Origin of the sequence: Streptococcus halitosis, from assembly GCF_003143695.2 — a bacterium.
GTDB lineage: Bacteria > Bacillota > Bacilli > Lactobacillales > Streptococcaceae > Streptococcus > Streptococcus halitosis.
On sequence record NZ_QEMY02000003.1, the window covers coordinates 1 to 115,343 of the forward strand.

Genomic DNA, 115,343 nt, shown 5'->3' on the forward strand with positions numbered 1-115,343 from the left:
TTCTTTCACATTACCGTCTTGGTCTGTCAAAGTGAACTCAAATTCATCAGCTTTCAACTCACGTCCTGTCAACTTCTTAGTCACTTCAAGAGCTGCTTTTGCTTTTGAAGTTCCATAGCTGTTATTGAATTCTTTGTCCGCTGGGTAAGTCACATTCGCATGAAGTTTTCCTTCGCCATCATCTGTAACTTCTACTGTGACTTTAACTTCAAGATTATCGTAAGTCACACCATCAACAGTCTTACCAGCGTTTGTTTCAACAATGGTATAGTTGTATGTACCAGCTTTAGTATATTCGATTGGAGCGAATGTTACTTTACCATCAGCAGTGTTCTTCACTTTTTGAAGTTCTGAACCATCTGCATCATTCTTCAAGACAAACTCAAATTCATCAGCTTTCAACTCACGGCCAGTCAACTTCTTAGTCACTTCAAGAGAAGCTGAAGTTTTTTCAGCAGCGTAAGTGTTTTCAAAAGTCTTATCATCACCTTCGTAAGACACAGCTGCAGTCAATTTCCCTTCAGAGTCTGCTGTTACAGTGACTGTAACGCCAACAGGGTTAGCATCATAAGTAACACCTTTTTCTGTTTTATTGGCTTTTTTCTCAACGATGTGATAGTTGTATGTACCAGCTTTATCAAATGTCAATTCAGAAAAATTGATATTCCCATCTGCATCATTTGTTACAGTTTCAACAACTTTATCTGTCTTGTCATCAAACAAGTCAAATTCAAACTCGCCAGCTTTCATCGCACGACCAGTCAATTTTTTAATTGCTTGGATCTGAGCTTTTGTGTTGTTGCGTTTGTTTGTGACTGTTTTGATAACACCTTCTTGACCAACAGTTACTTTGATTGGAGTAGAATCCAATTGGTAACCTTTAGGAGCTTCAACTTCAGTGATGGTGAATTCACCCTTTTTAACGTCTTCATCAGTGTAGATTTTAGACTGGGCAACACCACTAGCGTCTGTTGTTACTATTTCTTCTTTAGCTGTAGTTGCACCTTCTGGAGGAGTGATTTTAAATTTAGCTCCTGCAAGACGGTCAAGTGATTTTTCATCTACTTTATACAGCGTAATACGGTAACCAGTTTTCAGTTGGATAGTACCACCTGATGTAACTGTTGAGTTACCAATAACTTTTGTAATAGTTTCAGTACGATCATCGCTCACTGGAAGAACTTTATCATCAGCTGTGATTTCAGCATTGTTTTGAACTTTTGTTCCGTCAGCTGGCGCTGTTGTGTTATAGACGATACGGAATGCTGCTGCTTTACCGTTTGTAGCACGGATAGCTTTAGCATTATTAAAGGTAATAGTGAACTCAGTGTAAGAATCATTCCACTTGATTTCGTAGTCTTTACCTGCTTCAAGAGTTACATCGTCAACTAAAGCGTATACCTTGTTGTAGTAACCAGCAGTAACCACGATTGATTCAGGGATGATTTGCATTGGAGAGTAGTCTTTGTCAACCCAGTCGCGAACTACAATCTTGTTGTACTCAGCTTGTTTAGGGTTTACACGAAGATTCCACTTGTGAACATAATCTCCTGATTTTCCAAGGAGAGCTGATTCCCATTTTTCTTTATTGATAGTACCATTAACTTTGCTAATGTTTGTTTTACCAATACCCTTAGAATAGTCCTGTTCTCCACCTTTTTTGAACTTCATCTTAAAATTGACATCATCTTTTGTTTCTGTCTTATCAAGTTGAATTGATTCTTCTTCTGTTTCTTTCTTAGAGCTGAAAGCTACGTAGAAGGTACCTGAAACACCACGAACATCTGTACCACCTTTTTTCTTAAGGTACTCAGCAAGGTTTTTCAAAGTAATGGTAACTTTACCACCTTGGTTGTCACCATTATAAACAGCTGTTGCATCACCTACAGCAGTATCAGTCTCTTTATCTTTGAGTTCAAAGGTTTCAGCACGAACAGATAATGGAGCTGGAATAGTGAATGTAAAGGTATCACCATCCTGCAGTTTTCCATCATAAGCGCTCAAATCAAAATCAGCAGCAAACTTATAGTTTTCGTAAGATTGATTTTGTGGTGATAGGTTGTAAACTCCTTTAGCATCTGGTGTCACAAACTTACCATTATCAGTCTCCCAAATTCCTACTTTGGTAATGACATTTTTAAGTTCTTGTGCTTGAACTGTATTTGTCAAAGCAGCAGAACCCAATAAAACGAGTAGTGGCGTTAAAATATAGAGCCACAATTTCTTAAATTTCATGACTTTCCTTTCTAAATGATTGAAATTGATGAATAGTGCATCTTCTTCTCCCAGTAGGCAACACCCCTTTCAATCGCATGATTTGTTACACGATAACATACTTGTAACACTTGCTTTGAAAAACAATTACACTATTATAGTATTTAAAATATTTATTCAATTCAATCTTTAGCAGGAGTATCATTACTCTTGGTCAGATGGAAATATAGCAAAATATCGTCCATGACTATTGTACTACATATCGTTGAATATTTTTATTAAAATCTTTTTATCTATCAAGTTATTTATTTACACGATGTCAACTTTTTTGATATATTATTTCATGATACCATATAAAAAGTGACTATCCCAAGAATTGTCTGAAAATACTGATATAATAGGAGTTTTCAAATAGTACTAGCTCCCCGTAATAATCTGTTATTTATAATGAATCTATGATATAATAGTCTTATAAAGGCTTTCGAATAATCATCTATTCAGTTTATTTATGCTAAAAGGAAAACTTGGGGTAATACTAAATCTAGTATTTTTAATATTTATAGATAGGAGGGTAAAGCTATGGCAAATAAAACTAGAGAGTTAATCTTAGGTGCTTTTATCACTCTTGCAAGGAGAAACCCTCAGCGGACTTCTTTTACCATGACTGAGATTGCTGCAGAAGCTGGTATTTCCCGCCAAGCGATTTATCAAAAGCACTTTAATAACTTCGAAGATATTATCGATTATATCCACAAGGAGACTGATCAACAGATCTTTAATAATTTTAACAACTACTGTCCTGAACGAGATGGCAATCCCATCACTTTCTTAGCAGACCACATTCTCCCTCTCATCTATGAAAAGCGAGAAGTCGTCGGTACCTTGTACAATTCTCAAGCCACCACTTGTTGGAGGGAGTTTCTACGTGAGAAATATTCTCAGTGGGTACTAAAAAATGTTAACTACCAGCTGAAATATAATTTTAGTGAAGAGGACATGGCCTATATCATTACGGCCATGGCGATTTCATTCATTGAAGTGTGGATTCGTAAGGATAATCCAACACCACCCGAAGAATTTAGAGAGACTTTTATTCAATTGGCTAAGACTTCTCTCTGTGACTATATTGTGTCATAAAAAAAAGAATCTTGAGTTCCACTCAAGATTCTTTTTATTGTCCACCTTTAAAGGCATCAACCATTATCTGAAATTCTTCATTTGTAAGAGTAATTCCCTTGCCCATTTTAGTATGATCCGGACTCCAAGCGCGAATGTCAAACTTTGCAGGGGCTCCATTAAAGCTGACGCGGTTGATTTCCTTGGTCCATCCTTTTTCATTTTCGGACAAGGTCAGTAAGTGTTCTTCGATTTCAAATGTAAATTCTACCATTTTGTTCTCCTTTTTAGTTTTCATTAGATTATTCGAAAAATCTTGTAGTTTTTAAAAAAATTTTATATAATGTGGATATGTAAGAAGGGAGGATTCTATGAGACAGGCATTCCAACTAGTTCTAGATAAACTACATAGTTTTCTCAATGGGAATGATGATCATCCTCAAATCGAGGACAACTCCCTCACCGCTATGATTGAACAAGCCATCCAGAAAAAGACGACGGCTGTTCATATCATACTTGCTGAGACAAGTTTTACGGGTGATATTGTCAAACACGACGCCAATCGCCAACAAATTATCGTCAAGAATTTTTCAAAAAACGTGACCCGAATCATTCGTATCAGTGATATTAAACGACTTCGTTTTGTTCCCTCAACCGTACAAAAAGCTCAGAAAAGTCTATTTAAGAAAGAGTGAGATGTTCTTTGCATCCCACTCTTTTTCTTAACGGATTTGTTCAAAATGAAGGTGAACGGCGATATGGTCGCCATAACCACTTCTCTCCAAATCGCGTTGCAAGCGATAAGAGATATAGTGTTCTGCGATTGTGATGTAGCCAGCTCCAAGTAAGCGGTGCTCAACCATTGATTGGATCATGCTGATAGTCGCACGTTCCACTTTTGCTTCTTCCAAGTCCAAAACGACTTTTTTAGTAACTTGTGCAAGGTTTTGACGCAAATCATCTGTCAAAACATAAACGGTTTGAGCTGCTTTTAGGACAGCTTGGTAAATTTTATCTGGATCAAATTCAGCAATTTCTCCATTACGTTTGATTACTTGCATAAGGTTCTCCTTTATTCTTTGTTTTCTTTGATTTCAGCCAGCATTTTTTCTTCTTCGGCTGTTAGTTGATAGTTTTCTAGCAAGTCAGGTCTGCGCTCGTAGGTTTTCTTTAGGCTCTCATACAGTCGCCACTGACGAATCTTTTCATGGTGTCCACTCATGAGCACATCTGGAACCACCATGCCACGATAGTCATAAGGACGTGTGTACTGAGGATATTCGAGGAGTCCCGAAGAAAAACTGTCATCTTGGTGGCTAGACTCCTTGCCAATCACTTCAGGAATCAGGCGAACGGTCGCATCGATCATGGTCATGGCCGCCAATTCTCCTCCAGTCAAGACATAATCTCCTAGGGAAATTTCATCGGTTACTAAGGTCTTGATGCGTTCGTCATACCCTTCATAGTGACCACAAATAAAGATCAGTTCCTCTTCCTGAGCCAAATCCTCAGCGTAAGCTTGATCGAACTGTTTTCCAGCAGGATCAAGAAGAATGACGCGGGGATTTTTCTTTTCAATGGCATCAAAGGCATCGAAAATGGGTTGAGCACGGAGCAACATCCCCTGACCGCCTCCGTAAGGTTCATCGTCCACGTGACGGGCTTTTTCAGCGTATTCTCTGAAATTATGGTAGTGGATATCCAAGAGCCCTTTTTCTCGAGCCTTTCCAACAATCGAGTGCTCCAACGGAGAAAACATCTCAGGAAAGAGGGTTAAAATATCAATCTTCATCGTCTAACCCTTCTAAGATTTCCACTTCGACCCGCTTGTTTGGAATATCAACATTGAGAACTACTGGCGGAATGTAAGGTAAAAGCAAATCTCGCTTGCCTTTTCGCTTGACCACCCAGACATCGTTGGCTCCCGGTTGTAGGATTTCCTTGATAGTTCCTATCAAGTTATCACCCTCGTAAACATCCAAACCGATAATCTCGTGATAATAGAATTCTCCATCTTCTAAATCATTCAAATCTTCCTCAGCGACCTTGAGACTATAACCCTTGTACTTTTCAATCGCATTGATATGGTACATATCTTTGAATTTGATAATGTCAAAGTTCTTCTGCTTACGATGGCTAGCGATTATTACTGTTTGGACAAACTGATCTTTTTCATCAAATAAAGCCAGCTCTGCTCCTTTTTTAAACCGTTCTTCTGAAAAATCCGTCACAGACAAGACACGCATCTCACCCTGCAGACCCTGCGTATTAACGATTTTCCCAACATTAAAGTAGTTCATCTTGTCTCCTGTATCTATTTATACCCTTTATTTTATCACGTTCCAGGGATTTTCACAAGTTGAAGAAAGAGGACATCAACTCTCCTTCCCATTCAAAAATCCTTCCAAATCTCTTTCATGTTGATATTTAATGGCAGCCTTCTTATCTTTGTCAAAAATAGTTTTAGTTAGGTCAATGTCATTGATGGCCGCTATTGCGACGGTGTAATGAATGATATCAGCCAGTTCTTTGGCAAGTTCCTCGTTTGAGTCCTGAACGCCCTCTTTTCGACCAGAGCGCCCATTCAAGACCTCAGCTACTTCTCCGACTTCCTCCACTAACTTGATAAAGAGGCCTTCCTCAGTTCGAGATTGCTGGTAATGTTCGAGTAAGTAGTCTTGTATTTGTCTAAAGGTTAAATCCTTCATCTTCTCCTCCTCACAAAAAAGCGAGACATCCGTCCCGCTTTTTTTATTTTTCATCGATAACGATTCTTACTTTTTTGTCTTCAGTTGGGACAGAGTAGACAATCGTTCTTATCGCTGAGATAGTGCGACCCTTACGACCGATAACACGACCGACATCGCTTTGGTCAAGATCCAAGTGATACTCCAAAAACTCTGGTGTGTCTTCAATCTTGATAGTTAAGGCATCTGGTTGTGAAATCAAAGGTTTCACAATCGCAATAATGAGATTTTCAATCGTATCCATCTGTCAACCTACTTTAAACTTATTTTGAGAATTTAGAATCGTGGAATTTTTTCAATACGCCTTCTTTTGAAAGGATGTTGCGAACTGTATCTGAAGGTTGAGCTCCATCAGCCAACCATGCAAGAACGCGGTCTTCTTTCAAAGTCACTTGGTTTTCAGCAACAAGTGGGTTATAAGTTCCAACTGTTTCGATGAAACGTCCGTCACGTGGTGAACGTGAGTCTGCTACGTTGATACGGTAGAAAGGTTTTTTCTTAGAACCCATACGAGTCAAACGGATTTTAACTGCCATTTTTTAATGTCTCTTTTCTTATTTTTTATTTCGGTGAAATAGCTAAGCTATTTAGCACATGTTCTATTATAGCAGATTTTTGACAGGTGTCAAGAAAAAAACTTGACAGACTATAAAATTTTTAAACCATTTAGAAATTTGTTATATTTTTAAAGAAAAATCAGAAAGAGAATGTCATAAATACTATTTTAGAAACATTTTATAAAGACCATCAAGTCAAACCCTTCATCTCTCCTGAACGTGATTTGGATGCTTGGCTCCTAAATTCCAAGCCTGTTCCCAAGCGAAATATCAAGGATTTTAAGAACGATATCTACTAATTAATTTATAAAATATGAATTAATAGATTCTAAATAGGGAAATAATTTAGTTCTGTAAAAATTAACTTCTACACCTACAAAGCTTATTCTGACAGACTTTATAACAGTCTAAGAAAAAAAGTAGATATTCATACAATATCTAGATTTTTCAAAAATTCTTTATCATCAAATATTATTAACGAAACTATCCAAACCAAATCCGATGCATTGCTTCAAAGAATTCTTTAGTTGTTTGACTATCAAAGGCTTTTATTAAAAAATTTTTTCAAATAATTGCCACCTTGGCACATAAATTCTTGCTTTCCAAATTTAAATGTGATATATTTATAACATAAAGATTGTTAAATATTTCTAACATAAGGAAAGGAGTCTATCATGAAAAAAAGTCAAAAAACGGGTGGCCTCATTACAATGATTTCCGCAGCTCTCTTTATTGATTTTACTGTTTTATTTGGTTCTAATCTTAGTTGGGGACCCAAGTTAATTATTGCTGGTATTTCAGTGTTAGGTCAGATTGTAGCTATTTGGGGCTGGCTACATATGAAACCATGGCCTCATAAGAGTCAGAAAGGTAAAGGAAAGACTATTTTTGACTTGTCTGCTAAGCTTTACACGATACTTTTGTTTGCAGCAAGCATTTTTTATACAGTAGGGATTTGGGTTGCGACCCCAAGCGAAAGTTCTGGTATTAAAGAATGGATTTTGGGAATTGGCCTCGTTATTGAAGTGATTGTATTTGGTTTTTTCTGTTTGAAAAATGTCAAGGAAACTCCGGACGAACGCTTTTATGCTAATTTAGCCAAGGCAGCTAGCTTGATGTTTGTTTTTATACTAGGCGCACTGATGATCCTAGCAGTTATCATTGGGTATATGGGGTCTCTCACTCTTTACATGGGCCAGATCTTTATTAGCATAGCTGTCTTGATTTGCATCTTTGCGGTTGTCTATCTTATCTTAGAACGGATAGGATAAGCATGACCAAAGAAAGCAAGATTATTACTAATCTCAAATCTGTTCGTGAGTCCACAGGCATGACCCAGCAGGAGTTAGCCGACCTCATTGGCATGCGACGCGAGACAATTCTGCACTTGGAAAATAATCGTTACAATCCTTCGCTGGAAATGGCTCTTAAAATTGCTCAAGTTTTTAATCTGAAAGTAGAAGACCTCTTTGAACTCAGACAGAAAGAGGAAGCATAATTCTTTTCGAGACCTAGTATTAAGTTCATTGATTAATTAGGAATTGAAGCCGAAAGAAAAAATCCGTTTAAAATGTGCTCTTTTAAAGCATAGTAATTCTTTCGAATTAACGTTTACTAATTGTGATTCTTTACGAGCTTTCTTAAGAACTAGTTTTCTAAATACTTCAAGTAGACTTATAGCATTGATGCCCCAAAAAATTTAGAAATACCTGTTGAAAAAGGCTATGCTCTTGTCGAAACTGTCTTTGACTCGCTTGATCATCTAAATACCACTATGAAAGAGAATATCCTCAAAAGTAAGGAGAGTTACAGTACTTTCTAAGATGAAGGCTCCAGATTTGGACCAATCCCTTCGTGACAACTTTTCAGGAGAAGAATTAGCAAGTTACTTTTCAATTCGTGGTTACAAATTGACTCCAAAGGGAGAGCAGATACTGGAACAGTACCAGGACATTATCGACCGTCATCCAAAGAAAAATCTCTAAGCAAGCGACTTTCTGGTCGGCTTCCTCTTAAACTACCTTGTCACTAATATTTGAAATCCCCTTACTTTTAAGGTACAATGATAGAAATGAATTTTTGAGAGGAAAACAATGAAAAAACTAGCAACCCTTCTTTTACTATCAACTATAGCCCTTGCTGGATGTACTAGTATCCAACGTGGTCTCCGTGGCGATGACTATGTTGACTCTAGTATCTCAGCTGAAGAAAGTTCTAAAGCAGCTGCTCAGGCTGCCAAAGATTTGAATGACGCTTTAACCAATGAAAATGCCAACTTCCCTCAACTTTCTAAGGAAGTTGCTGAAGATGAAGCCGAGGTCATTTTACATACAAATCAAGGCGATATCCGCATCAAACTCTTTCCAAAACTAGCACCTCTTGCGGTTGAAAACTTCCTTACTCACGCCAAAGAAGGCTACTATAACGGCATCACCTTCCACCGTGTCATCGATGGCTTTATGGTCCAAACTGGAGATCCTAAGGGAGATGGTACAGGTGGTCAATCCATCTGGCATGATAAGGATAAAACGAAGGACAAGGGAACTGGTTTCAAAAATGAAATCTCTCCTTACCTATACAATATTCGAGGAGCTCTTGCTATGGCTAATACTGGTCAACCAAACACCAATGGTAGCCAGTTCTTCATCAACCAAAACTCTACAGATACCTCTGCTAAACTCCCTACAAGCAAGTATCCAAAGAAGATCATCGAAGCCTATAAAGAGGGTGGAAATCCTAGTCTAGATGGTAAACACCCAGTATTTGGTCAAGTGATTGACGGTATGGATGTTGTGGATAAGATTGCTAAGGCTGAAAAAGATGAAAAAGACAAACCAACTACTGCTATCACTATCGATAGTATCGAAGTGGTAAAAGATTACGATTTTAAATCCTAAATAACCTAAAAAATACAGTATTCGCATTCGATACTGTATTTCTTTTTTTCTCATTTTTAAGTTAGCTTGTTAAAGTCCCAGATTTGGTCCATCCAACCTTCATAAAAGTCTGGTTCGTGGCAAACCATAAGAATGCTTCCTTTGTATTCTTTAAGCGCCCGTTTGAGTTCTTCCTTAGCATCCACATCTAGGTGGTTGGTCGGCTCATCCAGCACTAAAACGTTGTTTTCACGGTTCATCAAGAGACAGAAGCGTACCTTGGCTTGTTCTCCACCTGATAAGACCTGAATCTGGCTTTCGATATGCTTAGTTGTCAAACCACAACGAGCAAGGGCCGCACGGACTTCTGCTTGGTTAAGTGCAGGAAAAGCATTCCAAACAGCTTCAAGAGGTGTTTGACGATTGCCACCTTCTACTTCTTGCTCAAAATAACCAAGTTCTAGGTAGTCGCCACGTTCGACTTCTCCAGCGATTGGTGGGATAATGCCCAAGAGAGACTTCAGGAGAGTTGTTTTCCCGATACCATTGGCTCCAATTATTGCAACCTTTTGATTGCGTTCAAAGGTAAGATTTAAGGGTTTGGTCAGAGGACGGTCATAACCAATCTGCAAGTCCTTGGCTTGGAAGATAAAACGCCCTGGCGTACGAGCTGGTTTGAAATCAAAGGATGGCTTTGGTTTCTCGCTTTGGAGTTGAATGATATCCATCTTGTCGAGTTTCTTTTGACGGGACATGGCCATGTTTCGTGTTGCAACACGCGCTTTGTTTCGAGCGACAAAGTCCTTGAGGTCCGCTATCTCTTTCTGCTGACGTTCGTAAGCCGCCTCTAGCTGAGATTTCTTCATGGCATAGACTTCTTGGAACTGGTAGTAGTCACCAGAGTAACGTGTCAACTGTTGATTTTCCACATGATAAACGATATTGATCACGTCGTTGAGGAAAGGAATATCATGCGAAATAAGGACAAAAGCATTCTCATAGTTTTGGAGATAACGCTTGAGCCAGTCAATGTGTTCGGCATCCAGATAGTTGGTTGGCTCGTCCAGCAACAAGATATCAGGCTTTTCAAGGAGAAGTTTAGCCAAGAGTACCTTGGTTCTTTGTCCACCTGACAAGGCTGTTACGTCTGTATCTATACCATAGTCCATGACACCGAGGGCACGCGCCACTTCATCAATCTTAGCATCCAAAGTATAGAAATCTCGACTCTCCAAACGGTCTTGGAGTTCGCCAACTTCTTCCATCAGTGCATCAATATCCGCTCCGTCCTCTGCCATTTCCATATAGAGCTCATTGATACGAGTTTCTGCTTTAAATAGCTCATCAAAGGCTGTACGCAAGACATCACGCACAGTTTGACCTTCCTTTAGCACAGCATGCTGATCCAGATAGCCAGCAGTCACATACTTAGACCACTCCACCTTTCCTTCGTCAGGTAACATCTTACCAGTCACGATACTCATAAAGGTTGATTTTCCTTCACCATTGGCACCGACTAAGCCGATATGTTCTCCCTTGAGGAGACGGAAGGAGACATCTTCAAAAATTGCACGATCACCAAAACCGTGACTCAAATTTTTAACTTCTAAAATACTCATTCTAATTCCTTATCTTGTTTTTATGCAGTCCTTTATAGAGGAGCCAAGCCAAATAGCCTCCCAAGGTATTGGTCCACAAATCATCAATCTCAAAGACGCGATTAAAGTCGAAGAAAAAATCTAAAACTAGTTGCGTACACTCAATTCCTAGACTTAGTAAAAAACTGAACAAAATCACTTTCTTAGTATTTCTTAGACCAGGCATAAGATAGAGAAGTTGGAAAATCAGCGGGAAAAGCAAGAAGACATTTAAAATATTCTGCAAAAAGATCCAAAGGACTTGTCCCAAACTAGTCACTTCACCCAGATTCCAAAGGGAGTTTAAGGGAGTTAAAAGAAAAACCAGGCGTCCAAAAGTTTGAATACCTGGAGTTTCCACTCCTGTAGGAAGTTGAGGCTGGGGAGTGAAGCAAAAACAGACAATGCATAGGCTGTAAACAGCCACTCCCAATCTTAAGATTAATTCTCTTTTTTTAGTCATTTTATGGATTTACCGCTGCGACTGCCTTCTGGCGGTCACGTTTCATTGTATTGGAGCGTAATTGTCCACAAGCTGCATCAATATCTGTACCATGCTCTTGACGAACAACACAGTTGACCCCTTTTTTCTTGAGGGTATCGTAGAAGGCCATCACGCGCTCTTTAGGACTACGGCTATATTGGTCATGTTCACTAACTGGGTTATAGGGAATCAAGTTGACATATGACAATTTCTTGATGTTTTTGAGCAATTCAGCCAATTCCAAGGCTTGTTCTACACCATCGTTGACTTCATTGAGCATGATGTATTCAAAAGTTACACGACGATTGGTTGTTTCGATATAGTACTCAATAGCTGCAAAGAGCTTTTCAATCGGAAAGGCACGGTTGATCTTCATGATGCTTGAACGCAATTCATTGTTTGGTGCGTGAAGAGAAACAGCCAGATTGACCTGTACGCCTTCATTAGCAAAGTCACGAATTCTATGGGCCAAACCTGAGGTTGAAACCGTGATGTGACGAGCACCGATTGCCATCCCCTTGTCATCATTGATGGTACGGACAAAATTCAAAACATTGTTGTAGTTATCAAATGGTTCACCAATTCCCATGACAACGATATGGCTGACACGTTCGTCCTGACCACGCTCATCAAAGTATTTCTGAACCAGCATAATCTGCGCTACGATTTCCCCGTTATTAAGATCACGTTGCTTTTTAATCAAGCCTGACGCACAGAAGGTACAACCGATATTACAACCGACCTGAGTGGTCACACAGACTGACAAACCGTAGTGTTGACGCATGAGTACTGTCTCAATCAACATGCCATCTGGCAACTCGAAAAGATACTTAACAGTACCGTCAGCTGACTCTTGTACAATCCGTTGTTTCAAAGGATTTACCACAAACTGGTCATTGAGCTTAGCAATCAAATCCTTGGAAAGGTTGGTCATTTCTTCAAATGACTGGACACGTTTACGGTAAAGCCATTCCCAGATTTGATCTGCTCGGAATTTCTTTTCTCCTTGTTCTAATACCCATTCTTGCATGGTTTGACGTGTTAAACTATAAATAGACGGTTTCATCTCTTCTCCTTATTCTCTATCTATTTCTGACGAATGACAAAATGGCGCTGTCCCTTGTCCTCTTTCTGAGACTTTTGGTCCTTATGACGACGTCTATTTCGCTTATCGGCATTTGGTTTTCTCTTATTTTGCGAAGGTTTCTTGCCTCTTCTAGGAAGGTTTTCCTCCTCTTTTTTACGCATTTTTTTGTCAAATGAAGCCCGTTTCGGTGCTTGATTTTCTAGAACAAAATAGGCACAACCATAACTACAGTACTCTAAAAGATAGTCCTGTAAGCGACTGATCTTTTCAATTTTTTCCTCTGTTCGATCGTCTTTGTAAAAACCACGTAGGCGGAGCTGTTCATTACTCCAGTCCCCCACGACATAATCAAATTTGGTCAACACTTCTGAGAAGCGTTGATTAAAGACTGTCACATCGAAAGCATCCTTGATATTTTCAACCAAGGTAAAAGCAATTCCTTCAGTCTCAACCTTATCCCCATTTACATGAAATTCTGGGCCAGGAAACTTGTTATAGTTGTATAATTCAGGTGCAATTTCTTTACGCATAGTCTTCCTTTTCCACGATTACTTAACACTCTATTTTACCATAATTTCTAGCAGTTAGCACGTTTCTCATAAAAATGAAAAAAGTCTGACGATTTTGTCAGACTTCTGCTTTATAACTTTAAAAAGAGAAGAACAATTCTTCCCTCCATATTTTATTATTTAGCTGCTGCGTAAAGCTCGTCTACCTTGTTCCAGTTAATTACTGAGAAGAAAGCTTTGATGTAGTCAGGACGCACGTTGCGGTATTTCACGTAGTAAGCATGTTCCCAAACGTCCAAGCCCAAGATTGGTTTTTTACCTTCTGAGATTGGTGTGTCTTGGTTTGCTGTTGAAGTCACTTCAAGCTTCCCTTCTTTGTTAACAACCAACCATGCCCATCCAGAACCGAAGCGAGTTGTAGCTGCTGCTGTAAAGGCTGCTTGGAACTCTTCAAATGAACCAAATGTTGCATCGATTGCTGCTGCAAGTTCTGCTGATGGAGCTGTTTTCTCAGGAGTCATCAATTCCCAGAAAAGAGCGTGGTTCAAGTGTCCACCACCATTGTTGATAAGTGCTTGACGGATATCAGCTGGGATAGAATCTACATCAGCAAGCAAAGCTTCAAGGTCTTCACCAATTTCAGGGTGTTTTTCAAGAGCTGCATTTGCATTGTTGACATAAGTTTGGTGGTGTTTGTCATGGTGCAAGTGCATTGTTTCTGCATCGATGTATGGTTCCAAAGCGTCATATGCGTATGGAAGGTCTGGTAAGATAATAGCCATCTGTAATACCTCTTTTTCTTTCTATATGAAAATGATAACGCAATCATCCTCTTTTTTCAAGTTTTTTGCTCAATTTGCCTCTGCCGCGATCTGCAAAAGTGCCTTTTCAAACAGGTACCCCTTTTCATAGACACCTGTCTTAATCTGGTAGTCTGTTTCAATCAAATAAGAAATCGCTCGCTTGAGAAAGGAAATGGAAATCCCTCTCGAATCTCTCAATGCAAACTTGATTTGATAAGGATTAGGATTGCGCCCCAAGTAAGTTCCCAGACTGCTTGCAATCTGCGATTCCGTCTGACCAGTCTCTGATAAAATCTTCACTTGGGTAAAGGTTCGAAACTGTCCTAACATGACAGCTATGAGCTTGATCTCATCCTCCCCTTGCAACGTCAAATCTCTAACCAAGTCACGGGCCTGGTCGATCTTTTTGCCCAAGATAAGCTGAGTCAAATCAAAAATATTGTCCTGCAAAGTCTTTGGAATAGCCTCGACAATATCCTTCTCCTCTATCATGCCATCTGACTTATAAGACTGTAAAAAGAGGAGATTTTTCTGGATTTCGCTAAACTGAAAACCAGACTTGATGAGTAGATTTTCAAAAGACTTTTCCGCAAACTGCAAACCTTGTTTTTGGCTCCATTTTTGGAAATATTGGCGGAGTTCTTGTTCCTTGGGTTCAATAGCATCAAAAACAGTCGCATCTCGTTTGAGCAATTTGACCAACCGTCTTTTACTATCCAACTTTCCTTCCGCAAAAATCAACAACTTGGTTGTTGGCGAAGGGTTATCAAGGTATGCCTCAAATGACTTGAGCTCATCATCTGTTAAAAAACGTTTCTTGGCTGTTGTGATATCGACAAAATGGTCTAATATCACGATTTTCTCATCCGCAAAGAAAGGGAGACTGACCAACTCCAACTCTAAGTCTTTATAAGCCACTTCTTTCATATCAAAGTAAGCAAAATTGAGATCAGCTGGATCATAACCAATCTGCTTCAACACTTGACTCTTCATAACTTCAAACTGACCCTGGTCTGTCCCTGTAAATAGATTCAAGCTAGATAGATTTGATAACGTCAACTTCTGACTGTCTTCAATGGCTAGCATCTTCTCTCCTTTCTTCTGATTTTTCGATTTAATTTAGTCAATATAGCGCAATTTCCCACGGAAATCTTCTAGTCTCTCGTACCCTTTTTCCTCCATAATAGCTTTCAGTTCATTGGTAATGCGTTCAAAAGCACCTACGCCTTCTTTGTGAAGAGTAGTTCCTACTTGCACCATACTCGCACCGCAGAGGATATGTTCAAAGGCATCACGACCCGTAAGAACGCCACCCGTTCCGATGATTTGGATTTGGGGATTTAAACGTTGGTAAAAGGCGTGCACATTCGCTAGAGCAGTCGGTTTGATATACTCTCCACCAATGCCTCCAAAACCGTTTTTAGGGCGAATAACGACAGACTCATCTTCGATATAGAGACCATTCCCGATAGAGTTAACACAGTTAACAAATTTGAGTGGATACATGTTAAAAATAGCTGCCGCTTGGTCAAAGTGGACAATATCAAAATATGGTGGCAACTTGATTCCAAGAGGTTTGGTAAAGTAGGCAAATACCTCTGACAAGATACGGTCTGTTGTTTCAAAATCATAGGCAATCTGAGGTTTTCCTGGAACGTTTGGACAAGAGAGATTAAGCTCTGTCAGTCCTTTGAATTCACTCTCTTGAACTTTTTTCAAGATGGCATGTGTTTCTTCTGGAGACATGCCAACTAAAGATAGGAAGAAAGTTCGGTTTGGCTCTTTTTCCTGCAAGTCCAAAAGATAGTCCAGATAGTAGTCTAAGCCATTATTTGGTAAGCCCATGGAGTTGATAGAACCAAGTGGAACATCCTGATAACGTGGTTCAGGATTCCCCTGACGAAAGTCCAAGGTCGCTGTCTTTGTGACAAAGGTTCCCGCCGCTGAGTTTTTGACTCCTTCAAGCTCTTCTATCGTCATACAAGCCACACCTGCTGCATTCATCAAGCAATTATCAAACTCAAAGCCAGCTATTTGTGTTTTCGTTGATACCATGATTCTGATCCTCCAGATTCCTTTTATTTCTAATATTATACCATACTTTAAGATTTTCTCTTTGAGAAACTAATTTCTATATAAAACGTTCGGTTTTGTAAATTGAAAGAATTTTTAGAAAATTTCTGTTTTTTTCTTTACACTCAAAAAAAATTCTGCTATAATGGCTCATGTAATAAAATATAACAACAAAAAGGAGAACGATATGACATCTGCTAAAGACTATATCCAAAGCGTGTTTGCAACTGTGAAAGCTCGTAACGGGCATGAGGCTGAATTTCTCCAGGCGGTTGAAGAATTCTTCAGCACTTTGGAACCTGTATTTGAAAAACATCCTGAGTATATCGAAGAAAACATCTTGGCACGTATCACTGAGCCTGAGCGCGTGATTTCTTTCCGTGTTCCTTGGGTGGACCGTGAGGGAAAAGTCCAAGTCAACCGTGGTTACCGTGTTCAATTCAACTCAGCTGTTGGACCATATAAAGGCGGACTTCGTTTCCACCCAACTGTAAACCAAGGGATCTTGAAATTCCTTGGCTTCGAACAAATCTTTAAAAACGTTTTGACTGGACTTCCAATCGGTGGAGGTAAAGGTGGATCAGACTTCGATCCTAAAGGGAAGACTGATGCTGAAGTGATGCGCTTCTGCCAAAGCTTCATGACTGAATTGCAAAAATACATCGGACCATCTCTTGATGTACCTGCTGGTGATATCGGTGTTGGAGGACGTGAAATTGGTTACCTTTACGGACAATACAAACGTCTTAACCAATTTGATGCGGGTGTCTTGACTGGTAAACCTCTTGGATTTGGTGGTAGCTTGATTCGTCCAGAAGCAACTGGTTATGGTTTGGTTTACTATACTGAAGAAATGCTCAAAGCTAATGGTAACAGTTTTGCTGGTAAGAAAGTGGTTATTTCAGGTTCTGGTAACGTAGCTCAATATGCTCTTCAAAAAGCAACTGAACTCGGCGCTACTGTTATCTCTGTATCTGACTCAAACGGTTATGTCATCGACGAAAACGGAATTGACTTTGATCTTTTGGTTGATGTTAAAGAAAAACGCCGTGCTCGTTTGACTGAGTATGCAGCTGAGAAAGCAACTGCTACTTACCATGAAGGTTCTGTATGGACTTACGCTGGAAACTACGACATCGCTCTTCCATGTGCGACTCAAAACGAAATCAACGACGACGCAGCTAAACGTTTGGTTGCTCAAGGCGTTATCTGTGTATCTGAAGGTGCTAACATGCCTAGTGACCTTGATGCGATTAAAGTCTACAAAGAAAACGGAATCCTTTACGGACCTGCCAAAGCTGCTAACGCTGGTGGTGTAGCTGTATCAGCGCTTGAAATGAGCCAAAACAGCCTTCGCCTTTCATGGACCCGTGAAGAAGTTGATGGACGCCTCAAAGACATCATGACAAACATCTTCAATACAGCTAAAACAACTGCTGAAACATACGGACTTGGTACCGACTACCTTGCAGGAGCAAATATCGCTGCCTTCGAAAACGTAGCAAACGCTATGATTGCACAAGGTATTGTTTAATTAGTCGATACATCCTATCGGAGGACAAATGATGAACTTACGGCCAATGGAAGTAAGAGATAATCTAGCTGTAGCACAACTCATTCGAGCTAGTCTTGAAGAATTCGGGCTTGACAAACCTGGAACAGTCTACTTTGATTCTCATCTAGATCATTTGGCCGACTACTATCAACAGCAAGAGAGAGCAGCTTACTTTATTCTGGAAGATGAAGGTCAGCTGGTTGGTTGCGGTGGCTTTGCACCTGTGTCTGATAAGATTGCTGAATTACAAAAACTGTATGTCACTAAAAATAGCCGTGGCAAAGGTTATTCCAGCAGGTTGATAAAGCGGATATTCCATGAAGCCCGCCTAGCAGGTTATGAACAACTTTATCTAGAAACCTCTACTGAACTGGCTACGGCTGTGGTAATCTATCAGCACTATGGTTTTACAGCATTGCAACAACCACTTTCTAACGCTGCCGGCCACCCAGCTATGAATATCTGGATGATAAAATCCCTCTTATCAGATGAATAGATGTTAGTATACTATGGTCGACTCGAGGACATCAGTATCAAGCTCCTCAAGACAGCTAAAACAACTTTTAAAAATGTAGCCAATGCTATGATAGTAAAGGTATTGTTTCAGCACTATCACACTAGAAGAAATCCGACTGCTTATAAAAGCAGTCGGATTTTTATATATCTAATTTTTCAAAAAATTTGCCTGCAGACTGCTCTTCTTTTAGCTTCTCCAGCAGCTCGTTCTCCAGAAAAGGACTTAGTTCGTCAAAATCTTGGCAAACCTTAAAAACCGTCTCTCTATCCATCTGACCATAAGCTAATTCATAATAGTCCTTATGATGATACCAGTTCTGGTCATAGTTGGTATCTGTCCGTTGATAGTAAACAATGTTTTGCTTCGGTGTCAGGTAAAGCTTCTGTGTTAGAATGCTTTTCTGATCTTTGGACAGCTTGCTACGACTGAAAATCTTAACACCTTGAAAAATCTTGCGCTCATGGATACCCTGATTTGCGACTTTTAATTCAACTCTTTTATAGTGCATATAGTCACCTCCAAAAATTACCTACATTATATCAAACTCTGGCAGATTTGCAAGCAAAAGTGTCATTTCCAAAAGTCTTTCGTCGCCTCTAGAATCTCTTCCGTTGATGTCACAGTAGCCTCAATAATGCTCTTGCCAGTCTTTTTCAGATAAGCTTGTATCAGATGATAACCATAAGCATAGCCCGCAGCATAAGGCATTCCAACTGGTATCTGACCCTGTATCTTAGCTATTTCATCACCGTAGAGATATGGTGCCATTTCCGCCATCCCTGTTAGCTGAAGCTGACTTGAGATGATGGGCTTAATCTCTTCTAACTGCTCTGGACTGGTTGAAGTAACCCAAGATCCGATTAGATCTTTGCCATAAAGCTCAGCTGCAAAAGACTCTGCCAATCCCTCACTGACTACCCAGTCTGCTAATGTCGTCTGCTGATTCCATTTGACAAATTGGAAACGGACATTGTGATTACACTCATGGGCCAACGCAGCCTGCACACGTGGTAAAGTATAGTCATTTGGTAGCAGACTAAGCATGAGGTAGCCTGGGATTCCGCCATCTCCGCTATAACCCTTATTGAGCTGTAGCATAGGCTTTTCTGGATTGCCCAATAAAATAGTAAAATGGTAATCCTCAACATCTAAGTCATAGCCAGCCTGTTCAAAAAGGCCAATACTTCTTTTAATGGTATCCTGGCAGTCTTGCCAGAGTTGATCAGAGCTCAGGGCATCAATAGCCGGTCTATCCTTTCCCGAGAGAGTTGCGGGCAACAGATTCATAAAGCCAAGTAGGAATAGAGCATCAAATCCTCCAGGGTACTTTGCTTTTAAAGGAATGTGTTGCGTTTGGTATTTGGTTGCAAAAGGTGCTAATATTTTAGCTCGAAAGCAACCTTCTCTTTTTTCTAAAGGAAGCTCGAGCATCTCTTGGTAAACTTTATCTGAACGAATCATATTGATTTGCATGGTAATCTCCTTTCTTATCTATTATTAGTATAATCCCTTACCTAAGATCAGAGTCAAGAAGAAAATTGAAATATCTATTAAAATTTCATTGAAATTACCTCAAACCGTTCGAAAATTACCTTCAATAAAGTTCTTTAATACTGAGATTATAATATCCGGAGTATCAATAAATTAAAAACTTACTTTTCTACTGTTCATAGGAATGATGATACTAGAAAAAAATAAATCCTGAAGGGTAAAAACTTGTATCATTTTTTATGGAAAGCCTATTATTCAAAACTTGTTTGTCTCCTAGATAAACTATATAATTAGTTCGCCCCTTTTTTGCCCCTTCTTGAACCAAAAGAAAAAACCGCTACTCCTAAGAATAGCGGTTTAATCATGTTTTTAAGCTACTAATGTAGTTGCTCTATTATTTAAGAGTAACAATTTGCAAATCCTATTTTCTCCCAGTATTAGTGGGTTAATTCCTCAATTTTCAACTCTGGCAGGAATTTGGTAGGTAAATTGATAATCCAAGATTATCTAAACTGTTTGTAATCTCTTCTGAAATTGTTGAATCACCTGAATAATACCAGTGACTATATGTATTCAACGTGGTTGACTTATCAGCATGTCCTAATCGATATGAAACATATAAGGTATCCTTATGTAATACATTTATAAGGTAGGAGGCATGACTATGTCTTAAACCTTTCCCCGTAATTTCTGGTACACCAGTAATCTTAGCATGCCTTTTTATTATCCTAGAAATTGTAGACTTACACAAGGGGGCACCAAAACGTGATATTACATAATCTTTATCATCATTCTTGATTTGAACTTCTCGCCATTTTTTAAGTATTGTAATCGTAAAATCATCTAAATCAATTTTACGATTCCCTGCTACTGTCTTTGTTTGTTGTTTAGCATACCATACACCGTTTTTATCTTTCTCAATTGTCGAATGAACATGAATCCATTTACGTTCAAAATCAATATCTTCCCATTTAAGAGCAATACCCTCACTAACTCTTAAACCAGTCATAAAATATAACCAGATCGTCATGTAATTATGGAGTCCCTCATACTCACTAATATCAAAAGAGTTTATTACCTTCTTAAATTCATCAAATGTCCAAAATTTTGTATCAGGGTGCTTTCCTCTAGGATTATCTAATCCTTTAAAAGGAACTCTATCAATATAACCCAATCTTTCTGCATATCCCAGACATGCTTTAAATCTAGACCACATATTTTTAGCATAATTACTAGAATACTTGTCTATAATAGCTAAGCGAAATCTTTCACAGTCAATAGTACTAATATCTGATAATTTTTTACTACCAAATTGCTTAATAAATAACTGATGATGTGGTAAAGCGGTCTGATAAGTTACAAATTGAACTTTTTGTTGATAATATTTTAAATAAATCTCTTCCATAAACTCTCTAAAAGTTAGAAAACTATTATTAATAGTAGAGTTCACAAATTCATGTTTTAAACGAAGTATCTCTTCATATGCTTCCTTAAAAGAATTAAACGGTAGTCCCTGTTGATTTTTCCTTCCTTTCTTTTGAATTCTTTTCCCAGTTATTGAATCAACTCCTAATTCAATTTGAAAATAAATTTTTCCTTTTGAATCTTTGTATACACCTTTATATTTCTTTGTCTTTGATATAACCATTTTTCTCACCTTCTATATCTGAAAAAGAAATACCAATTAAATTTTCTACAATATTTTTAGGAGCAATGCCTAACCTTTTATTATCGAAAGGTGAACATCCTAATTGTACCGCATTCTTATCATTTTTTCTAGCTTCTTCAAACTTTTTTACAGCAATTTTTTTTGCTTGTCTAATAATATTTCTCGATGTGTGCTCTGGAAAACCAATCGCAACTAAATCTTTATAGTTTACTGTTTCCATGATTTTACTACTTCCTTTCTTAGATTTTTTCACCTCCATGGCATGACTGATGAAGTCATCATAAGAATTTCACTTGCTGCTCTTTTACGGTGGCAGCCTGAACGGTCAGAAGTATCATTGTATATCATTTGTATCATGGCATATAAAGTATCGCTCTATTTTATTGATGGTTTTAAAATCGCTCTTGTCATGGCGAGCCATTCAAATCTGCTCCACAAATGAGGAAAGTACCATTTTGGACTATTCAATTGTCAAAGAACAAATAAAAAATCTCCTCATTTTCACACTCTATGAAATTGAGGAGATTATTTTCTAAAGCGAATTTTATCAGGAAAATCTGTCAATCCCAATAGATAGTCTGTACTGACATCGTAAAAGTTTGAGAGAGTTACCAATACATCTGCCGTCAAGGCATGCTCACCCCGTTCAATTTTAGCATAAGCTGAGTTTGTAAACGAAAGTATTTTAGCTATTTGTTTTTGGGTCAAATCGTGATCTTCCCTCAAATCTCTCAAACGTCTGTACATCTAGCTTTCTCCTGAGAAAAGTATAATATATAAAACTAAGAAATCTTTCAAAGTGTCCAAACTGGACATTTTGAACTAAAATTAATTTATTAAACACTTCTCATAAGCATATCTATTAACCGTCTGAGAGCAAAGATTTTATCAACTATTTAAAATTACTGACTTTCAAAAATTAGTCTTATTGTAAAATAAAGTGAAACACAAAAGACATGTTTGTCTAATATATTATAGTCTCAAAAATATTACAAAATTATAGGAAAATGTTCACAAATCAATCATACAAGCACTTCTCTGAAGCTGAACAATACTAAATTTTAGTTTTATTTAAACAAAGGAAAAAACTGCTTATACTGCTCGTCGTTAGGATAGAAAACGTTCTATTTTTACTTGTAAAACTAATCTAGATTCTGTAACACCGGTGAAACAAATCAATGATAGAAGATCTACTGATAACAGTATTATGCAAATCTAATCTAGAATTTTCATTATCATTCTATAGAAGCTAGCTATTACTTGTAACTAAATAAGATTTAGCCTGACTTTCTGACAGAGTTCACATAAGTGAAGAAAAAAACCAAGGGGATATAGTATGAAAACTTTTATTCACACTTATAAATTCCAACATTTTAATTCAGTTGTTTCTTAAATCAAGATGATTTATGACTATATGCATCAAGAAAAGTTTATTAAATTACCTAGTGTTGTACAACTTTTTAATAAATCTACCAAGACTATATCTCCTAAAAACAACTAGGTGATACAAATTTATGATGGAGTAGAATAAATTAATAATTGGATACGTTTCTGATATTGTGAACTAGAATCTGTTATTGCTTAAAATATGGGTCAGTAAACCTTCTATTCTGATCTCAGTAGAGTGACAAACTTGCTATGCTATCTCAAGGAAACTCTTAGATAAGAAGGTAGAATATGTCAATCAAGATGTATCATAACGCAAGATCAGAAACAGGGATCTTTATGTTATTAACATGTATAACATAAACCATACTTTTCCTCCTTCTTATTCTTGATTGAAGTATTAGAGGAGAATCGGAGGTGCACGCTTTTTCATAAAAACTCTCAATTTTTTGTCTTCATTATTAAGAGTGAAAAATCAGGTTATTTTACCGCCGGTTTTTAGAAAAGATGGTCTTAATATCACGTTAACTAAGGAACTCTATGACTAGACTAAAATATTATAATCTAACAGTACAATCGAGTAATGACTTGGACAATAGCTTGTTGTATCATTCTATCCATAACCGTTGGGATACCTAGCTGACGAACTCCGCCGTTAGCTTTGGGAATTTCAACTCGTAAAACTGGCTGAGGCTTGTACTTCCTCTGCTTTATGAGTTCTTTAGTTGAACGCCAGTGTTTGCGGAGATAGTCATCTATTTCGTCAATGGTTACGCCGTCAATTCCTGCTGAACCTTTGTTAGCTCTAACTTGATTGTAAGCATCCAACATATTTGAACGAGATAGGATATTATCTAGTAACTGTGACATGTGTGTATTCCTTTCTTGTTTAGGTGTCTGTAGGATATCTTATATTGGCGAACTTTCTTCTAGTCAATACGTGACCGCCTCCAGTTCTATCAGACCGTTCTTTTACAGACACAAGTGAAGTAGGTATACTTCGGTTCGACAGCCTGTATTTCCAGTGTCAAACTTTCAACAGTCACTCCCCTGACTGTTGAAATATTCAGTCCTTCGCTCCATTTCCATTACAGAAATTTCATCACTACTATGGCTTCGGCTGAGAGCCTGCCCCAGCCATTGTTGTTCAACGAAGAATAAGTTGATAACGACAATAGGCGAGGGTACTTCTTATGATTAGTTGTTACTACGTCTTATTTACTCCCATGAGACCTCACGGGATAAGTCGTACAAAGAAAAAAAGCAACGATTTTACGCTGCTTTTTACATCATGGATATTGATTAGCTATCAAAAAATAAAATGGTTCACCTATTTAGCTTACTCAATCAATCTTCAAAGTAATCCTCTAGAAGCAAGTTGTTATTTAGAATGCATAACTTTTTAAAATGTAATCTTTCTTGAAAATATGTGTCATGACAAACCAAAAGTATCGAACCTGGATAACTTAATAAGAATTTTTCTAGTGCATTAAGTGAGGTAATATCAAGAAAGTTTGTTGGTTCATCTAAAATAAGAAAATTTGAATCGCTCAGAAGGACTGATGCAAGTTGGCCTTTAACTTGCTCACCCCCAGAGAGCTTGCCAAACGGAACAAATATTTTATCAAATTTTAAATCTAGCATTGCAAGAAAGTTTATAATTAATTGTTTATTATGACTACTTGTTTCATATATATTATCAAAGAGTGTTTTATCTTGGTCTAGTGTATTTAATTCTTGACTAAAATACCCAATTTTTAAACCTTTTGAAAAATATCCATCTATTTCTTGATTTACTATACTTTTTAATAATGTAGTCTTTCCAGATTTATTTCTTCCAGTTAACAACCATTTTTCTCCAAACCTCATTTTTATTTGAGGTATATAAAGATCTATAAAATTTGTACTTAGCTTGCTTTCTTTTAATTCGATCATTGTATTAGAAGAATACTCTAATGTGGAGCTTATTGTTTTAAACTTAATTTGTGTTTTAGGTGAAGGTCGGGAAGGTGCAGTCAATCTACTTAATCTTTTTTCAATAGCTTTGGCTGATTTGGCCATGGCTTTTTCTTGACTATCGTAGCTCCCCATTTTTGAACGCGCTTTCCAGTCTGAGTTGCTGATTCTATTAGAACTTTTCTTACTAATTTTTTTTGATCTTATCTTTTTATTTTCTAATTCTTTAGTTAACCTAGCCACCTCATTGTTATATTGAGCAATATTTTTCCAACATTGCTCTTCTATTTGATTTCTTTCATTTTCAAATTCCGTAAAATTTCCTTTGAAAACTCCTATTTGACTCCTTTCAATGAAAACAATTTTTTCTATAATATTGTCTAGTAAAAAACGATCGTGACTAACCAAAATTATTGTACCATCAAATTTCGATATTCTATGAATTAACCATTGAACATTATGCTGATCCAAATGAGATGTCGGCTCATCTAAAATTAGTATAGAGGGTCTTGAAGAAAAGGCCTCCTTTAATAACTTTAAAGAAATCTCTCCTCCTGATCCATCTCTAATCTCCTTAACTTGAGGAACATAAGCAATATCTCCATTCACTGTTATCATACCTTTGTAATCAATATCTTCCTGGATAATCATTCTTAGCAAAGTTGTTTTTCCTACACCATTACTCCCCACAATGCCTATCCGTTCACCATGATGAAGAATTAACTCAGGTATTTGAAGGATATGTCGTGAATTAATTTGTTTTTCGATATTTTTCATGCGGAGAACTTCCATATCAGCTCCTATATTTCAAACTATTCTTCAGCGTACATTGACGATTGCATTTTATACAATTTTCTATAATACTCATCCTTATTCATTAACTCATTATGAGTTCCGAATGAATGAATTACACCGGATTTTAACACCAAAATTTTATCAGCAAATTTTACACTCGCAAGTCTGTGGGTAATATAGAAAACAGTTTTTCCTTGTGTCAATTGCAGAAAATCTTGAAATAATTCATATTCTGCTTTGGCATCAATTGATGCCGTCGGCTCATCTAATATTAAGATTGGTGCATTTGAAAAAAACGCTCTGGACAGTGCAACTTTCTGCCACTCCCCGCCAGATAATTCTTTCCCACCATCAAATTTTCTTCCCAAAACTTGGTCTAATGACATATCTTTCATATTAAACCGACCTTTATCAAGCGCTTTAGTTATATCTTCATTTTTAAATATCCTAGATAAATCGGACAGTGCAACATTCTCTCTTAATGAAATATCAAATTTAGAAAAATCTTGGAAAATTGAAGTAATCTGCTTTCTATAATCTGTCAATTCATATTCTCTAAGTGACTTATTGTTTACTATTATATCACCCGAATAGTTAGGATAGAAAGCACATAGCAATTTGACTAGAGTCGTTTTTCCAGCTCCATTTTCCCCAACTATTGCAATTTTCTCTCCCTCAGCTATTTTAAAGCTAACGTTACTTAATACCAAATCAGAATTGTTTGAATAAGAAAAGTTAACATTTCTAAATTCTATGATATCATCACCAAAATTATTTTCAGTTTTAGTAATTGGTACTTCTGTACTTAGCTCATCTTCAATTTCAATAAACTTAAAAAAGTTTTCCATGTAGAGGAGAGTGTCATAGAGGAGTGAACTATCTTCTACAAGTCTAGCCATACTATTTATTGAGTAGATAATACTAGTAGAAAACACAAAAATAACACCTAAATCTAAAATACCTTTTTTGATTTGAATAATAACATATCCAAACATTAAAATTATGACGATACTATTAAGAGTTATAAATAAAGCTGAATTGGTAAATTTTTTTCTCCGATCAACTTGGAGCTTGTCAGTTATTGATGTAAATACATCTGTATATTTTGTAATAAAAAAGAAATATAAATTATAAAGCCGAATATCTTTAATGTGATTGTTACTCAAAAGAACCTGACTATAATAATCTAACTTACGAGATTCTTCACTATTAGACACAAGTGTTTCAAATGCCTGTTGCTGGATTCTATAAGCTATGATACCTTGTGGAATCAATACAACAAACAGTAGTAAACTTACTAGTATATTCACAGAGCTAACCATTAACAGCATAGAAGCAAATACAATTGCATTGGAGATAAGGCTAGTTCCAAATACTAATAAATTTACTGGACGCCAACTTGCTTCTGAACTAAGCAACTGTATATCGTTATAGAATTCGCTATCTTCAAAATAACTAATATTCTGTAATCTCTCTGATTTACGCATCAACTCCGTATTTAATTGATACGTCAATAAATCAGTCATGCGACCTTGTATCATCACGAGCAGTGGGGATATTAGATTGTTAAGAAAGAAAGATACCCCCCAAACCGCAATAAGCATAGTAAGATTTATGGAATTCAAAGAGGATATTTTATTGACAACTATGTTAGTAATAAAAATACTGATAGAAGGAAGAATAGATTGTATAGGAACCATTAAAATCATCCACAACATTATAGACTTTGATGTTTTCCACACAAAATTCAAACTTTTTAGATATAAATTTAAATAGTTAAATATTTTTTCCATGTTCAAACTACCTTTTAATAAAATTTTAGGCTAGAATAAACTCTAGCCCAAATTATATAAGTGCATACTTTAATTTCTAAGCGTTTAGCCAGAATACAACAACACAATACTAATTAGCTTGTGCACTTAGTTGCACCTCTTCAGCTTGTAATCTCCAATTAAATGGCATACAATAAGTTTCATACAATCTTATGACTTCACTATTTTCCAAGTTAGATTGTTCTAAAACATGGTATCTATCTCGCATACTACCACCTTGGTCTTGAAGAATACATTTCTGATACGGTGCCAAAGTAAACAAAGTAAATTTATTTCCTAACTCATCAAACTCAAATACTTCAACGGGTTTATCATATGAATAATATACATCTATATTATTCGCAACCATTTCAATAGTAACTTGATTATGACCTGTATAACAACTTGTTCTATATTTAGCTCCTGCTTCAATTGTCTGATAAGAAGGAATAACATGAACATGTCCAAAATGAACTGGAATTACTCCCTTAACTGTCATTTCTAAACAGAATTGACTTTCAGGTGCAAGTCTATAAATATTTTCATATGAGTCAGTAATCTCAACAAATGAATTATTTGTATCAACTAGGGCATCCGCACCAAGAATCATCCCTGCTTCAAGCGAATAAACCTCATCTTGATATCTCACAGTTGCATCACTGCCTGAGACATACCTTACAATACAAGGATTGTTTCCTTTTTGGAAATCACCAATTTTTGTGTAGTGACGCTCATGATTTCCGATATCATCAATAGTAGTATATAAACCAACAATATTATTCATTATAATCCCTCCTAATATGTAAAAATGTATGCACTCCTATCCCAAATAATTAATCAGCCTTCCCAACATCAAGACCATTGGACTTCTTTTGTGATTGCACTCGAATCTCCAATTGTTTATTCTTCTGAATAAACTGTTGGTAAGGAATTGTATTACTAAACATAAAAACACCTAGTAATGCAAATGTAACTAATTTTTTAATTCCACGTTTTTTTCTCATGCAATGAAACCCCTTTCTGTTTCCTTGTTTTTATTCTAACACATATATATTATTTAGTCAATCATTTTTATTACATTTTGAACTTTTTTTTTTTTTTATTACCATAAAGAATTATTCATTCCTTTAACTTGCTATTTTGAACTAAAAATTTTATAATGAAATTAAGCAAATAGGAAGGTTTATTATCTTTAATGAATACACTAGCAGAGAAATTCAGATTGAAAAGAAAAGAGTTGAGACTCTCCCAACAAACTCTTGCAGAAGGAATTTGTGAACAAAGCCAGATTAGTAAAATTGAGAGAGGGCATTTCATTCCCTCCGCAGACCTTTTGTTCAAACTCTCACAACGACTTGAAGTACCATTAGATTATTTTTTTAATGAACAAATTGAAATTAAATCTAACATCTCTAATTTCAAGCAGTTATCTGCTCGACTATTAGATGACAGAAATTATGACGATTTGGAATATATTTATCGAATAGAGATTGAACGAAGTACTTTTCTAACACTAGAAGACCGAACTTACCTTGAATGGATTAAAGCTATTATTGACTTCTATCAATATGACAGTAAGTGTGAGGCTATTTCTTCATTGGAAAATTTATTATTAAAAGTCTCCTCAAATACTCTGATTTATTTAAAGGCATTGAATACTCTATCTAATTTCTATTCCTTAGTGGGTCGTGAACAAGAATATGAGGCAAACTACTCTCATTTAATGGAGTTATATCAGACAAAAAATTTTGAGCATCAAGAGTTTTTATTTGGCTACATCAGAGTTCGTTACAACTACGCGCACTACCTAGTGTCAAAGGAAAAATATAACGAAGCCATCCAAGAAGCTCTTGAGACGATTGAACTCTGTAAACAAAGACAGACAAGCTACCAACTAGCTCCCCTACTTATTCTTGTAGGAAATGCTGGAGCCAAATTTCTAGACAAAGAACAAGTCAAAAATTATTATATAGAAGCAAGAGAGCTATGCAAGATTTATAACAATCCTTTAATGTTGATGAAGATAGAAAATTATTTGAAAGAATTAGATACTGTTTAGTTAATCTTGACATTATGGATTTTCTGAAACGTTAAATAACCTGTAAGGCTGATAGTGAAATTAATACTATCAGCCTTATAATTTTTCCATGGTATCTCAAATAACTATACTGATTTTGTTTCCCGTTCTAATTTGGTAACATTTTGATTTCTTGTATTATCAAGTATATTGATAAAATTCTCTAATCTCCTAACCTTATATTCGTAATCATCTATCCATTTAGTCATAAATTTTTGATTTTCTTCGATTTCTTTCTCCACCTGCTCCAGTTTGATAGCTGAAGTCAGGTTCATCTTGGCATAGTCATATTTTGCCAGTCTTCTATTTTCTGGGTCTAAGTTGTTGAGATTGATTAAGACCTCTGCTACCTTGTTTAGATGAGCAACCTTATCCTGCAAATCTGTAATGATCAAATCCAGCTGGGCGATTTCCTTGATTAACTCATCTTTGATTTCCTGGTAAGACTGATTGTTAAGGTCTAATTCGATAAGAAGATTCACCTCTGCGATTTTCTCTTTGAGGTTGGCAATGGTTGGCCGCCTACGTTTAGGGATATGCGTGCTGTCGTGAGTAAGTTGACGGATTAGTTCACGCCCTCTCATGTAACGATTGAGGTCTGAACTTTCTTTGTTAAAGATGAAAAACTGGGCGGTCTCTCGTATAAAGACATGGTAGGACTTGTCTTGTTCGTTCTCATGAATATCCAAGTTTCGGTTTGGGATAAAGACCAAGCCGTCTTTTTTGACACCGTAATTCATCTTGATGAAAAGACCTTCCTTGACCACCTTATCAATCTGATACTCTGCTAGGACAACTTCAAACTCCTGAATCTGGTCATGTTTCTCTTTGAACTCCTTGTAGGCTGTTAGGAGTTCCTCACTTGAGAGTTTATCCTTGTCCTGATCTTCTTGATAGGTCTTCAAATCATAGACAAAGTTAGTCAAGTCAGACTCTGTTATGCTTTCTCTTTGGTCAAAATAATCCTCAAAAAACTGGACATCGTACAAATTTTTCGTACTGACCTTTTTATTCTCTATAGAAATGGTTCGACCGTTCTCAGTCAAGGTAAAGGTCACATGCTTTTTCTTCAGGGAGATTGTCAGGTTTAACTGCTCTGCCATTTCCAAAAGATGAGAGAGGTCACGGGCTCTAGGCAAAAGAAAATCCAATCGCTGCTCAATGGTTCGTGTCGCAAACTGCTCTCGGAAATAGTCCTCGGTGTAGGGCTGTCTCTTATCCAGCTGCTTACCGCGAATGACCTGTTTTATCTCTCGGTCAGTCATGAGGAATCTGGCGTGCTTGTGGGAAAAATCCATCTCCACGTTTAGAGCAGGAGCCTTGGCCAAAAAGTCCTCAAAGTTTTTGCTGTGTTTCATGAGAAAATAAAGCCGTTGCTTGAGTTCAAACTTATGATTGGTCTTGCGGTAAGTCTCAAACTTCTCGTGCGAATAACGGTTAGGCTGGATAATCGTTGCCCCTGCTTCCTTGGCCAAGCGGTCAGAAATCATGCGAAGGTTTCTCTCTTGAGCGTAATCCCATTTGAGCTTCTTGTCAGAATTGAGGTCGACAGAGTTTATCAGGATATGATTATGCACATGGTTTCTATCTGTGTGTGTTGTCACGATAAAACGAAAGTTTCCACCTGTCAGTTCCTTAATGGTCTCGTAGCCAATGCGGTTGATTTCCTCTGGTGTCAGCTTATCATCAGGCGAGAAAGACTGGATCAAGTGATGGGCATGGATTTTAGTTTGTTTGACCTGTTGGCGGTCGTTTCTGGAATCGTAGAGCCTGTCATTGTTAGTTAAGTTGGCCTCATACATATCCACCATCTCCTCATAACTAGGAAAAACCAAATAGTTCCTCATGCCAAAATCAGAAACCAACTTCAACTGCTCCGTCTTTTCAGGATTGAGAATATACTTGATGAGGCTCTTGCGATACTTGGTGCTGTGAACCGCAAAGTGCTTAGTGACTACCATAAAACTCCTTCAGTTGCTGGCATTTAATATTAAAGTCACTTTCAACTTCTTTAATCAATTGATCAATGCCCTGTACCAACAACTCACGGTCACATGGTTTTAAGATGTGAGTCTGATTGACCGTCCGTGCAATTTGATTAAGGTTGTTTCCGATACGTTTCAGTTCAAAGACCAGATCTTCATAGTTGCTAGTGTCAATGGTTAGGAAGGTCATGTTAGGGTTAAGCAAAACTTTTCTAGCATAAGCAGAGAAATTTTTACAGCGACTCTGTCCGATACGGTCGTACAAGGTCGCAAGTTCCTGGTCTGTCAGAAAAACTTTTTTAAGATTAGTTCGGTAACGATTTTCCATCCCTAACCTCCCATGTACTTGTCCCGAAAGTCTTGACTGAGTGGGATAGTCTGGTTAACTTCTGCTATTAGCTCCTGTACGCAGGTCAAGATAATCCGTAGGTGCTCTGCCGTGACTTGGTGGCTTTGTTCAGCCAAGATAGTCACCTGTAAAATATCTCGGCTGATTTGTTCAATCTTTTGGTATTGCCAGAGGGTAAACCAATCCGTCATTGACTTTCTTCCCTCGATTGCATCAAGTAGCTTTTGACGAACAAAGGGAGAAAATTGCTCTACATGTTCCTGTTTCATCAGCTTCTGAATCTGTTCCAGCTCCTCTGGTGTCAGATTTATTTCCTTACGGATAATGCGGTATTGGTCTGTCATCTTGTCATACTCCTTCTCTACTTGCCTCTATCGGGTCATCCCCGATACCGTATGGGATACGGGTGCTTCCTAAAAGCCTCAAAAGGTTCTTTTTCGGCTTTTGCGAGCTCAGATATTGTGTCCACAATATCCCAAAAATCATATCGTCAGCCTATCAAAACCTTCTAGTTTTGACAGCCAACGATAAGATAACTTGGTGACTTCGCCCCCAAACCCCCATAGAAAATCAAAAATTGACTTTCTATGAATGATATTAGGATAACAGGGAAGATTTGGAAAAGGTATCACAGCTAATATAGTTATGATTGACTTTCTCTGATTCTATGATAAAATTTCTGTAAACTAATATTTGGAGAAATAAAAATGCTGAATCTAGATCAAATACATTTACTATTGAATACTCACGAAGATGAGTTTCATGATTTTAAGCAAAAATGGCATCATTCTAAAACTGAATTGGTGCGTGATATCTTAAATTTTGTCAATACATCACATCACGAAGATTGTTATATCATCTTTGGAATTGATAATATTACTTTAGATATAATCGGTGTAAACAATGATGATAATAGAAGAAATGAAGAAGATCTAACAGATTTGCTACATAAACTCTTTATATCAACAAATAATCAAATTAAAATTAGCATACAAACTGAAACTATAGACAGCAAAGAAATTGACATCTTAATTATTCATGATACAGATAAAGTTCCTGTATTTTTAACAAAAGATTATAAGCCTAAGAAAGATACTGTATTACCAAAAGGATTAATATATGCTAGAAATGGCACTATAAATACTCCTAAAGACTCCTCTGCTCCTTTTGAGTTAATAAATAAGTTGTTTCAAAAGTTTAATCATACCGACTTAAATATCAAAGAGCAGTATTTTCATGTTTTAAAAGACTATAAAAATTGGTTCTTCATTGAAAATGAAGACGGAAGATTTTTTATTTATAATCCTAATCCCGATTTTTATATTAAACTTACCGACGATGATGCAAATCGTTTCAAAACTATGCCTTATAGTTTAAATCAATACCAAACCAATGTTGATTGGCAATTGGTACAACTTCGTTATCGACACCTTACAATTATCGACTTTATGGCTTTATATTTAGATCAGGGAAATTGTCTCGTGCCCTCCCCTGATTTAGAAAGTTTTGAATGTGGTTATTCTGACACTATTTATTACCACTGTTTATACAAAAATACTTTAAAATACCAATTGCTGAAAGTTTTATCTTCAATATCTGGTCTCGAAAAATATCCTTTAGATAGATTTAAAAATAATATAGTAATTTATGATGATAAAATAGAATTGGAAAAGACTCACAACTTAATAAAAAATAATTTTTCAACAGAAGAGATAATGAAGCAACTAGTCGTTTCAAAAAAAGATTTGAATTTGTACTTTAAAAAGGCGAAACAAAAAAATCCTGACTATAATAGTCAAGAAAATGAGAAAAACTTAACTGAACTAAACTTAATTAAGTTATTAAAAAGTTTTCAAAAAAGTATATCTTGATAATCTACTATCACATTTTCAACTACTCAAACATGCAATACAAGGCATAGGAATTAGTTTATTTAAAAAAACTAATTCCTATGCCTTAATCATTATTAATTAACAACATCAACTAAACTGGATTGAATTAGTAATGAATAGATTTCATTAATATTTCTATTGTTTTGCGACCTATTATTTCTCAATTTACAGTATGTGAATATTAAGTGACTTTTTGCTCTTGAAAGTGCGACAAAGAACGCACTTTTATCTTCTTCTGGTTGATCATTAAAACTCCAGAATGCAGAATCCTCCAGCCCTAAAAAATAAACTGCCTCATATTCTAATCCTTTACTTTTGTGTATAGTCATGATTGAAATTGAGTTTTCGCCTTTGAAATTAGATATTATATCTATCCATGCACCTTGTGATTGAGAATACTCTTCATATAATAGTTTTGAAAACTTATTGATGGTGATAAACAAGTCATTTTTCCCATTGTACATTGGAAAGTTGGAAATAATTCTTTTGTCACCTATTTTTTCGATAATACAATTAATTAAATTTAGCATCCTGTCTTCATCGGGAATAGGATTTGAAATTAGGTAAGTAATATCACTAACTATATTGTCAATCTCCTTATAGGATTTTGCTAAAATTAATTCATCAGTAAATTCATCTATTCCATTGATATTTCCATAAAAATTACTAAGATTTTCCCAAATTAAAGGATCTCGTTTTCCTTGACTGCATGATATTAAATCTAATAATAGGTTACAAGTAGGGTCTTTTAAAAGCTCTTGATATTCATTTTCAATTCTTGCTTTAATCCCTTTACTACTTAATGTAGTTATCAATTTTGCACTATAATCATCAACCTTCTGTTTTGCTAGGATACAAATTTCTGATGGTCGTATACCTCCTTGAATTTTTGATTCTATATCATTTGCAATTAACTCAGCTTCTAAACTTTCATTTTCAAATTCAAATAATGTTATTTCACCCTCTTGAAATTCTGGATAATTATTTGTCTGAATAGAACTGTGATTACTATTTAATATCTGATGAACCTCTTTTTGAAATTCTACAAGTTTAGGTACAGAGCGGTGATTCATCAACAATTGATATTCATTTGAATTAAAGTCTTGAATATAGTCTGGAAAAATATCAGGATTCGCACCTGCCCATCTCATAATGGCTTGCTTATTATCTCCAACTGCTGTTAATTTACAAGACGAACCTAAAAAACAAGTTTTTAATAAATTATACTGGGCATATGTAGTATCCTGAAATTCATCTAGAAATACAAAATCGTATGTCATTTGAAGTGCTTTACGGATGTATTCGTTAGTAGCTATTATTTGAGTACTCAACTTTGTTATTTGCCTATACAAGAGAACCGGCTTATTATCTTGTGTTCCATTTAGTAAATCCTTTTTTAATTTGTGAGTATTCCCGTCATTAAGTATAATATTTTCGACAAAATTTCTTATATCTGACATTCTCCATCCATTAACATTAATTCCATTCATAGAGAGTAGTTCTTTTATAGTATCCCAATCTTCAATCAAATAATCTCTTAATGGTCGTATATCCTCAGGTAGAACATCTCTAAATTGGTCTAAAATTCTCTTTTCAAAAGCCGAATAGGTTAATGAGGTAAAACGAGAAGCATACTCATCACCATAACGTTTCTTAACTCTTTCTTTCAAATTTGATGCAGCATCCGTTTTGAAACTTAATGCTAGAATTTTTTTCGGAGAAACGCATTTATTTGTAGAGAATAAATAGTCTAACTTTTGAGCTAGTAATTCAGTTTTCCCCGCACCGGGTCCAGCAATGACTAAACAGTTAGTCACATCTTTGACGGCTCCTAATGCAGTCTCTTCTAAAATGATATCTCCTTTAGGAAGCCACTCCTCACTCTTCACCATGTTCAATATCTCCAAGTAATTCTTCAGCACGGTTAACTATTTTTGCAAATACAGGGGGTAGATTTCTTGTTAATTCATCATCACTAATAGATGATAAAAATTGCATATGAGTTGTTGGCTTTCCTCTACCTAAAAAGAAATATTGATACCAAATCATTAATTCTTTCTCTTCTCTAGTAAAACTATCCCCCGGTCCACTCTTATCCTTTAAAGTAGCTATCTTTGCTTCTTCTATACGTTTTTCGAGACCTTCTAACTGCAATTTATTAATACAATCCAAATCAGTTAATTTTACTTTTTTACAATTCCCGCCTGAATCAGCATATGAAATGACTGGTCCTTCTTTCGAAGATAACATATCCAGATAATATTCCCTATAATGTTGTAACATTAAGAAGTCAATATCAAGCGGCGTAGAAAAGAACACATTGAACTTTTCTAACATTTTAATCCACCCCTCAAGCAACTGATTATCAGGTCTATCAATCTTCCAGTCCTTTATTTTATCAATCTCATCATCATCTAGAACTCGTGATTTTTGAGATTCGGTTGCTACAGTAACAAGTTTTTCTTTAGCAACCCCATTTAGTATCAATTGTTTTATTGCATATTGAATTCTTCCCCAGCCACCTCCATATCTTTCGTTATCGAAATCTAATAAGGTAATATGAGGAATTCTGAGAGCGTTCAATAATTTCCACAAATAATTAACATGCCTACCTCCTAAAGGAACTACTGAAATCTGAGAACTATCAATTTCCAGTCCAAGTAAATCAAAAAACTTTGGTAATAGCAGTTCCTCACTATCACCTTCACCCAATACTACTAATTTTGCAAAATATAGTTCAGGATAGGCTTGAATTGCTCCCTTAATGTATTTATAAGACTCATCACTCGATTGAGGTAACTGTATATCAGAAACAATGGTTTGAAGAACACTGTCATTATTTTCTATTCTTAAATACCTCAAATCTTCTGGGTCGATTCTTTTTACAATAACTGGAGAATGTGAAGTTAAAATTACTTGAGAGTTGTCATTATTGCCTAATTGCTTAAACCTTTTTATCAGTTTTCCAATGTGATGTGGAGCAATATGATTTTCTGGTTCTTCTATTGCTAAAATAGTTAGTATTGGAGGTACCAACTTAAATCTTGGATTATCAGGATTCTCTTCACGGTCTTTGGTAATTTCTAACTCAATATCAAGTATCGAATCAACAAGTGAAAAATAAAAAATAGATCTTAGTCCATCTCCTAGATCTGAAACTGTAAATGCTTCTTCAGTGGTTGTTGGTGAAAATTTTAAGGCAATCTGTCTAAGTGCTGCCGCCATCTCAGAAGAATTAATAATCAACTCTGCTTGAGAAAAACGGTTATCTTCATGATATAATTCCCATGATTTCTGAATCTCATTGTTGATCTGAATTAATGCTCCATTTTCAGATAAAAATGTGTTATTCAACTCATCAATTTTATCTTTAATTTCATTTATCTCATCTTTAGTCCAATTTATACTATTTACCAACCTACTTAACATACTACCTGAAGCATTACCCAACTCCTTCTCAGGTGTTCTTGAAGCTGGTACATAAAGTACCCTAATTTTATCCAAATCTTTTCTAGGAGCACGATGTTTGTCTTCATCTCTAATAGTATCTTCATCAGATGAAATATAATAAATTTGAGTATCAATACTTCCTTCAACTGTTCCATCATCTTCCCAGGAAGATTCTAATCTGATTCGTAAAAAAGGTTTTGCACCATCTTGAGAAACTGTAAAGTGCTCGAAAAATGTTGGAATGGCTGGTCCATAGACAGTTCCAGCAAGTTCATCAAACTCAAAAATAGTTTCTATAAAAAGATTTCTTGTGTTTTCACCAGGTCTTAACCCTTTTGGTAAATGAAAATCACTTTTTCGAATGATTCTATCACTTTGTTTATCTGAAAACAACTTACTCAATGACTGTAATACAGTTGTCTTTCCTGAACTATTATTCCCTATCAGTACAGTTTGATTATTAAAGTTAATTTCTTGACACTCCCCAAAAGATCTAAAATTATTAATAACCATTTTTGTTAACTTCATTACTTGTCCTCGTTTCCTAAATTCAACTGTTTTAATTTTAAGTGCTATTTTCCACCTTCAACATCTCTTCCTCAACCTTACTCTATTACCCAAAAAGGCATCATTGAAGAGTGACAGAAGCTTAACCTTGATCTATTTTTGAAGCATAGACACATCTTCTATAAATTCTGTTGAAATGGTACTTGTTCCGTTTTTATAACAGCTAAGGGCTATTGCATAAAATTTATACAATTCGAGCAAATCTGTTTTTGTCAGGCCATGTGTCTTTAGTAGAATTTTATATTATTACCAATTATAGTATGCTACTTTTACTTGATAACACTATTATAACATTTAAAAATAAAAAAACATGTTCTAAATTAATAGAAAGTATAATTCTAAAATTAGAATTTTTCGTGATAATTCTATAAAATGCTACTTTTCTAATAAACTTGTACTTATTTCCTTCAAACTACACAATTCTCTAGTTGTTGTAAGTTTGTAATTGACTCAAAAGTATTCGATATAATTTCAAAACAGTGTTTTAATTTATAGTTGGCCAATATCATCTAATTTTAACTAAAAAAATCATTATACAAATCAAAATACTTAAGATGAATTTATGGTATACTAGTGATAATAAATAGTTATCGGTAGGAGAGAGATGAAAAAACTAAAAAAACAATTTATTTCTGATTTTAGTGCGGCAATGTTAGAAAATAATGCAGCAATTTTTGCTGGTGCAGGACTTTCTGTTCCCTCAGGTTATGTAAACTGGAAAGAATTATTACGGCAATTTTCTGATTCGATTGGACTAAATATTGATAAAGAGTATGATTTAATTTCAGTTGCACAATATTACAAAAATTCTGCACAATCAAAAAATCAGATTTCACAAAAATTAATACAAGAATTTACAAAAGACTCTAAAGATAATAATTTGCTAACACTGTTAACGAGCATGCCTATTGAAACTTTTTGGACAACTAATTATGACCACTTAATTGAAGATAATTTGAAGAAAGCTGGAAAACGTGTAGACATCAAGATTGATAATAATGATTTGTCAATTACCCCTCCAAATATTGATGCGACTGTCTATAAATTTCATGGAGATATTTCTAGACCCTATGAGGCAATATTGACTCGTGATGATTACGAGAGTTTTGATAAGAGTCACAAACTTTTTATTCAAACACTTCGCGGAGATCTGATTAGTAAAACATTTGTATTTGTAGGATATAGTTTAAATGATCCAGATATTCAGCAAATTCTAAGCAAAATTAGATTATTAATAGGAGAAAATATTAGGATGCACTATTGTTTTAGGAAAAATTTGACCATTGATATGTTTGAAAATTCCCAAGACCCTGAAAGTGAATTAGAATACGGAAAGATAAAACAAGAGCACGAAATAAATGATTTAAAAAGATATGGTATTCATACTATTTTGATTGAAGATTATAATGAGATTGATGAACTATTTAATCAATCTTATAAGTTATGTTTAACTAATAGTGTATTTATTGCTGGAAGTTGTAGAAATTATGGAGAATGGGATGAAGATAGTGCTACTGAGTTCCTATATCTTTTAGGATATAAATTAATTGCTAATGAAATTATAGTAGGTAACGGTAATATAGAAGGTGTAGGACCACAGGTGATTAATGGCGTAATGACCGCTATTAATGATAAAAATCTTGATATTTCGAAATATCTAAAAATTAAAACTCTCCCATTAATTAAAGGTAACGATAAACATATTGATAGTTCGGCAAAGAAAAGATTCCAAGATAATATGATATCAGAAGCAGGTATAGTTATATTTGTCTTTGGAAATCAATACTATGACGGAACTTTATCTAACTCCAAGGGAGTACTAGAAGATTTTGACAGGGCTATAAAGCAAAATAGATTTATTATTCCCGTAGGTTCAACTGGTTGGAGCTCTTTAGAAGTATACCAAACACTTTTATCTGAAATTGATAAATATTCTTATCTCACTCCTTTTCTAGATAAGCTACTGATAGAAAAAGATCCTGAAATTTTATCTCAAACTATTATTGATTGCATTAAGCACATCAGAGATGCTTACATCATGGATAAACTTTAATAATAAATCAGTATATAAAGGCTTTTTAATTTAATAAAAACAGAAGACTCACCATTTAATTTCAATTCGGTGAATCTCTGTTTTTTAGTTTTATATGTTTAATGTTCTCTAAGGCTATTTTGAACATTTATAGAAACGTCTTAATATATATCTCTTGGATGATTTCCAATATTTTAAAATGGTACTCCCCTTGGAAATCTTTCCTAAATAAACGTTCTTTTAATAGTCTAGTTATTGCGATACAAAACAAGATTTCATGTGATAGTTTAAAATTCCCCAACCGTTTTTGTTTTCTCAAATATTGAGAGAAGTTATCTAGGATAAAAATAGCATCAATACTATTTAAAGTAGTATGTCGAATTTGTTCTAATAAAAAATTACCAACATAACTGTCAATTGAAAAATTAGAAATATTTTTGCAAATAATATTGTTCAAATGCAGCAATATAAAGCGATCTACGATATAATCAGTTTCTTTTAACGATGATACCGTTAATAAATTATAATTTTTTAAGAAAGTATATTCATTAGGAATATCTTCTTTTTTTATTTTATACAATATTGGAAAAAAAGGAATCCTTTTCTGCACAGCATAATCTAGCTCTTTTATACACCATGCTTTGTTAAAGAATGTTTCATCGAATATAAAAATAATTCCATAATAATCAGCACTTTTATCGAGTACAGTATATAGATTATCAATTATTTCATCTCCAATGTTAATTTCAAATTTGTCAATCCAGGTTTTTAATCCTATTTCATTTAACGTATTATTCAGATTATTTACAAATTCGTAGTAAATATCTCTTGAATAACTCATGAAATATTGAAATTCTCTCACATCTCTCTCCTACCGATAACTATTTATTATCACTATACAATGCACTCAAATAGGTTTATAATAGCATGATTATTGATAAAGGAGATTTTTATGGATTATAAACTTATTTCTACTTACTTAGATTATTGCAAAACTCATAAGCGTTTGAGTTCACACACGATTCGTGCTTATAAGAATGATCTTATGCAATTTTATAACTCAGACTATGATAATGTCGAATCCTATATCGAAGAGTTGACACGATCTAACATAAAAACGAATACATTAAGAAGAAAAATTGCTTGTATGAAGGTGTTTTATAACTATCTAAAATACCAGAACATAATTGAAGAGAATCCCTTCAATCAATTGCGCTTTCAATTTAGAACTGAAAAAGTATTGCCTAAAACAATTCCGTATGATATTCTGAAAAGCATTTTTATATACTTAGAACGGAAAGTAATTGTATCTAAAACTGACTATCAAAAACAACACGCTGAAAGAAATCTACTAATTATTTCACTATTACTTTCAACAGGCATCAGAATTTCTGAACTTTGCCACATTCATCTCAAAGACATTAATCTGTCCAATAAGACACTCCATATTATAGGAAAAGGTAAGAAAGAACGTATCCTATTTTTAGGAGATCAAAAAACATTCAATTTATTAGAAACATATATAAATAAAACAAGAAATGAATCCAATGATTTCTTGTTCCCAGGGAAACATTCGCCTAAACCATTGTCAGAGCAAAGTGTACGTTTAATTTTAAAGAGAATCGTTGAACAAAATAGCTTATCTAAAACTATTACACCACATATGTTTAGACATAGCTTTGCAACAATGCTTCTAGATAATGATGTAGATATTCGATATATTCAACAAATTCTTGGACACAGTTCTATATCAATCACACAAATCTATACTCACGTATCTCATTCAAAACAAAAAGAAATACTTAGTTCTTTCAATCCTATGTCAGTGATTCATTCTGAAATCGAGTAAGAGACATTTCGAAGGTTACAGTTTACTTCATCTTAAATTAATGTTTGTAGTTCGACTTTAGTTAATAGATTTTATACTCAACAAAAGCAAAAAGCATACAAAACTCCACTTTGAATCAGCATTTATACTATATTCCGTATTAAGAACTCCATAATTGTTTTTCTAAAATATAACTTTCAAGTATCCTTAAATATAGATGAGGAAAAACTCATACTAGCCTAAAATCAAAAAAGATATTATAGTAGTTATGAAACTTACAAACGAGGAAATACAAAAAATTGAACAATTCCTAAGAGATTCATCGTACGCCAAATATCACAAACGACTACAGATGTTTTATTTTCGCTCAAAAGAAAAGAGTTATAAGGAAATCATGAATCTGCTAGATTTCAATAAAACAACTGTTTGGAGGAATTTGAAAAATATAAGGAGTTTGGTTTGGATGCTCTTCTTCAAGAGACCCGTGGCTGTCGCCATCGCGAATATATGACTTATGAAGAAGAGAAAGCATTTCTAAAACGCCATATAGAAGATGCTCAGGCTGGGGAATTTGTAACTGTCAATCAGTTATTTGAAGCCTATCAAAAAGAGATTGGTCGTATTTCCACACGTGATGGTTTCTATTATCTTCTGAAACGCCATGGTTAGCGAACAGTCACTCCTCGACCTGAACATCCCAAGAAGGCAGACGCTCAGACAATTGAGACGTCTAAAAATAAAATCTACATTCGATACCTTAAGTAAGCGCTTTAAAGAGGAGGGATCTTATAACAAAGTACGTTTGATGTATCAAGATGAAGCTGGTTTCGTGAGAATCAGTAAGATGAGTTCTTGTTGGGCTCCTAAAGGAGTCCGACCTAGCATTCATAGTCATTATATGCGAGAATATAGCTATTGTTATGGAGCGATAAATGCTCATACAGGAGATTCCTTCTTCCTTATTGCTGGAGGATGTAATACTGAGTGGACGAATGAATTTTTACGGCAAGTATCACAAGCTTATCCAGATGACTATATTTTACTTGTAATGGATAATGCTATATGGTATAAATCAAGTACCTTAGAGATTCCAAGTAATATTGAGTTGGCTTTTATCCCACCTTATACACCAGAAATGAACCCTATTGAACAAGTCTGGAAAGAAATTCGAAAACGAGGTTTTAAAAATAAAGATTTCCAAACATTGGAAGCCGTCATTGATAAACTTCAAGAAGTTATTCAAGGACTCGAAAAAAGCGTTTTAAAATCCATTGTCTGCTGACAGTGGATTTTAAAACGCTTTTTGAAAATAATTGGTATTAGTATGTTCCCTGTGGCAATCCCCCTCACTCTACTTTCTCAACTACTTTATCCATGAAGAATCACTTTCTACAAGATATATACTTGATTTGAAATGTCCGATAGCAATACTTAGATAAATTTACTTTTCTAGTCATAACATTTTTAAAACTTATATAAATTATCCAAAAAGTTTAAATTTGATCCAGGAATAATAGAAAAAATTACCTCATTTACTCCAAATTTTTCCAATTCTCTTAGATACAATTTCAGAATTTCCTCTGTCATAACTAAGATATCTCTATCTTCAAACTGAATAATTTCTATTTTCTTCACTGCATTATTAATACTAATAGGTAAAAACATAATTAGTTTCTTGTTCTTTATTTTTTGTTTCAGCTTAGAAATATCCTCTAAATTACTTAACCAAATAATATTACTATCAATCAATTTGTCAAATTTATTAACCATGTCAATATTTTTTGTAGCTACAGCTAATCTAGGAATCTGTTTTAAAGCGCCCATAGAATAGTAATGATTCTTTAGATTGATACGTCCATTCTGTTCCAAATTATTGAAATGATGATTATATTCAGTCAACCAAAATTCAAAGTTTAAACTCTTTTCACTCCATGAAATATTTGAATCTTTAAACAATAACTCTTTCTCTCCACTACCAACTCCTATAATTAAATTTTCTGTATTAACTAAGTTGCCCAAAGTTATTAATTCTCTAATAGTTAACATAATGTTTCTAAAAGAAGTATTTAGAACTCCAATACCTAATTTTAAAAATCCATATTTAGATAATACATACTGAATAGCTAACAGGGGGTCCATGGCTATGCCTTCATCGCTATCTATTTTCTGAGTTGCCGGTAAATCTCTAAACCAAATCCTTAACTCATTGATATTCTTTAGCTGATTGAGGCGATCCAGCTCATCATCTATATTAAAATTCCTATCCAAAGTAGGTAACATAATTCCATATTCCATTTTTATACAATCTCCATTCAATGTTCACTCTGATAAATTATAGTATTTGATTTTTATAAAACGAATTTCCGACTTTTGCAATAAATACTACTTCTGATTCATCAGCTAAAGCTACATAACTCTCTATTTCTTCTATCATTTGTAAATAGTTGTTAGGTAACATATCTTGTTTTAATCGTTTAAATAATTCATTATTTTTCTGAAAATTCCAATAAGATTGTAAATTAGAATAGCGTATAGAATATTTCTTTGATTTATGAGAAACACGTTGCAATGTACATTCTACAATACTATTCTGAATATCTTTTTCATATAAATATTTATTTTTCATGTTGAAGAACTGTTTGGCTTTTTCCAGTACCTTACCCTCACTTGCGTATCTATTAATAATCTCATTTATATGTTTTATATTTAATAGACTATCATTTGGTTCCCATTCACAAACTCCAAAAATTCCATCTGGTTCCAGTATTTGTGAAACATTTTCCAATATTTTTTTTCTCTCAAAAAAATGAATAGCAAACATTATCATTACCGCATCAAATTTCTCTGTATTAGTTGAAAAAAAACGATTAATATCCTCTACTTTGAAAGTAATATTTGAATATTGTAATTGATTTAACTTTTCTTTTGCATACGCTATTGACTTTTTATCAATATCAATTCCAACTATTTTGCAAGGCGAATCGACAGTACTAGATAATATAAATGCTTCTAATCCTACTCCACAAGCTAAAATAAGTACATTTTGTGGATGATATTGTGCAAATTGTTGTACGAATCCATATCTAGCGTCATGTAATGCGTATTTCCAATCTTTAAAAGTAATACTATTATCCAAAATATAATGCCTCCTTATCCATTTTAGCTATGAGGTAATGGAAATAAATTTGGTAACTTATTACCTAAAGTTTGTTGTAATCTCTTATTTCCTAACAGAGGAAAAGCTGTAGGCATATTAGCTAACATTTTAGGAGCTATACATCGAACGACGCTCATGCCTGCTACTTCTATATCAGACGTTGTAATATTTGCCATAAAGACATCAATTTTTTTATCTCTAAATTCTTTAATCAAGAATTTTTGTTGTTCGCTTTCTGTTAAAGAACTATTTATATCTAAGTACTCACTAATATTTTGGTAAGATGTTGTATTAAAAAAACTCATAACCTCACCATAAGCAACCGTATCCAAAAAGAATTGTGTATTTTGGAGTAAACTTATCATATCAGAATAGTCTTTATTATACACTTTAGTATAATTTCTATCTCTTTGAAAATCTTTGACACCAAACATATCTTGGTAGTTTTCTTTCCAGATAAATCCTTTTGGATCGGATAAATTAAAACTAAACATACGTAATTGATATGCTTCCATCAAGGCCTTTTCACTGGCCTGTTTAATATTAAAATGACAAGAAAAACCAACTGTGACAAATTTATTCTCATAATCGTTCAACACACAGGCTACTGTATACACTGAAAATTCAGTAGATAATAGTAAAAACTTAAGAGCAATTCCTTTTGTTTCCGATTCATTTATTACCTCGCTCAATCTGTCTTTGGAATCTATTATTAACTCTTTTGCTGGCTTTCTTCCTATCCACCAAAGCATCGTCGCATCTCTTTCAATAATTTCTAACAAACTATTTATTATGGCATAATTAACAGTTGAACCTGCAGACAATCCTGAAAATAGTATGGGTAATCTATTCCCTTTAACTTTTTTATTTTTTTGATAACTACGATAATCAACATATACTACATCTGCAGGTAGATAACAGTTCTCATCTTTTACTAGGTTTATCATTGGAACCCACTCTACTAAAACTGATTCATCTACCCCGAAATAAGTATTTATTTTCTCCAATTGCTCTTTGGTAAATTGTAAAAATTCCTTTGGATTTAAAAAATTATAACCTCTTTCTAACATTTCAACTACACTCGCCTTCAATAAATCGTCGGGAACATAATTTCCACAATATCTTTCAACCCCTTCTCCTATAGCAGACTTAATAGCCTTATCCTCATCGAAGCTATAACCTGTACTAATTTTATCCATCGGCCAATTCAACAACCTTGATACATCATTAAGTAAACATGTATACGCAAACATGGAAGACGGTTCCCCATGCCTATTCTCCACTTTATATACATGTTTCACTAAACCAAAAACCTCATCTACTACATCAAAAATAGCCATTTCCACTCCTCTTTTATTTTTTCTTTTACAACTGGAAGAGGTGTATACTGTACAAAACTCATCTCATCAGTTCGAATATCAATCTTTCCGGCCATAGTCTCTCTTGATTCAGCCAATTCAATAAAATCAATAAATAATTTTCTATATTCACTAGATTCAAATATAGTTTCCGACATTAACTGAGGATATTTTCGTTGATTTTGCATCATTTCTATATAATATTTATAAAATTTGGAAGATGATAATACTCTTATCACGTAATTATCTATTTCATCCTTAGAATACAAAACTGGACTAATTAATATATAATTATCAAGTGTATTTAGTATTCTAATCTTTCCTTCATTCTCTAATAATGTATTTAATGAGTATATATCAAAATATTTGCATTTACAAATGTACGTCGGGGTGCTAAAATTTTTAGTTACAAATGAATTAGAAAGATCAATAAATTGACTATTTTTTAATATATCAAATAAATTATCTGATATACCTTTACATAATTGATTATAAAAATCTTCAAAATTCAAATGAATAATAACCTTTTTATCTGTTTTTCTATCCCATATCAACGTTCTTCCATCATAAGGTAAAACATGGACAGTACTTTTTAAATACACTTTAGTCCTCCTTTCCACTCCAAAAAGCAGCACTCAAGTTTACATGAGTACTGCTCCTCTAGACTAATCAGCTTCGTAATATGCAGCAGCGTGATGACAATTTGCTACATAGGACATAACAACTTCTTCAAGTTCTTCAAAAATAATTTTTTCTGATTCGTTCATATTCATTGCTCCTCAATTTTAAATTTAATGATTTTTCTATTTAATAATATCCAAATAGTTACGATAGCGTATATAATAGTTGCAATCAGGTAAACAGCCTGTATACCAATCCGACTACTTAAATAGCTAAATATTGCCAAAGAGCCAGATGAAGTAATCGTTAATATTAATTGCCTTAGAGAAAAAACACGTCCTATCGAATAAGTAGGGGACTTCTCTTGTATTAATGATTGTTGCACCAAATCTCTAATTTGATACGGAATTCCAATGAAAAAGTTAATAACAAGAGCCAAGAAAGCTACTTTATTAAAAGCGTATATACCTGTAAAAATAGCAACCACAAGTGATGAAAAAAAGATAACTTTTCCCCCAAACTGAGAAATATACTTAGAGTATCTAATGCTTATAATTCCTCCTACAATCGAACCTACAAAGTAAGCAGCTCCTTGAAATCCCCACCATTCCTCTGATAAGTTCAAAAAACTCGTCGTGAAAAATAATAGAAAAGTTTGCGTCCAAATCACATTAGCAATTGATTCACATGTGTCCATAATGGTTATATTCCACAATTCAGTAATATGGAACAAATCATACCATCCCTGCTTCAATCTCTCAAAATAAGGGAGTAAATTCGTTTGCACTCTATCTTTTGTATCTATTTTCTTCAAGAGCCACAAGGATATAGTAATCATCAAAATAATCACACAAAATGCCGCAAAAGGATTAAGGAATAGAACAAAAGGTATTCCAAATGTCCAAGTAGCAGTTTGAAATACTTGAATGACAGTATAGAAAATACCATTTAAACGAATTCTATCCTCTTTAATTATATCTGCAAGCAATACACCTTGCGCAGGAGAAATAGCACTATCTAATAAACTCAATAAAAATTTTGATATTAACACAATATATATATATCTATAAGTACATATGAGTAGTATAATAATAAAAACTTTGGCTATCAATGCTCCTAGCATAATCCACTTTGCTGAAATCTTGTCAAAAATATTTGAAAGTAGAATACTTCCTAATATTCGTGAAATAGATCCAACAACTAGAATCATACTTGTATCAAATAGCGATTGACTCATTTGATATACAAAGAGAATTAAAACCATATCTAACAATATTCCAGCAAGAATAATAAATACTTGGGCTGTTAGAAACTTTAAAAATGACTTACTAAGTTTATTACTTTTTATTTCTGTTCTCACAACTATCCTTTTTCAAATATTCATTTAGTTTAGAAAAATCATAATATTTTACTAAATACTCTTTAAATTAATAGTTAACATGCAACGTCTTATCTATAATACATTGGTATCACCCCCTCCTACATCGTGTTACTTCATTAAGATATCTTAAAAATTAATTGTGCATTTTATATTTTTAGTAGTAGTAAGTCTTTGGGGAATCCCAAAGACTTAAGTGTACACCTAAGCACTCTATCCACCTACAATAATTATGATATCCAAAAATAAAAGCGGTATTAGTAAATACTTAGTAAATTTTGAAATCTTCAGCATCTTATTTCTCCTTTTTTCTTTTCTATATTGTACAATAAAGAAAAGAAATTATCGTTTTTGTTGTGAAAGTGGGAATATATGAAATTCAATTTAGGAAAAACCCTTCGAAAAATTCGTAAAGGAAAACAAATTAGCATTAGTTCTGTCGCTGATGAACATTTATCAAAATCACAAATTTCTAGATTTGAGAGAGGGGAATCTGAGATATCTTGTGCTAGGTTAATAAATATTCTTGATAAACTTAATATATCATTAGAAGAATTTTTGATAATCCATAATAACGATTTTGGAAAATGTGAAAACTTTATGAATCTTATAAAACATATTCGTGAAGATTATACCCTACATCGTGTTATATCACTCAAGAATACACTATATTGTAATAGCGATTTAACAGACTTTGATAGGACAATGTTAAAATCAATTATATATACTCTTGATAGCTCTCATAAACCTACTGACGAGGAATTATTAAAATTAACAGATTATCTTTTCAAAATAGAAAATTGGGGTTATTACGAAATAATATTACTAGGAAACTGTGTCCGAACCATAGAGTATTCTTCTTATTTTTTACTAACTAAAGAAATGTTGAAAAATTATATATACTCCTCTTTAAATAAAACAAATAAAAAATTAGTAACCCAACTTGCTATTAACTGTTTAATTGCAAGTATAGATGTTAAGAAATACAACAATTGTAGATTTTTAATCAAAGAAATATCTAGATTACTAGATAACGAACTCAATTATTATGAACAAACTGTATTCTTATATGCTCAAGGATACCTCGAATTTGCACAAGGAGCTCAATCTGGAATATCCAAAATGAGAGATGCATTACAGATTTTTGATATTCTAAACGAGAGTTCAATAAAAAAACAGTACGAGGATCATCTTTCCTCACTTATTGATAAATAATAAAAGTGAGTACTATATTTACTGAACATTCATCATTAAAAGAACTAAACTTTAAAAATTTGAGACTTTTGAAAATTTTATTTAAGAGTGGATGCATAGAATAAATGGATACACTAGATAGCAGCATACAACTTACAGATAATGAAATACTTCAATTAACGGATTATCTGTTCAAAGTCAAAAATGGAAGCTATTATAAACTCATACTACTTAAAAATTATGCTATAACTACTAAGTACACTTTATTTTTCCTATTAATAAAAGAAATGGCCGAGCGATTATATCTATTCATCACTTAAGAAATAAATAAAAGATTAGTTACTCAACTCACTATTAATTGTTTGTTATTAAGTGTAGATAAAAATCAATATAATGACTGAAATTAAATAACTTTTAGCTAATAAAATTAAACTCCTATGAAGAAATTGGCTTGAACAGCTTTATTTATTTGAAAAAAGACAGTAAAAAAGCACAAAAAATCACTTCCTGTGCTATACTTTTTTAAGATTGGCGTTAAAACTGTTTCCTCAGTCCTAGCGCCTTTTCTTTTTTGATTCTAAAGACTTTTCGACCACCTTAAAAATGAACAAAAGTTATCAGTAGACTTTACTTTAAAATTTGTGTTCTAACAATCATTTCGATTAGTTAAATCTTCCAATCTTTCTTCTCCCACCTTCAACATCTCTTCCTCTACCTTGCTCCATTTTCCGAAGAGGTATTCTTGTAGCACTTTTGCTGCTGAAATTTTATCTTCTCCTGAATCATATACACAACTTCTATCTCGTTGATAAATTTGAATTCTTTCAAAGATAGCCAATTCTTCCAATTGTCGTGTATTATCAACTAGATGATATACAATGAAATCATGATGTTCTTTTGGAGTTGCGCGTGCTTGATTTGGATTGATAGCGTACAGTTCTTCGTATCGGATAAGAGTGCTCAGATAGGACAGCTTAGGCTTTGTCGCAATCAAGGCTAATTGTACTTCATATACCTTATTTTTCAAGAGTTGTGCCGTTTTCTTTGGAACATCAACTGTTCGTAGAGTTCCCTCTATCAAAAGATTGTATCCCAAATGACTCAATTCTCTTACTAAAGACTCTACCATTTTTCCCGCAAAATCTTTGGTGTATTCAACGCTATCTTTGCCATATTCTCGCTGCAGTTCTAAATAGTGTGGATGCTGAGAACGAAAACTATCACCATCTATGATAACAATATTTCCTTGAAATTCTTTCTGTTTAATACGATGAATTGTAGTCTTACCGGCACCACTTTGCCCTCCAAGCAAAATCGCTATAGGTTGCTTACTGGACTTTTTTCCTCTTTTCAGTGAGCGAAGGTTTCGCTCTAAAGCATGTTTGAATTCACTATCGGTATAATCTTGGATTTCCATTAGGCTGCCATCCGTTTTTCAGATATCTCTAACATACGTTCAATTCCATCCAAATAGCCACTATATCTCTCTATTTCATCAAAAGTTTCTACTAAATAGATATTCGTATGAATCAAGTCAGATAGATCGTCACTCATTAAAATCCAAGGATTAGATTCATCATCAATGCTAATTCCCTGACTATCTTGATAACGATAGAGTCGAGATAATAGATGAGCACCTCTTTCTTTCACAATTTCAATTTTTAAAGTCAATTCATAATCTTCAACAGGATTGAGCATTTTATCTTCTCCTACAATATCGACATAAGATACATTAAACTTCTGGCAGATGATGTCTATTAGTTCCGTAGAGACTGAACTAGTTCCATTTTCATAACGACTCAAGCTATTTCGAGAAATTCCTATAATTCGTGCAAATTCGGGTTGTGTTAAGTCATGTGTTTTACGTAAGGATTTTATGTTCTTTCCAATCATGGCTCTCTCCTTTATTTTTATAATTCAATTATAGCATAAAAAAGCATAACGCACCAATTTTGGTGCGTTATTGACTATTTTTCCTAAATCTCTCTAAATTCTTCTCCAATTGTTCCTTATGAAGTTGATTCTTAGCTTCCTTTAATGTGTCGTCCAAAGTTTCTTCTCTGTAAGTTGATTCTGTTTTTAGTTGTTCTGATTCTTGATCTGGAGTGAAAATGATATCTAGCAATCGATCTATTTTTTCAAGATCTTGGGCAGACATATCAGATAGTCGATGAATTAGTTTCTTAAATATATCACCATTGTCTTGGTTTTTCTTAAAAAATGTTGTAAACATCTATAACCTCTCAAAAAAAGCAGCCTATCAGGACTGCTTAGTGTAATTCCGAAATCGCATCATAAATGGACTGCAATTTCTTATTTTCTTTATTCTTTGTGTCAATCAACGTATGTAAATCTTCAATTTTCTTTTGACTACTTTGAATATCGCTATTGTTATCTGCAATAAGTCTTTTAAGATGTTGCTGATAACTTGTAGTGATATCTGTCTCTTTTCCTGTTCTAACCTCTGTAACTTTGGGTTTAGAACTAGAATTTGATTCCGTCACAGGTGCTTGTTTACGCTTTTGAAAAGCTGCTTCATAATTTACATCATTACCCCCTTGATGATTTCCAAATAAGGCCGCAATTTTATCTGGATCTTCTTGATTTTCTGATTTACTTTCTAATGGTTGATTAAAATTCCAATCTTTTGTCATTCACTCATTTCATCCTTTCTAAATTCAGAATCATCGAATTGTCTTTCTTTGCCAAATGCATGGTCAAGAGCTTCTTCAAAACTCATGTGACTAATGCTTTGACGCCTTTTGAACGTCGCAAACATCGCTGTCTCCAGTTGTTCTTTGTAAGCAGCGAGTTTTTCTGTCTCTCTTGCTACCTTGCTTTCTTGCCTAGTGACCTTTTCTTCTAAGCGTTCAATAATGGTCATATACGATCCTCCTTCATTCTAATATTATCTAAAACATCTTGATTTTGTTATCACAATTCTAAAAATTGAGAGGTTTGTCTTACTGGTGGATTTCCAAATGTCTCTTTTACAGTCTCAAGCATAAATTGTAAATCTGATTTCTTTTCTCTAAGGACATCATTCCAGTCTATTTTTTCTTTCCCAGATTCATTATCAGGCAAATCCAGTAAAACAGGAAATCCTGATTGAGATAACTTATCAGAAAAATCTTTACCTGCATCATCACAATCTACCGCAAGTGTCAATAAATCAGGATGATTATCAAAATAGCTGGTGGTATCACGAATGGTATTGATCAAAGGCAATAACTTTGAAGGTATTACTGTATCTAAAAATTCCAACTTCTGATTTTCTTCAGCTATCAGTCGTAAAGTTTGATAAGCAACAACAGACCTTTTTAATCCTTCCATAGATACCAAACGAACATCAGATAGATTTTGTTGATGCAGTTCGTAATAGCTCATCAAGTCGATGAACGATTCACAAAAGACCAGTCTATTTGGTTTACCAATGTCAAAGGATATTCCAATATGTCCATGGCTTCCTTTTAGAATCGTTTTTAACCTCTCTCTAGAAAGAGCGGGATTCTTATAAATCCCTTGTAGGCTTGCTGCCTGCAGTTTGTGACGATGATCAAAACTTTTAAAAACAATAACAGGTTCAACAGTTTCATTTGTTTTCCAACTGGCTTGTGCTAGCAAACCTTGTTGAATCATCTTTTGTACGATTTCTTCTGAGATTCCTCTACATTCTATTAAATAATATCTGGCCAGACTACAGTTAGAATCTTCTATTCTCTTTAAAGGATAATAAAATGGTCTATCTCTATTTTCTTGAACAGCTTCTTTTTGAAAAGGTTCTTCAGAAAGAAAAGCTAAAGCATCTTTAAAGGGAATTCCCTTAACAAGTCGAACAAAATCAATGACATCACCTTGAATATCTCTTGAAAACCATTTAAAAGTATTAGTAGTTGAAAAAATCCGAAATGAATCGTGTTCAGGATGTTCATAGACACTGCTCGAAACTTGTTTAAAGGAGATACCTAAACGATTGGTTACATCAAGAATTGAAATTTGCTTACATTCCTCTATATTCATAAAACATCATCATTTTGTCGTAGTATTTGGCAGTGATGGAACAGATGAGGATTCTTCCAAAGCTTTGGGAGTGGCCTTATCCAAATCATCTAACCCCGATTTCCAAACCTGTACTTGGTTGACCAATAACTTACCAGGAAGTTTAGAGTAGGACAACTTAACCGTTCTGGTTTCTGTCTGATTAGTCTTTGATTGGTTGGCATTCTTTAAATCAGATACATAGGTTACATTATAAGAGACCATGGCAATGGCTTGATTCGTAGTCTGATTGACAAAGATATCTGCTTTTTCAAAATGATAATCCAAAATATAATCCTTATACACTTGGTTCATGGCATCATTTTGACTTGACAATTCTTGAGAATAAGCCGATTCAGTCATATAAGGTTGAATACGTGTATTATTTTCTCCGAGCTTGTCTTTCGTATAGTACTGAGTCAAAAATTCTTTTACAGTATCCGATGACAAAATGCTGGCTTTATCTTCTGCTTGTTTGTCCTCTACAAGTTTAGCTGCAGCCAATTCGATTTCTTTGCGACTTTGTTTAGCAGTAGAATGTTGACCCACAGTATATCCCATCATGAGAATAAAGCTAGTTGCAGCCACTGCTCCGACACTAATTAAGGCTTTAGTTTTGACTTTATTTAACATCTTAGACCTTCTTTCTATAAAAACTAGGTCAAGAATAACAAAAAGGACTTGTAAGTTTTATCACACCATAATAAAAGGTGATTCCTACATTTCAGGCGCAAAATCGTACAGTTCAGAGAAAAATATCAAAACTATCTGTCTTCAGCTTATAATGTAACTATGAAAAATTTAAAAGAAGAAAATTTGAGAAGAGCTCTTTCTCATATTGAACGACATAAACAAGCCATAAATACAAGTAATAACAGTGAGGATAATGATTTTCATAAATTACTGCTCCAATTTAGCTATGAAGTATATGAAAGAATCAAGGCTAATAAAAAACCTTATCCTAATTTAGATTCAGATAAAGTTTTTTAACCATCTAACAAGTTTACATACTTTCCTTAGTTTTGGAGTTTATGAAACGCCAACTGAATCCTAGAACCAACATCAGATTGATGAAAAGGTACACAGCCGTAAAACTAGTTAAACCATGTTGTCTGATATCATCAAAGTATAAAGTCGGTTCAGTAAAGAACAAATAAATTCCATAGACCTCCACGAAAATAAGAAAACTGATAAAACCAATAAGGAAAAGTCCACTGGCAATAAGAAAGAGTCTCCATAAAAGAATGAGAATTCCTCCTACTGCTAAAAAAATTACTGGGATAAGGAGTAAATCATTCATGACTTTCTCCTTCCTAATCAATCAACTGACGGTAATGGGTGGCAAGAGAGGAATCAAACTCTTCTAATTTTTGAACTAAGTCCAAATACTCCTCTTTTTCATGTTCTTCAAAGTCCACACCTCGATGATTCTGAAGAGAGATTTCCAATTGACTAGTAAGTTCTCGTATAGAAAAGCTGTAATCGCCTGTCACTTCCTCATAATGTTCCTTTAGCTCCTTGTAGGCTTGGTATTCTTCAGGCGTTTGAAATCCCTGTACCAAAGCCTCTTCTAATTGATAATAGGTATCTTCCATCATAATCGTTACCTCGCTTTTTTCTATCTTTATTCTACCGCGCTTTTCTTTTCTTGTCCGCTATTTGTATCTATTTTTTAATCTAATTCAAAAGAAAGTTGTTCTTGCTTTTCTTTTCCTTTTTCATGGAATTGTCTTAAGGCCTGATCAATAATATCTAAATCCGTTTCTGTTTCAATCAATGGCGCAAGTACATCGTATTCGGCCTTTTTAGTTTGATAATCCTCTTCCTTTGGAAAATTTTTCTCAATTTCTACTCTAGCAGTAGTCCATTTATCCTTTAATTCATCCAATAAGTTCTGAGTTTTCACTTGGTCATCTTTAATGTGATCAATCGTATGCTGAAGCCTTTGAATTGTCCCCAAAGGAGAATACAAATCTAAACTGACAGAATACTGATTTTCTCCTACAATCTTAACAGAGAAGGTTTCAGGAAGAGGTTGATTTATTGGAAGACTAAGCATTTTAATGTCAAATCCTCGATAACTGGCTAGGGTACGAAATTCTTTGCTGTCAGCTTGATTATGACGAATAAGACGGTGTAGGGATTCCCCTGCTTCAGCTCGTTGCTCAAAAGCCTGCTTACCTACTGTCATAGAAAATGCCTGATCTTTCGACATTTCAGACTGTTGAATGTCGCCTTCATACTTACTTAATCGTTTTTCAAGAATGGGCATATTTTCTTCACAGTAAGAGATTGTATGACGATAGTGATCCTTGCTGCGTTGAAAGGCGCGTCTTTGGTTTTCTAATAGGGTTAGATCATTCTCCAATTCCATCTTATGTTTGAGATAAGGATTACCTGTTGCTAGTGCCTTAAAATCAGAAGCTGTCATAGTCTGTTCATCAATGTCTTCTGCAGCACGAATCGGCTCCTTAGAAGTCATAATCTGCTTAATATAACGGAGTTTGTTCTCCTGAGTTGCCCATAGATAATTATCAAATGAACCTTTTGTAATGTAGTGGTAAATATCCACTTCCTTGTTTTCATTTCCCTGTCGGATAATACGTCCATTGCGTTGCTGAATGTCACTTGGTCTCCACGGTACATCCAGGTGATGAACTGCTTTCATCTTGCTCTGAACATTTAAACCTGTTCCTCCTTTTTCAGTTGAAGCAAGGAGAATCCGCACCTCTCCTGCATTGACCTTTCGAGACAAACTATTCTTCTTTTCATCACTATTGGCATCATGTACAAAGGCAATTTCTTTACTAGGGATTCCTCTATCAACTAATAATGCCTTAATCTCAGAATAAACATCAAAGCCATTGTCCTTTTTCTTAGGTGTGCCAATATCTGAAAAAATCATCTGAGTAGCCTTATTTCCCATTCCTTCACGATAAATTCTCTCAACATTATCCACTACCTGAAGCAGTTTATGATTGTCTGCTAGACTATAACTAGAGTCCAATAAACGCATATCAATAGCTAATTTTCGTGCCTCACCCGTAATTTTTAACATGTTATCCTGGCTTGGATCAACTGTTCCACATTTGACAGCATCTGACCTCATAACTAATGCTTCTAAATAGAGTTTCTGGTTTTCAGTTAACTCACTCTCAATAGGGATAATATGAGCTTCTGGAACAGGTAAATCCAACATATCTTGTGTTTGAATGTCGGCTGTTTCTTTATAGATTTTCATCAACTCAGGTAGATTGACAAACTTTTTAAATCGTTTCTTAGGTTGGTACTTATCTCCTGTAGGAGCTAATTCCATAGAGTTTTGAATTTCTCCAAAAGCACCTACCCAAGAGTCAAAATAATCAACTTGATAGCGTTTTAAGATATCCGGTTGAATGTAGTTCATCATAGTATACAACTCACTAATAGAATTGGAAACAGGTGTTCCTGTCGCAAAGACAATATTTTTAAAATCATGTTCTTCCTGAATCTGTCGAACCTTCATTTCCATATCCACGTTCTTCTTAGAGGTTGTATTGGTAATCCCTGCTACATTTCCAAGTCCAGTAATTGGACGAATATTTTTAAAGTGATGTGCTTCATCCACAAAGAGAAAATCAATTCCTAAGTTCTCAAAATCAATAAAACTATCACGATTGAAACGTTGGAGTTCTTCCAATTGTTTCTCTAGACCACTTATTGATTGCTCTGCTTCTTTAACGGTATACTTATTTTCAGAATGTGTTTTAATCTCTCGTAGTTCATTGAGTTTATCCTCGATATAATTCATCTGTCTTTCCTTACTGACAGGGATTTTTTCAAATTGAGAATCCCCAATGACAATGGCATCGTAATCTCCTGTAATAATACGTGACACAAATTGTTTTCTTCTCGCCTTCACAAAATCTTTCTTAGTGGTCACAAAGACCTTTTTTGTGGGGAAAAATTTCATGATTTCTTGACCAAATTGAGCAGACAAACTAGAGGGCACTACATACAAGGGCTTATGAACCATCCCTAACTCCTTTAATTTAAACCCAGCACCAAGCATGGTCAGGGTCTTTCCTGAACCTACCTCATGAGCTAATAAAGCTCTTTTTTCTTCTACGATTCTTTGAATGGCATTCTCTTGGTGAGGACGAAGACTGATGTTTTGTGCCAAGCCATCAATGACTAGATGGCTACCGTCATACTCTCGACTAACCGTTCGATTATAAAGACGATTATAGCTTTCCTCAATGACTTGTTGGACTTCTGGATACCGTGAGACAAATTCTTGAAAGAGCTCTTGTAAATGCTGCTCTTTTGCTCTTAGAACAGAGGTTTTTTCCAAATCTGTGATGGTCTTTTTCTTTTCTCCTTCCGTAACAGTCATAGTAATCGTCGGTTGGTTCGAATTAAGTAAATTCTCAAAAATCTTTCTTCCTGTATCATAACGTGACCCACTAACTCCAAGACTACTATCTTTGGCACTTGGATATCGATAAGCAAATGATGTCCTTAAATGAACCTGCCCATCGACAGGATTCACTTCAATGACTTGTTCAACATCAGGCGAAGACAATTCAAATTCACGATTGGTAAAACATTCAAAGGCAAATTTACCATAAACGGATTGAGGAATCCAACGTGACCCTATTTTAAACTCAATATCTGCCAGATGAATCCGTGGAGGGCGAACAGATTCTAACAAATCTAAAGCATGGTTCCAATCATATTCTTGGTTGTTTTCCTCCACTAATAGTTGAACTACTTCTATCTTGTTGAGAATGTCTCCTGATAAAAACTGGTTCTTAGAAAGATATTTTCTTTCTCCTCTTAAATAACTTTCTGGATCCATTAAAATCTGGTCTCCTAACTCATCTAAAATAGCAGCTTGGCTATGTTCGGGATAAATTGAAACCATATAGTCTAAATCAACCCCTCTACCATCCGATAAACTAGAGTTTAAGGCATCTAGAGCCGTTGAAACTCTTGCAATCACTCTCTCTGGCCTAACCAATGCTTTCTCAAAGGCTAAAGATTTTTTATATTTTACTTTCTGATCTTTAGAATCAATGTATTCATCTTCTAAACTTGCTAGTAAAGAATACTTATCGTCACTATCAAATAAGTTCCGATTGACTGAGGCATTCAAGTATCCAAATTGACTTACAAAACGGTCATAGTCACGATTCAATTTACTAAGCAACGCCTGAAAATCTGTCCGACTATAATCTTGATGACGTTGAATTTCAATTAAGGATTGATAAGTCTCTCTCAAATCAACCATGCCCTTAATGCGACTAATATCCTTATCCGATAAGGGACTTTCATAAAAGACAGTTTTTTTGAACAGTCCCTTATATTTCCCTCTTTTACTCGCTTCTTCTGAGTTGTAAACATCTAGTGCTTTCTCATCTGTCAAATGAAGTTGCACGAATCGGTCTATTTTATGTTCAGACAAAGAACTGTCCCAAGCTTTAAAATCTCCCTTCTCATCTACATAATAACTAATTTCGTCTACTTTTGAACTTTTCCGAACGCCATGCGTATCTCGGTAATAAATTTGATTTCCCTCATATCCAAAAGAATAGAGCGCTAAGTTCTCACGTATACGACTTGGAATAGAATTATCCACTTCTTCTTGGATAAAAACAGGTGCTTTCAAAGAATTGTCAATTTGTTTAGGTGCTTCCACATTCTCTAATGCTTCCATAATGTCAGTAGCTAATCTTTCTGATACCCCCTGAACATTGAGGGTTCCTCCTTTAAAATTACGTACCTCATATTCACCCAAAACTTGTGTATTGTATTTCCCATCAAAATAAGGATTGATCCAGGCACGTTTATCCTCCTCAAAGGGAATAGAGCCACTAAAGACAAGCTCCTCTTCATTAAGATTCTTTGTTTGATCCTTTTGAAAGAAGAGGAGATCTGTAGTCACTCGAGTACCTGCAATCTTTTTAAAAGCCGTATCCGGCAAACGAACTCCCCCTAAAAAATGAGTGTTGGTTTTAATCTCTTGTAAGACATTATCTGTTCGCTTATCCATTGTCCCGATAGATGAGATAATCGATACTTGTCCTCCGTCTCTTACTAAATCAAGTGAGTGTTTGACAAAGTAATCATGAATCATATAAGGTTTATCATAGTTTTTATCGGCAATGCGAAAATTTCCAAAAGGAACATTCGTTAAGACTAAATCAAAACTATTATTTTGATAGGGAACTTCTTCAAATCCTCGAACTTCAATATGGACATTTGGATGGAGTTGTTTTGCGATTGCGCCAGTCACACTGTCTAATTCAACCCCATAGAGTTCTGATTTATCTCGTATACTTCTAGGCATCGCCGCAAAGAAGTTCCCAGTCCCCATAGAAGGATCTAATATCCTTCCTCCCTCAAAACCATCATCCAGTAACTTTTGCCAAATCTGGCGAATAATCATTGGGTCTGTATAATAGGCTGTGAGAGAACTTTGTTTCATAGTGGAGTATTCTGATTTACTTACTAAGCTCCTAAGAGTTAAACGTTCTGTTTCATACTTTGGATTGAGTTCATCGAAAAATTCATTGGCAAGACCACCCCAGCCGACATACTTGGCTAGTAGTTCTTGTTCTTCTGGATTCGCTTGTCGTTTCTCTTTTTCTAATCTTTTAACAAGTTCAATTGCGGCTATATTCGTTTCAATTTTTTCTCGATTTGTCTTAGGATAAAAGTCCTCTAAATCATCTGGAAAATCAAAATCTTGAACGGGGACATCCTTCTCTTCTATACTTGAAATTAAAGGTTTTGTTTCCTTATCCTTTTCATTTTCATTTTCTTCTTCCAGATAGGAAAACAAATCTATTTCCTGACTTTCACTTGATGAATCAATCTCAATCTCTGAATCTTCTTTTTCAAGTTCTACATGAGACAATACTTGTTCAATCTCTTCCAAACTGTTCAAGTATAAGATAGGATTCTCTTCAAATAACTGGTCGGAATCATTGAATAGCTCTAGGCGAACTAAGTCATTTAACTGTGCATTTTCAATCGAAACCAACTGAAATACTTGTCCTTTATAACTTACTTGAGAACCGATTGGATATTCCCTCAAAGCTTCTTCTACAATTTTATCGACATTAGAAAAGGAGTTAGTTTCTTCCGTTCCCTTTTCAATATCACTTGAAGGAGATAAAACTTCCTCTACTTGATTAGACTTTTCGCTTTTAGCTTTTACTTCATCAAAATGAGTAATTATCTTCAGTTTTTGTGTCAGTGGGAGTTGTGTGTAGTTTCCTTCATGATGGACAAGATCCGTAACGGTATCTAAAGTAGCCATCAATTCTGAACCTAAATAGGCTAGAACATCTCCCTCTTTTTCTTCAAAATGAATCTCAAGAACCTCTTTTTTTAGTTCTTTGGAATCAACCATTAGAAGAAACTCCTCTATATCTCTACTAATGCGGTCAGATAGATTATTCGCAACCCGATAGACATTGACTAAATTGACATCCTGATTCTGATGACATACAAGCTCACTTAATGGTTCTAACTTCTCTTTTTCAGATTGGATGTAAAATCGAGTGGAAAGGTTATAGGTTGCGACTTCTAGCACCAAGTTTTTCTCAAAATTACTTAATTGAGATAATTTACTCAGACCTGCTTGTCCAAAATTTCTTGTGTAACTTTCTAAATCTTGGTCATTATTTTCAGAACTGGCCTCTAGGAAAGAAATAATATCTTGATGAAACGAATACACATAAGGTATCTCTTCTATCTTGCCCTCTTCAGCCAAAAAACTCTCTACCAAGTCCTGCCATTTCTCATCAAAATGTTGCGCTTGATAACGAAGAAATAGGTCCATTTTCTCCCTATCTTTTGGAATTGTTCCACGAAACATAGCCAATAATTGCATTACTTCCATACTCGCTCCTTTCATCTATACGAAAATAGGAGAATCACATGATTCCCCTACAACTCTATCTCCATTTCCACCTCTTGAGGACTGGTTTCTAAATCACTAGACAAAAGAGAAACGGCATCTGTTCTCATGTAGTAAGTATATAAGTCTTCTAGGTCTTGTTGGTTTTCAATCCCTGTTTCAATACTAATCATAGCCTGTATAAATTCCTTGTAGTGACTCTCCATCATATCTGAAATCTTTTGTTTCATTTCCATAAATACTGAAGACGGTTCAGTTATACTTATTTGATCTATGTTTTGTAAATCCTTTTCTAAGGGATTGGTTCCTTCTTCTACTTCCACTAAATCTGAACGACCATCACCATCAGAATCTGCGCTAAGAGGATTGGTTCCTAGCGCAAATTCTTGAGCATCAGTCAGTCCATCTTGATCAGAATCACGTTGATAAATGGCTTCCATATACTTCCTTCTTTCCTAGTTAATCTTTTTTCACTCCAATCCTACCAAATATTCCTTGAAAGAAGTATCACAACAAAAAGAGAACGAGCCAAAACTGCGTTCTCCTGAAAATGATAAAAATATATTTTATGCCACAAAAGATATGTAAACTAATCTTTTGAATAATAAAAAAGTTCCGACGTTTGTAAATGTTTTGAGTAAATTGAAATTACTTTTTGACCTTTTGGAAATACTGTCTTTCTCTTCAAATCTAATAAAGATTGAGGAACAATTTTCCTTGATGTTTCTTTCAATGTTAATGCTAGTATCTGTTTTCTTGTACGTAGAGCATAATCAAACTCCAAATACAAATAACGTCCTGAACCAGTTAGATGAACATGCTTTCCCAATAACTCCTCAATGAATCCTAAAACTTGTAACTTTTGCATTGTGGTTCCATCTTTTTTTATCTTCAACTCATCAATTATGACATGTCTATTTAAACAATCGTCAAAGAAACTGCCTGCACCTTTTCGGTAATCAACACCACATAGGTGCATGAAATTAGTAGGTGAAAAATGAAGTTCAACACTTTCTATTTCAGTTTCATAATACATGATTTTGCCAACGAAGTGCTCTTTAAAAAAAGAAGCCGCAATTTGTAACTGAGTAAAAAAACGCTGAAGTTTTATTTTTTCGGTGTAATTTGGATTACGATAATCTCTAGAATTTGCCATATTTTCCTCACAAAAAAGGTGGTTTACAGAGTCTGTAAGCCACCTAGTCAGTCGGTTTATTCTGGTGTCTGCCACCGCTTGGCCCTTACGTCCAAGATTGCTATCGGATTTCGTTCTGGTGTCCGCCACCGCTTGGCCCTTATGTCCAAGATTACTATCAGATTGACCATGAGCCGACCACTCATCTACACTATTTATTTTACCTGAAAATAGCTAAAATTTCAAGTGTAAACTCTTCTATTTCGTAGTATAGGCAAAACTAATGGCGCTATCTGCTTGCGAGATTTTTCTAAAGGTATAGTTAGGATTGCCACCATAGTTAGTTTCAGACACAAGGAAAGAACCATCATCATAGACCTTCTCTACAAAAGCCACATGACCGTAGATAGCTGGTGTGCCATGTGTACCTCCTACAAAAGAAACAATAGCACCTGCTTTTGGTGTGGAACCCGTTTCTCCACCAAGACTTGAAGCTGTCGCAACCCAGCCCTGACCATTTCCCATGGTATTAATGATTGAAATCTTCTCTCCATTACTTCCTTTTAATTTTAAGCCTAACTGGTTCATACGAGCCGCAACACCCCATGTACATTGTCCATAGGCATAGGCCATACCATCTCCACCACCAGGAACAGAATGATCATACAAGTCTCCACGAACACCTTCAAGGGATTGCGGGTCACTTTTTGCCTGTCCTCCATTTGTTTGGCTAAAGCCTTTTTCAATTTGGTAATACCATTCCGTTGCTCTGGTTTGTCTTTCCAGTAGTTTGTCACCAGAATTTCCCTCCCAATAGGTAAGGAAGAGTTGGGCTAGATTGGCTGCACTGCCCGTATTTCCAAAGAAATCCTTTAACCAACTTTGATAGTAAGGACTATCCCCATGAAGCATAAAATCAAGTTGGAGATCTAAATCATACCACTTCTTATTTTTGATATGTGCATAATTCAATAAGGCTGTATGACGTGTTGAACCATCTGCAGTATCCGTCCATTGACCTAAACCTAGACCTCTATGAAGAATATTAGGATAAGCACCACTATAAATGGCTGGCCCTCCTATCGCTAACCAGGTTTCATCATCCCATGAGGAATCGGTAGCGCCAACAGGAGGAGATAAATAATCCCCTTCAGCTCGTTTAGGATTGATAGAAGACTCTACCGACCAATTTCCTAAAATGGCCGCAATGGCTTGGGGGCTTGCCCCTTGAGATTTCAAAAACTCATAAATATGTTTCGCTCGTTCAAACTCATCTCCACCAAACTGACCAATGGCAGGTAAGATAGTGGTCTGAAGTTGAATGACTTTTGGAAAATAAAATTGCGGATTGACATACACCAATTTTTCTTTCTTGTTCTTATATTTTTGATAGGAAACTTTCAAACCTGTATCGTCTGGTGTTTCACCAACAACATCACCCGTTAGGACTCTTGTCCCCTCAATCGCACGGCCATTATGAATGGAATATAAGGTTAAGCGACTCTCATTCTCTCCTTTTCCGTTAGTGAGAATAACATTGTCGCCATCTAGAGATACAACTCCATCCATTGGTGCGACAATTGCTTGGTGAGCTTTAGCTTCTAGTAGAATGTACTCCTGAAGAGTAGGTTTTCCGTCTAAATCATAGTATCCATAACGATAAGTCATGGTTAAACTATCTTCGTTACTTTTCCCTTCAAATGGATTGTCCAATTCCTGCATGGAAGCATACATACCCTCTTCTTTTAGTTCCTTCATTTCCTCTTGATCGTCTTTCGATAGTTTATACTTAGGAGTTTCATAGAGGTCTTGCATGGATTTCAAATCATCCCCATCGTTTAAATCATGCCACAAAGTAGACAGATAATCCTTGTAAGTTTCTGAACTAAATAAGTGAACTGGTTTGTGTAACTCATAGTCATGGAATTTAAAGTTCATATAGCCCATCACATCATCAATTTTTGTGTAATAGGTAATTCCTTTGTCATTTGTGCGAGTATGTTCTGCATCTTCCCAAGTTAGATGGGTATAAGCTTTTGTTAATTCAAATTCATCTTGTTGAATCAAACTAGCAGATGAAAATCCTAAAAAGAAGCTCATCATAAGTAAAAAAAGAAAGACTATTCCTCCAACTATCCAGGTTGCAGGATTCCCAGCCGCAAATGTAAAGAAGGAAAAGGCTGCTTTTAGTTTTTGATAGATGTTTCGGACACTTGTAAGACCTTGTTTCTTTAATTTTCGATACCGATTTTTAAAGGAACTTGGGTTATCTTTCGCTAGTTTCCATCCTTTTCCATCCTTAAAATGATGGTATCGCTCTTTTGTGTTGGTCAGTCTTTTCTTGGTAAAACGACCTGTTGCTTGTCCTGTTTTGACACTAGCTTTTCCAAGATTATAAGAAAGCCGACTGTAGCGTTTCCCTTTTCTAATTGTCTCTTGAAGTGTGCGATAGCCTTCTAAATCTTCATTTTCTGAAGCTAACTCTCCACCTTCACGTCCAAGGACATAAAGAAAAGTTTTGACTTTCCTACTGACTTTTTTGGACTTATAGGCTTGTTTAGTAGATTTTAGATTCTCTTTTGCGTCCTTTACTTCTTTCTTAGATTTTAATTCTTCTAAACTCTTCCCTTGAAAGAAAAAATTGGATTTTGCTTTCGTTTCCTGACCGTAGAGAAATTTTTGATTGGTTTTTCTTTCTTTACGACTCTCTTTTCTTTCTTCTTTTGCTTCTACCTTAGCTTCCCTAAATTGCTTCTTGGCTATTTTTAATCGTTTCCTAGCATGAGGCAACCGTCTGTCTCTTAATTCTTTACGATTCAAAAGAGATGGAGGACTATTTTGAAGGATGTGATTGTAGTCTTCATTTGCTTGTTTTACTCTAGCCTTTGAAGCTTCTTTCATCCCCTCTAGCTTTTCTTTTATCTCTTTTTTCCATGCTTTTTCATCCAGTACAGCGGAATCTTTTCTCTGTTTCCTCACCTCCTTCTTTCCTTGTTTCAAGAATTTCTTCTCATCTTTTAGACTTCTTCTAAATGCCTTTCGGGCACGTATGATTTCTCTTTTATCCTTCATTTACCTTCCCCTTAATTAGAAGCCATTTTATCAGGATCCGTACTCATGATATCAAACAATTGAGTACCTTGAGGAATCTTATTTTTAAAGGGAACGACAACTGAACCAGCTTTTATCAGTCCTGCTCCTTTTTCTGGATTGACTAGGTATTTTTCAAGTTCTTTTGACAAACCTAAGAGTTGAACCAGTTCTTCTCGGTCATTCTTTGCTTGCTTGAGGAGAATCATAAATTCACTATTTGCAATAATCCGTCTACCATTTGGATCTAACAATAAGGTTTCAACATTTTGAGTTATTCCAGTCGGACTGGCTCCATATTTTCTGACACGACTCCACAATTTAAAGAAGAAATCACTGGCATATTTATCTAATAAGAGAAGCTGCATTTCATCAAAATAAATCCAGGTCTTCTTCCCTAATTTTTGGTTCCGAACAACACGATTCCATATCTGATCAAAAATCACCATAAGGGCGATTTGTTTCAGCTCATCTCCTAACTTTTTAACATTATAGATTAAGAAATTGGAGCCTGTCTGAATGTTTGTTTTATGAGAAAAAATATCAAGAGAACCTTCAACATACAGTTCCATATCAAGTGACAAATTCTGCGCTTCTTCTTCTGGTTGTTGACTCAAGACAAAGACCCATTCTTCCAAAGAAGGTTCTTTAAATGACTGATAGGTGAGTCTGGTAACTCGGTCGATAATCGATTTTTCTCTTCCATCCATTTTTCTATCCAATAACTTGCCGATAAAGGATAAAAGAAATTCTGATTTTACCTTTACAGGATCTTCATCCATATTTTCCTCAGACAAGTCAAGGACATTGAGATAAGTTTGGGAATCGGGCGCAATATCAATCATTTCTCCACCAAAAGCTCGTCCAATGATACTGTATTCTGCTTCTGGATCCACGATGATAATTTCAGTATTTTCACCAGATTCCTTGATTTTGGTCGTGATAATTTCATGCTTGGTTGCCATCCCTTTCCCAGCTCCAGATGTTCCTAAAATCAGACCAGACGGTGTATTTAATAGACTGCGATCAATAGTAATAATATTGCTTGAGATTTGATTGATACCGTAATATTTCCCACTGCGGTCTTGTAAGTCTACTGAAGTCCATGGAGAGTTCACTGCTATATTGGACGTTAATAAACTCCGTGATACTCCCTCTAAAAAATCACAACCAAATGGCAGCAAACTATTAAAGGCTGCTTCTTGCATATATGGAAGTTTATCAATCATTAGGTCATTTGAGCCGGCAACTTGTTGGATAGTGTCTAGGGCTTGTTTGAGTTCTTCTTCATCTTGACCAAAAACTCCAATCAAGAAGACTGTTTGAAATAGCTTATCTCCTGTCTCTGTCATAGTTTTTAAGAGTTCCTCAGCCTCATCAATATTACTTTCTAATACATGACCTACTTTTTCCAAATAGATACCTGTACGAGCTAGTTTTTGTTGTTCCCCAATCTTTTGGGATTCCATCAAGGTCTTCTTTGTTCGTAGTTTCTTCATGGCATCTGCCTTGGTCGAACTTTGTGCATGGAGGCTCACAATCAATTCCAAATCTCCTTGCATGAGGTCTCGGATAAACTGATCGCCTAATTCCATGCCGTAGTCTCTCACATAGACAATCTGTAATAAGCGGTCATTGATTTGTAGGTAATTCTTGTTTTTAAAATCCAAGAGATTAGGTGCTATGAAGTGACGAGTTGTCTGACCAGATCTGGTTAAATCACGGTAAGAAAAAGGAAGATGGTGTTCTCCTCTAAGCATATCGGCCAACAAGTTGACACGGTCTTCTCCAGCCAAGGATTCAAAGCGAGCATCAATTTCTGAAAAACCACTCTTGAAATATTCTCCTATTTGAGACAAAGAACGATAGGCTTGTTTGGGATTAGAATCCTTTCTACCAAAGCTAATCAGTTTCACAGCTGAAAAGTTATTTTCACCACTGTCTAAATTCTGATTCATCATCCGATTCAATTCTTTACGATAGCTATCATACCCATCTTCCTTTTCCTCATACAGAACGCTTTGTCTAAACTTTTCTAAATTCAATCTTTTATTAAAGATAGTCAATTGGAAGTTGGTTTGGTCGTCTAAGGAGTTAATCAAATCAGAATACTTCTCAATGATTGCCCCCTTATCTTCTAAACCAACGGTCTGGTAATTGACATCACCAAGTAAATAGCTTTGTGAAAAATAATCTTCTTTTACCTGCATCAGACCATTTTGATACAGGGCTTGATAGGAAAGAGTATTAGCCGTAGAGGGTAACACTTCCTCTTTTTTCCCTTTAACTTCTTCCTTTTTATTAGTCATTGAAGTTTTTTGTTTCTTTAATGTATTTGATTTTCTTTTCATGTTCAGGTCCTTTCTTTCCTGTAATTGTGCGTAGGGGAACCGTTAGTTCAAAATGAAGACGGTATTTCAAATAATGTTCAAAATATAAATCATTGGGTTTATAGACTCCAAAAAGCATGAGGGGGATGGTAAAAGCAAATACAAAACCGTAAACAAACCAATCTCCAAATTGCCAGAAAAAGAGATTCAAGCCCAAAACAATAATTGTGACCATAAAGGCTGGTAGGACAAAGATGATTTGCCTTGTAGTGAAGCCTAACCAAGCCCTGTGTTGGTATTTTGAGATGTCTTTAAAGACACGTGTATTCATGACTTTCCTTTCTAAAAAGGCTAAGAAGCAATCACTTCCTAGCCCTTATCTAATTACATACCTAAAATTGAGCGAGCCGTACGTTGAGAACCAACGAGGGCAATAATCAGTAAGATAGCTTGTATCAAACTACCAAACATAATCGCAAGAGATTGCAGGACTCCTGCACCATTTGAAACAGCTATTTTCCCAGCAGATTCAAATAAAGGAACAAGAGAAACAATCAGAAAAATAAGAACCCCTTGTACCGCATAAACCATAATATTTTTTAAATAGCCAATACCAATAGACTTCCATTCATCGCTTAAAAATGTTGGAATCGTAAGAGGGGCAAATGGAATCATAAGGTAGAGTTGAATAAATCGAATGGATACCAAAAGATTGACCATGGCTGCACTTACTATCCGAACAAGCCAGATAAGGAGGGCGAAAAATCCCACAATCATACGGCCAATAAATCCTGACCCTTTTAATTCAGAGATGGTATCATACTTTGCCCCACCGTGAGCCACAATCGAAGCCACTTGTTCAATGGCGTGACTCGCAATCCCGATGATAGCTTCTACAATAACGGTAGTATTGGTAATTACAACTGCGACCATAATATAACTAATCAACATCGGCGCTAATGCTTCAAAGGTCATCGCTCCACCAGAGTTAGCAATTTTCTTTGCCATCTTCGAAAATTCTAAGATGAGGACAACTGATAAAATCGCAACTCCAAGGGGCTGCATGACACTTTTGGTGATACTAGACATATAAGTCCAAACTGTTGGATTGTAGCTAGATAGAGATTTAATCAGATCTACCGTAGATTGTAAATCTACATTAAATCCTTCAAATAAATTTTCAGCTGATATTTTTTCAGATGCAAGATAAACAAAGGGTGAGACTAAACTAAGATTCATGTCATTGTTTATCCTCCTAAATTGAAATCTGGGTTACAAAGGCTCCAGCAGCCCCGACCATAACACCACCGACAATTTCAAGAATGGCATTTCGAACACCTGGTCCACCATCTTTAATGTTGGTTGCAAGGTTGACAATCCCCACAACAACGAGAAAGGCACCAACTGCAATCAATCCCTTCTGTAACAAAGACATAGCTTGTGCAAACATAGCACTTGCGTCTACTCCATAAACAAAACCTTTAAAATGCGTAATCATCTATTTCCTCTTTTCTATTTTTATTTTAAACTAGATTCAAAAGTTAAATCACGAATTCTAAGGCCGTCAAGATAGTTTTCTTGTCTTTGATTCAAAGGATTGATTTGATAGTTCCACCACCGTTCATCGGTTTCTTGATTAGCTAGGTACTTCCAGTTTGGATGCTTCGTGGAATTGTATTTTTTGCTTTTAAAGACAGGCATATTGGCAATTCGAACCAGGCATTCATGCCTTTTCATATTTCCGACCTCATCGGGTGTCATTAAATCACGAGCAATCTTTTGATGAGAAAGGGATCCTGAACCTGTCTGGCCAAAGGAACGACTAGTATTTCGAACATCAATGGTTTGTTTACCGAGTAAGCCACTCATAAATTTAAAGGTATCTTCATCATTCCCACCTAAGTAGACTAAGCTATCACAGTTCCCCAAAATGGTTTTCCAAGCTTCTTTTTCTTTATAGAGCCCTTGAAGTTGGGCAATATTTTGTAGAATAGGAACGAGACTCATATTCCGAGAACGGACTGTTGAGGTTTGTTCAGCAAAATCTGGGATTTCTCCGATATTTGCGAACTCATCTAAGTAAACTCTCACATGAAGAGGTAATTGACCCTTAAAATCAATATCTGCTTGTCTTGTTAAGGTTTGAAATACGGTTGAAAAAAAGAGGGCTGAAAGAAAGCGAAAGGTACTATCGTTATCTGGGATAACTAAGTAAACCATTGATTTTTCCTTGCCCCATGTCTTCATATCAAGGGTATCTCTTTTGGTCAAATCCATGACACTTTGAATATTGAAGAGGGCAAATTTAGCAGTGGTTACAGCTATAACAGAATCCAGAGTCTTATCCTTATAATTTTGGAAATCTGCCCAATTTCGCATGGTAAAATTTTCAGTCCCATACTTTTTAGCATAATTTTCAAATAGAATTTCTAAGACACTTTTTTCTTGATTTTCACCCTTGGATAAGTGTTTAATGAGTTTTGAGATTTCAGCAAAACTTGGATAACGCCCTCTTTTTTTTCGCTCTTCCACTTCTTTTTTTTGACGTTTCAACAAGTTTTGGTATTCCTTTTGACTTAAACGACTTTCTTCTATGAGCTGTTCTCTTGTTTTAGGTGGATTATAGAAATCGACCAAGTAGGAGGCTAAAGCTCGTACCAAAGTCATAGAAGCTTCATCCCAAAATGGATCACTACGGGATCCAGAGCCTTTGGTGTTATTGAAATAAACCGTCAGCATGCGATTCAAATCATTTTCTGTCTCTATATAGCGAAAAGGATTGAAGCCATCTGAGTTCTTCATATTGACTAAATCTAACACCTTTACTTGGTAGCCATGTTCTAAAAAGAGTTTGCCTGTTTTCTCGGCCAAGTGATCTTTAGGATCCACTACAATATTAGAACTATTCATCTGAATCAGATTGGGTTTCACAAAGCGAAATGTCTTCCCACTTCCTGAACCTCCGATTACCGCAATATTCTTATTTCTATCATATTGGGGTGGTTTTTTATCTAATAATGTCAAACGAACATCTTGTGCTAAGATTGTATCATGAGAAAATTCCTTACCGTAAAAGAGCTTCTTTTCTTTTAGAGTTCCAAAACGAGCGCTCCCGTATTCTACCCCTTCTCGGTATTGTTTTTTACCAGTCTCTAAATAGAGATAAACCAGCAACATCATCACAAAGCCTAGTAGAAAAAAAGCACTTGATTTTCCAGTAAAGGGAACATTCCATGGCGACTGAAGAACTTCATCTTGACCTTCCATTAGAAGATGAGTCCATTTATCTAAGGTATTTCCAGTATAGGAATCATACAAAAGCGTCAAACGATGAAAGACATAGCCTAGTAAGATACCTAACAGTGAGAATAGTAGGAATTTCTTTCCACTGTACATCATCTCACCATCTCTTTCTGTTTGACGGCCCCTTCTTGTCTAAAGGTAATTTGGGATTTAGCCTCATCAATTGCATCGTCTAATGACTTATCCATGGTAAAATCAGCTAATTTCTCCGGATCATTAACCATTTTTTCTAACAGATGGTCTAAATGATTGTCTAGAATCGAACGGTCTTTCGTGTAGAAATGTAGAGAATCCCCTTGCCAAGCGATGGCTAAAGGAATCTCTTCTTTTTCTAAAAAAGACTTAAATTTCTCTATATCAATTGGTTTGTCTAAGAAATCTTTCTTCAGATTAATCGTATCAATCGCATAGGGAGATTGTAGCAATTCTTCTAATTTCTGCACCCCTATCTTATAGGCGGAATCCTGTGCTAAAGCCTGACGTCTAGACCATTCTAGAATCTTTAAGAGACTTCTTACAGTAAATAAAAGACTACGCTCTGCATATTGAACTGCCATTCGTTCCTGTTGTTCAGAGGACATCTGAGGCCTCCTTCTTCACAAATAGCAGTTTTCCTTCTTTATAGCGATAAGCTATCAATTTCTGATGTTGCTTAATCGACTTGACAACCTGCAGTAAATCTCTCGAATAAGGTTCTCGAAGAGTGACTTCTACTGCCTTCCCATCAAAGATACCAACACGTTTAAATTCAATGTAGTCTTTTTTGAGATGTCCTAAGCCCATACCAAAAGGAAAGTGATGAATCAATTGGATGGTACAACTACCTTTATTTCCCATTTGTTTCAAATCATACAAGTTTACTACCTTCATGATTAACTCCTTTATCTAGTTTGTCGCATCGTTTGAGTCTGGAAACGATAAACTCCGTGTCTGTTAGAAAATTCTCACACACGTCTTGTGCCAGTTGCCCTTCACAGGGAAATACTCTCAGTCCCTACTTACACAGGCACGCTAATCAAGACGGAGTGGATTCAATTTTCAAAGAACAGGTAGCTTTATTATAGATAAGAGTAGTTGAAATTTTTATCACATTTCTTGTTTTTCTGTCGAGCTAAATTCATATTAATCAAAGAGTTTGAAATAAAAGACTAACATTGTTACATAACGCTAGCATTTCATTTCCCTAAAACAAGCTAATTTGGTCTAAAAAAGCAGCAAACTATAAACTAGTAGGTTCCACACCAAATGTAGACCCATACTTCCCCATAAGTCAGATTTATAGCGCACCATCCCTAAAAAGATCCCAAGTGAAACATATAAACACCAAGCTAGAATGGTTCCTGGATGATGTACTAAGGCAAATAAAACACTTGTCAAAGCAACTCGAATATCTAATTTTCTGACCAGGTTCCATAAAATTTCTCGATACAGAAATTCTTCAACCATACTCGCATTGATTAAGAACAATAAAAATGAAAACCAAGGAACCTGATGTTGAAGGCCAATTAAGTTTGCTTGATTCGTGGTTCCTTGAGCATGAATCAGACTAAAACATAGGCTTATAATCAGTAGGCTAACGAATCCAATACCAAGCCATTTCATCCTAGTTTTCATATTGACCTTGACCACTTGTTTTCGTTGACCATACATCCATAAAAAAGAAAAGAGCGACGCACAATAGAGAATCTGTAGTATGGTTAACTCACCAATACAAAGCAATTTCAGTAAGTATAGGGATACCAATAAGACATTTACTTGTTGGAATATATAAACTGGAATTATTCTTTTCATAGTTACCTCCGAAATAAATCTTCATAATCTAAATCTAATACCTGCACAATCCTTTCTACCCATGGACTTTGAGGCATTCGTTGTTCCATCTTGTAGTGGCGTATTTTTTGATACAAACGATTCAATTCACTTGGATAGTGAAACTCTCCTGCAAACATTTTTCTGGTTAACTCAATCCAGCTAATATTTCTTTCAGCCAAAATAATGGACAAGTTCTCCCAAAATCGTTCAGCCATATTGCTTCTCCTTTAACTAGATAAATAATGTGTTTGTGCCATGTAAATCAATTGTTTCGTATCTCTTGGCAATAGAGCTCTAGCCTCTTCCAAATTCAGATTTGGATAAACTCTCTTATTTGAAACCGCAAGAGGAAGCCTGATGCATAGTTCAGGATTTTTTAATATCATTTCAATGAAATCCGTTAATCTTAGATTGTCACGGTTCTTAAATCGTAATAAATTGGGTGATAGAAACTCAAAACAATCTGAAGAATAGCTCATCATCTCAATTAATTTATCCTTTGTCATTTCAGAAATCGAATGACAAGACACCTCGATGCCATACTTTTGAAAGAAATCCAAAAGAAGTTGATTTCTTTGGCTATTTTTACTTAGATAGAGATCAATCATGGGAGACCTCCCAAAGATTCGGTTCCATTTGATATTCTGAGACGATTAAGGAATCTAATGAATTTGAGAAGTTAATCGATTTCTTGTCTTCATCATAAGCTTTTACAGTTACTTGGGTTGTAAGTATTCCCTCTTCTCCCTCGGCTCGATAGCCTTGTCCATATAAAACAAAAACAAGATTTTGATGATCATCTACAAAGGCATCAACCCCATTCTTTATGTCTTGACTTTCAAGGAATTCCATAACGTTTTGAAGATAGGACTCGTAAAATAGTGGGTAGTTGTGTTTTTTATGGTAATCATCTAAAAATGTTACTTCAAACTCACATGGATAATTGGGCATCAAAAATAATTGTTCATCCAGCTGTTTGATTTCTGCATCATGTAATTCTGTTTCTAATTCATCACAATCTAGTATTGATTCTTTATTTAATGCTTTCATCTTTTTCCTCTATTTCTTTTAATTTCTTTGCGATCGCGGCAATCACAGGAACGGTTACACTATTACCAGCTTGTTTATAGAGCTGACTATTACTAGAGACTTTTCTCGCAGCTTCAAAAGCCCAATCAGGAAAGCCCTGCAAGCGAAAACACTCTTTAGGAGTGATTCGTCGTATCCTCAGACGGTAAAATTGTCCATCTATCAAGACACCAGCTACATGATAAACTTGTTTATCTTCTCCTTCATAGCTACCCACTACTACTCCCATTTGACCACTAGTTGTTAACGTATTCGCTATACCTTTTCCAACTCTACCACGCCGATACTGAGAACTTGGTCTTTCCAAATTGATTGAATCTCCAATCTCTGCTTGAGCGTATCCTTTTTTAGTTGCTTCCCTGACTTTTAAAAATTGGATTGTTTCTGGAATCAGTATTTTGGGAATTTTATCTCCTCCTTGCATCGTAGTCAGTGTTGGAGATAAGCCCTCACTTCCATAGACGCGACCGGTCTCCTTAAAGCTAGTGGGTAAATCTCCAACAACGACAATGCCATGACGATCCTGAGTATTTAAAGTAAACATCGGCTCTTGATTTTCCTTAAAGCGTCTACCATTTTGTCTCTTGTCTAATCTGTCTGGTGTCATACAAGGAATCGCAATCTTAAATCCTTCTCCTTTCCCACGAACTAAGGTTGGCGCAAGACCTTCTGAATAATAAACTTTACCGCTCATTCCACTTTTTGATGGATTCAAATTTCCTAATGTTTTTAAAATCTCAGAGTTAGTTGCTTGACCTTCTCGTCTGAAAGGAAATAAGAGTCTGATACCTTTCTTTCTAGAATGTCCGATAATAAACACCCTCTCTCTGTTTTGGGGAACGCCAAAATCCTTACTGTTAAGCACCTGCCACTCAACATCAAACCCCAACTCATCAAGTGTGGTAAGGATTGTGGTGAACGTCCGTCCCTTATCGTGATTGAGTAGGCCTTTAACATTTTCAAGAAAAAGAAAACGTGGTTGGATTTGTTTGGCCGCCCGAGCAATTTCAAAGAACAAAGTTCCTCTAGTATCTTCAAATCCCAATCGTCTTCCTGCGATTGAAAATGCTTGACAAGGGAATCCCCCACAGATGATATCGACTTTCCCTCTAAGTTTTTTAAATTCATCATCTGAAACATTTCGTATGTCATGAAATTCTATTTCTCCTTCCGTTTGAAAAATGGATTTATAAGATTCTCTAGCAAATTTATCAATCTCACAAAATCCAATACATTCGTGTCCGACACTTTCCATTCCTAGTCGAAAACCACCGATACCTGAAAATAAATCAATAAATTTCATTTCTTGATTACCCCTTTCTGATCGACTATTAATGTCCAAAGAGTCAAACCACTTGAAATGAAAATGAGCATAACTAATATCCACTCGATTGGCGACATTTAACCACCTCCTTTTCTAACACGGTTATTCCAAACAGAATACAAGCCGTTAAACACAAATTCAGCAAGCACTTCCGCACGTCTAACAAAGCGGACATTATCTAGAGCATACTGATAGATTCTCTCAAAATCAGTCATAGCAATTTCACTGGCTGTTTCAGAAAAACCCTCTCGTCTAAATTGATCTTGTACCAATCCCCAAATATAATCTCGATCATATTTTGTGACCTTTTCTACTTTTCTTTTCAATATAGGTTGAGTATTCCTATCCTCCTCATCCTCAATAAATAAAGAATCAGTCTCACTATATTTAGTCTCACTAACTTCAGTCTCACTAGGGGCTGAATGTGAGACGGGGGCCGTTTCATTTTCAACCTGCCCTAGTCTTTTTTTAACACTAGGCCTGTTTGAATTACCTACTGGGGTAGAAGATAATTCCCCTAAATAAATCTTATTAGCTAGTCTTCCTTTCTCACTTGAAGACTGTTGAACTTCATCAATTAAGTCATATTCTTTAAGATTTTTTTTGATGGACAGTAATTTTGACTTCGAACAACCTAACAGCCTCATCAGTTTAGAATTAGAAAATACTAAATAGACCGCGCCTTCTTCATCTATCCAACCATGACTGAGAGATAATTCTAAACGATCTTTTAAAATAGAATAAGCCACCTTTACTTCTAGTTTCATATCCATATATTTCTCATCCTCAAAAAGAATTTTAGGTAATTTATAATACCGTTCTGAAGTTTGGTATTGATTTGCGGTAATTCGTTTCATAGCTCTCCTCCAAGTTCTTTGAGTATTAAATCGCCATTTGATTCCAAGCGAACCAAGCCACTTTTTTCTAATTCAGCCATAAGAGAGATGGCTTCAACAATGTCAATTCCCATTTCACGTACTAAAAATGAAATGACGATATAGCGTGATGATTGTAATTCTTTTGTCATTTTCCCTCCAGAAAATAAAAAAAGGAGAACAATATTCAACTGTTCTCCAAAATATTTTTATTAAAAAGAAAAACCCTGCCAAATTAATTTTTGGTAGGGTTTTTGGCAGGAAACTAAATTAATTTATCAGTTTCTAAAATGTGTTCACGATTCTAAAAGGCTGATACTATAGTATTCCGAATTCTAATTGGTATATGCCTCTTATTTAAGAGTAACTGAAGCTCCAGCTTCTTCCAATTTAGCTTTGATTTCTTCAGCTTCTGCAGTTGGAACGCCTTCTTTGATGACACCTGGTGCACCATCAACAAGTTCTTTAGCTTCTTTAAGTCCAAGACCAGTGATTTCACGTACAACTTTGATAACGCCAACTTTTTTGTCACCAGCAGCTGTCAACTCAACGTCAAATGAGTCTTTAGCAGCACCAGCGTCAGCAGCACCAGCTGCAGCAACAGCTACAGGAGCAGCTGCAGTTACACCAAATTCTTCTTCGATAGCTTTTACAAGGTCGTTCAATTCAAGGATTGAAGCTTCTTTAATTTCAGCAATAATGTTTTCAATGTTCAATGCCATTGTTATTTCCTCCAAATAAGTTTTTAATTTTATAATCGTTTTTCCGTAGCTAGGCTACGCTGCGTAGCTTAAGATTAAGCTGCGTCTTCTTTGTTGTCTGCAACCGCTTTGACTGCAAGAGCAACGTTGCGCACTGGCGCTTGAAGTACAGAAAGGAGCATAGAAAGAAGTCCTTCGCGGTTTGGAAGAGTTGCAAGAGCAACGATTTCTTCTTTAGATGCGACAGCGCCTTCGATTGCACCACCTTTGATTTCAAGTGCTTCAGCGTTTTTAGCAAAATCGTTCAAGATTTTCGCTGGTGCGATAACATCTTCGTTAGAAAATGCTACTGCAGATGGTCCAACAAAAACAGATGCAAGATCTTCAAGACCAGCTTTTTCAGCTGCACGACGTAAGATTGAGTTTTTAATTACTTTATACTCAACTTCGCTTCCACGAAGCTCACGACGAAGAACTGTATCTTGTTCAACTGTCAAACCACGAGCGTCTACAACGACGATTGATGCAGCAGCTTTCATTTTCTCAGCTACTACGTCAACTAGTTCCGCTTTCTTAGCAATAATTGCTTCACTCATTAGTGTGTTCACCTCCGTAATTATTTTGCTTGGGGAATTTTTCCAAAAGAAAAACGCGCCCAAACCTAGACACGAAAGTACAATACGCTTCTTTTTACATGATACGTTTTGTCCTCGGTAGGATCTTTATGAGTCGAGCTCCCCTACTGTCTTAGGCAGTTTTTTCAAACCGTATATAAGTATAGCATAGACAAAAAAAGAATGCAAGATTTTTGCAAACTTTTTTTAAATTTTTTTAAATCTCTACTGTCAAAACTTTGCCTTGCTTAACCACCTGTTCTCCAGCGATATAAACATCATCGACATCACTGGATTTGACAGCATAAACCAGGTGAGAGAGTATATTTTCCTGAGGTTGAAGATGGATTTTTCCTTGTGGTTGAATGACCAGAAAATCTGCCTGTTTGCCGACTTCTAGGCTTCCTATCTGCTTTTCCATTCCTAGAACCTTAGCTCCTTCGATCGTCAGTGCCTTAAGGGCTGCCTCGATAGGGAATTGGCTGGCATCTCCACTCTTCATTTTCTGAAGAAGGGCTGCGGTCCGTCCTTCCTCAAACATATCAAGATTGTTATTGGAAGCAACCGAGTCTGTCGCAATTCCGACTGCTACTCCTGCTTTTTGCAGTTGGATGATTGGAGCTATCCCTGAGGCCAGTTTGAGGTTACTAATAGGATTATGGGCGATAGCCACATGAGAAGTTGCCAAGCGTTCAATTTCTCTCTCGTTTAATTCGACCCCATGAGCAAAGACAGACGGATGATCTAAGTAACCCAGTTCTTCTAGAAAGGCGAGGGGGCGTTTGCCGTATCGTTTGAGGATAATTCCTGATTCCTCCTTAGTCTCCGCCACATGGATATGGATAGGAATGTCCAGCTCTTTTGCCATATCTAAGCTCGCTTCCAGCAAGTCTCTACTACAGCTATATGGAGAATGAGGAGCTACCATAACCTTGAAATTTGGGTTTTCATATTCTAAGATTTCCTCTATGATGGCACGTGTTCTGCTTATGGTCTCAGCAGTTGTTTCTGCCTCTGAAGAAAAGAGGGTCGGTGAGAAATAACAACGCATCTTAGATGCCTTGACTGCCTGATAAATTTGCTCAATATCCACACCATTGGGATTATACATATCGTTGAAGGTTGTTGTCCCTGACTGGAGCATCTCTGTCAGAGCTTCTTTGACTGCCTTGGTAGTCATGTCGGGAGTAAATCCTGCTTCTGCCGGCCAGATATAGTCATTGAGCCATTCATGGAGGTTGCTGTCATCCCGAATCCCTCGCAAACCTGTCATAGCAGAATGGGTATGGCAATTAACCAAACCAGGCATGATCCAGGCTCCCTGATAGTATATAATCTGCTCAGCTTGCTCTAAAATCTCTGGTTTCTCTTGACCGACATAGATGATTTGAGAGTCCTTAACGGCTAAGATACCATCCAAATAAACATGGAAATCTTGGTCACAAGTCACGATATTTACATGCTGATATACTTTCATTATAGGCTCCTTTTCTATAAGACAATATACAGTGAATAATTTTTCTAGCTATTGTAACAAAAAAGTCACCCGAAGGCAACTTTTTTTGTCCATAAGATTTCAAAATAGAAAGGATTATTCAGAGCTAAAAGCCGCAGCTTTTTGCATTTGGTAATACTTGCCCTTTCTAGCCATGAGGTCATGATGGTTACCATGCTCCACAATGTCACCATCTACCAAGACAAGAATCAAATCCGCATCCTGAATGGTTGACAAACGGTGAGCAATAATAAAGCTTGTGCGCCCCTTCATGAGTTTGGCAAAGGCATCCTGTACTAGCACCTCTGTCCGTGTATCGATGGAGGAAGTCGCTTCGTCTAAGATAAGAATCTTTGGAATAGCTAGAAAGACTCGGGCGATGGTCAAGAGCTGGGCTTGCCCAACAGAGAGAGATTCTCCTGCATTTTCCAGTTTGGTATCATAGCCTTGGGGTAACTGTTGGATGAAAAAGTCTGCATTGGCTGCCTTTGCAGCAGCAATCACTTGCTCCCGACTGGCATCAGGATTTCCAAAGGCAATATTGTCATGAATGGTCCCTTGCTTGAGCCAGGTTTCTTGGAGTACCATCCCAAACTGCTGTCTCAATGACGCTCGGGTATAATCATAAATGGACTGCCCATCTAACAAGATATCTCCCGAGTTAATAGGATAAAAACGCATGAGGAGATTGATAAGAGTTGACTTACCAGCACCTGTAGGACCAACGATGGCTACCTTGCTACCAGCTGGGATATTGATAGACAAATCCTTAATCAAGATCCTTTCAGGATGGTATCCAAAAGAAACATGCTTAAAGGAAATGGCTCCCTTAACTTGGTCACTGGTCAAGACTTCCTTACCTGTTTCAGCCACCTCTGGACTTTCTAAGACAGCATAGACGCGCTCTGCGCAAGCGAGAGCACTTTGCAACTCAGCTAGCACTGAAGAAATATCGTTAAAGGGCTTGGTATACTGCTGAACATAGTTCAAAAAAGTTACTAAACGCCCAATGGTCAAGGTTGAACCCATCATGATACGATAAGCTCCTACTCCAGCTAGAAGAGCATAAATGAGCGCATTGACAAAGCGAGTCGAAGGATTAACCGTTGAGGAATAAAAGATAGCTGACTGAGAATAGCTTGCGTAGTTGGCATTCGCCTCGTGCAGTCTTTGGATAAACTCTGTCTGAGCATTGAAGGACTGGATAATGGTCTGCTGGCTAAGCGACTCTTCAATCAACTGAGTCTGAATTCCCCTCGTCTCTGTTTGCTTCTGGAAGAGATGATAGGAGCGTTTGGCAATAAAGCGTGAAATCACCATGGACAGCGGCGTCAACAGCAAGACCAAGAGGGTCATGAGGAGGTGAATTTGGAGCATGGCTAGAATACTAACCAAAATCATCAAAACACCAATGAAAAATTGATTGAAAATCATGGTCAAACCAGCTGCCAACTGTTCTATGTCTGTGGTCACACGACTAACCATCTCTCCACTGCCCTGCCGGTTCACAAAAGCAATCGGTAAACGATGGAGCTTATGGATAATTCGCTCTCGCAAGTCTCTGGTATAAGAGAAGATTAGACGATTATAAAGAAGAGGATTGGCCCATTGTACCAGAGTATTTCCTATGACTACCAATATCATCTGAATGAAAATCTGCCAAAAAACTGGTGATGAACCAGCCACTAGAACTTGGTCAATGACCTGTCCAATCAGAATAGGTAGGTAAATTGATAAGCCAACTTGGGCAATAGTTCCTAGAAAGGCAAGGAAAAGGAGGAAAGGATGGTTTGCTAAATCTATGGCCAAACGTTTGAGCGTCTGGTTTGCAGTTTGTCGTTTCATGCTAGTCCTCCTTTCCATGTTGGGATGCATTGATTTCGCGATAGACTTGGCTAGTCTTCATCAAGTCATCGTGCTTGCCAACAGCTAGTAACTCACCTTTTTCCAAGAGGAGAATCTGGTCAGCCATACGAAGTGTCGAAGTCCGTTGAGAAATCAAGATTAAACTCGTGTTTGGCAAATTCTCTCGGATAGCTTTCAAGAGATTGGACTCGGTAATGGTGTCGAGGGCCGAGGTCGCATCATCTAAGATGAGAAATGGAGCTTGGCGCAAGACTGCACGTGCGATAGACAGCCTTTGTTTTTGTCCACCTGAGAAATTTCGACCTCCAGCCTCAACCAGGGCATCCAAGAGTCCTTCCTTTTCACTGACAAAATCCTTAGCTTGCGCAATCTCCAAGGCCTGCCAGAGTTCTTGGTCAGATACTTCTTGATTGAAACCCAGAGTCAAGTTGGAACGAATAGTTCCCTTAAAAAGTTCGACTTTTTGAGGCACATAGGCAATCCAAGACCGCCATTGCTCAAGATTACGAGGACTACGTCCATTTCGATAAAGGTCAATACTTCCCTTGTCTGCCGGATAAAGACCAAGTAAGACTTGCACCAAGCTTGATTTACCTGAACCAGTTCCCCCGATTATACCAAGGATCTGCCCTTGATTCATATCAAAGGAAATGTTTCTCAGAGAAGGCTGGGCCGCATCAGGATAGGTAAAGGTTAATTCTTTGACTTGCAAAATCCGATCACCGGTAGCTTGCTTTTGTTCTAACTCTGAATGGATATCCTCTGGAGCTTCGGTAAAAACTTCCTCAATTCGCTTGGCTGAGATATAGGACTGATTGAGAGAATTGATCAGCATAGCTAGCTTAACCAATTCCACCAAAATTTGCAAGAGGTAGTTGATAAGGGCAATAAGAGCACCTTGACTGAGTAAACCTCCTTGAATTGAAATATAGCCCTGCCCGATGATGACGAGAAGGGTTCCATTGACAATCAGATAAGTCAGAGGTGTTAACAAACTAGACCAGAAACCCGTCTTTTCTTGCAATCTAGCATAAACTTGGTTAAGGGTTTGAAAAATCTGTAATTCTCGTTTTTCTTGCCCAAAGGCACGAATAACTCGCATGCCTTGTAATTGCTGACGCGTTTCCTGAACCAGTTGGTCCGTTTTCTTTCTGAGACTACTGTAGAGAGGATTGACCAGTCGAGAGAGACCGACAATGACGATTGTCAAAAAACCAACCATGACCAAAAACCAAAAAGTCAGCTCAGCTGAGATGCGATAGGCCATAAAGATAGCCCCAAAAACAATAATAGGCGCTCGCAAAAAGAGGCGCAGGAATTGATTGATCCCAGTCTGTATCTGGTAGGTATCAGAAGTCAAGCGGGTCACCAAGCTAGAAGTTGTCAAACGGTCTCTGCTGTCCTTAGGCAAAGAAAGAATATGACGATAGAGGTCGTTTGTCAATTCCTTGGCAAAACCTACCGCTGCCTTTGCTGAATAAAATTGAGCAATCAAGGCTACTAAAACGCCAATCACTGCAAAGATAAGGAGCAGGCCAATCTGCATCCATAGATGCCCTTGATCTCTCTGAGGCAAGGATTGGTCAACAATCCCAGCAATCACCATGGGAACCAAGAGCTCAAAAACAGCTTCTAGCAGCTTGAACAGTGGAGCCAAAATTGATTCTTTGATATAGGATTTGAAGTAAGATAGTAAGTGTTTCATAAATCCCTTCTATTCTTATTCTGTAAATGAAGAAAGTGGGAAGCCCCACCCTCTCTGTTTTATTTGTTTAAGTAAGGCAATAGATAGCCATATCCTGCCTCTTCCATCTCATCCTTGGCTACAAAACGCAAGGAAGCCGAATTGATACAGTAACGGAGCCCACCTAACTCACGAGGTCCATCTGTGAAAACATGCCCCAAGTGAGCATTGCCTGAACGAGAACGAACTTCGATTCGCTCCATCCCATGGCTCAAATCCTTGTAGTAGTGAATCAATTCCTTAGAAATCGGACGACTAAAGCTCGGCCAACCACATCCTGAGGCAAACTTATCCTTGGCGAAAAAGAGTGGCTCACCAGTCGTGATATCTACATAAATCCCTTCTTCAAAGGTTTGGTCATAGGCATTGGTAAATGGAGCCTCTGTAGCAGCTTCTTGGGTAACACGATAAGACTCTTCGGTTAAGCTTTCCTTTAACACCTCTTGACTAGGCTTTTCATAGTTAGAGGCATCAATCAATGGCTTCTCAGCATCAGTCACATCGATATGACAGTAACCAGAAGGATTCTTCTTGAGATAGTCTTGGTGGTAATCTTCAGCTAAAATGTAGTGGCGAAGTTTCTCCACTTCTACTGCAATCTTTCGACCCAACATACGCTCCTGCTCCTGCACCACTGTGTAGATAGCTGGCAAGTCTGTTTCATCTTGGTAATAGATCCCAGTTCGATATTGGCGGCCACGGTCATTCCCTTGCTGGTTGATAGACAAGGGATCGATGACTCGGAAATAATAAAGCAAAATCTCTCTGAGTGACACTGCCTTCTCATCGTAAATCACTTGAACCGTTTCTGCATGGTCTGTTTCCTTGAGTAGCTGGTAATTGGTCGTTTCGACTTGCCCATTAGCGTAGCCAACACTGGTCGCCAGCACTCCCGAAATGCGTGAAAAATACTCCTCTAAGCCCCAAAAACAACCACCTGCTAGATAAATTTCTGCCATCTTTATTTCTCCTTTATCAAGTTTTTATACTCAATGAAAATCAAAGAGCAAACTAGGAAGCTAGCCGCAGGCTGTACTTGAGTACGGCAAGGCGAAGCTGACGTGGTTTGAATTTAATTTTCGAAGAGTATTAACTAGACTTCTTTTCAAAAAAAGGACAGGAAGCCCTCTGGTCGAGAGTTTCCCCATCCTGTCTTCTATTCTTTATTTTGCTTCGACACGGACACCTTGGGTATCAACTTTTAGGTCATGCAATTTCCCTTTGAAAGGTTGCTTTTGCAATTCTGCCTTGATCGTTGGCATCTTGTCATGAGAAGCTAAGACCATAACTGTCGGCCCGGCACCAGAGAGGTAGGTCGCATAGGCACCATTCTCTTTAGATACTTGCTTAATCGTCGCAAATTCACGGACCAGACTTTGACGATAACGCTCATGGAAGAGGTCCCCTTCGATTGCTTGTCCAGCTGTCACCATATCTCCTGCCAACAAGGCCGCAACAGCCACATTGGCAATCGAACTAGCTGCAACAGCTTCCTTGTAGGATAACTTTTTAGGCAAAACACCACGGCTGTCTCGAGTACGCAATTCATAGTTAGGAATGTAAGCTAGAAAATCACACTCTGGGAAGTCTGCCACAATTGCTGAAACTTTCCCTTCAACAGAGCTTGCAATAACGAGATTACCATAGATAGAAGGAGCCACATTGTCAGGATGCCCTTCAATCTTGGTAGCCAGCTGCAATTTTTCATGGTCAGATAAGTTGAGCTTACCCAGTTGATTAGCTAGTTCAATTCCAGCAACAATGACAGAGCTAGAAGAACCCAAACCACGCGCCAAGGGAACATCACTGGTCATTTTCAGGCGTCTTGGTTGCAAGTCAGGAGCAATTTGTAAAGCAATCTTGAGTAAAAGGTTGCGCTCATCGTGCGGAATCCATTTGCCGATCTGATGTTCAATCAACCACTCATCCCGTTCTTCACAGACCTCAATTTGAAGATACTTGGTAACAGCTACACCGACCGAATCAAAACCTGGCCCGATATTGGCACTGGTTGCAGGTACAATAATCTTCATCCTATTCTCCTAACACCTTGAAGGTATTCAAGAGGTCAAATTCTGAAGCTTTGGCCAACTCAGCTGAAACATTCTCAAGTTGTGCTTTATTAATCTTATGAGTGATAATCACTACACGCGCCTTATCACCCTCTTTTCCATCTTGGAGGATTTGCTTGAAGGAAATATCTTGAGCATTAAAGATTTCAGCCAGTTTCAAGACCTGACCTTTTGAGTCTGGTGTCAAGATTGAGAAATAGTAATTAGCTTTGACATCTTCTGGATTTGCCAAGACCAAGTCACGGCTATATTCGTTGAAGTCTTTACCGATGGTACCATCATTCAAGCGACGAACGATACGGACAATATCTGCTACAACACTTGTTGCAGTTGGTTTTTGACCCGCACCTGGTCCGTAGTACATAGATGCACCGATGCCAATAGATTCTACAAAAACAGCGTTCATTACCCCATTCACACTGGCAAGTGGATGTGCTTTAGGAAGGAAGGTTGGAGTTACTTCCGCAGCAATACCTGAAGGAGTTTCCTCGATAGAACCTACCAATTTCACTACATAGCCGAGGTTTTGGGCAACAGCTACATCTTCTGGTGTGATGTTGCGGATTCCCTTATGGGCTACATCGTCGAAGGCAACCTTCATGCCAAAGGCAAATTGGCTCAAAATCACCATCTTGTAGGCTGCATCAATCCCATCTACGTCATTTGTAGGGTCGCTTTCTGCAAATCCAAGTCTTTGTGCTTCCGCCAGAGCATCATCGTAAGACCAGCCTTCTTCCACCATTTTGGTCATCATGAAGTTAGAAGTTCCGTTAACGACACCAAGAACGCGCGTGATTTTATCAGAAGCCAATGAATTTGCTAAAGTACGAAGAATTGGAATCCCACCAGCTACTGCTGCTTCATAGTAAAGTGCTACATTATGCTCTTTAGCGATTTCTAGCAATTCTGCGCCATGGACAGCCAAAAGGTCCTTGTTGGCAGTAACAACGTGTTTTCCAGCTTCCAAGGCACGAGTGATAAAGGTTTTAGCAGGTTCGATACGTCCCATCAATTCCACTACAATGGTAACATCTTTGTCTGATAAAATATCATCTACATTGGTTACAAAGTTAAAGTCATTTCCTGCTGCAAGCAAGCGGTTCTTTTCATCTTCATCCTTGACCAATACCTTGGCTACTTCAATCTCTGAATGAGCTGACTGAACGATTTTTTCTCCATTTTCCTTTAGGAGGAATGGCACACCACTTGCAACGGTACCAAATCCAAGTAAAGCAATTTTAACTGTCATGTTTGTCTCCTAGAAATTTTCTGATATAGCCATTATAACAGAATTTTGTGAAAATTCCTATTATAGTAAATCACTATTTCAGTCTAGTAAAGAAAAAACGAATCCCATGATTCGTCTTTCTTGATAAATGAAAATTGATTTTGAAAATTATGAATGAATCTTTTGCAGACTGAGAACTGCATCGTGATTGATCAAGATTTGCCCATACTCTTGCAAAACTGAACGACTGATGTCACTATCGTCTGCAAACTCACGCATACGAGCCAAGAGCCAGGATGGGTAGGGACCAGGATGATTTGCCACATCAACTAAGATTGTCAAATAGTAGTGTCCATTCATCTTATAGAGTTCAGATGTTTCCATCTGGTAGTTAACCGTCTTTGCAAAAGCAACCAAGTCAGCAAGACTTGTAAAACGCAGGATATAGTAGATATAAGGTTCTTTCTTACTCTCAGTCTCCGTTTCTGTTTGCTCTTGCTCTTCTTCCTTTGCTTCGACCTGCTCTAGAGATTGGATAGCTTCAATATCGTCCTTGGTCTTGTCTGCAATGCTCTTTTCCAAGGTTTTGAGAAATTCATCCGGCGACATTTGGGCTAATTCTTCCATATCTGGTAGGTCCGCCAGATCCTCAAAATCTAAATTTTGGTCAATCTTGGACTTGGTCACAAAGACGTCGACCTTATCAGGTTTTGGCGTCACACGGAAACTCAGCATACCACTATCCAAGAAATTGTCTGGCATCTCTAATTCATCTAAAATAGCATAGAAAAACTCTTCTGTTTTTTCCTGAGGAACGAGAAAGTCTGCAATTTCCATTCCCCGATCCATCAAATCATCTAAAGTCATCGTGATTTTCAGTGTTGTATCACTAATTTGTTTCATCTTCATATCTAGTAACCTCATACTTTCAGTCTATCTATTATACTAGATTTTTACGATTTTATCAAAAGAATGAAGCGAGAATGTGATATAATACTAGATATGATTTTAGATTTAAGAAAGAAAGTTCAATGAAAAATATAAAAGTAAATGCCTTGGCCAGCTTGCTGGTCAATATTCTCAATATCGTTTTTCCACTGATAACCAATCCTTATCTGACGCGGATTCTCAGCAAATCCAATTACGGTTATTTCAATACAGCCAATACCTGGGCAAGTTTCGTTATTCCACTAGCTGCCTTTGGAATATACAACTACGGGATTCGAGCTATCAGTAAGGTCAAGGATGACAAGAATAAAATCAACTACGTCTTTTCTAAGTTGTTTTATATCTCGGTTTTTACCTCTCTCCTGACGACAGGTATCTACTTCCTCATTATCTTCTTTGACACCAGCATTGAGAATCTGAAGGTCCTCTACTACATCCTAGGGGCTCAAGCACTCTTCCAATTTCTCAATATCGAATGGATGAACGAGGCTTATGAAAACTATGCCTTCATCCTCTATAAAACATTAATTATTCGAATTACCATGCTGGTCGCTATCTTCGCCTTTGTTAAAACGGCAGATGATATTGTTCCTTATGCTATCGTTATGACAGCGACCACTGTCCTCAACTACCTGCTCAGTTTTCTTTGGATTAAGAGAGAAGTTTCTTTTGTTAAGATCGGTTTCGTCGAATTAGCTAAAGCTTCTAAACCGCTCTTCACTATGCTTCTCTTAGCAAACGCTAATATGCTTTATACCTTGCTAGATAGAATGTTTATCACCAAGGGACCGGATGAAAACTATATTTCCTATTATACAATTGCCTATAGTATCGTCATGTTGATTGCCAGTGTCTTGAGTGGAGCTATCAACGTTAGTATTCCACGCCTCGGCTACTATCTCGGTAAAAAAGATTACAAGTCCTATAATTATCTCGTGAATCAAGCGGCATCCTTATTCTATTTCCTTATGGTTCCAACTAGTATCGGGATTATGATATTAGGACGGTACGCAACTGTTATTTATTCTTCTGAAAAATATCTTGAAGCGGGTATCGTAACTAGCGTCTTCGCTTTTCGTACCATCATCTGGGCTATTGAATTGATTCTTGGTAAACAGATTATCTTTATCAATGACCATGAAAATCGCTTAACTGCCTTCTACTTCCTCGGTGGTGGCGCTAATATTCTATTAAATAGTATCTTGTATTTCAATAATATTTTTGCACCTGAGTATTACATCGCTACGACCATTATCGCAGAAACTATCGTCGTTTTACTTGAAATTCATTTTATCAAGAAACACCAACTGATTAGTTTAAAAGAAATTTTTATAACCTTAACACGTTATAGCTTCATATCCCTTGGTTTTATCCCAATCTTCTATATTTTCAAGATGATTTTCCAAATCAATTCCTACACAGTAAACTTCGACATGATTCTCATGGTTCTGTCTACCATAGCAACTTGTGGTATCTATTACCTCTTGACTCTCTTTATTACCAAAGACAAAACACTCCACTATGCACTGAACCTTGTACTTGCTAAATTAAAACGAAATTAAAAAAATCCCCTACTGATAAATTAGTTGCCAGTAGGGGATTTCGTCTTTATTCTTTTTCTTTCTTTTCAGAAGCGTTGGCTTCTAGGTTTGAATCTTGTTTAGGTTGTTCCACAATAGAGGAATTAGCTTCTTGTTTCTGTTCTGGCTTGACTGCCTCGCTATTTACAGCATCAACAGCCTGTTTCCAGATACCTTCTTCGTTTACTTTGTAACCATCAGGTGTTGTTGCGTTCTTCAACAAAGAACCATCAGCTTGGAAATAGTACCAATTACCATTAAGCTGTTTCCAACCTGTCTGCATAGCTCCTGATTCATCAAAGTAATAATGATCACCATTTACTTTATGAAGGCCAATCAACATGATGCCATCTTCAGGATTTAGATAATACCAGACGCCTTTGTCTTTTATCCAACCAGTTTTCATGGCTCCGTTTGATTCAAAGTAACGATAATGATTATCAAACCATTTCCAGCCAGTTTGCATGGCACCAGATTTGCTAAAGTAATATTGCTTACCATCTACTTGATGGAGGCCGATTAACATAATGCCTTCTTTACCTTCAAGATAATACCAGGCATCACCATCTTTCAACCAACCAGTTTGGAGTGCGCCCGACGTAGCGTAATAATGCCAAGAATCATTTGACCACTGCCATCCAACTTGCATAGTACCTGCTGAGCTGAAGAAATAGTTCTTACCGTCAATCTCTTTAGATCCTACAGTCATGATACCTGTTTCTGGATCCAAATAGTACCATGATTCTTTATCTTTCAACCAACCAGTTTTCATAGCACCTGAGTTCGTATAGAAGTACCAGCTATTGTCTTGCCACTTCCAGCCAATCTGCATAGCACCACTAGCATTCAAATAGTAACGAACACCATTTATATCTTGTCTACCAGTTAACATGATGCCATCTTTATCCAGATAATACCATGTTTCCTGATCCTTGACCCAACCAGTTTTCATAGCTCCAGAACTTGCAAAATAGTTCCAGTGACCATCAACAAAGGCCCAGCCAGTTTGCATGACACCTTCTTGATTAAAGTAGTATGTGCTTCCATTGATATTCTTTTTACCGACGGTCTTTAGCCCATCCTCATCATAGAAATACCAATCTGAATCAATCTTTTGCCAAGTTGAAGGCTTACCTTCTGTTTGGAGTGCACCACTTTCGGTAAAGAACAGCTTCTTGCCATTATAGACTTGGTGTCCTGTTAGCATCTTCCCATCTGCCGCAAAGAGATACTTTTTCCCTCCAATTTCAGAGAGCTCGCTAAATCGTCTAGCACCATTTGATTGGATATAATACCAAGAGTCATCTAGTTTGAACCAACCACCAGTTTGCATTTTACCATTTTGGTTCAGATAGTAATCATTCCCTTTGGCATTTTCTCCCCAGTCGTCGTTAAGGTGAAGCCAGCGACCTGCTTGCATTTGTCCTTTTCCATTAAAGAAATAAGTGGCTCCGCCAATCTCTCTCCAGCCGATAGCCATTTCTCCATCAGTCAAACGATATTTCCAATAACCATCTTCTTGATACCATTTTTCGTCAACTACAGGGATATCAGGGAAGGAATTTGAAACATTTGCAAATCCTTTATCGCTAATATCAAAAACGGTAGCGTCTTGAGTTTGGCTAGCAGCATGAAGAACCTGAATATTTTTCTTCTGAAGGTATTCTCTGGTTGAAGCAACATTAATATCTCCACCAGTTGTCTGAATAACCATTTTTGGTGATAAGTTTTCAAGGAAATTAATCGTATTTGAAATTGTCGCATCATAATGGTGGTTCCATTTCATCATATCAACCTTGCCGATAACTGGACCTAACTTATCTTCTGCTCCCTCGGCATTATCCAAATCTCCACCAAGATAGATTCTCTTTCCTGCCACAGTCACCACTGAAACAATGGAGTTGGAGTTATCATCTCGAACTCTTTTCAGATTCCCATCAGCATCATATTCATTCTTATAGTTATAGAGTTGGATATCCATATCACCTAATTTAAAGTGACTATCCTCATCTGTAATATTCTGAATAAGAGTAACCCCTCGTTTTTGAGCCGCTCTCAAAGCATTATCATAATTAAAAAGATTATCCCAAAGTCCCCAGTGTGAGGTGATCCGATCATCTGAATATTTTTTCAAATAAAACTTACCGACTTGATATCGATTGAGTATTTCATCCGCTCCACCAATATGGTCACTATGGACATGAGTTCCTAGAATAAAATCTAATTTTTTTACACCTATTTGATCCAGGTGGCGAATCAAGCGATCTTCCAATACTTGATTATTTCTCATGGAAATTCCCCAGCGGCTTGGATAGCGTGGGTCACTCCCATCAGGGAAATCATAGTCTTCTCCCATATCAATCAAAGCATAATGACCATTACTTTCCAGAAGGATGGCATCACTCCCAGATTTTGCTTTAGTATTTATGAAATGGATACGATTGCCCGAACCTGCAGAGATGGTATCTGCATCTACTCCTTGCGATAACTGAATCAGTAATAGAAAGAATGCGAGAACACCATATCTAACTGATTTTAATAACCATTTATTTTTCACCTTGAAAACTCCTTTATCTTAAACGACAAGCAACTTTTACTAATCTAATCAATCCAATAATTTTTATCCCCTCCTGGGACTTGCTGCTCAATAGGGGGTGGAGTCATATAGTTTTCTCCAAATTCGTAGACAAGTACTTCATGGTACTTTCTCGGAACCTTGACCACAATGTTTTCATAAGGCATATCAATCAAATCATAGAGCCATTCTTTTTTTATACCATTTGGATAATAAGGGTCATAGATAGTACAAGTAAGATCTGTTGCTTGATCTACACTATACTTCAAAGCAAGGCTCTCTAATTTTTGATTCCATAGCTGTGGGGAAGTTAAGCGGAAAATAGCTGATCCCATATAACGAGGGAGGTTTTTAAGTCCCCCATTCTCAGACTTGATTCCTTTAAAATTCAAAGAAGAAAGACGAATCAAATATTTGTAGAGCCTCATTTTCTTACGGTCACTTTCTTGTGTTACGACACCATCATATGGAAAAATGTCAACACAAGTTCCCAATACGACCGTTGGGTCTACGAGGTTAGCATCTCGACGTGTCCTTACATCATAGACTCTCATATAACTGTATGGATATCCCTTTGTTTCTCTGAATGAAATCAATTTATAGTAGGGATGATTTTCATTTTGTAAAACCTTATACAGTTTTTCAAATTCATCACGCGCTAAGGAAATATCTGTATCATCATCCCAAGGGATGAATCCTTTATGGCGTACAGCTCCTAGTAAGGTTCCAAAATCAATAAAGTATTTGATTTGATGTTGTTCACAAAGCTCATGTAGATACTTTAAAATATCCAATTCTACTTGCTTAATTTCTTCAAGAGTTAAAGTTCTTTCAGACATAGGTTTTATTCTCCTAAATTTGACTATATTTTTAAACGTTTCTTAATCCCAATCCCGTCATTTAGACCTTTTAACAATCTTCCATAATTTAAAATCATGATGAGATACTCTTTGTTCAACCGGTGGCAATTGCATATAGTCTCCGTAGTCTGAGGTCAAAATTTCATGATAATTTTTCGGAATGGTAAATTCCTTACCTTCAAATGTTCCAGTAGTAACTTGTTCCAGCCATTCACGTCTCCACACTGGTTTGTTCATATCTTTGTAGATAAGATAATCCACTTGCTCATAATCTGAGACTTTACGGGATTTTGCAAGCTCTTCAATCTGGGCAACGTATTTGTTCGTATTGGTGAAATAGAAAATAATAACTGACACATAGCGTAGCAGTGAATTCAGTACACTTTTCGTATTAGTAATGCCTTTAAAGGTGTAGCAACTCAATTGACGTTTCTTTATCAGTTTCGTCATCTTGTTTTTAAATTCTACGTCATCCTCGTAGCCATCTACAGGGAAAATATCTACATAGATTCCCATATTGGAATCGATGCGAACATCTTCTTCTAGCAAGTAGGTATGGTTATCCTGCACTTTCATGAAGGGATAGACATAGTTGAGATTGTTTTTATAAGACATGACCTCGTAACGTTCATCAGGGTTAGCGATAAGGTAGTCTTGCAATTTTTCATAATCTTCTCGTAACATGCAGATATCCATGTCATCATCCCAAGGGATAAATCCTTGATGGCGAACAGCACCAATTAGACTTCCATATGCTAAGAAATACTTAACCCCAATTTTCTGACAAACTTCATGAATATACTCCATGATTCCAAGTTCCATCTGTTGAATTTCATTGACATCTGTTACTTCTTGGTACCGAACTCCTTCATCCCGTTTGCAGACTACGAGCCCATAGCCAATCGCTAACCAAAAGATGATATTGATAAAGTTGGTAGAGTACATGATCTGACTCTCAAACAACTGACCAAACAAGATACCGAAGAAAAGGATCATGATCAATTTATCAGTATTTTTCTTTGAAACAATCAAATACGTTAAAAAGCGCTTGATGACATAAGCCAGTACAAGAAGGAAGGATACCAAACCTAGAACTCCCGAACTGACAAATATGGTCACAAAAATGTTATGGAAATTCCCACCGATAAGGGAGTTTTGAATCTCAAATTTACTGAAATATTCTGTATAGTAATCTGGAACATTTCGTACACCATAACCAAAAATTGGTTTCGTACTTCCCATCTTGATGGCATTTTTCCAGATATAGGTTCTACCACTTGGTGTTGTTTCAATCAGATGGAGCTCACCATTCTTCTTAGCGACAGACGAATCTGTTTCAGCATAGGATTGTCCTTTGTTTAAATCTAAGACAGTCGTAGTTTCAGATGAAATATAGATTGAAGTTACATAGCTTAATCCAATATTAGTTGCAGTAATCAGCAAACCAACAACTATAAAAGTGAGGAATCGTTTAACGATACTTCCTCTAGTAGCAAAGAAACTATAGAGTCCAATCATGAGAAGTAAAGAAAGTAAGGCTCCTCGACTTTGCATCGTAGCGAAGTAAACTAATTGAATCACATTGTTCAGTTTAAGATAAACAGAATACTTACTTCCTTTATGGATCAAATACATAGCCAAAATAATGCTAATGTATGAAAATATCGCACTAGCATTAGGATTAACAATTCCCCACAGACGTCCATTCATGACACCATAGTAATAAGATTGTTCGCCAATCTTAAATAGGATAAGGACTCTACTTACCAATAAACCAAACGCAAAAATTGCTGAAGAAAAAGATACAATTTGAACCGTATAGGCAATCCAGTCAAATAATTTTTTAAGTTGCCCTGATTGCAACATGGTAAATAGTAAAACATAGGTTACCATGAAGAGAATTTCAATCACATTTCCAATCAAATGTCCCGAGCGATTGAAAATAGCAGATAGCAGATGGCTTCCAGCTAATAGTCCAAATAAGGATAGAAATTTACGATCTACTGTGATTTCTTTCCACTTAAACAATAAAGTATAGCAAATATAAAGCACTACAATCGCTGACAATCCCTTATAGAGGGGATTTGCTATCTTATAAACCAGTGAACTCATACTTAAAATCGAAATGAAAACAAATAGATACGCAATCCATAGTTTTGATTTTTCAAAGTATTCATCCATTTTTGAAAAATTCATTTTCAACTCCTTCTCATGATATTAGTTTTTTAATCCAACAATTTTCTTATATAGCCATGGAGAAATGACAAGTGAAAGGATCGCTACCTTGCGAAAAGTAGTGAAATAAGCATCCTTCCATATTTCACGTCGATGCTGAACAATCCAAGTCCTCAGCTCGGCTTTCTCCTTTTGATACTCTTCACGTGAAGTAAAGATAATTTTATCGTAAACTGTGATGTACGACCAACATTCTCTGTTTATTAATTCGTATTTTAAATTAGGAAAAGCTTGTGAAACTTGAGCAATTATTTGCTGATAAACTTCTATCGTATCAAACACATGCTGATTAACAGATGTTGTTGCACTTCCCTCACGATGATCATAATAATAAACAGGCTTGTCAATAAATACGCTACTGCATCTTGTCTTTAGTAGCAATTCAGTTAAAAATAAGGCATCTTCAGCTAGGTGATAATTTGTATTAAACTTTTCATCCGCAAGCAGGTCTCTCTTAAACAGTTTTGCAACTGGAAAAAATGACGTTCTGGTGGTCATCAGTAGTTCCTTCATGGTTTCTTCTGTTGACCAGAGTTCTGTTTTTCCAGAATGTGAAGGTAGGTCTGTTACAATGCCGTTTTTGATATGGTGCAGAGGAGCAATTACAAAGCCTACATTCAACCCTTCAACTGCACTTGCTAAAGTAGCTAGGTAATCCTGGGTAACGAAATCATCGCTATCAATAAAGGTAACCCAAGAACCCGTCGCTAGCTGAATTCCCATATTTCTAGCATTTGAAACTCCAGCATTTTCGATATGATGAACCTTGATATTCTCATACTGAGATGCTAAGTGATCACAGATCTGTCCGCTGGAATCAGTAGAACCATCGTTGATTAAGATTAACTCAAAATGGGCATAAGTCTGTTGAAGAATCGACTCCACACATCGCTCCAGATAGGCTTCTACATTGTAGACTGGAACGATAACGCTTATTTTTTCTCCCATCATGCTCCATATTCTCCCTTATACTCTGTGTAGCTCTTGTCCATGTCTGCTATAATGGCATCATGATGCGGTACTTGCTTGTCCACTGGTGGCGGTGTCATATAGTCTCCAAAAGCAGTGCTGAGATAGGCATCATAGCCCACTGGAATAGGCATCTCCGTTCCTTCAAATGGCAAGAATAGATTGTCTTCAAAGGATGCGATTGGATATTTGTTTCGCATGTAGCCTGGGCCCGAGCATAATTCTGTGATTCCATCGCTCTCAGCGAGACCATACTTGGTCATTTCTTTTTCAGCTTTTTTCCAAATGCGATAACGTAGAGATTTTGGAGTTAGGCCGAGTAAGATGCGACTTCCCCATTTCATGATAGCACCATGCTTTTCTGGGATAGTTTGGGCGCAAAAGAGTGAATAAATCAAAGCCCAGCGAACCTGTTTCTTACGCTCAGCCGGATTTTTAGGATAATAATCCAAAGGTAAAACATCCAAAGCCAAACCGTGTGGCAAATCCAAATCCTTCTGATAAGGCTTGATACAAGTGGTTTCCTTGTCACGAATGGTGATAAAAAGGTTACGGTCTACAAAATCCTTCTTGCTCTTTGACAAGAAATAACGCTCATCTGCATAACGGGGCCACAGTTCTGCCAATTTTTCATAGTCCTTGCGGGGCATGAAAAAGTCTAAGTCATCATCCCAAGGAATGAAGCCCTTATTACGAAGGGCGCCAATAGCTCCTCCTCCACAGAGGTAGCATAACAAATCATGTTCTTTACAAAATGCGACGAAATATTCAGCCATTTCCAGGCTACGAGCCTGAATCGCTTTCAAATCACTCATATCTCTCCTCTTCTGTCCAATAACGAGTTATATCATTTTATTATACCATAAAAAAGCCTTAAAAATCTATCAGATAGTAAGAAAAACCAAAGCTCAGACCACCATTTCACTAGTGAATCAAACTTTGATTTTCATTTATCGCCTTTTATCTCATCCCCATTTGAGCAAGTTTGGTTTGGTATTTATTTTGATCGACAAGAAGTCCTTGCCCTCCATAGACATCATAAGCATCTACCCAGTCACCAAGTTCTGGGACGGTGAGTCTTTCAATTCCATTTTGAGCACCTTCTAGGACAGATAATCCATTGGTCAACAAGAAGCTATATGGTAGATTTGTTGATGTCATGCCAAAGACTTTTCCAAGTGCCTCTGATCCTGTAAAGAGCTTGGTTGGATCTTTAATCTGCTCAAGAACAGCTGACATGACTTGTTGCTGACGTTTGGTACGACCGTAGTCCCCTTCATCATCATCACGGAAGCGAGCGTAGTTCAGCAAGGTGGATCCATTCATCTGCTGTTTTCCAACTTTGATGGTTTGGGTTGGTGACTCCGTCTCTGTTGCATGCAGATCATCTCCAACTGTAGCTTCTGTCAGAGGTTGACCATTCAATGTTGAGAATTGAGCATCAATTGTTACTCCGTCAGGGAAGAGGGTATCAATAGCTGCTGCAAAGGCCTGGAAGTCAACTAGGGCATAGTACTTGATATCCAAATCAAAGTTGTCTTTTAGAACCTTGCGGACCATTTCTGCCCCTTTTTGCCCTTCTTGTTCCCCAAGTTCATAAGCAACATTTAGTTTGTTATCCGTTTGTTTCTGGCCATTTACAATCTTACTATACCCGTCGATATAGACTAAGTTATCACGCATAAAGCTGACTAGCTTGATCTTTTTATCCGATCCGCTGACATTTAGTACCATGATCGTATCGGTACGGGTTTCTGCACTATTTTGACCGATACGGCCATCTGTCCCCATGACTAAAATATTCACACCGTCTTTGGTATCCTGACCGTTAAAGACCTCTACTTGAGCTGCCTTGGCGTCAGCTGGCTTATTTGTTGGATTGGCCGCTGACTGGAACCCTCGAAGAAACATGAAAATCATCCCTGCAGCCACACATGTAATCAACAACAAGAACCAAGTCAGTATTCGTTTGAAGCGAATTCTTCTTTTTTTCTTTTTGACTTTAGGCAGAGGAGCTACCTTTTCACGTCTCTTAGATCGACTTCTACTGCCATAAGTCGGAAGATCAATATCTCTACCCCAAGTTTCTTCTTTTTCTTCTTGGGAGAAGTGGTGAACTTCAGACTTGGGGCCTGTCATTTTTTGTTGCAGATAATCAAACTCCCTCCGTTCACGATCGTTGAGGTAATGAATATTTTTGAAGAGATAGTCATAACGTAACTGCTCGTGATGACTTAAAGGATTTTCTTTGCTCATTGACTCTCCTTTTCTATATCAGTTATGGTAAAAATCGGGTAGGTTCCCAGTATCTTGTGCTGGATCCCAATGGCCTCTAGTTCTTGTCTGGCAAAATGAACCAGTTCTTTGTCACTATAGTCTATATCGATAATGAAAAAGTATTCTCCCAAGGCTGTTTTAAGGGGGCGACTTTCAATCTTTGTTAAGTCAATCCCCCTCCAAGCAAAGGTCGAAAGTGCCTTGTAAAGAGCACCAGGTAGGTTGTCTGGTAAGGTCAAGGCCAAACTCATTTTTTCAGCTTGCGAGTTCAAAGGAATCTTCGGTATCTCTGCCCCTAACACCCAAAAACGTGTGAAATTGGCTTCCATCTCCTGAATATCCTCTGCAATTAATTCCAAGCCATATTCTTCGGCAGAACTTCTTGGTGCAATGGCTACGTATGGCTGGTCTGGATGTTCTGAAATAAATCGAGCTGCATAGGCAGTACTAGCGGTTACCTCTATTTTAGCATCTGGATAGTGTGCATCAATGAACCTCTTTCCTTGAGCCAGAGCCTGAGGATGAGAAAAGATCTTTTCAATTTTTGAGTGACCTGGAACCACCATCAACTGCTGGTGAATAGGCTGGACGATTTCTGCAACTGCTTGGATGCGAGCCTGGTGAAAAAGGTAATCCAAACTTTCACGGACACTACCTTCAATGGAGTTTTCAACTGGCACCACAGAATAGTCCACCAAGCCCTGTTCATAGGCCTTGATAACATCTGTGATATTGGCAAAAGCCTGCAATTCCTCTTTGGGAAATGCTGTCTGCACAACATGATGCGAAAAAGATCCCTTGGGACCTAGATAGGCAATTTTCATCTCAGTTCCTCTATAATTTCCTTTGGGCTTAACTTGGTCACATCAAGAACTTGACTGGCTACTTCCTCATACCAAGCTTGTCTTTCTTGGAAAATAGTTGCCAGTTCTTCCTTACTTTTGTTAAGAAAAAGCGGGCGCTGATTGTCCTTATCAGCTGCGATACGTTGGTAGAGGGTTTCAAAATCTGCTTTTAGGTAGATGTTATCAGGATTGGTCTTAAGCAAGTCGCGATTTTTCTGAGAAATGACAACCCCTCCTCCAGTTGACACAACGTGATCCGTTTTTAGTAAGTCAGCTAGGACTTCTGACTCTACTTGACGAAAGGCCACTTCTCCTTTTTCAACGAAGAAATCCGCAATGGACATGTCCAAACGTTCCTCGATTAAGGAATCCATATCAATGTAGTCTGGGGCCAACCCTCTAGCGATTGTCGACTTGCCTGCCCCCATAAATCCGAGTAATACCTTAGCCATGAATCAAGCTCTCCAAATCCTCAAAGAAGCTAGGATAGCTGGTATTGATGGCTTCAGCACGGTCAAGTTCCACTTCTCCATCCGCAACCAAGAGGGCTGCGATGGCTGTCATCATTCCGATTCGATGGTCACCAAACGTATTGACTCTAGCGCCATGAAGTCTTGATTTCCCTTTGATAATCATCCCGTCTGCTGTAGGAGTGATGTCCGCTCCCATGCTATTTAAGGCATCTGCCACCACCTGAATGCGGTCAGTTTCCTTGACCTTGAGTTCTTCAGCATCCTTAATAACTGTTACACCTTGGGCTTGGGTCGCTAGAAGGGCAATAATAGGCAATTCATCAATCAAACGGGGAATCAAGGATCCACCAATCTCTGTTCCTTTTAAGTCAGAATACTCGACAGTTAGGGTTGCTGATTTAGCAACTGGATCGATTTCAGTTATTTCTAATTTTCCTCCCATGGCGCGAATGACATCAATAATACCAGTACGCGTTTCGTTGATGCCCACATTCTGCAGCACTACACGAGAATTTGGAACGATCAAACCTGCGACTAGCCAAAAGGCTGCACTGGAAATATCTCCTGGAACAACCACTTTTTGTCCTGTCAATTTTTGCGGCCCTTGGACTGTGATTTTCTTGCCATCCACACTTAAATGGCCACCAAATTGCTGTAGCATATCTTCGGTGTGGTTACGAGTACATTCTTTCTCGATAATCACGGACTCCCCCTGAGCCTGCAAGGCTGCAAATATCAAGGCAGACTTAACTTGAGCAGAGGCGATTGGCAACTCATACTGAATAGGTCTTAGGTTTTTCGTCCCTTTTAAATGAAGGGGAGGCAGGTCTCGCTCTGTTTGCCCTGAAATGCTAACCCCCATTTTTTTCAATGGAATCGTCACACGATCCATAGGACGTTTGGAAAGACTATCATCTCCAAACATTTCTACTTCGAAGTCTGCACCAGCAAGGACACCTGAGATCAGGCGAATCGAGGTACCAGAATTACCCATATCAAGAGCATTTTGCGGAGCTTTTAAGCCATCCATTCCAACACCTTGAATGGTAATAACCCCATCTTTATCCTCAATTTCAACACCAAGGTCACGAAAAATCTGCATGGTTGAAAGTACATCCTCTCCACGCAAAATATCATATACCTTGGTTTCTCCCTCAGCCAAACTTCCGAAAATAATCGAACGGTGACTAATAGACTTGTCACCTGGAACCCAGATACTGCCATGTAAGTGGCGAATGTTTGTTTTTAGTTTCATAGTTGACCTCATACTTGCAACACTTTTTCTTATTTTATCACAAAAAAGCCAGAAATTCCTGAAATTTCTGGCTTTTATACAGATAAAATACTATTTTAATAATTCTGAAACAGGTTCAAAGACAATTTTTTCAATGTCTGAAAGGTATATAGACAATTGTTGCTGTTTGGTAAAGAAATCTGACAAAAGAGCGTTCTCTTGGATTTGTTTGCTGAAAGACTGCATCTTTTCTTGGAAAGAGGCGTCTGGCATTTGTCCCGTTTGCGCCATGACTTGGATTTCTTGCTGGAAAGCGAGGTAGTCTGCAAAAATCTTGCTAGCTTGTTCATCAGCTTGGATGGCATCTTTTGCTGCCTTGACCGCCTTGTATTCTGGTAATTCGCGTAATCCGCGACTAAGTTCATTTGCACTATCGTAAATATTTGACATGATTTTCTCCTTATTTGATGACGACTGTGTAGTCCGTATTTTCTGTAATTAAGCGCTCAGCTCGTTCTAAGTCTTGAGCATTTTTAAAGGAAATTTGTAGAATCCCGTGAACATCTTCACGGTTTTCTTCGTTGATGTGGATATTAACCAAAGAAGTCCCACGAAGTAATTCCAAAATCCGCAAGATAACATCTTCTTCATCGGGAACATCGACATAGAGGTCATAAGAACTGTCCACACCACCACGCTTATGGATTTCCATGGCCTGACGTTGCGCACGCGCTTGGTTGAAAAAGTTCCAGATTTGCTCTTCATCTCCCTTGCTGATGGCTTGTCCAACCTCATCTAGGCGCTCCTTGAAATCCGCAATTCGATCTAGAATAGTCTCACGATTGGACAAGAGAATGGAAGTCCACATACCTGGCTCGCTTTCCGCAATGCGAGTCATATCTCGAAAACCACCTGCCGCAAAGCGCCTTGCCATCTCATGTTCTTGAGCATAAACTGCCGTCTGCTCCATAAGGCTGGAAGCCAGAATATGAGGAAAATGGCTAATCTGAGAAGTCACCCGATCATGCTCCTTGGCATCAATCTCGATAAAACGAGCATGAAGGCCTGAAAGCAGATCCTTCATTTCCTCAAGTGTGTCAGGACTTGTCAGGCTCGAAGGTGTGAAGATATAGTAGGCATTTTCAAAGAGATTAACATCCGCAGAGGCAGCCCCTGTCTTGTGGCTACCGGCCATGGGATGGGCCCCGACAAAGCGAACAGGATTGCCAGCTAAATGTTCCTCCGCCGCATCCACGATGGCTGACTTGGTCGAGCCTGCATCCGAGATAATGACGCCTTCCTTCAAGTCTAAGTTTGCCAGCTCCTTAATAAAAGCAATGGTCTGTTTGATTGGCAAGGTCAGGATGATGACATCTGCTAGGGGAGCGAAACTGGCAAAATCATCCGTCGCACGGTCAATCATCCCCCGCTCCAAGGCAATGTCTCTCGAAGCCTGACTGCGATTATAACCCAAAATTTCATAATCCGGATGATCACGCTTGATACCTAGGGCCATAGAAGCACCAATCAAACCGAGACCTGCGATATAGATGGTTTTTGCCATAAGGACTCCTTAATAGTTCTTTGTATAGTCTCGGTGCTTGGCAACTGCCTCTTTTAATTCTTCAAGATTATCTGATGAGAATTTTTCAAGGATTTCTTGTGCCAGAACCGTTGCCACAACGGCTTCCATGACAACACCTGCTGCTGGAAGAGCGGTCGGATCACTTCTCTCCACGGTTGCCTTGTAAGGTTCGTGAGTTTCGATATCCACACTCATCAATGGTTTGTAGAGAGTGGGAATGGGTTTCATGACACCTCGAACAACGATAGGTTGCCCATTGGTCATGCCACCTTCGAAACCACCTAGATTATTGGTACGGCGAGTATAACCGTCTTCTTTAGACCAGAGAATTTCATCCATAACTTGGCTGCCTTTTCGGTAACCAGCTTCAAATCCGAGACCAAATTCTACTCCTTTAAAGGCATTGATAGAAACAACTGCTTGGGCCAATCGCGCATCCAATTTTCTGTCCCATTGGACATAGGAACCAAGACCAACTGGAACACCTCCGACGACTGTCTCCACAACCCCACCGATGGTATCACCGTCACGCTTGATTTGGTCAATATAATCCTTGATTTCCTGTTCCCGTTCTTGGTTGACAATAGAAACTTCAGATTGGGCAGCTCTTTCCTTAATCTCAGCGACTGTTAGATTTTCAGGTACATCGATTTCCTTACCACCAAAGACCACAACGTGGTTGGCAATCTCCATATCCAGCTCAGCTAAGAGACGTTTGGCTACAGCTCCAACTGCCACCCGCATGGTTGTTTCACGAGCTGATGAACGTTCCAAGGAATTTCGTAAATCATCAAAACGGTACTTGATGCCCCCTACCAAATCGGCGTGACCTGGACGTGGATGGGTGATTTTCCGTTTGATTTTAAGGCGGTCTTCAATGTCCTCAGCAGACATGATATCCAGCCATTTTTGGTGGTCTTTGTTGATGACATCCATGGTAATAGGAGCTCCTGTCGTCTTCCCGTGACGAACGCCCGACGTAAAGACAACCTGGTCGCTCTCAATCTTCATACGACCACCGCGACCGTAGCCACCCTGACGGCGTTTAAGGTCTCCATTGATATCCTCTGCTGTCAAAGGAAGTCCAGCTGGAATTCCTTCAATAATAGCCGTCAATCGAGGACCGTGTGATTCTCCTGCAGTTAAATATCTCATACACTCTCCTTATTTTACCAAGTAGTCTTTCATCTCTTCCAGAGAAACTGGGTGAATGGTCGCTGATCCGAGCCCTGGTACCAAGACCAATTTCAAGGTGTTCCCACGCGCTTTCTTGTCATGAGTAAGTGCTTGATAAAGCTTATCAACATCCCAGTTTTCGTACTCAACAGGCAAGCCAAATTTCTGGCACATCTCTGTGATAGACTGGGTTATTCCTTCTGGCATGAGGCCTTTCCCCTCAGCAATCTTGGAAATCTGTACCATCCCCATGGCCACAGCCTCACCATGCATGACCTTGCCATAACCAGCAGTCGCTTCAATAGCATGGCCAATAGTGTGGCCAAAATTGAGGTAAAGGCGAACACCGTTGTCTAACTCATCCTCAACCACCATCTTGCGCTTAACCTGACAAGAATGTTCAATCAAAGTCTCTGCATGTTCCAGTATGCTTTCAACAGAACCATCTATCTCCGTCAAGAGAGCCCAAAGTTCTGGATCCTCAATCAAGCCATACTTGATGACCTCACCCATCCCTTCAATCAACTCTCTTTTTCCGAGTGTTTCAAGGACAAGCGGATCAATCAGAACCCCATCTGGTTGGGCAAAAGTTCCCACCATATTCTTAGCAAATGGAGTGTTAACACCCGTCTTTCCACCGATAGAAGAATCAACCTGGGCTGTCAAACTAGTCGGAATCTGAACAAAGTGAATGCCCCGCATATAGGTAGAGGCTACGAAACCAGCTAGGTCCCCAACGACACCACCGCCAAGAGCCACAATCCCATCGCTACGAGTCAGACCTTGCTTGACTAAAAATTCATAGACCTTCTGAACAGTGGTTAAATTTTTTCGTTCTTCGCCTTCTAAAAAGTCAAAAACAGCTACCTGAAAACCAGCATCTTCTAGGCTGAGTTTAACCTTCTCTGCATAGAGAGAGGCTACATGGTTGTCGGTTACGATAACCACTTTTTGTGGTTGCCAGAGTTCTCGCAAGCATTGACCAGCCTGAGCCAAACAACCTTTTTCAATCTGAATATCATAAGGATGATGTGGAATATCGATTCTGATTTTCATAGTAGGGTCTCCTTTTTTATTGGTATTTTTCTGTTAGGGACTGCCAAATCTCTTCTGTCGGCATTTCTTTACCTGTCCACAATTGAAAAGCTTCAGCAGCTTGATAGAGCAACATCCCCAGGCCGTTGACAGCTGGATTGCCCTGACTTCTAGCCCATTTCAAAAACGGCGTCTCAAAGGGTTGGTAAATGATATCTGCGACCAAGAGAGCCTTTGGTAAGACTATGCTTTCAGGAACTGGGGATGATTTGTCATCCATGCCCACACTGGTGGCATTGACTAGTAAGTGCGAATCGGCAATCCTTGATTGCAGTTCAAAAGCATCTTCTAAAGCGTACAAATCCGCTTTAAAGCCTGTTTGCTCCTGCAACTTGTCTAGGTAAGGTCTTGTTTTTTCCATGGAAACTGAACGAACAAAGACAGAAATCTGACTGACGCCGTCCAAAATGGCTTGTGCCAAAATAGACTTGGCTGCACCACCTGCGCCCAGAATGGTCATTTTCTTATCCGAGATTGTAAAAGAAGGCAAGCTCTTAAAGAATCCCTTGCCATCTGTATTATATCCAATTAACGTTCCGTCTTGATTAACAACTGTGTTGACCGCACCAATCAAACGAGCCTCATCACTCAACTCATCCAGATAAGGAATCACTTGCTCCTTGTAAGGCATAGACAGGTTGATCCCAAACATCTGGTAACGGCGAATATTGGCAACTGTTTCTGCCAAGTCACCCGCTTCAATCTCCCAAGCTACATAGACACCATTGGTAGCTGTCGCCTCAAAGGCCATATTATGGATGAAGGGTGAAATAGAGTGTTTAATGGGATTTGCAACAACTGCAGCTAAACGCGTATAGCCATCAAGCTTCATCCAAAATCTCCCTGATTTTTTTCATGTTAGCCAATGAAATCTGACCTGGGGCACTCGCTTCATCCAGACTAGCAAATGACCAACTTGAACCCGTCACATCTGAAGTAATGCGTGATACCTTGCCCATTTTCCCCATGGAAATGGTCACGTACTCTTGCTCAGGATTGAGTGTTTTAAATCCTCGTGTGTAGTTCATCAGGTCTAAAACATCCTGCTCCGTATGGGCCATAACTGATACCTTGACCACCTTTGGAGAGAGACTGGTCAACTCCGACAGGATTTCCATCATATTTTCAGGTGTCTCCTGGAAATTATGATAACTCAAAACAAGATTTGGAAAATCCAACATTTCCTCAAAAACATCCTTGTAGCTGTAGTACTCGAAATCAATATAGTCTAGTTGATAGAGTTGCGCCACTTCCTTGATAATTTGAACATACTCTTCTGAGGAAAGTTCGATTTCTCCTCCCTCAGCGCGAGTCCGAAGGGTAAAGACCAGTTCGCGTCCTGCAAATTTTTCAAAGATAGCGGGTGCTACCTGTAAAATAGCGTCCTTTGCAAGAAAGTCTGCACGCCACTCAATGATATCGGCATCTTCATACCTAGTGGCATCCAGTTCTTGCGCTTCTTCTAAACTTCTTGGCATTACTGAGACGACTAATTTCATTTACTAACCTTCATACTAATCACCTTGAGGTAATTACTGCTTTCATCTTTTTTATTATAGGCAAAGTCTGCTGGAAGACCATATTTGTTTAAAATCTGATACCTTCTTCCTGCAAAACCTTTATCAATTTGTTCTGTAAATTTCTGGCGGGAAACATTGGCAGCATTAGTACTGGCAATGATAATCCCTCTCGGATTTAAAATCTCTAGGCTCTGGGAAATCAACTTGTGATAATCCTTCGCCACAGAGAATGTTTGTTTTTTATTGCGGGCAAAGCTCGGCGGATCAAGGACAATCACATCATAGGTCAAACCCTTTCGCTTGGCATACTTGAAGTACTCAAAGACATCCATAACGATAAAACGGTGATTGTCCATGCTGAATCCATTTGCTTGAAAATGAGCTTCTGATAGCTCTCTGGACCGTTTGGCCAAGTCGACAGAAGTCGTCTCACTCGCGCCTCCCATAGCTGCAGCAACAGAAAAGGCAGCCGTATAGGAAAACATATTGAGCAAGGATTTGCCCATGGCTAGACCGTCAACCAAACTCCCACGAACCTCATGCTGGTCTAGGAAAATACCTGTCATCAAGCCATCATTCATAAAGACTTGATAGAGCACGCCATTCTCAAGAACAGTAAAATAGTCTGGCGCTTCCTCACCATAAACATGGGCAGACTCGTAATCTAGACCTTTAAAACGAATCTTTTCGTATGCTCCCAAGACCTCAGGAAAAACTTCCTTAAAAGCCTTTACTATCAGCTTCCGAATCTGGTAAACAAAGGAGTTGTACCACGAAAAGACAGCATAATCTCCGTAGAGATCAACAGTCAGACCGCCAAAGCCATCCCCCTCTTGGTTAAAAAGGCGAAAGGCAGTAGTCAAGTCATCCTGATAATAAGGCTTTCTAACTTCCTTGGCCTTACGAAACAAAGCTTCAAAAAAGATTTGGTTAAAGCTAACCTTTTCCTTACTGACCATCCAGCCGATGCCTTTGTTCTGCTGAGAAAGATAGGCACTCCCTAAAAACTTGCCGTCTTGACTAAGAACTTCTACTGCCTGATCCGTCAGATCAATATCTGTTAAATCACTTGCTTCCAAAAGAACTAGACCCTTAGCTAGCTTTTTTTCAACACGTCTGCTGACCCTAATTCTATTCATAGCTACTATTATAGCAAATTTTATGACAATTCTCAAAAAAGAAACCGCTTATCCATTTTTACTTTAGTTTACTAAGTGCCATTTTTGTTAAAATAAGTTTATTCCATTTACTTTTTCACCAAAACATCTTTTCCCTTATAATGGAAGGAGAGATTCTATTCGCTAAAAATAGACAAAAACATAAATGAGTATAGAAAATTGCGCAAACGTTTGCCTAGTTCTAAACTTTATGGTAGAATAAAACACAACATTGATAAGCAAGAGGAAAAACAATGCAAAATCAGACACTTATGCAGTACTTTGAATGGTATCTGCCTCACGACGGCCAACACTGGACGCGACTGACAAATGATGCAGAGCACCTAGCCCATCTGGGAATTAGCCACGTCTGGATGCCACCAGCCTTCAAGGCTACCAACGAAAAAGATGTCGGCTATGGTGTTTACGATCTTTTTGACCTAGGTGAATTTCACCAAAAAGGGACTGTCCGCACCAAGTATGGGTTTAAAGAGGACTATCTTCAAGCCATTCAATCCCTAAAGGCTCAGGGAATTCAACCTATGGCCGATGTGGTGCTCAATCACAAGGCTGCTGCCGATCACATGGAAGCCTTTCAGGTTATTGAAGTGGACCCTGAGGATCGTACCGTTCAACTAAGTGAGCCATTTACTATCAATGGCTGGACCCACTTCACCTTCGATGGTCGCCAAGACACCTACAATGACTTCCACTGGCACTGGTACCACTTTACTGGCACAGACTATGATGCCAAACGCCGTAAATCTGGCATTTACCTGATCCAAGGGGACAACAAGGGCTGGGCAAACGAGGAATTGGTCGATAATGAAAACGGCAACTACGACTACCTCATGTATGCCGATCTAGACTTTAAGCATCCTGAAGTGATCAAAAATATCTATGACTGGGCTGACTGGTTCATGGAAACGACTGGTATTGCTGGTTTCCGCTTGGATGCCGTCAAACACATTGACTCTTTCTTTATGCGCAATTTCATCCGTGATATGAAGGAAAAATATGGTCAAGATTTCTATGTTTTTGGTGAATTTTGGAATCCAGATAAAGAAGCCAACCTAGACTATCTCGAAAAAACAGAGGAACGTTTTGACCTTGTCGATGTTCGTCTCCACCAGAATCTCTTTGAAGCCAGTCAAGCTGGAGCAAATTACGACCTTCGTGGCATTTTCACAGATAGCTTGGTTGAACTAAAACCCGATAAGGCTGTGACCTTTGTCGACAACCATGATACCCAACGAGGTCAAGCCCTTGAGTCTACTGTTGAAGAATGGTTCAAACCAGCAGCCTATGCTCTTATTCTATTACGCAAAGATGGGCTTCCATGTGTCTTTTACGGAGATTATTACGGTATTTCAGGGCAATTTGCTCAACAAGATTTCAGAGAAGTTCTTGACCGTCTCCTAGCCATCCGAAAAGACTTGGCCTATGGAGAGCAAACAGACTACTTTGACGATGCTAACTGTATCGGTTGGGTTCGTTCAGGTGCTGAACATCAATCCCCAATCGCAGTCTTGATTTCAAATGACCAAGAAAATAGCAAGTCTATGTTTGTCGGGCAAGAATGGGCTGACCAAACTTTCGTAGATTTACTTGGAAATCACCAAGACCAAGTCACAATTGATGCTGACGGTTATGGAGAATTTCCAGTAGCAGCGGGTTCAGTAAGTGTCTGGGCAGCAAATACAATCTAATAGCCAATGATTACCAAGCCAGGTCCAAGCTGATTTGGCTTTTTTGTATGCACAAAAAGACCTACCCTAATGGATAGATCTTCATTGTCTTATAATTTACCTGCTACTGCATCCAAGAGTTCTTGGATTTTCGCTTGGTTGCTTCCTCCTGCCATGGCCATGTCTGGTTTACCACCACCACGTCCATCGACGATTGGAGCCAATTCTTTGACAATATTTCCTGCATGCACATCTTTTGTCTTGCTAGCTACAAGAACATTGACTTTGTCACCGATAGCGGCAACTAGGACAAGCACATCAGAGTAGTCTTTTTGTTTCCAGTTATCCGCAAAGGTGCGAAGAGCACCTGCGTCGGATACAGAAACTTGGCTTGCAATGTAACGGTGACCGTTGACTTCCTTCACATCCTTGAAGACATCACCTGCAGCTGCAGCCGCGGCTTTTTCCTTCAATTCTGCATTTTCTTTTTGCAATTGACGAAGTTGCTCTTGAATTCCTTCAACCTTATGAGGAACTTCCTTGAGTTGAGGTGCTTTCAAGGTTGCTGCGACGGCTTTCAGAGCGTCTTCTTGTTCGCGATAGGCTTCAAAGGCTTCCTTACCAGTTACTGCCAAGATACGGCGAGTTCCTGATCCGATACCTTCTTCTTTGACAATCTTGAAGAGACCAATCTCAGAAGTATTGCCAACGTGGGTACCACCACAAAGCTCAATAGAGTAGTCACCGATGGTCACAACGCGAACTTCTTTACCGTATTTCTCACCAAAGAGGGCCATAGCTCCCATTTCTTTAGCAGTGTCAATATCAGTCTCAACAGTTTCTACAGCAATTGCTTCCCAGATTTTTTCGTTGACTTGCTGTTCAATGGCGCGCAACTCTTCAGGAGTTACGGCTTGGAAGTGTGTGAAGTCAAAGCGAAGGAATTCGACTTCGTTCAGAGATCCTGCTTGTGTCGCATGGTTTCCAAGGATATTGTGAAGGGCTGCATGGAGCAAGTGAGTTGCAGTGTGGTTTTTCATGACACGGTGACGACGATTGGTATCAATTGCCAAGGTGTATTCTTGGTTCAAAGCAAGCGGTGCAAGAACTTCAACAGTATGAAGAGCTTGTCCGTTTGGTGCTTTTTGAACATCTGTTACAGTAGCAACAAGGTTTCCTGCAGCATCCAAGATTTGACCGTGGTCAGCTACTTGTCCACCCATTTCAGCGTAGAATGGTGTTTCCGCAAAGATAAGAGAGGCAGTTCCTTCTGAAACAGCTTCTACTTCAGCGTTTTCAGCTACGATAGCCACCAACTTAGAAGGCAATTGACTGGCATTGTAGTTGAAGACACTTTCCACTGTAATGTTTTGGAGGGTTTCATTTTGCATTCCCATTGAGCCCCCTTTGACAGCTGACGCACGCGCACGTTCTTGCTGCTCTTTCATGGCTGCTTCAAAACCTTCACGGTCTACAGTCATCCCAGCTTCTTCAGCGATTTCTTCCGTCAACTCAACTGGGAATCCGTAAGTGTCGTAGAGTTTGAAGACATCTTGCCCAGCGATAACGTTTTGACCTTTCGCTTTCAAATCAGCTACAATGGTTTCTGCAAAGTGTTGACCTGAATGAAGGGTACGGGCAAATGACTCTTCTTCGCTCTTGATGATTTTTTCGATAAAGTCACGTTTTTCAAGCACTTCTGGGTAGTAGCTTTCCATGATTTTTCCAACAGTTGGAACGAGTTTGTAAAGGAAAGGCTCGTTGATGCCCAATTTTTGACCGTGCATAGAAGCACGACGGAGAAGACGACGAAGGACATAACCACGACCTTCATTTCCTGGAAGGGCACCATCACCGATGGCAAATGACAAAGAACGAATATGGTCCGCAATGACCTTAAAGCTCATGTTGTCGCCATCTTGGTCGTAGACCTTACCAGACAATTTCTCAACTTCACGAATGATTGGCATGAAGAGGTCTGTTTCAAAGTTTGTCTTAGCCCCTTGGATAACGGCCACCAAACGCTCCAAACCAGCGCCCGTATCAATGTTCTTGTGTGGCAATTCCTTGTACTCGCTACGAGGAACAGCAGGGTCTGCGTTAAATTGTGACAAAACGATGTTCCAGATTTCGATGTAACGGTCGTTTTCGATATCTTCTGCAAGAAGACGAATACCGATATTTTCTGGATCAAAGGCTTCTCCACGGTCAAAGAAGATCTCTGTATCTGGTCCAGAAGGTCCAGCACCGATTTCCCAGAAATTATCCTCGATTGGGATCAAGTGACTTGGATCCACTCCTACTTCAATCCAACGGTTGTAAGAATCCTTATCGTCTGGATAGTAAGTCATGTAGAGTTTTTCAGCTGGAAAATCAAACCATTCTGGGCTTGTCAAAAGCTCATAAGCCCAAGTGATCGCTTCATCACGGAAGTAATCCCCGATAGAGAAGTTCCCCAACATTTCAAACATAGTATGGTGACGCGCAGTTTTTCCGACATTTTCGATGTCGTTGGTACGGATAGCCTTTTGCGCATTGGTGATACGTGGATTTTCAGGTTTGATAGTCCCGTCAAAGTATTTCTTAAGGGTTGCTACCCCAGAGTTAATCCATAAAAGAGTTGGGTCGTTTACTGGAACCAAACTCACTGATGGTTCTACAGAGTGACCTTTGCTTGCCCAGAAGTCAAGCCACATTTGTCGAACTTGAGCACTAGATAGTTGTTTCATAATATCTCCTTATTTACTTGTTTAATTTGATTGGCTTTCCAGCATCTCCACATAGTCAATCGCGACACAGAGGGAAATGACTAGGTCTGCATAAGAGTCTTCATAGACGGTTACGTTGTAAGTCGATGTTAAATGGAAAATCTCTTTCCTAATCTCGGCGACAAGCTGATCACGATCATCTAGTAATTTGAAATTCAAATCCCAGATATTGCCTTCAATACGAAGACCGAGGTTGTCAAATTCATACTTATCTCGCCAGAAGGTCAACTTCTTACGAATGACGAAATTTGACCCGTCCCGTAGCTGAATGTTAAAGCGAGGAAGTAAGGTGAAAAATTCTTTGCTGATTTCACTGACTTGCTCACCATAGGCGTCATAGATGGTAAAGGTTTTAGGAATTTGGAAAAATGATCCCTCCACCTGATAGTTCACTACTCCTCTATCATCCTTGATATCAAAGCGTTCGCCTCCAAGACGAAACTTTTGTTTCACGAGAAATGTCTTCATAAACACCTCCAAAAATCAAAAGACAAGCTCACATCACGAAGGGCGAAAAACCGCGGTACCACCTTCATTCAATGAACTTGTCATTCTCTTATTCTTATGCAATTGTGTGATTGAGTAGCATGATTTCCTAGCTTAGATGGCTCGCAGCACCGCCATTTCTCTGGACTAAGATGACTGAAAATCAATTCTCAACTCTAGTATTATATCGTTTTTGAAGGAGTTCGTCAAGGTTAATGCCCAACTCATTTCTTTAGAAGTTTCCCAAATATTATATAGGCGATAAGCCACAAGAAACTTCCAACCAATAAGAATTGACCTAAAACAATGAGATAATCTAAAATTGAGACCAACTTATACCATCCACTAAATAGAAGACAGGGAAGAACAGTAAAAAGCATAATGATAAAATGTATGACAGATTGTTTAAATAGCGACCATTTTTCAATTTCATAAATTACCGAGGCTGATGCTATCGAGGTAGCAATAATACCAACCAAAAATGTACTTTTAACCTGAAAAATATCAATCCCTTGAAGTCTTATAAAAATTGCTAAACTGGTCATAATGACAAAAGGAATAATTCCTCTAAAAATAGCTTTTTTAATCATAACTACTACCTCAATCATAAGCTAAAATGCCTTTAACTCTATCGAAATTATAGCATAATTAAGTATATTTTTCTACTAATTCATGATCTATTTTAATAAATAACCTAGCCATAAAATGGTTAATTTTCTATGGCTAGGTTTTATTTTTTTGTCTGATTGAAATTATTTCCGATAGTAGATAATCTCCTACTTCCGATACATTTTAAACTGGAGGAAGAGGTCGCTATATTTGCCTGTCCATTTATGGTCAAATTTCTCATAAACTTCTAGGTTTTTCATGGTGTCAGCGTCTGGATAGAAGGACTTGTCTTCTTTGGTCTCCTCTGGGAGCATTTCCTTGGCTGGTAGGTTTGGTGTTGCATAGCCGACATATTCTGCATTTTTAAGAGCATTTTCAGGTTTCAACATAAAATTGATAAAGGCATAGGCAGCATCTTGGTTTTTCACGGTTTTTGGAATGACCATGTTATCAAACCATAAGTTGCTGGCCTCAGTTGGAACGACATATTTGAGGCTAGGATTTTTCTCCAACATCTGGCTGGCTTCCCCAGAGAAGGTCACCCCGATAGCAGCATTGTTCTGGATCATGTAACCCTTCATCTCATCCGCCACAATGGCCTTAATATTTGGAGTCAGTTTGTAGAGCTTGTCTACCGTTTCTTCCAACTGTTGAGGATCCTTGGAGTTGAGGCTGTAACCGAGCGAGTTAAGCCCGAGTCCCAGCACCTCACGCGCCCCATCAAAGAGCATGATGGAATCCTTGTATTCTGGTTTCCAGAGGTCATCCCAATGCTCAGGCGCCTCATCTACCATGGTTTCATTGTAGACAATTCCCAAAGTTCCCCAGAAGTATGGGATGGAGAATTTATTGCCCGGGTCAAAAGACTGGTTGAGGAACTCAGGTCCGATATTTTCGATTCCTTCAATTTTTGAATAATCAAGTGGAACCAAGAGGTCCTCATCCTTCATCTTGTTGATCATGTACTCACTTGGGATGGCGATATCGTAGGTCGTTCCACCCTGCTTGATCTTGGTATACATGGCTTCGTTAGAATCAAATGTCTCGTACTGAACTTGGATTCCTGTTTCTTCGGTGAATTTCTCCAAAAGTTCGGGATCGATGTAGTCTCCCCAGTTGTAAATAACCAGTTTTTGACTATCTCGACTGTTGATTTTACTATCTAGATGAGCCGCAATCCCCCACAAGACAAGGATAATCGCTACAATTCCTGCTAAAAATGAATAGAGTTTTTTCATGCTTGCTCCTCCTTCTCACGTGAGATAAAGTAATAACCTACAACCAGGATAATACTAAAGAGAAAGACAAGTGCAGACAGGGCATTGATCTCTAACGAAATTCCCTTACGAGCACGAGAGTAAATCTCGACTGACAGAGTCGAAAAGCCATTTCCCGTTACAAAGAAGGTCACGGCAAAGTCATCTAGCGAATAGGTGAAGGCCATGAAATAACCTGCAATGATAGACGGAGTCAGGTAAGGAAGCATGATTTCCTTAAACATCTGAAACTGACTGGCGCCAAGGTCATAAGCCGCATGAATCATGTCATCATTCATCTCCTTGAGACGAGGCAAGACCATCAAGACCACGATAGGGATGGAAAAGGCCACATGACTAGATAGAACCGTCAAAAATCCAAGTGAAAACTTAAGTTGTGTAAAGAGAATCAAGAAGCTAGCACCAATCATAACGTCAGGCGCAACCATGAGGATATTATTGAGTGATAGAAAGGCTTCTTGGTATTTCTTACGAGATTGATAGATATAGATGGCACCGAAAGTCCCAATAATAGTCGCTATCAAGGCTGATAGAAAGGCCAAGAAAAAGGTTTGGGTGAGGATCAACATGAGACGACCATCACCAAACATGGTTTGAAAATGGCTCAAGCTAAAACCAGTAAAGCTGTTCATATCATCGCCAGCATTAAAGGCATAGCCAATCAAGTAAAAAATTGGCAAGTAAAGGATGATAAAGACAAAGGCTAAGTAGATATTGGCAAATTTTTTCATCGTTCTCTCCTTTCCTTGGTCACCCACATGGTGAGAAACATGGTCAGGATGAGAATCACACCGATGGTTGAACCCATACCGTAGTTGTCATTTGTCAGGAAGTTTTGCTCAATGGCTGTCCCCAGCGTAATAACACGGTTTCCACCAATCAAACGAGTCAGCATGAAGAGACTCAAGCTGGGGATAAAGACGGACTGAACCCCACTTCTCACACCGTTCATAGATAGAGGGAAGATGACATGACGGAAGGTCTCCCACTTAGTTGCGCCAAGGTCATAGCTAGCATTGATCAGATTATTGTCCATATCGTCCAAGACATTGAAAATGGGCAAAATCATAAATGGAAGCTCGATGTAGCTTGCGACAAAGATGAAGGAGAAATCAGTAAAGAGCAACTGCTGTGAACCGATTCCAATAAATTCCAAAAATTGATTAATAGAGCCATTCTGACCAAAAATCCCGATAAAGGCATAAGCCTTAAGGAGTAGGTTAATCCATGTAGGAAGGATAATCAGCATGAGCCAGAGTTGACGGTGCTTGAGACGAGTCAAAAAGAGGGCTGTTGGATAGCTGATGAAAAGAGTCACTAGGGTCACAATCCCTGCATAGAGCACAGAGTTGAAGCTCATTTTAAGATAGGTCAAGTTTTGTGACGCAAAGTAAGATTTATAGTTTTCTAAACTAAACTGCCCTTCAATGTTGAAAAAGGATTGACCGAAAATCAAGACCAAGGGTGCGAGGACAAAGAGGGCAATCCAAAGCATGTAGGGCACTACAAAGAGTTTAGAGGTTGTTTTCTTCATCTCTTTCCTCCTCGATTGCGTTAATCAGACCTGCTTCTTGCTCTTCGATTTCTACGTATTCTTCAATACGAGCATCGAACTCTTCTTCGGTTTCGTTGAGACGCATAATGTGGATGTCTTCTGGTTCAAAATCCAGACCGATTTCCTCACCAACGATGGCCTTACGAGTCGAGTGAATCATCCATTCGTTTCCGAGTTCGTCATAGGCGATGATCTCATAGTGAACCCCACGGAAGAGCTGGGTATCAACCTTAACTTGGAGCTTGCCTTCTTCAGGAAGGGTAATGCGCAAGTCCTCTGGACGAATGACAACCTCAACTGGCTCATTTGGCTTCATCCCCCCATCGACCGCTTCAAAGCGTTTGCCATTGAACTCAACCAAGTAGTCTTCAATCATGGTTCCTGGCAAGATGTTGGACTCACCGATAAAGGTAGCAACAAAGTGGTTGATCGGCTCATCATAGATGTCTACAGGCGTTCCAGACTGAACAATCTCGCCATCATTCATAACGAAAATCCAGTCACTCATGGCAAGAGCTTCTTCCTGATCGTGAGTGACAAAGACAAAGGTAATCCCCAATCGTTGTTGCAATTCACGCAGTTCGTACTGCATGTCTGTTCGCAATTTCAAGTCCAGCGCTGACAAGGGCTCATCC

At 37.5% G+C, this 115,343-nt stretch carries 112 protein-coding genes, 2 pseudogenes and 1 other annotated feature (1 of these 115 running past the window's edge); of the genes and pseudogenes, 19 read left to right on the forward strand and 95 right to left on the reverse strand.

The genetic code is table 11. The features are described 5' to 3' along the window. Window positions 1-2,235 (reverse strand): Spy0128 family protein (locus tag DB729_RS07265; RefSeq protein WP_244201075.1); only part of this gene is annotated, 2,235 nt, incomplete at its 3' end. 558 nt (window positions 2,236-2,793) lie between these two features. Between DB729_RS07265 and DB729_RS07270 the strand changes: the two genes are divergently transcribed. Then, the gene (locus DB729_RS07270) at window positions 2,794-3,351 is read left to right on the forward strand and encodes a TetR/AcrR family transcriptional regulator (RefSeq protein ID WP_002878417.1); all 558 of its coding nucleotides are present in this window, start codon (window positions 2,794-2,796) and stop codon (window positions 3,349-3,351) included. A gap of 34 nt (window positions 3,352-3,385) precedes the next feature. Here the strand turns inward: DB729_RS07270 and DB729_RS07275 are convergent, their stop codons facing one another. Further along, window positions 3,386-3,604, reverse strand: a complete 219-nt coding sequence (locus DB729_RS07275) for a YdbC family protein (protein WP_165442246.1) — start codon at window positions 3,602-3,604, stop codon at window positions 3,386-3,388. A 97-nt stretch (window positions 3,605-3,701) separates the two neighbouring features. On the opposite strand from DB729_RS07275, the gene DB729_RS07280 reads away from it, so the two are divergent. After that, on the forward strand, window positions 3,702-4,025 hold the full coding sequence (locus DB729_RS07280; RefSeq protein ID WP_033585751.1) for a hypothetical protein: 324 nt from the start codon (window positions 3,702-3,704) through the stop codon (window positions 4,023-4,025). A 27-nt stretch (window positions 4,026-4,052) separates the two neighbouring features. On the opposite strand, the gene DB729_RS07285 is transcribed toward DB729_RS07280, so the two are convergent. The 6 genes from DB729_RS07285 to rpsP all read right to left on the reverse strand — a co-directional run bounded on the left by DB729_RS07285 (window position 4,053) and on the right by rpsP (window position 6,613). Continuing rightward, window positions 4,053-4,391 (reverse strand): ATP cone domain-containing protein, encoded by a 339-nt coding sequence (locus tag DB729_RS07285; RefSeq protein ID WP_001196045.1) that lies wholly within the window; start codon window positions 4,389-4,391, stop codon window positions 4,053-4,055. A gap of 11 nt (window positions 4,392-4,402) precedes the next feature. Continuing rightward, entirely contained in the window at window positions 4,403-5,122 is a 720-nt protein-coding gene (gene trmD / locus DB729_RS07290; RefSeq protein WP_109289521.1) for a tRNA (guanosine(37)-N1)-methyltransferase TrmD, read from the reverse strand. Further along, entirely contained in the window at window positions 5,112-5,630 is a 519-nt protein-coding gene (gene rimM, locus DB729_RS07295) for a ribosome maturation factor RimM (RefSeq protein ID WP_109289520.1), read from the reverse strand. Before rimM ends, trmD begins: the two co-directional genes overlap by 11 nt. A gap of 75 nt (window positions 5,631-5,705) precedes the next feature. Next, complete coding sequence (locus DB729_RS07300) at window positions 5,706-6,038, reverse strand: MazG nucleotide pyrophosphohydrolase domain-containing protein (protein WP_109289526.1); 333 nt, start codon at window positions 6,036-6,038, stop codon at window positions 5,706-5,708. A gap of 43 nt (window positions 6,039-6,081) precedes the next feature. Then, window positions 6,082-6,321 (reverse strand): RNA-binding protein KphA, encoded by a 240-nt coding sequence (gene kphA / locus DB729_RS07305; RefSeq protein ID WP_000379617.1) that lies wholly within the window; start codon window positions 6,319-6,321, stop codon window positions 6,082-6,084. Window positions 6,322-6,340: 19 nt separating this feature from the next. Continuing rightward, window positions 6,341-6,613: a 30S ribosomal protein S16 gene (gene rpsP, locus DB729_RS07310; RefSeq protein ID WP_000268760.1), complete on the reverse strand. Its 273-nt coding sequence runs from the start codon at window positions 6,611-6,613 to the stop codon at window positions 6,341-6,343. A gap of 695 nt (window positions 6,614-7,308) precedes the next feature. Between rpsP and DB729_RS07315 the strand changes: the two genes are divergently transcribed. The 4 genes from DB729_RS07315 to DB729_RS07330 all read left to right on the forward strand — a co-directional run bounded on the left by DB729_RS07315 (window position 7,309) and on the right by DB729_RS07330 (window position 9,531). After that, a complete protein-coding gene (locus tag DB729_RS07315) occupies window positions 7,309-7,905 on the forward strand; it encodes a membrane protein (RefSeq protein ID WP_000749563.1) in 597 nt (198 codons plus the stop codon). 2 nt (window positions 7,906-7,907) lie between these two features. Next, window positions 7,908-8,132, forward strand: a complete 225-nt coding sequence (locus tag DB729_RS07320; protein ID WP_000159796.1) for a helix-turn-helix transcriptional regulator — start codon at window positions 7,908-7,910, stop codon at window positions 8,130-8,132. A gap of 325 nt (window positions 8,133-8,457) precedes the next feature. Further along, window positions 8,458-8,619, forward strand: a complete 162-nt coding sequence (locus DB729_RS07325) for a hypothetical protein (protein WP_002883133.1) — start codon at window positions 8,458-8,460, stop codon at window positions 8,617-8,619. Window positions 8,620-8,727: 108 nt separating this feature from the next. After that, on the forward strand, window positions 8,728-9,531 hold the full coding sequence (locus tag DB729_RS07330) for a peptidylprolyl isomerase (protein ID WP_109289519.1): 804 nt from the start codon (window positions 8,728-8,730) through the stop codon (window positions 9,529-9,531). 56 nt (window positions 9,532-9,587) lie between these two features. Here DB729_RS07330 and DB729_RS07335 read toward each other — a convergent pair whose 3' ends face one another. The 7 genes from DB729_RS07335 to DB729_RS07365 form a co-directional block, all read right to left on the reverse strand. Continuing rightward, complete coding sequence (locus DB729_RS07335) at window positions 9,588-11,129, reverse strand: ABC-F family ATP-binding cassette domain-containing protein (protein ID WP_084880811.1); 1,542 nt, start codon at window positions 11,127-11,129, stop codon at window positions 9,588-9,590. Between the two features lies 1 nt (window position 11,130). Next, window positions 11,131-11,610, reverse strand: coding sequence for a VanZ family protein (locus DB729_RS07340; protein ID WP_000163106.1), 480 nt, complete (start codon window positions 11,608-11,610; stop codon window positions 11,131-11,133). A 1-nt stretch (window position 11,611) separates the two neighbouring features. Continuing rightward, window positions 11,612-12,697 carry a dual-specificity RNA methyltransferase RlmN gene (gene rlmN, locus DB729_RS07345; protein ID WP_109289518.1) on the reverse strand — a complete coding sequence of 362 codons (1,086 nt, stop codon included), beginning with the start codon at window positions 12,695-12,697 and terminating at the stop codon, window positions 11,612-11,614. Between the two features lie 20 nt (window positions 12,698-12,717). Then, entirely contained in the window at window positions 12,718-13,248 is a 531-nt protein-coding gene (locus tag DB729_RS07350; RefSeq protein ID WP_001224366.1) for a YutD family protein, read from the reverse strand. Between the two features lie 155 nt (window positions 13,249-13,403). Beyond that, complete coding sequence (gene sodA, locus DB729_RS07355; protein ID WP_000974728.1) at window positions 13,404-14,009, reverse strand: superoxide dismutase SodA; 606 nt, start codon at window positions 14,007-14,009, stop codon at window positions 13,404-13,406. A gap of 69 nt (window positions 14,010-14,078) precedes the next feature. Then, window positions 14,079-15,116: a DNA polymerase III subunit delta gene (gene holA / locus DB729_RS07360; protein ID WP_000879620.1), complete on the reverse strand. Its 1,038-nt coding sequence runs from the start codon at window positions 15,114-15,116 to the stop codon at window positions 14,079-14,081. A 33-nt stretch (window positions 15,117-15,149) separates the two neighbouring features. Then, a complete protein-coding gene (locus tag DB729_RS07365) occupies window positions 15,150-16,085 on the reverse strand; it encodes a dihydroorotate oxidase (RefSeq protein WP_109289517.1) in 936 nt (311 codons plus the stop codon). Window positions 16,086-16,290: 205 nt separating this feature from the next. Between DB729_RS07365 and gdhA the strand changes: the two genes are divergently transcribed. Continuing rightward, the gene (gene gdhA, locus DB729_RS07370; protein WP_109289516.1) at window positions 16,291-17,637 is read left to right on the forward strand and encodes an NADP-specific glutamate dehydrogenase; all 1,347 of its coding nucleotides are present in this window, start codon (window positions 16,291-16,293) and stop codon (window positions 17,635-17,637) included. Window positions 17,638-17,668: 31 nt separating this feature from the next. Beyond that, a complete protein-coding gene (locus tag DB729_RS07375) occupies window positions 17,669-18,154 on the forward strand; it encodes a GNAT family N-acetyltransferase (RefSeq protein WP_001053559.1) in 486 nt (161 codons plus the stop codon). A 160-nt stretch (window positions 18,155-18,314) separates the two neighbouring features. On the opposite strand, the gene DB729_RS07380 is transcribed toward DB729_RS07375, so the two are convergent. The 10 genes and pseudogenes from DB729_RS07380 to DB729_RS09540 all read right to left on the reverse strand — a co-directional run bounded on the left by DB729_RS07380 (window position 18,315) and on the right by DB729_RS09540 (window position 28,287). After that, window positions 18,315-18,683 (reverse strand): EXLDI protein, encoded by a 369-nt coding sequence (locus DB729_RS07380; protein ID WP_109289515.1) that lies wholly within the window; start codon window positions 18,681-18,683, stop codon window positions 18,315-18,317. A gap of 62 nt (window positions 18,684-18,745) precedes the next feature. Then, window positions 18,746-19,648, reverse strand: a complete 903-nt coding sequence (locus DB729_RS07385) for a DUF2268 domain-containing putative Zn-dependent protease (RefSeq protein ID WP_109289514.1) — start codon at window positions 19,646-19,648, stop codon at window positions 18,746-18,748. Between the two features lie 478 nt (window positions 19,649-20,126). Beyond that, window positions 20,127-21,314 (reverse strand): tyrosine-type recombinase/integrase, encoded by a 1,188-nt coding sequence (locus DB729_RS07390; protein WP_109289513.1) that lies wholly within the window; start codon window positions 21,312-21,314, stop codon window positions 20,127-20,129. Next, window positions 21,286-21,555: a DUF3173 family protein gene (locus tag DB729_RS07395; protein WP_000450956.1), complete on the reverse strand. Its 270-nt coding sequence runs from the start codon at window positions 21,553-21,555 to the stop codon at window positions 21,286-21,288. Before DB729_RS07395 ends, DB729_RS07390 begins: the two co-directional genes overlap by 29 nt. Window positions 21,556-21,860: 305 nt before the next feature. Further along, on the reverse strand, window positions 21,861-22,082 hold the full coding sequence (locus DB729_RS07405) for a helix-turn-helix domain-containing protein (RefSeq protein ID WP_000286248.1): 222 nt from the start codon (window positions 22,080-22,082) through the stop codon (window positions 21,861-21,863). Between the two features lie 1,218 nt (window positions 22,083-23,300). Further along, a pseudogene (locus tag DB729_RS07410) lies at window positions 23,301-23,591 on the reverse strand (group II intron reverse transcriptase/maturase); the annotation flags it as partial. A gap of 477 nt (window positions 23,592-24,068) precedes the next feature. Continuing rightward, window positions 24,069-25,454: an ATP-binding cassette domain-containing protein gene (locus tag DB729_RS07415; RefSeq protein ID WP_165442247.1), complete on the reverse strand. Its 1,386-nt coding sequence runs from the start codon at window positions 25,452-25,454 to the stop codon at window positions 24,069-24,071. 35 nt (window positions 25,455-25,489) lie between these two features. Beyond that, window positions 25,490-26,998 (reverse strand): ABC transporter ATP-binding protein, encoded by a 1,509-nt coding sequence (locus DB729_RS07420; protein ID WP_244201076.1) that lies wholly within the window; start codon window positions 26,996-26,998, stop codon window positions 25,490-25,492. A 376-nt stretch (window positions 26,999-27,374) separates the two neighbouring features. Continuing rightward, window positions 27,375-28,067, reverse strand: a complete 693-nt coding sequence (locus DB729_RS07425) for a hypothetical protein (RefSeq protein ID WP_049536414.1) — start codon at window positions 28,065-28,067, stop codon at window positions 27,375-27,377. A gap of 49 nt (window positions 28,068-28,116) precedes the next feature. Then, window positions 28,117-28,287 (reverse strand): PhrA family quorum-sensing system peptide, encoded by a 171-nt coding sequence (locus DB729_RS09540; RefSeq protein WP_001227862.1) that lies wholly within the window; start codon window positions 28,285-28,287, stop codon window positions 28,117-28,119. 191 nt (window positions 28,288-28,478) lie between these two features. On the opposite strand from DB729_RS09540, the gene DB729_RS07435 reads away from it, so the two are divergent. Beyond that, window positions 28,479-29,342 (forward strand): helix-turn-helix domain-containing protein, encoded by an 864-nt coding sequence (locus tag DB729_RS07435; protein ID WP_109289510.1) that lies wholly within the window; start codon window positions 28,479-28,481, stop codon window positions 29,340-29,342. Window positions 29,343-29,446: 104 nt separating this feature from the next. Here DB729_RS07435 and DB729_RS07440 read toward each other — a convergent pair whose 3' ends face one another. Genes DB729_RS07440 through DB729_RS07450 form a run of 3 tightly spaced genes read right to left on the reverse strand, consistent with a single transcriptional unit; the run spans window position 29,447 to window position 32,038 of the window. Next, a complete protein-coding gene (locus DB729_RS07440) occupies window positions 29,447-31,321 on the reverse strand; it encodes an SAG1250 family conjugative relaxase (protein WP_109289509.1) in 1,875 nt (624 codons plus the stop codon). Next, complete coding sequence (mobC, locus tag DB729_RS07445; protein ID WP_109289508.1) at window positions 31,308-31,673, reverse strand: plasmid mobilization relaxosome protein MobC; 366 nt, start codon at window positions 31,671-31,673, stop codon at window positions 31,308-31,310. Before mobC ends, DB729_RS07440 begins: the two co-directional genes overlap by 14 nt. A 2-nt stretch (window positions 31,674-31,675) precedes the next feature. After that, complete coding sequence (locus DB729_RS07450; RefSeq protein ID WP_049536423.1) at window positions 31,676-32,038, reverse strand: SAG1252 family conjugative relaxosome accessory protein; 363 nt, start codon at window positions 32,036-32,038, stop codon at window positions 31,676-31,678. A gap of 363 nt (window positions 32,039-32,401) precedes the next feature. Here DB729_RS07450 and DB729_RS07455 point away from each other — a divergent pair, with 363 nt between their 5' ends. Further along, window positions 32,402-33,565, forward strand: a complete 1,164-nt coding sequence (locus DB729_RS07455) for an ATP-binding protein (protein ID WP_109289507.1) — start codon at window positions 32,402-32,404, stop codon at window positions 33,563-33,565. 95 nt (window positions 33,566-33,660) lie between these two features. Here the strand turns inward: DB729_RS07455 and DB729_RS07460 are convergent, their stop codons facing one another. Together DB729_RS07460 and DB729_RS07465 are read right to left on the reverse strand one after the other, a co-directional pair. Next, on the reverse strand, window positions 33,661-35,478 hold the full coding sequence (locus DB729_RS07460; RefSeq protein WP_109289506.1) for a UvrD-helicase domain-containing protein: 1,818 nt from the start codon (window positions 35,476-35,478) through the stop codon (window positions 33,661-33,663). Next, complete coding sequence (locus tag DB729_RS07465; protein ID WP_109289505.1) at window positions 35,465-37,564, reverse strand: ATP-dependent nuclease; 2,100 nt, start codon at window positions 37,562-37,564, stop codon at window positions 35,465-35,467. The genes DB729_RS07460 and DB729_RS07465 overlap by 14 nt, the downstream gene beginning before the upstream one ends. Before the next feature lie 643 nt (window positions 37,565-38,207). Between DB729_RS07465 and DB729_RS07470 the strand changes: the two genes are divergently transcribed. Beyond that, complete coding sequence (locus DB729_RS07470; RefSeq protein WP_109289504.1) at window positions 38,208-39,656, forward strand: SIR2 family protein; 1,449 nt, start codon at window positions 38,208-38,210, stop codon at window positions 39,654-39,656. 127 nt (window positions 39,657-39,783) lie between these two features. Here the strand turns inward: DB729_RS07470 and DB729_RS07475 are convergent, their stop codons facing one another. Continuing rightward, on the reverse strand, window positions 39,784-40,497 hold the full coding sequence (locus DB729_RS07475) for a toll/interleukin-1 receptor domain-containing protein (protein ID WP_109289503.1): 714 nt from the start codon (window positions 40,495-40,497) through the stop codon (window positions 39,784-39,786). Between the two features lie 90 nt (window positions 40,498-40,587). Between DB729_RS07475 and DB729_RS07480 the strand changes: the two genes are divergently transcribed. Continuing rightward, window positions 40,588-41,484, forward strand: coding sequence for a tyrosine-type recombinase/integrase (locus DB729_RS07480; protein ID WP_109289502.1), 897 nt, complete (start codon window positions 40,588-40,590; stop codon window positions 41,482-41,484). Between the two features lie 247 nt (window positions 41,485-41,731). Beyond that, window positions 41,732-42,745 (forward strand): annotated as a pseudogene (locus DB729_RS07485) (IS630 family transposase). A 182-nt stretch (window positions 42,746-42,927) separates the two neighbouring features. Here the strand turns inward: DB729_RS07485 and DB729_RS07490 are convergent. The 5 genes from DB729_RS07490 to DB729_RS07510 form a co-directional block, all read right to left on the reverse strand. Continuing rightward, a complete protein-coding gene (locus tag DB729_RS07490) occupies window positions 42,928-43,758 on the reverse strand; it encodes a hypothetical protein (RefSeq protein ID WP_109289501.1) in 831 nt (276 codons plus the stop codon). Window positions 43,759-43,795: 37 nt separating this feature from the next. Next, window positions 43,796-44,599 carry a class I SAM-dependent methyltransferase gene (locus tag DB729_RS07495; protein WP_165442248.1) on the reverse strand — a complete coding sequence of 268 codons (804 nt, stop codon included), beginning with the start codon at window positions 44,597-44,599 and terminating at the stop codon, window positions 43,796-43,798. Between the two features lie 23 nt (window positions 44,600-44,622). After that, complete coding sequence (locus DB729_RS07500) at window positions 44,623-45,960, reverse strand: YcaO-like family protein (RefSeq protein ID WP_109289499.1); 1,338 nt, start codon at window positions 45,958-45,960, stop codon at window positions 44,623-44,625. Further along, window positions 45,942-46,580 carry a hypothetical protein gene (locus DB729_RS07505; RefSeq protein ID WP_109289498.1) on the reverse strand — a complete coding sequence of 213 codons (639 nt, stop codon included), beginning with the start codon at window positions 46,578-46,580 and terminating at the stop codon, window positions 45,942-45,944. Before DB729_RS07505 ends, DB729_RS07500 begins: the two co-directional genes overlap by 19 nt. Window positions 46,581-46,747: 167 nt before the next feature. Next, complete coding sequence (locus DB729_RS07510; protein ID WP_109289497.1) at window positions 46,748-47,959, reverse strand: MFS transporter; 1,212 nt, start codon at window positions 47,957-47,959, stop codon at window positions 46,748-46,750. 390 nt (window positions 47,960-48,349) lie between these two features. Here DB729_RS07510 and DB729_RS07515 point away from each other — a divergent pair, with 390 nt between their 5' ends. Together DB729_RS07515 and DB729_RS09570 are read left to right on the forward strand one after the other, a co-directional pair. Continuing rightward, window positions 48,350-49,192 (forward strand): helix-turn-helix domain-containing protein, encoded by an 843-nt coding sequence (locus DB729_RS07515; RefSeq protein ID WP_109289496.1) that lies wholly within the window; start codon window positions 48,350-48,352, stop codon window positions 49,190-49,192. Between the two features lie 104 nt (window positions 49,193-49,296). Then, window positions 49,297-49,491, forward strand: a complete 195-nt coding sequence (locus tag DB729_RS09570) for an Rgg family transcriptional regulator (RefSeq protein ID WP_096406730.1) — start codon at window positions 49,297-49,299, stop codon at window positions 49,489-49,491. Between the two features lie 326 nt (window positions 49,492-49,817). Here the strand turns inward: DB729_RS09570 and pezT are convergent, their stop codons facing one another. From pezT to DB729_RS07550, 7 genes are all read right to left on the reverse strand, one after another. Then, window positions 49,818-50,588 (reverse strand): type II toxin-antitoxin system toxin PezT, encoded by a 771-nt coding sequence (pezT, locus tag DB729_RS07520; protein WP_109289495.1) that lies wholly within the window; start codon window positions 50,586-50,588, stop codon window positions 49,818-49,820. Beyond that, on the reverse strand, window positions 50,588-51,064 hold the full coding sequence (gene pezA / locus DB729_RS07525; protein WP_000579611.1) for a type II toxin-antitoxin system antitoxin PezA: 477 nt from the start codon (window positions 51,062-51,064) through the stop codon (window positions 50,588-50,590). The genes pezT and pezA overlap by 1 nt, the downstream gene beginning before the upstream one ends. Window positions 51,065-51,131: 67 nt before the next feature. Next, a complete protein-coding gene (locus DB729_RS07530; protein ID WP_109289494.1) occupies window positions 51,132-51,404 on the reverse strand; it encodes a hypothetical protein in 273 nt (90 codons plus the stop codon). 37 nt (window positions 51,405-51,441) lie between these two features. Continuing rightward, window positions 51,442-51,825 carry a DUF5945 family protein gene (locus DB729_RS07535; protein ID WP_109289493.1) on the reverse strand — a complete coding sequence of 128 codons (384 nt, stop codon included), beginning with the start codon at window positions 51,823-51,825 and terminating at the stop codon, window positions 51,442-51,444. Continuing rightward, window positions 51,822-52,055 carry a DUF5965 family protein gene (locus tag DB729_RS07540; RefSeq protein WP_000152419.1) on the reverse strand — a complete coding sequence of 78 codons (234 nt, stop codon included), beginning with the start codon at window positions 52,053-52,055 and terminating at the stop codon, window positions 51,822-51,824. Before DB729_RS07540 ends, DB729_RS07535 begins: the two co-directional genes overlap by 4 nt. Window positions 52,056-52,105: 50 nt before the next feature. Further along, a complete protein-coding gene (locus DB729_RS07545) occupies window positions 52,106-53,191 on the reverse strand; it encodes a toprim domain-containing protein (protein ID WP_109289492.1) in 1,086 nt (361 codons plus the stop codon). 9 nt (window positions 53,192-53,200) lie between these two features. After that, window positions 53,201-53,842 carry a hypothetical protein gene (locus DB729_RS07550; RefSeq protein WP_000933088.1) on the reverse strand — a complete coding sequence of 214 codons (642 nt, stop codon included), beginning with the start codon at window positions 53,840-53,842 and terminating at the stop codon, window positions 53,201-53,203. Window positions 53,843-54,001: 159 nt separating this feature from the next. Here DB729_RS07550 and DB729_RS07555 point away from each other — a divergent pair, with 159 nt between their 5' ends. Further along, window positions 54,002-54,199 (forward strand): hypothetical protein, encoded by a 198-nt coding sequence (locus tag DB729_RS07555; protein WP_001842085.1) that lies wholly within the window; start codon window positions 54,002-54,004, stop codon window positions 54,197-54,199. A 13-nt stretch (window positions 54,200-54,212) separates the two neighbouring features. Here the strand turns inward: DB729_RS07555 and DB729_RS07560 are convergent, their stop codons facing one another. The 5 genes from DB729_RS07560 to DB729_RS07580 form a co-directional block, all read right to left on the reverse strand. Next, window positions 54,213-54,509, reverse strand: coding sequence for a DUF5966 family protein (locus DB729_RS07560; protein WP_000998893.1), 297 nt, complete (start codon window positions 54,507-54,509; stop codon window positions 54,213-54,215). A 13-nt stretch (window positions 54,510-54,522) separates the two neighbouring features. Beyond that, on the reverse strand, window positions 54,523-54,807 hold the full coding sequence (locus tag DB729_RS07565) for a DUF5962 family protein (protein WP_000969636.1): 285 nt from the start codon (window positions 54,805-54,807) through the stop codon (window positions 54,523-54,525). Window positions 54,808-54,881: 74 nt separating this feature from the next. Further along, window positions 54,882-61,100: a DEAD/DEAH box helicase family protein gene (locus DB729_RS07570; protein WP_208637868.1), complete on the reverse strand. Its 6,219-nt coding sequence runs from the start codon at window positions 61,098-61,100 to the stop codon at window positions 54,882-54,884. 47 nt (window positions 61,101-61,147) lie between these two features. After that, window positions 61,148-61,558, reverse strand: coding sequence for a thrombospondin type 3 repeat-containing protein (locus DB729_RS07575; RefSeq protein WP_109289490.1), 411 nt, complete (start codon window positions 61,556-61,558; stop codon window positions 61,148-61,150). Between the two features lie 149 nt (window positions 61,559-61,707). After that, window positions 61,708-62,274 (reverse strand): PBECR4 domain-containing protein, encoded by a 567-nt coding sequence (locus tag DB729_RS07580; protein ID WP_109289525.1) that lies wholly within the window; start codon window positions 62,272-62,274, stop codon window positions 61,708-61,710. Between the two features lie 18 nt (window positions 62,275-62,292). Here DB729_RS07580 and DB729_RS09460 point away from each other — a divergent pair, with 18 nt between their 5' ends. Continuing rightward, window positions 62,293-62,481, forward strand: a complete 189-nt coding sequence (locus DB729_RS09460; RefSeq protein ID WP_071788347.1) for a hypothetical protein — start codon at window positions 62,293-62,295, stop codon at window positions 62,479-62,481. 30 nt (window positions 62,482-62,511) lie between these two features. Here the strand turns inward: DB729_RS09460 and DB729_RS07590 are convergent, their stop codons facing one another. The 24 genes from DB729_RS07590 to mecA all read right to left on the reverse strand — a co-directional run bounded on the left by DB729_RS07590 (window position 62,512) and on the right by mecA (window position 86,705). Beyond that, entirely contained in the window at window positions 62,512-65,325 is a 2,814-nt protein-coding gene (locus DB729_RS07590; protein ID WP_109289489.1) for a phage tail tip lysozyme, read from the reverse strand. 11 nt (window positions 65,326-65,336) lie between these two features. Beyond that, a complete protein-coding gene (locus tag DB729_RS07595; RefSeq protein ID WP_208637869.1) occupies window positions 65,337-67,694 on the reverse strand; it encodes a VirB4-like conjugal transfer ATPase, CD1110 family in 2,358 nt (785 codons plus the stop codon). Further along, window positions 67,645-68,004 carry a PrgI family protein gene (locus tag DB729_RS07600; protein ID WP_109289488.1) on the reverse strand — a complete coding sequence of 120 codons (360 nt, stop codon included), beginning with the start codon at window positions 68,002-68,004 and terminating at the stop codon, window positions 67,645-67,647. Before DB729_RS07600 ends, DB729_RS07595 begins: the two co-directional genes overlap by 50 nt. Window positions 68,005-68,057: 53 nt before the next feature. Next, entirely contained in the window at window positions 68,058-68,912 is an 855-nt protein-coding gene (locus DB729_RS07605) for a VirB6/TrbL-like conjugal transfer protein, CD1112 family (protein ID WP_109289487.1), read from the reverse strand. A 16-nt stretch (window positions 68,913-68,928) separates the two neighbouring features. Next, on the reverse strand, window positions 68,929-69,171 hold the full coding sequence (locus DB729_RS07610) for a hypothetical protein (protein ID WP_000627865.1): 243 nt from the start codon (window positions 69,169-69,171) through the stop codon (window positions 68,929-68,931). A gap of 20 nt (window positions 69,172-69,191) precedes the next feature. Further along, on the reverse strand, window positions 69,192-71,069 hold the full coding sequence (locus DB729_RS07615) for a VirD4-like conjugal transfer protein, CD1115 family (RefSeq protein WP_109289523.1): 1,878 nt from the start codon (window positions 71,067-71,069) through the stop codon (window positions 69,192-69,194). Beyond that, a complete protein-coding gene (locus DB729_RS07620) occupies window positions 71,069-71,557 on the reverse strand; it encodes a hypothetical protein (protein WP_096406703.1) in 489 nt (162 codons plus the stop codon). The genes DB729_RS07615 and DB729_RS07620 overlap by 1 nt, the downstream gene beginning before the upstream one ends. Continuing rightward, window positions 71,547-71,846 (reverse strand): hypothetical protein, encoded by a 300-nt coding sequence (locus tag DB729_RS07625; protein ID WP_109289486.1) that lies wholly within the window; start codon window positions 71,844-71,846, stop codon window positions 71,547-71,549. The genes DB729_RS07620 and DB729_RS07625 overlap by 11 nt, the downstream gene beginning before the upstream one ends. A gap of 333 nt (window positions 71,847-72,179) precedes the next feature. Beyond that, on the reverse strand, window positions 72,180-72,767 hold the full coding sequence (locus DB729_RS07630; protein WP_109289485.1) for a CPBP family intramembrane glutamic endopeptidase: 588 nt from the start codon (window positions 72,765-72,767) through the stop codon (window positions 72,180-72,182). Window positions 72,768-72,769: 2 nt separating this feature from the next. After that, window positions 72,770-73,003, reverse strand: coding sequence for a hypothetical protein (locus DB729_RS07635; protein WP_000840776.1), 234 nt, complete (start codon window positions 73,001-73,003; stop codon window positions 72,770-72,772). A 12-nt stretch (window positions 73,004-73,015) separates the two neighbouring features. Continuing rightward, the gene (locus DB729_RS07640; protein WP_000566534.1) at window positions 73,016-73,396 is read right to left on the reverse strand and encodes a thioredoxin domain-containing protein; all 381 of its coding nucleotides are present in this window, start codon (window positions 73,394-73,396) and stop codon (window positions 73,016-73,018) included. Then, a complete protein-coding gene (locus DB729_RS07645; protein WP_003042047.1) occupies window positions 73,389-73,838 on the reverse strand; it encodes a hypothetical protein in 450 nt (149 codons plus the stop codon). Before DB729_RS07645 ends, DB729_RS07640 begins: the two co-directional genes overlap by 8 nt. Next, on the reverse strand, window positions 73,822-75,180 hold the full coding sequence (gene dcm, locus DB729_RS07650) for a DNA (cytosine-5-)-methyltransferase (RefSeq protein ID WP_109289484.1): 1,359 nt from the start codon (window positions 75,178-75,180) through the stop codon (window positions 73,822-73,824). The genes DB729_RS07645 and dcm overlap by 17 nt, the downstream gene beginning before the upstream one ends. 98 nt (window positions 75,181-75,278) lie before the next feature. Next, window positions 75,279-76,058, reverse strand: coding sequence for a replication initiator protein A (locus tag DB729_RS07655; protein WP_109289483.1), 780 nt, complete (start codon window positions 76,056-76,058; stop codon window positions 75,279-75,281). Next, complete coding sequence (locus DB729_RS07660) at window positions 76,055-76,228, reverse strand: hypothetical protein (RefSeq protein WP_000159606.1); 174 nt, start codon at window positions 76,226-76,228, stop codon at window positions 76,055-76,057. Before DB729_RS07660 ends, DB729_RS07655 begins: the two co-directional genes overlap by 4 nt. 201 nt (window positions 76,229-76,429) lie before the next feature. Continuing rightward, window positions 76,430-76,798, reverse strand: a complete 369-nt coding sequence (gene rplL / locus DB729_RS07665) for a 50S ribosomal protein L7/L12 (RefSeq protein ID WP_001196964.1) — start codon at window positions 76,796-76,798, stop codon at window positions 76,430-76,432. 74 nt (window positions 76,799-76,872) lie between these two features. Further along, window positions 76,873-77,373: a 50S ribosomal protein L10 gene (gene rplJ, locus DB729_RS07670; RefSeq protein WP_001287274.1), complete on the reverse strand. Its 501-nt coding sequence runs from the start codon at window positions 77,371-77,373 to the stop codon at window positions 76,873-76,875. A gap of 38 nt (window positions 77,374-77,411) precedes the next feature. Continuing rightward, window positions 77,412-77,547: a sequence feature (ribosomal protein L10 leader region), on the reverse strand. A 61-nt stretch (window positions 77,548-77,608) separates the two neighbouring features. Then, window positions 77,609-78,868 (reverse strand): TRZ/ATZ family protein, encoded by a 1,260-nt coding sequence (locus DB729_RS07680; protein WP_109289482.1) that lies wholly within the window; start codon window positions 78,866-78,868, stop codon window positions 77,609-77,611. Between the two features lie 114 nt (window positions 78,869-78,982). Beyond that, window positions 78,983-80,731, reverse strand: coding sequence for an ABC transporter ATP-binding protein (locus tag DB729_RS07685; protein WP_000828809.1), 1,749 nt, complete (start codon window positions 80,729-80,731; stop codon window positions 78,983-78,985). A 1-nt stretch (window position 80,732) separates the two neighbouring features. Further along, complete coding sequence (locus DB729_RS07690) at window positions 80,733-82,457, reverse strand: ABC transporter ATP-binding protein (protein WP_000681737.1); 1,725 nt, start codon at window positions 82,455-82,457, stop codon at window positions 80,733-80,735. 59 nt (window positions 82,458-82,516) lie between these two features. Beyond that, window positions 82,517-83,455, reverse strand: a complete 939-nt coding sequence (msrB, locus tag DB729_RS07695; RefSeq protein WP_109289481.1) for a peptide-methionine (R)-S-oxide reductase MsrB — start codon at window positions 83,453-83,455, stop codon at window positions 82,517-82,519. 204 nt (window positions 83,456-83,659) lie between these two features. Beyond that, window positions 83,660-84,529: a homoserine kinase gene (thrB, locus tag DB729_RS07705; RefSeq protein ID WP_109289480.1), complete on the reverse strand. Its 870-nt coding sequence runs from the start codon at window positions 84,527-84,529 to the stop codon at window positions 83,660-83,662. A gap of 1 nt (window position 84,530) precedes the next feature. Then, window positions 84,531-85,817: a homoserine dehydrogenase gene (locus DB729_RS07710; protein ID WP_109289479.1), complete on the reverse strand. Its 1,287-nt coding sequence runs from the start codon at window positions 85,815-85,817 to the stop codon at window positions 84,531-84,533. A gap of 147 nt (window positions 85,818-85,964) precedes the next feature. Continuing rightward, window positions 85,965-86,705: an adaptor protein MecA gene (gene mecA / locus DB729_RS07715; RefSeq protein WP_109289478.1), complete on the reverse strand. Its 741-nt coding sequence runs from the start codon at window positions 86,703-86,705 to the stop codon at window positions 85,965-85,967. 122 nt (window positions 86,706-86,827) lie between these two features. Here mecA and DB729_RS07720 point away from each other — a divergent pair, with 122 nt between their 5' ends. After that, entirely contained in the window at window positions 86,828-88,306 is a 1,479-nt protein-coding gene (locus DB729_RS07720) for an oligosaccharide flippase family protein (RefSeq protein WP_109289477.1), read from the forward strand. 46 nt (window positions 88,307-88,352) lie between these two features. On the opposite strand, the gene DB729_RS07725 is transcribed toward DB729_RS07720, so the two are convergent. The 16 genes from DB729_RS07725 to DB729_RS07800 all read right to left on the reverse strand — a co-directional run bounded on the left by DB729_RS07725 (window position 88,353) and on the right by DB729_RS07800 (window position 106,307). Next, window positions 88,353-90,881 (reverse strand): MBL fold metallo-hydrolase, encoded by a 2,529-nt coding sequence (locus tag DB729_RS07725; RefSeq protein ID WP_109289476.1) that lies wholly within the window; start codon window positions 90,879-90,881, stop codon window positions 88,353-88,355. Between the two features lie 44 nt (window positions 90,882-90,925). Continuing rightward, on the reverse strand, window positions 90,926-91,738 hold the full coding sequence (locus DB729_RS07730; RefSeq protein WP_084872057.1) for a LicD family protein: 813 nt from the start codon (window positions 91,736-91,738) through the stop codon (window positions 90,926-90,928). A 57-nt stretch (window positions 91,739-91,795) separates the two neighbouring features. After that, complete coding sequence (locus tag DB729_RS07735) at window positions 91,796-93,955, reverse strand: LicD family protein (RefSeq protein ID WP_109289475.1); 2,160 nt, start codon at window positions 93,953-93,955, stop codon at window positions 91,796-91,798. 21 nt (window positions 93,956-93,976) lie between these two features. After that, complete coding sequence (locus DB729_RS07740) at window positions 93,977-94,945, reverse strand: glycosyltransferase family 2 protein (RefSeq protein ID WP_109289474.1); 969 nt, start codon at window positions 94,943-94,945, stop codon at window positions 93,977-93,979. Continuing rightward, a complete protein-coding gene (locus tag DB729_RS07745) occupies window positions 94,942-95,778 on the reverse strand; it encodes a LicD family protein (RefSeq protein WP_084872052.1) in 837 nt (278 codons plus the stop codon). Before DB729_RS07745 ends, DB729_RS07740 begins: the two co-directional genes overlap by 4 nt. 145 nt (window positions 95,779-95,923) lie before the next feature. Beyond that, the gene (locus DB729_RS07750) at window positions 95,924-97,219 is read right to left on the reverse strand and encodes an LCP family protein (RefSeq protein WP_084872050.1); all 1,296 of its coding nucleotides are present in this window, start codon (window positions 97,217-97,219) and stop codon (window positions 95,924-95,926) included. Further along, window positions 97,216-98,064, reverse strand: coding sequence for a prephenate dehydratase (gene pheA / locus DB729_RS07755; RefSeq protein WP_109289473.1), 849 nt, complete (start codon window positions 98,062-98,064; stop codon window positions 97,216-97,218). Before pheA ends, DB729_RS07750 begins: the two co-directional genes overlap by 4 nt. Continuing rightward, entirely contained in the window at window positions 98,061-98,537 is a 477-nt protein-coding gene (locus tag DB729_RS07760; RefSeq protein WP_001151347.1) for a shikimate kinase, read from the reverse strand. The genes pheA and DB729_RS07760 overlap by 4 nt, the downstream gene beginning before the upstream one ends. After that, a complete protein-coding gene (aroA, locus tag DB729_RS07765; RefSeq protein WP_033585644.1) occupies window positions 98,530-99,813 on the reverse strand; it encodes a 3-phosphoshikimate 1-carboxyvinyltransferase in 1,284 nt (427 codons plus the stop codon). Before aroA ends, DB729_RS07760 begins: the two co-directional genes overlap by 8 nt. 90 nt (window positions 99,814-99,903) lie before the next feature. Beyond that, entirely contained in the window at window positions 99,904-100,242 is a 339-nt protein-coding gene (locus tag DB729_RS07770; RefSeq protein WP_033585642.1) for a YlbF/YmcA family competence regulator, read from the reverse strand. Window positions 100,243-100,252: 10 nt separating this feature from the next. Beyond that, a complete protein-coding gene (locus DB729_RS07775; protein WP_084872046.1) occupies window positions 100,253-101,356 on the reverse strand; it encodes a prephenate dehydrogenase in 1,104 nt (367 codons plus the stop codon). A 9-nt stretch (window positions 101,357-101,365) separates the two neighbouring features. After that, entirely contained in the window at window positions 101,366-102,532 is a 1,167-nt protein-coding gene (aroC, locus tag DB729_RS07780; protein ID WP_109289472.1) for a chorismate synthase, read from the reverse strand. Window positions 102,533-102,541: 9 nt separating this feature from the next. Beyond that, window positions 102,542-103,609 (reverse strand): 3-dehydroquinate synthase, encoded by a 1,068-nt coding sequence (aroB, locus tag DB729_RS07785; protein WP_109289471.1) that lies wholly within the window; start codon window positions 103,607-103,609, stop codon window positions 102,542-102,544. A 16-nt stretch (window positions 103,610-103,625) separates the two neighbouring features. After that, window positions 103,626-104,480: a shikimate dehydrogenase gene (locus DB729_RS07790; protein ID WP_084872043.1), complete on the reverse strand. Its 855-nt coding sequence runs from the start codon at window positions 104,478-104,480 to the stop codon at window positions 103,626-103,628. Then, window positions 104,470-105,147 carry a type I 3-dehydroquinate dehydratase gene (gene aroD / locus DB729_RS07795; protein ID WP_084872041.1) on the reverse strand — a complete coding sequence of 226 codons (678 nt, stop codon included), beginning with the start codon at window positions 105,145-105,147 and terminating at the stop codon, window positions 104,470-104,472. The genes DB729_RS07790 and aroD overlap by 11 nt, the downstream gene beginning before the upstream one ends. Next, entirely contained in the window at window positions 105,144-106,307 is a 1,164-nt protein-coding gene (locus tag DB729_RS07800) for a class I SAM-dependent rRNA methyltransferase (RefSeq protein WP_162279313.1), read from the reverse strand. Before DB729_RS07800 ends, aroD begins: the two co-directional genes overlap by 4 nt. A 272-nt stretch (window positions 106,308-106,579) precedes the next feature. Between DB729_RS07800 and DB729_RS07805 the strand changes: the two genes are divergently transcribed. Continuing rightward, window positions 106,580-108,034, forward strand: coding sequence for an alpha-amylase (locus DB729_RS07805; RefSeq protein ID WP_084872040.1), 1,455 nt, complete (start codon window positions 106,580-106,582; stop codon window positions 108,032-108,034). Between the two features lie 89 nt (window positions 108,035-108,123). On the opposite strand, the gene alaS is transcribed toward DB729_RS07805, so the two are convergent. The 7 genes from alaS to DB729_RS07840 form a co-directional block, all read right to left on the reverse strand. Continuing rightward, a complete protein-coding gene (gene alaS, locus DB729_RS07810) occupies window positions 108,124-110,742 on the reverse strand; it encodes an alanine--tRNA ligase (RefSeq protein WP_109289470.1) in 2,619 nt (872 codons plus the stop codon). Window positions 110,743-110,763: 21 nt separating this feature from the next. Further along, window positions 110,764-111,249 (reverse strand): LURP-one-related/scramblase family protein, encoded by a 486-nt coding sequence (locus tag DB729_RS07815; RefSeq protein ID WP_045617388.1) that lies wholly within the window; start codon window positions 111,247-111,249, stop codon window positions 110,764-110,766. 242 nt (window positions 111,250-111,491) lie between these two features. Continuing rightward, on the reverse strand, window positions 111,492-111,857 hold the full coding sequence (locus DB729_RS07820; RefSeq protein WP_009730318.1) for a DUF3021 family protein: 366 nt from the start codon (window positions 111,855-111,857) through the stop codon (window positions 111,492-111,494). A gap of 186 nt (window positions 111,858-112,043) precedes the next feature. Continuing rightward, window positions 112,044-113,114 (reverse strand): ABC transporter substrate-binding protein, encoded by a 1,071-nt coding sequence (locus DB729_RS07825; protein WP_109289469.1) that lies wholly within the window; start codon window positions 113,112-113,114, stop codon window positions 112,044-112,046. Continuing rightward, entirely contained in the window at window positions 113,111-113,884 is a 774-nt protein-coding gene (locus DB729_RS07830; protein WP_000712705.1) for an ABC transporter permease, read from the reverse strand. The genes DB729_RS07825 and DB729_RS07830 overlap by 4 nt, the downstream gene beginning before the upstream one ends. Continuing rightward, window positions 113,881-114,687 (reverse strand): ABC transporter permease, encoded by an 807-nt coding sequence (locus DB729_RS07835; protein ID WP_000754112.1) that lies wholly within the window; start codon window positions 114,685-114,687, stop codon window positions 113,881-113,883. Before DB729_RS07835 ends, DB729_RS07830 begins: the two co-directional genes overlap by 4 nt. Beyond that, window positions 114,668-115,343, reverse strand: the 3' portion of a protein-coding gene (locus DB729_RS07840) for an ABC transporter ATP-binding protein (protein WP_000742905.1). It continues 482 nt past the right edge of the window; only the last 676 of its 1,158 coding nucleotides appear in the window; its start codon lies beyond the right edge, outside the window — the gene reads right to left on this strand; it ends in the stop codon at window positions 114,668-114,670. Before DB729_RS07840 ends, DB729_RS07835 begins: the two co-directional genes overlap by 20 nt.

Bases quoted from the DNA above. Each gene is read 5' to 3' on its own strand.
- DB729_RS07270 (WP_002878417.1), top strand. From the start codon at position 2,794: ATGGCAAATAAAACTAGAGAGTTAATCTTAGGTGCTTTTATCACTCTT.
- DB729_RS07275 (WP_165442246.1), bottom strand. From the start codon at position 3,604: ATGGTAGAATTTACATTTGAAATCGAAGAACACTTACTGACCTTGTCC.
- DB729_RS07280 (WP_033585751.1), top strand. From the start codon at position 3,702: ATGAGACAGGCATTCCAACTAGTTCTAGATAAACTACATAGTTTTCTC.
- DB729_RS07285 (WP_001196045.1), bottom strand. From the start codon at position 4,391: ATGCAAGTAATCAAACGTAATGGAGAAATTGCTGAATTTGATCCAGAT.
- trmD (WP_109289521.1), bottom strand. From the start codon at position 5,122: ATGAAGATTGATATTTTAACCCTCTTTCCTGAGATGTTTTCTCCGTTG.
- rimM (WP_109289520.1), bottom strand. From the start codon at position 5,630: ATGAACTACTTTAATGTTGGGAAAATCGTTAATACGCAGGGTCTGCAG.
- DB729_RS07300 (WP_109289526.1), bottom strand. From the start codon at position 6,038: ATGAAGGATTTAACCTTTAGACAAATACAAGACTACTTACTCGAACAT.
- kphA (WP_000379617.1), bottom strand. From the start codon at position 6,321: ATGGATACGATTGAAAATCTCATTATTGCGATTGTGAAACCTTTGATT.
- rpsP (WP_000268760.1), bottom strand. From the start codon at position 6,613: ATGGCAGTTAAAATCCGTTTGACTCGTATGGGTTCTAAGAAAAAACCT.
- DB729_RS07315 (WP_000749563.1), top strand. From the start codon at position 7,309: ATGAAAAAAAGTCAAAAAACGGGTGGCCTCATTACAATGATTTCCGCA.
- DB729_RS07320 (WP_000159796.1), top strand. From the start codon at position 7,908: ATGACCAAAGAAAGCAAGATTATTACTAATCTCAAATCTGTTCGTGAG.
- DB729_RS07325 (WP_002883133.1), top strand. From the start codon at position 8,458: ATGAAGGCTCCAGATTTGGACCAATCCCTTCGTGACAACTTTTCAGGA.
- DB729_RS07330 (WP_109289519.1), top strand. From the start codon at position 8,728: ATGAAAAAACTAGCAACCCTTCTTTTACTATCAACTATAGCCCTTGCT.
- DB729_RS07335 (WP_084880811.1), bottom strand. From the start codon at position 11,129: ATGAGTATTTTAGAAGTTAAAAATTTGAGTCACGGTTTTGGTGATCGT.
- DB729_RS07340 (WP_000163106.1), bottom strand. From the start codon at position 11,610: ATGACTAAAAAAAGAGAATTAATCTTAAGATTGGGAGTGGCTGTTTAC.
- rlmN (WP_109289518.1), bottom strand. From the start codon at position 12,697: ATGAAACCGTCTATTTATAGTTTAACACGTCAAACCATGCAAGAATGG.
- DB729_RS07350 (WP_001224366.1), bottom strand. From the start codon at position 13,248: ATGCGTAAAGAAATTGCACCTGAATTATACAACTATAACAAGTTTCCT.
- sodA (WP_000974728.1), bottom strand. From the start codon at position 14,009: ATGGCTATTATCTTACCAGACCTTCCATACGCATATGACGCTTTGGAA.
- holA (WP_000879620.1), bottom strand. From the start codon at position 15,116: ATGCTAGCCATTGAAGACAGTCAGAAGTTGACGTTATCAAATCTATCT.
- DB729_RS07365 (WP_109289517.1), bottom strand. From the start codon at position 16,085: ATGGTATCAACGAAAACACAAATAGCTGGCTTTGAGTTTGATAATTGC.
- gdhA (WP_109289516.1), top strand. From the start codon at position 16,291: ATGACATCTGCTAAAGACTATATCCAAAGCGTGTTTGCAACTGTGAAA.
- DB729_RS07375 (WP_001053559.1), top strand. From the start codon at position 17,669: ATGAACTTACGGCCAATGGAAGTAAGAGATAATCTAGCTGTAGCACAA.
- DB729_RS07380 (WP_109289515.1), bottom strand. From the start codon at position 18,683: ATGCACTATAAAAGAGTTGAATTAAAAGTCGCAAATCAGGGTATCCAT.
- DB729_RS07385 (WP_109289514.1), bottom strand. From the start codon at position 19,648: ATGCAAATCAATATGATTCGTTCAGATAAAGTTTACCAAGAGATGCTC.
- DB729_RS07390 (WP_109289513.1), bottom strand. From the start codon at position 21,314: ATGGTTATATCAAAGACAAAGAAATATAAAGGTGTATACAAAGATTCA.
- DB729_RS07395 (WP_000450956.1), bottom strand. From the start codon at position 21,555: ATGGAAACAGTAAACTATAAAGATTTAGTTGCGATTGGTTTTCCAGAG.
- DB729_RS07405 (WP_000286248.1), bottom strand. From the start codon at position 22,082: ATGTACAGACGTTTGAGAGATTTGAGGGAAGATCACGATTTGACCCAA.
- DB729_RS07415 (WP_165442247.1), bottom strand. From the start codon at position 25,454: ATGAAAAATATCGAAAAACAAATTAATTCACGACATATCCTTCAAATA.
- DB729_RS07420 (WP_244201076.1), bottom strand. From the start codon at position 26,998: ATGACTGATTTATTGACGTATCAATTAAATACGGAGTTGATGCGTAAA.
- DB729_RS07425 (WP_049536414.1), bottom strand. From the start codon at position 28,067: ATGAATAATATTGTTGGTTTATATACTACTATTGATGATATCGGAAAT.
- DB729_RS09540 (WP_001227862.1), bottom strand. From the start codon at position 28,287: ATGAGAAAAAAACGTGGAATTAAAAAATTAGTTACATTTGCATTACTA.
- DB729_RS07435 (WP_109289510.1), top strand. From the start codon at position 28,479: ATGAATACACTAGCAGAGAAATTCAGATTGAAAAGAAAAGAGTTGAGA.
- DB729_RS07440 (WP_109289509.1), bottom strand. From the start codon at position 31,321: ATGGTAGTCACTAAGCACTTTGCGGTTCACAGCACCAAGTATCGCAAG.
- mobC (WP_109289508.1), bottom strand. From the start codon at position 31,673: ATGGAAAATCGTTACCGAACTAATCTTAAAAAAGTTTTTCTGACAGAC.
- DB729_RS07450 (WP_049536423.1), bottom strand. From the start codon at position 32,038: ATGACAGACCAATACCGCATTATCCGTAAGGAAATAAATCTGACACCA.
- DB729_RS07455 (WP_109289507.1), top strand. From the start codon at position 32,402: ATGCTGAATCTAGATCAAATACATTTACTATTGAATACTCACGAAGAT.
- DB729_RS07460 (WP_109289506.1), bottom strand. From the start codon at position 35,478: ATGGTGAAGAGTGAGGAGTGGCTTCCTAAAGGAGATATCATTTTAGAA.
- DB729_RS07465 (WP_109289505.1), bottom strand. From the start codon at position 37,564: ATGAAGTTAACAAAAATGGTTATTAATAATTTTAGATCTTTTGGGGAG.
- DB729_RS07470 (WP_109289504.1), top strand. From the start codon at position 38,208: ATGAAAAAACTAAAAAAACAATTTATTTCTGATTTTAGTGCGGCAATG.
- DB729_RS07480 (WP_109289502.1), top strand. From the start codon at position 40,588: ATGGATTATAAACTTATTTCTACTTACTTAGATTATTGCAAAACTCAT.
- DB729_RS07490 (WP_109289501.1), bottom strand. From the start codon at position 43,758: ATGGAATATGGAATTATGTTACCTACTTTGGATAGGAATTTTAATATA.
- DB729_RS07500 (WP_109289499.1), bottom strand. From the start codon at position 45,960: ATGGCTATTTTTGATGTAGTAGATGAGGTTTTTGGTTTAGTGAAACAT.
- DB729_RS07515 (WP_109289496.1), top strand. From the start codon at position 48,350: ATGAAATTCAATTTAGGAAAAACCCTTCGAAAAATTCGTAAAGGAAAA.
- DB729_RS09570 (WP_096406730.1), top strand. From the start codon at position 49,297: ATGGATACACTAGATAGCAGCATACAACTTACAGATAATGAAATACTT.
- pezT (WP_109289495.1), bottom strand. From the start codon at position 50,588: ATGGAAATCCAAGATTATACCGATAGTGAATTCAAACATGCTTTAGAG.
- pezA (WP_000579611.1), bottom strand. From the start codon at position 51,064: ATGATTGGAAAGAACATAAAATCCTTACGTAAAACACATGACTTAACA.
- DB729_RS07530 (WP_109289494.1), bottom strand. From the start codon at position 51,404: ATGTTTACAACATTTTTTAAGAAAAACCAAGACAATGGTGATATATTT.
- DB729_RS07535 (WP_109289493.1), bottom strand. From the start codon at position 51,825: ATGACAAAAGATTGGAATTTTAATCAACCATTAGAAAGTAAATCAGAA.
- DB729_RS07540 (WP_000152419.1), bottom strand. From the start codon at position 52,055: ATGACCATTATTGAACGCTTAGAAGAAAAGGTCACTAGGCAAGAAAGC.
- DB729_RS07545 (WP_109289492.1), bottom strand. From the start codon at position 53,191: ATGAATATAGAGGAATGTAAGCAAATTTCAATTCTTGATGTAACCAAT.
- DB729_RS07550 (WP_000933088.1), bottom strand. From the start codon at position 53,842: ATGTTAAATAAAGTCAAAACTAAAGCCTTAATTAGTGTCGGAGCAGTG.
- DB729_RS07555 (WP_001842085.1), top strand. From the start codon at position 54,002: ATGAAAAATTTAAAAGAAGAAAATTTGAGAAGAGCTCTTTCTCATATT.
- DB729_RS07560 (WP_000998893.1), bottom strand. From the start codon at position 54,509: ATGAATGATTTACTCCTTATCCCAGTAATTTTTTTAGCAGTAGGAGGA.
- DB729_RS07565 (WP_000969636.1), bottom strand. From the start codon at position 54,807: ATGATGGAAGATACCTATTATCAATTAGAAGAGGCTTTGGTACAGGGA.
- DB729_RS07570 (WP_208637868.1), bottom strand. From the start codon at position 61,100: ATGGAAGTAATGCAATTATTGGCTATGTTTCGTGGAACAATTCCAAAA.
- DB729_RS07575 (WP_109289490.1), bottom strand. From the start codon at position 61,558: ATGGAAGCCATTTATCAACGTGATTCTGATCAAGATGGACTGACTGAT.
- DB729_RS07580 (WP_109289525.1), bottom strand. From the start codon at position 62,274: ATGGCAAATTCTAGAGATTATCGTAATCCAAATTACACCGAAAAAATA.
- DB729_RS07590 (WP_109289489.1), bottom strand. From the start codon at position 65,325: ATGAAGGATAAAAGAGAAATCATACGTGCCCGAAAGGCATTTAGAAGA.
- DB729_RS07595 (WP_208637869.1), bottom strand. From the start codon at position 67,694: ATGAAAAGAAAATCAAATACATTAAAGAAACAAAAAACTTCAATGACT.
- DB729_RS07600 (WP_109289488.1), bottom strand. From the start codon at position 68,004: ATGAATACACGTGTCTTTAAAGACATCTCAAAATACCAACACAGGGCT.
- DB729_RS07605 (WP_109289487.1), bottom strand. From the start codon at position 68,912: ATGAATCTTAGTTTAGTCTCACCCTTTGTTTATCTTGCATCTGAAAAA.
- DB729_RS07610 (WP_000627865.1), bottom strand. From the start codon at position 69,171: ATGATTACGCATTTTAAAGGTTTTGTTTATGGAGTAGACGCAAGTGCT.
- DB729_RS07615 (WP_109289523.1), bottom strand. From the start codon at position 71,069: ATGTACAGTGGAAAGAAATTCCTACTATTCTCACTGTTAGGTATCTTA.
- DB729_RS07620 (WP_096406703.1), bottom strand. From the start codon at position 71,557: ATGTCCTCTGAACAACAGGAACGAATGGCAGTTCAATATGCAGAGCGT.
- DB729_RS07625 (WP_109289486.1), bottom strand. From the start codon at position 71,846: ATGAAGGTAGTAAACTTGTATGATTTGAAACAAATGGGAAATAAAGGT.
- DB729_RS07630 (WP_109289485.1), bottom strand. From the start codon at position 72,767: ATGAAAAGAATAATTCCAGTTTATATATTCCAACAAGTAAATGTCTTA.
- DB729_RS07635 (WP_000840776.1), bottom strand. From the start codon at position 73,003: ATGGCTGAACGATTTTGGGAGAACTTGTCCATTATTTTGGCTGAAAGA.
- DB729_RS07640 (WP_000566534.1), bottom strand. From the start codon at position 73,396: ATGATTGATCTCTATCTAAGTAAAAATAGCCAAAGAAATCAACTTCTT.
- DB729_RS07645 (WP_003042047.1), bottom strand. From the start codon at position 73,838: ATGAAAGCATTAAATAAAGAATCAATACTAGATTGTGATGAATTAGAA.
- dcm (WP_109289484.1), bottom strand. From the start codon at position 75,180: ATGAAATTTATTGATTTATTTTCAGGTATCGGTGGTTTTCGACTAGGA.
- DB729_RS07655 (WP_109289483.1), bottom strand. From the start codon at position 76,058: ATGAAACGAATTACCGCAAATCAATACCAAACTTCAGAACGGTATTAT.
- DB729_RS07660 (WP_000159606.1), bottom strand. From the start codon at position 76,228: ATGACAAAAGAATTACAATCATCACGCTATATCGTCATTTCATTTTTA.
- rplL (WP_001196964.1), bottom strand. From the start codon at position 76,798: ATGGCATTGAACATTGAAAACATTATTGCTGAAATTAAAGAAGCTTCA.
- rplJ (WP_001287274.1), bottom strand. From the start codon at position 77,373: ATGAGTGAAGCAATTATTGCTAAGAAAGCGGAACTAGTTGACGTAGTA.
- DB729_RS07680 (WP_109289482.1), bottom strand. From the start codon at position 78,868: ATGAAAGTATATCAGCATGTAAATATCGTGACTTGTGACCAAGATTTC.
- DB729_RS07685 (WP_000828809.1), bottom strand. From the start codon at position 80,731: ATGAAACGACAAACTGCAAACCAGACGCTCAAACGTTTGGCCATAGAT.
- DB729_RS07690 (WP_000681737.1), bottom strand. From the start codon at position 82,457: ATGAAACACTTACTATCTTACTTCAAATCCTATATCAAAGAATCAATT.
- msrB (WP_109289481.1), bottom strand. From the start codon at position 83,455: ATGGCAGAAATTTATCTAGCAGGTGGTTGTTTTTGGGGCTTAGAGGAG.
- thrB (WP_109289480.1), bottom strand. From the start codon at position 84,529: ATGAAGATTATTGTACCTGCAACCAGTGCCAATATCGGGCCAGGTTTT.
- DB729_RS07710 (WP_109289479.1), bottom strand. From the start codon at position 85,817: ATGACAGTTAAAATTGCTTTACTTGGATTTGGTACCGTTGCAAGTGGT.
- mecA (WP_109289478.1), bottom strand. From the start codon at position 86,705: ATGAAGATGAAACAAATTAGTGATACAACACTGAAAATCACGATGACT.
- DB729_RS07720 (WP_109289477.1), top strand. From the start codon at position 86,828: ATGAAAAATATAAAAGTAAATGCCTTGGCCAGCTTGCTGGTCAATATT.
- DB729_RS07730 (WP_084872057.1), bottom strand. From the start codon at position 91,738: ATGTCTGAAAGAACTTTAACTCTTGAAGAAATTAAGCAAGTAGAATTG.
- DB729_RS07735 (WP_109289475.1), bottom strand. From the start codon at position 93,955: ATGAATTTTTCAAAAATGGATGAATACTTTGAAAAATCAAAACTATGG.
- DB729_RS07740 (WP_109289474.1), bottom strand. From the start codon at position 94,945: ATGATGGGAGAAAAAATAAGCGTTATCGTTCCAGTCTACAATGTAGAA.
- DB729_RS07745 (WP_084872052.1), bottom strand. From the start codon at position 95,778: ATGAGTGATTTGAAAGCGATTCAGGCTCGTAGCCTGGAAATGGCTGAA.
- DB729_RS07750 (WP_084872050.1), bottom strand. From the start codon at position 97,219: ATGAGCAAAGAAAATCCTTTAAGTCATCACGAGCAGTTACGTTATGAC.
- pheA (WP_109289473.1), bottom strand. From the start codon at position 98,064: ATGAAAATTGCCTATCTAGGTCCCAAGGGATCTTTTTCGCATCATGTT.
- DB729_RS07760 (WP_001151347.1), bottom strand. From the start codon at position 98,537: ATGGCTAAGGTATTACTCGGATTTATGGGGGCAGGCAAGTCGACAATC.
- aroA (WP_033585644.1), bottom strand. From the start codon at position 99,813: ATGAAACTAAAAACAAACATTCGCCACTTACATGGCAGTATCTGGGTT.
- DB729_RS07770 (WP_033585642.1), bottom strand. From the start codon at position 100,242: ATGTCAAATATTTACGATAGTGCAAATGAACTTAGTCGCGGATTACGC.
- DB729_RS07775 (WP_084872046.1), bottom strand. From the start codon at position 101,356: ATGGCAAAAACCATCTATATCGCAGGTCTCGGTTTGATTGGTGCTTCT.
- aroC (WP_109289472.1), bottom strand. From the start codon at position 102,532: ATGAGATATTTAACTGCAGGAGAATCACACGGTCCTCGATTGACGGCT.
- aroB (WP_109289471.1), bottom strand. From the start codon at position 103,609: ATGAAAATCAGAATCGATATTCCACATCATCCTTATGATATTCAGATT.
- DB729_RS07790 (WP_084872043.1), bottom strand. From the start codon at position 104,480: ATGAAGCTTGATGGCTATACGCGTTTAGCTGCAGTTGTTGCAAATCCC.
- aroD (WP_084872041.1), bottom strand. From the start codon at position 105,147: ATGAAATTAGTCGTCTCAGTAATGCCAAGAAGTTTAGAAGAAGCGCAA.
- DB729_RS07800 (WP_162279313.1), bottom strand. From the start codon at position 106,307: ATGAATAGAATTAGGGTCAGCAGACGTGTTGAAAAAAAGCTAGCTAAG.
- DB729_RS07805 (WP_084872040.1), top strand. From the start codon at position 106,580: ATGCAAAATCAGACACTTATGCAGTACTTTGAATGGTATCTGCCTCAC.
- alaS (WP_109289470.1), bottom strand. From the start codon at position 110,742: ATGAAACAACTATCTAGTGCTCAAGTTCGACAAATGTGGCTTGACTTC.
- DB729_RS07815 (WP_045617388.1), bottom strand. From the start codon at position 111,249: ATGAAGACATTTCTCGTGAAACAAAAGTTTCGTCTTGGAGGCGAACGC.
- DB729_RS07820 (WP_009730318.1), bottom strand. From the start codon at position 111,857: ATGATTAAAAAAGCTATTTTTAGAGGAATTATTCCTTTTGTCATTATG.
- DB729_RS07825 (WP_109289469.1), bottom strand. From the start codon at position 113,114: ATGAAAAAACTCTATTCATTTTTAGCAGGAATTGTAGCGATTATCCTT.
- DB729_RS07830 (WP_000712705.1), bottom strand. From the start codon at position 113,884: ATGAAAAAATTTGCCAATATCTACTTAGCCTTTGTCTTTATCATCCTT.
- DB729_RS07835 (WP_000754112.1), bottom strand. From the start codon at position 114,687: ATGAAGAAAACAACCTCTAAACTCTTTGTAGTGCCCTACATGCTTTGG.